This is a genomic window from Streptomyces sp. NPDC002144 (assembly GCF_053593695.1).
Genome location: NZ_JBSFDB010000009.1, coordinates 55,509 through 167,530 on the forward strand (window position 1 = coordinate 55,509; position 112,022 = coordinate 167,530).

The window sequence follows — 112,022 nt, forward strand, 5'->3', positions numbered from 1 at the left end:
CTGCTCTCGCCGGTGACCTCGAGGAACGTCTCGGCGGAAACGGCCTGCGGTGTCCGTATCGGATCGGGCCCGTACATGGCCGTACCGGCTCGGGCCGCCGCCACCGCCGCCGCGATGGACACCTCGCGTCCGTCGGGCGCGCGATACGCGCCCGCCGCCACGATCTGCTCGGTCTCGTGTGCGATGCCGCGCAGGCGCGCGCTCATGGCGCCACCCCCGTCGGCGCCGTGTGCGCGCGCCGTGCGCGCTCCCCCGTCGTGCTCATGCACGCATCCTGGGTGATGCTGGACATGCGGTGCAACGGAGTTTTCCGCACCCGTGAACGCCCAGGAAAACCGCAGAAAACAGCCGGATCGAGGAGATTACCGAGTCGGAACGTGGCGGTACGCACCCTTGTGCGAATCGGCGCGAGGGTTTTGGGTGGGACGGGTGTCGCCGTCCGGGAGCCCCGGCGCCCCGGTCGACGGCACGGTGGAACCTCAGAAGGGATCCGACATGTCCGATTCAGCGACCGACTGCAGCGACTGTACGGAGCCTCGCACCGCCCTCACCGAAGCCGAGGTGGAGGCCCTGGTACGGGGCATATGTTTCAAGACCGGCCCGCCCCGAGGCGTCGGGGTCGAACTGGAATGGCTCGTCCACGAGCTGCGCGACCCGCGGCTCCCCGTGACTCACGAACGACTCCGAGCGGCCTATGCCGCACTGCGGACCGTGCCCCTGAGGTCGGCGCTCACCATAGAGCCCGGCGGCCAGCTGGAGCTGAGCTCGCCGCCCGCCGCCTCCCTGACGGAGTGCATCGGTACCGTATCCGCCGACCTCGACGCCGTCCGTACGGCGCTCGCCGGGCACGGTCTCGGCCTGGTCGGCATCGGACACGACCCCTGGCACTCCCCGCGCCGGTTCCTGCACGAGCCGCGCTACGACGCCATGGAGGCCTGCCTGGACCGCACCGGTCCGGCCGGCCGCCGCATGATGTGCACCTCGGCGTCGGTGCAGGTGTGCCTCGACGCCGGGTACGAGGAGCCCGGCCCCCTCGGCCACGGCCGGCGCTGGTGGCTGGCGCACCAGCTGGGCGCGGTCCTGGTGGCCGCCTTCGCCAATTCGCCGCTGGCCGACCGTGAGCCCACGGGCTGGCGCTCCACCCGGCAGCTGACCTGGATGGAGATCGGCACCGGCCGGGCGGGAGGCCCTCCGCTGGAGGGCGATCCGCGTGCCGCCTGGGCCCGGCACGTCCTGGACTCGCCGGTGATGTGCGTACGGCGCGAGGGCGCGCCCTGGGACGTTCCGGAGGGGCTGACCTTCCGGGAGTGGACCAGGTCGCGCACGCCCGGGCGGCCGACCCGCGCCGATCTGGACTACCACATCACGACCCTGTTCCCGCCGGTCAGACCGCGCGGTTTCCTGGAGCTGCGCATGATCGACGCGCAGCCCGGCGAGGACGGCTGGATCGTCCCGCTCGCCGTGACCACGGCGCTCTTCGACGACCCCTGGGCCGCCGAGACCGCCTACCGCACGGTGAAGCCCCTGGCCGAGCGGGCCATGGCGCTGCCGGCGCCGCACAACCCGCTGTGGCTGGACGCGGCCCGCTCGGCTCTCTCCGACCCCGAGCTGCACGAGGCGGCCGTCACCTGTTTCGCCGCGGCGATCGAGGCACTGCCCCGGATCGGCGCCACCCCCGAGGTCACGGCCGCCGTCACGGCGTACCGGGACCGTTATGTCGTTCAGGGCCGCACCCCGGCCGACGAGCTGCTCGAGCGTGTGTACGACACGGCCGGGCGCACCCACGGGAAGGACCTCCGCACATGACCGACCCCGCCATCGACGCCGAGACGCTCCGTGAGCGGGCCCTGACCACCCTGACCACCGCGCGCGACCGCACCACGCTGCTGACCAGCTGCGTCGAGGAGCCCGACCTCACGGCCCAGCACTCGCCGCTGATGTCCCCGCTGGTGTGGGACCTCGCCCACATCGGCAACCAGGAGGAGCTGTGGCTGCTGCGGGGCGTCGCCGGCCGGGAGGCGATACGCCCCGAGATCGACGGCCTGTACGACGCCTTCGAGCACCCGCGCTCGGAGCGGCCCTCGCTGCCGCTGCTGCCGCCCGCCGAGGCCCGCGCCTACGCCGCCGAGGTGCGCGGGCGGGTGATGGACGTGCTGGAGCGCGCCGACTTCCACGGCACTCGGCTGACGGAGGCGGGCTTCGCCTTCGGGATGATCGCCCAGCACGAACAGCAGCACGACGAGACGATGCTGATCACCCATCAGCTCCGCAAGGGCCCGCAGGCCCTGACGGCTCCCGACCCTGAGCCGGTCGCGCTGTCCACCGGACCTGCCGAAGTCCTCGTCCCCGGCGGCCCGTTCACCATGGGAACCTCCAGCGAGCCGTGGGCGCTGGACAACGAACGCCCCGCGCACCGGCGCGAGGTGGCTTCCTTCCACATCGACACCACACCGGTCACGAACGGCGCCTACCAGGCGTTCATCGACGACGGCGGCTACGACAACGAACGCTGGTGGACGGCGGAGGGCTGGGCGCACATACGCGAACACTCCATCACCGGCCCGCTGTTCTGGCGCCGTGACGGCAAGCAGTGGCTGCGGCGCCGCTTCGGCGTCACCGAGGTCGTGCCGCCCGACGAGCCGGTCGTCCACGTGTGCTGGTACGAGGCCGACGCCTACGCCCGCTGGGCCGGGCGGCGGCTGCCCACCGAGGCCGAGTGGGAGAAGGCCGCCCGGCACGATCCGGCCGGGAACCGCTCGATGCGCTACCCGTGGGGCGACGCCGACCCGGCCCCGGAGCACGCCAACCTCGGCCAGCGGCATCTGCGCCCGGCCCCGGCGGGCAGCTACCCGGCCGGGGAATCGCCGCTCGGCGTACGGCAGTTGATCGGTGACGTGTGGGAGTGGACGGCGAGCGACTTCCTGCCGTACCCGGGCTTCGAGGCGTTCCCGTACAAGGAGTACTCGGAGGTGTTCTTCGGACCGGAGTACAAGGTGCTGCGCGGCGGCTCGTTCGCCGTGGACCCGGTGGCCTGCCGGGGCACGTTCCGCAACTGGGACTACCCGATCCGGCGGCAGATCTTCTCCGGGTTCCGCACCGCCCGGTCCGCGGGAGACGTCTGATGTGCCGTCATCTGGCGTATCTGGGCCCCGAGGAGCCGCTGGGCCGGCTCCTCGTGGAGCCCGCGCACAGCCTGTACCGCCAGTCGTGGGAGCCCCGGCGGCAGCGGTACGGGACGGTCAACGCCGATGGTTTCGGCGTGGGCTGGTACGCCGAGGGCGATCCGGTGCCGGCCCGTTACCGGCGTGCCGGACCCATCTGGGCGGACCTGTCCTTCGCGGACCTCGCGCGGGTGATCCGCACCGGCGCGCTGCTGGCCGCCGTACGTGACGCGACCCTCTCGGGCGCCGACGCCGAGGCCGCGGCGGCCCCCTTCGCCACCGGGCCCTGGCTGTTCAGCCACAACGGTGCCGTCAAGGGCTGGCCGCGGTCGCTCGCACCGCTGGTGGAGAGCCTGCCCGCGGTCGACGTGCTGTCCCTGGAGGCCCGCAACGACTCGGCGCTCGTCTGGGCGCTGGTCCTGGCCCGGCTGCGGGCCGGCGACGAGGAGGGGCAGGCGCTGGCCGACACCGTGCTGGAGGTCGCCGAGGCGGCCCCCGGTTCCCGGCTCAACCTGCTGCTCTCCAACGGCGAGACCATCACCGCCACCGCCTGGGGCGACACCCTCTGGTATCTCAACTCCCCCGGCCGCAGCACCGTCGTGGCCTCCGAGCCCTACGACGACGATCCGCACTGGCAGGAGGTCCCCGACCGCACCCTGCTCGCGGCGAGCCGCACCGACGTGCTGCTCACCCCCCTGAAGGAGCCGAGCGAGACCTTGGCCCCCGCACCCTCGAAGGAGCCCCGTACGTGAGTCCGTTCCTTCTCACCCGCACCCTGCCCGAGGACGCCACCGACGCCGCCCTGCGCGCCGACGTCCTGCAGGGCCTGACCGGCACGCCGAAGACCCTGCCGCCGAAGTGGTTCTACGACGCCCACGGCAGCGAGCTCTTCGAGCAGATCACCGAACTGCCCGAGTACTACCCCACCCGCGCCGAACGCGAGATCCTCGTCGCCCGCGCCGGCGAGATCGCCGCGGCCACCCGGGCCCGTACGCTCGTCGAACTGGGCTCCGGCTCCTCGGAGAAGACCCGGTTCATCATCGACGCGCTCAGCGACCTGGACACGTACGTCCCCGTGGACGTCAGCGAGAGCGCGCTCACGCAGGCCGGGCACGCGCTCATCGCCGAACGCCCCGGGCTCCAGGTGCACGCTCTCATCGCCGACTTCACGGCGAGTCTGGCCCTGCCGGACACGCCGGGTCCCCGGCTGATCGCCTTCCTGGGCGGGACGATCGGCAACCTGCTGCCGGTCGAGCGGGCCGCGTTCTTCGCCGCGATCCGCTCCCTGCTCTCCCCCGGTGACGCGCTGCTGCTCGGCACGGACCTGGTCAAGGACGAGAAGGTGCTGGTACGGGCGTACGACGACGCGGCCGGTGTGACGGCGGCCTTCAACAAGAACGTCCTGACCGTCGTCAACCGGGAACTGCATGCCGACTTCGATCCCGGCGCCTTCGACCACGTGGCCCTGTGGGACCGGGAGAACGAGTGGATCGAGATGCGGCTGCGCTCCCGTACGACCCAGACGGTGAAGATCCCGGCACTGGATCTCGCCGTCGACTTCGCGGAGGACGAGGAGCTGCGCACGGAGGTGTCGGCGAAGTTCCGCAAGGAGGGCGTACGCGCCGAACTGGCCTCCGCCGGGCTGGATCTGGAGCACTGGTGGACGGACGAAGAAGGGCGGTTCGCGTTGTCGCTGAGCCTGGTGCGCTGACCGCCGGTCTCCTCAGTCCAGGCGGTTCAGGACCGCCGTGATGCGCCGGGAGGCCTTGCGGGCCTCGGTCGCCGGGTCCGCGCCGGTGAGCACCCGCGTCATGTACTGCTTGATCGGGTTGTCCTCCTCGACCGCGCCCCACTGCGGTGTGGCGGGGGTCGCCCGGCCCCGTGCGGCGCCGGCCGCCATGGCCGCGACCCCCTCCTCACCGGCGACGTGCCGGGCGAGGGACCTCTTGTTGGGGACGTAGTTCATGGCGCGCGCCAGCTCGGTGTCCCATCTGGCGCCGGTCAGCGCGGCGACGACGGCCACAGCACCGTCCCGTTCGCGGGTGGTGTTCGGTACGACGAGGTCGGAGCCGCCGATGAAGACGGCACCGGGCCGCCCGGCGGCCTTGCCCGGCACCGGGAAGAACCCCAGCTTGCCCTGCAGGCCGGGGTTCTGCTGGACGACGGTGCGGGCCAGGCCGGGCAGCGCGATGATCTGCGCGACCCGACCCTTGGCGAACACGCCGGCCTGGGGCGGGTGTTCCTCGTCGGCGCCGGCCGGACCGTCGCCGAGTGCCTGCAGGCGCCGGTAGAAGTCCATGCCGCGCAGGGCGGCCGGGGTGTCCAGCGAGCCCCGCCAGCCGGCGCCGTCGCTGTCCCCGTCGTCCGCCAGGCCGCCCCCTTCCTCCCAGATGAAGCCGGCCAGGGTGTACCAGTCCTGTCCCGCGAGGTAAATGCCCTGATCACCGCCGGAGTTGAGGCGTTCGGTGACGGTGAGCCACTCGTCGTGCGTGCGGGGCGGGGAGGTGATGCCGGCCTTGGCGAAGAGGTCCTTGCGGTAGATGACGACACGGTTGGCCGCGTACCAGGGGATGCCGTACTGGTGGGACATGAGCTGCCCCGGCTCGGCGAGGCCGGGCAGCCAGTCGCGGCTGCCCCAGTGCAGGGCCGACTCCAGTGTCAGGTCCAGCAGCCGGTCGTCCTCGACGTACTGCGGGACCTGGGTGTTGCCGACCTCGATGACGTCGGGACCGGTGCCCGAGTCGTCGTCGAGCGCGCGCTGGACCTTCTGGCCGATGCCGCTCCACTGCTGGATGCGGATGTCCAGGCGCAGATGGCTGTTGTCGCGCTCGAAGGCCTCGGTGAAGCGGTGCAGGAAGTCCTGCGAGGCGCTGTCCTTCATCAGCCACACGGTGACGGTGCGTCTGCCTTCCCCGCCCGGCACGAGTGCGCACCCGCCGAGCAGGCCGAGGGAGGCGAGGGAGAGCAGGCTTCGACGTCTCACGGGGGGTCCTGTTCTGTCTGACGGACAGGGCGAAGGTCCCGGCGTGGGGGGCGAGCGGTCAGCTCGTACGGGCGTGCCCGGGAGTTTGGTATGGACCAATACCGGGCGTCAAGGGGCGCCCCGGCAAGCAACCGGACGTCTCGCGCTCCGCCGCAGCTTGGGGCACGGTGGAGTGACGCGCGACACACGTGACGCTCCGGTCATCAGGGGCGTACGGAGAGGAGCACCCGCATGTCGAACCACACCTACCGGGTCACCGAGATCGTCGGCACCTCGCCGGACGGCGTCGACCAGGCCATCCGCAACGGCATCAGCCGGGCCTCCCAGACGCTGCGCAATCTGGACTGGTTCGAGGTGGTGCAGGTACGCGGCCAGATCGAGGAGGGAGAGATCGCGCACTGGCAGGTGGGCCTGAAGGTGGGATTCCGACTCGACGAGTCCGACTGACGGACCGCTTCACCAGGCCTTTCCCGAACCTCAGGTACGCCCCTCCCCCTCCTGCGCCTTCTTCAGCGCCGCGGAGGGGGCGGTCCAGCGCGCCCGTACGACCCGGAAACCCGCCCGTTCCGCGTCCTCGCACACCAGCTCGTCGTCGTCCACGAACACCCGGATCTCCCGGGTACGGGCGAGACGGCGGAGGATCTCCAGCTTGGTGCGCCGGGCGGGCCTGCGGTCGTCGTTGCGCCGCATGAACACCCGTCCGTCCGGCAGCCCTTGCGCCGTCAGCCACGCGAGCGTGTCCCGGCGGCAGCGCTCGGGCCGCCCCGTCAGATAGACCACCTCGCACTCCTTCGCGCTCTCCAGCACCAGCGCGATGCCCTCCCCGATCGGTGGGTCCTGCGGCGCGGCGGCGAAGAAGGCGTCCCAGTCCCGCGGCCTGCGCTCCAGGAAGCGCTGACGGTGGGCGGTGTCGGCGAGGGTGTTGTCCAGGTCGAAGACGGCGAGGGGACGATCACTGCTGTCGGTCACGCCCCCACCTTAGGCAGACACCTTCCACCACTCACGCCCGCACGAGACCGGCCTGCTCAGGCGTCCGGAAACCCGTCGAGCAGCAGCTGGGCGGCCACCTTCGCTCCGTCCGTGCGGACCCTGGCGGCCACGGACCTCGCGCGGTCCTGCGTCTCCGGGGTCAGGGCCGTCTTGAGGGCGGCGGAGAGGGACTCGACGGTCGGTGTCGGGCCGTCGTGCGCGGCGCCGATGCCCAGTTCGGCGACGCGCGCGGCCCAGCGCGGCTGGTCCACGATCTGGGGGACGATCACCTGGGGCGCCCCGGCCCTTGCGGCCGTCTGCGTGGTGCCCGCGCCTCCGTGGTGCACGACGGCCGCGACCCGGCGGAACAGGGCCTGATGGTTGGCCTCGCCGAGGACGAAGCAGTCGTCCCGGTCGTCGACCGAGGCCAGGCCGGCCCAGCCGCGGGAGAGCAGGACGCGCCGGCCGTGGGCGCGCACCGCCTCGACGGCGACCTGGGGAAGGTCCGGCGAGGAGTGCATGGCCATGCTGCCGAAGCCGACGTAGACCGGCGGTTCACCGGCATCGAGGAAGGTCTCCAGGTCGTGCGGGAGCGGGCGGTCGTCCGGCAGGAACCACGCCCCGGTCTGGACGAGTTCGAGGTTGGTCAGGTCCTTCCACGGAGCCAGCAGCGGGTCCGCGGCCAGCAGCGCGGGGCTGGTCAGGGCGTAGTCCCGGACGCCGGCCAGCGGCGGCAGGCCGATCGCGGCGCGGTGGCGGTTCTCCGCCTCGCCGTACAGCTGGTCGACCCGTTGGCCGTCCTGCTCCCACAGCACCTCGAGGTCGGTCTCCTCCTCCGGGGAGGGCGTGCCCGGCCGCGCCCCCGGGCGGAAGTGCTTCGACGGCAGCCCGAAGGGGTGGAAGCACGCGAACGCGTACCGGACGCCGAGCTTCTCGGCCACCGACCGTGCCCCCGACGGCATCAGGCCGGTCGCCAGCAGGACGTCGGATCCCTCGGCCGCCGTGGTGAGCGTGTCGAACCGAGCGGCCACCAACTCGGGCGCGAGCTGGAACGCGGCCGCCGCCCCCGGCGGCTTCGGACGGGTCACGATGGAACGCACCGTCGGTCCGAGCGGCACCAGCGGTACGCCCGCACGGTCCAGCAACTGTGCGAACTCCTCGTCCGCGGGCAGGCACACCCGCACTTCCGCACCGAGTTCGCGCAGGCCCACCGCGAGTCCCGCCAGCGGCTCCACGTCCCCGCGCGATCCCCACGCCGTCAGCACCACACGCATGTCAACATCCCCGTTTCCGCAGGTCCTGGTCTCGGCAGGCGATTCTGCGGCACGTGGGGGGCCTTGCCGCAAGGCCCCCGGTGCGCTATACGTTGAGAAGGGTGAGGAGTTGTGAACTCCTCGCCTTTCGTCATTCCTGGGCCCTCAGATCTGCCAGGTGCTGGAGTACTGGATGTGCAGGCTTCCCGGTACACGGCCACGGGTCCGTACGGGCCAGGGACCCGGGTTGATCTCCACGCAGAAATGCCCCGCGTTCGGATGGCGGTGGAGAAAGGACGGGGCTTCGTCGAGGAGACCGCGGAGCGCGGTGCCGTGCTCCCGGAACGCGGTGGAACTGCCCACGACGAAGAGCGTGTGCGCGGCGATGTGGAAGGCGAGGTGGTCGCGGTACGCCCGGTGGTGTCGCCGCTCGTGGTCGATGGCGCTCTCGTCGGGGAAGTCCTCGGCCGGGGTGGCCGTCGTGTGCGGTTTGCCCACGCCGAGCCGTGCCCGGATCCGCTTCCACGAGGCGGTCGGGAACTGCAGGCTGTGGTGGACCAGCACCAGGTCCAGTGAGACCGGCTCCCCCTCACTCATGACGCCGTCAGGGGCCTGGTTGGCCCGGATCGGCAGGTAGACCAGCGAATGGGCGGACCGGGCGGCCAAGGCCCACAGGGCGACGAGTGAGGCCGCGCCCTGCCGATCCGCGTACATCGACAGCCAATGACGGTCGTCGCGCAAGGCCAGTCGGGCCGGGGTCGAGTCGGCCCGGATGACCCGGAACTCGTTGCTCCCCAGCCGAACTCCGTGGAGGTGCACCCGCTGTTTCACAACGAGCATCGGAACATGCCGGCCGCTCCCGACCCAATCGATTTCATCTCCGAGCGTCGGAGCAGGGGCAGGAATCCTGGGGTCCGTCAGGCGTTGAAACTTGTATGAGCTCCCTGACCGCCCGGACCCGTTTCTCCGTTCTCGACCGTTCCCGGACCCGTGAGGGGCACACCGGCGCGGAGGCGCTGCGGGACACCGTGCGGCTGGCGCGGGAACTGGAGGGGCTCGGGTATCACCGGTTCTGGGTGTCGGAGCACCATGGCGTGCCGGGGGTCGCCGGTTCCGCGCCGACCGTGCTGGCCTCCGCCGTCGCGGCGGCGACACGGACGATACGGGTCGGCACCGGTGGTGTGATGCTGCCCAATCATCAACCCCTCGTGGTGGCCGAGCAGTTCGGGGTGCTGGAGTCACTGTTCCCGGGCCGGATCGACATGGGGCTGGGGCGGTCCGTCGGCTTCACCGACGGGGTGCGCAGGGCGCTGGGCCGCGACAAGGGGGACGCCGAGGACTTCGCCGGCCAACTGGAGGAACTGCTCGGCTGGTTCAGCGGATCGTCCCCCACGGGCGTGCACGCGCGCCCCGCCGAGGGGCTGTCCGTGCCGCCCTTCGTGCTGGCCATGGGCGAGGGCGCCGCGATCGCCGCCCGCGCCGGTCTGCCGATGGTCATCGGCGACCTCCGGAACAGGGAGAAGATGCGGCGCGGCATCGATCACTACCGTGAACGGTTCCGCCCCTCCCCCTGGGCCCGGGAGCCGTACGTCGTCGTCTCGGGCACGATCGCGGTGGCCGGCACGCCGGAGGAGGCGCGGCGGCTGCTGGTCCCGGAGGCCTGGTCGATGGCGTACTCACGCACGCACGGCACGTTCCCGCCCCTGCCGCCCGCAGAGCGCGTCGAGGCACTCACGATGACGGAGAGGGAACGCGGTTTCTACGAGTCCGGGCTGACCGGCCATCTCGCCGGGACCGAGGAGCAGGTCGCCCATGAGCTGGAGACGGTGCTGAAGGAGACGGGAGCCCAGGAGGTCCTGGTGACGACGAGCACGTACGACCGGTCGGCGCTGCTGGAGTCGTACCGCCGGCTGGCCGGGATCTTCACCGGGCGGTGAGCGTCGGACCTCAGGGCCCGGGCGGCTCGTCGGTCGCCGTGCCGGGCGCGGCGGGGGCGGGGGCGCCCGGGGCTTCGTTCGGCAGGGTGACGACGCCGCCGATCTCCTCGGGTACGTGGGCCAGCTCGGCGAGGAGCGTGAGTCTGTTGAGCAGGTCGTAGCCCTCGAGCACCAGCATGGGATCGCCCTCGTACGACTCGAGGTTGAGCACCGCGGCCTGCACGTTGCTCACCTCGGTGACCAGCATGGGGATGCCCGGGTGACCGAGGACGCGTGCCGCGCCGGCGCGCTGGTGCATGAGCGGCATCAGCCGGTACCCGCTGCCGTTGTCGATCGTTTCCAGGTCACTGTCGCTGAGCCGCAGAAGCTGCGTGCGCGCATGGCTCGTGACGCGTTCGAGGGTGCTCAGATCCTCGTCGGAGATCGCGAAGGCCCGTAACGCCGCCTTCCGCGTTTCGCCGAAGGCATTTTCGCGTCTCTGACGTCTGCCGAACATCGGCATGGTGCGGAACTCCCCTCGCATGAGACAGCGCTCTCTGCCAGAGCCGTCTCCCCGACGCCAAGATATTGAAACGTGACACCGCAGGCCAGGTGCCACGGGCGAATATGACCGCACTCGGGCAGACCACGAGCGGTCGCGCGCGTCGCTCGCATAGAATTACGGAGTTTGTCCCGCCCTGGTCGACGTCCGTACGGAGTCCCCGCATGCCGAGCCCCCACGACCCGTACGTCCGTGTCCGCGGAGCCCGGGAGCACAATCTCAAGGGCGTGGACGTCGACATTCCCCGGGACGTGGTGGCGGTGTTCACCGGGGTGTCCGGGTCGGGGAAGTCCTCGCTGGCGTTCGGCACGATCTACGCCGAGGCCCAGCGGCGTTACTTCGAGTCGGTCGCCCCTTACGCCCGCCGGCTGATCCACCAGGTGGGCGCGCCCAAGGTCGGCGAGATCACGGGGCTGCCGCCGGCGGTCTCGCTCGAACAGCGCCGCTCGGCGCCGACCTCCCGCTCCTCCGTCGGCACGGTCACCAACCTCTCCAACTCGCTGCGCATGCTCTTCTCCCGCGCCGGCGACTACCCCCCGGGCGCCGAGCGCCTCGACTCCGACTCCTTCTCTCCCAACACGGCCGTCGGAGCCTGCCCGGAGTGTCATGGGCTGGGCCGGGTGCACCGTACGACCGAGCGGTCGCTGGTGCCCGATCCGTCGCTGTCGATCCGCGAAGGTGCCATCGCCGCGTGGCCCGGCGCCTGGCAGGGCAAGAACCTGCGGGACATCCTCGACGCGCTCGGCCACGACGTGGACCGGCCCTGGCGTGAACTGCCCGCCGAGCAGCGGGAGTGGATCCTGTTCACCGAGGAACAGCCGGTCGTCACCGTGCACCCGGTGCGGGACGCGGACCGTATCCAACGGCCGTACCAGGGCACGTACATGAGCGCCCACCGGTATGTCATGAAGACCTTCTCGGACTCCAGGAGCGCGACCCTGCGCGCCCGCGCGGAGCACTTCCTGACCAGCGCTCCATGTCCGGTCTGCGGCGGCAGCAGGCTGCGGCCCGAGGCGCTGGCGGTCACCTTCGGCGGCCGTACGATCGCCGAACTCGCCGCGCTGCCGCTGACGGACCTCGCCGACCAACTGGTCGCCACCGACGAGACCGCCCGCGTCCTGACCGCCGACCTCAGGTCCCGTATCGCCCCGGTCCTCGAACTCGGCCTCGGCTACCTGAGCCTGGACCGCGCCAGCCCGACCCTCTCGACCGGAGAGCTCCAACGCCTGCGCCTGGCGACGCAGTTGCGCTCCGGACTGTTCGGTGTGGTGTACGTCCTGGACGAGCCGTCCGCCGGTCTGCACCCGGCGGACACCGAGGCACTGCTCACCGTGCTGGAGCGGCTGAAGGCGGCCGGCAACTCGGTGTTCGTGGTCGAGCACCACCTCGACGTCATGCGCGGTGCCGACTGGCTCGTCGACGTGGGCCCGCGCGCCGGTGACCACGGCGGCGAGGTGCTGCACAGCGGACCGGTGGCGGACCTGGCCGGGGTCGAGGAGTCGGCGACGGCCCGTTTCCTGTTCGACCGCTCCCCCGCCGCGGTACGGCACGTGCGTTCCGCTCGTGGGGAGTTGAAGGTCGGGCCGGTCACCCGGCACAACCTGCGCGGCGTGACGGCCGAGTGCCCGCTCGGGGTGTTCACCGCGGTCACCGGTGTGTCCGGGTCCGGCAAGTCCACGCTCATCGGCGAGATCACCGAGGACCTCGCGGGGGTGGGGCGGCTGGTCTCGGTCGACCAGAAGCCGATCGGTCGCACCCCGCGGTCCAACCTCGCCACGTACACCGGCCTGTTCGACGTCGTACGCAAGGTGTTCGCGGCCACCGACGCGGCACGCGAGCGGGGTTACGGGGTCGGTCGCTTCTCCTTCAATGTCGCGGGCGGGCGGTGCGAGACCTGTCAGGGCGAGGGGTTCGTGAGTGTGGAGCTGCTGTTCCTGCCGAGCACCTATGCGCCGTGCCCGGACTGCGGTGGGGCGCGCTACAACCCAGAGACGCTCGAAGTGACGTACCGGGAACGGAACATCGCGCAGGTGCTGGATCTGACGGTGGAGAGCGCGGCGGAGTTCTTCGCCGACACACCGGTCGTGGCGCGGAGTCTGAGCACCCTGCTGGACGTCGGGCTCGGCTATCTGCGACTCGGGCAGCCCGCCACCGAGTTGTCCGGCGGTGAGGCCCAACGCATCAAGCTGGCCGGTGAGTTGCAGCGTGGCCGTCGCGGTCACACCCTCTACCTCCTCGACGAGCCGACGACCGGACTCCATCCGGCCGACGTCGAGGTCCTGATGCGTCAGCTGCACGGTCTTGTCGACGCCGGGCACACGGTGGTCGTCGTCGAGCACGACATGTCGGTGGTGGCGGGCGCGGACTGGGTGATCGACCTCGGCCCCGGCGGCGGCGACGCGGGCGGCCACATCGTGGCGGCGGGGACGCCGGTGGAGGTGGCCCGGGCGGAGGCAAGCGCGACGGCGCCGTATCTGGCGCGAGTACTGGGACCGTCCTAGTTTCGTGTCCGGCGAGGAGACCCGCCGTAACGCTTCGGCTGCGCACCCGCACCGGCGCGGTCCGGCGCGTCGGACGCGCGGAAGCGCCGCGCCGGCCTCACCCCCCGGGCGTCCGCGCCTACGCCGCGATCATGGCCTGGGACGCCGGCGCCGACCGGCCGCTCTCCGAAGGCGCGAGCGCCGTCCACGACGTACTGGGACGACGGGAAGCGACCACGGGCCGAAGCCGCCGCGGGCCGCTGCTTGGGCTGACACGACGGAGCCACAGAAGCCTTCCGACCCCGCCGCCCACGCGGCGCGCGTCCGGTACGGCGGCTCGGCCTGACCTGCCTCGTACCCTGTCCCCGTGTCAGCCTCCCGTCTCCACCGTGTCGCCGTCCTCGTGCTGGAGGGTGCCAAGCCGCTCGACGTCGGGATTCCCGCGCAGGTCTTCACGACGCGGGCGAGCATGCCCTACGAGGTGCGGGTGTGCGGGGCGGCACCGGGGCTCGTCAACGGCGGCGACGGGCTGTCGTACTCCGTCGCCGACGGCCTCGACGCGCTCGCGTGGGCCGACATCGTGTTCATCCCCGGATACCGCTTCCCGGACCGCGAGGACCCGCCGCGGGCCGTCGTCGACGCGCTGGTCGCCGCCCACGAGCGGGGCGCGCGGCTCGCGGCCATCTCCACCGGTGCCTTCGCCCTCGCCGCCACCGGACTGCTCGACGGCAGGCGCGCGACCACGCACTGGCACTACACGCGGGCGCTCGCCGCGAAGCATCCGCGCGTCAAGGTCGACGAGAACGTGCTCTTCGTCGACGAGGGCAGCGTCCTCACCTCGGCCGGGGCCGCCTCCGGCATCGACCTCTGCCTGCACATCCTGCGCGGGGATCTCGGTGTGGCCGCCTCCAACCACGCCGCCCGGCGCCTGGTCGCCGCCCCCTACCGCAGCGGCGGCCAGGCGCAGTACGTACCGCGCAGTGTGCCCGAGCCGCTGGGCGAGCGCTTCGCCGCCACCCGGGAGTGGGCGCTGCGCCGGCTCGACGAGCACCTGAGCCTCGACGTGCTGGCCCGGCACGCGGGGGTCTCGGCGCGCACCCTGTCCCGGCGCTTCGTCGAGGACACCGGTTACACACCGATGCAGTGGGTGATGCGCGCCCGCATCGACATGGCCCGTGAGCTGCTGGAACGCTCGCAGCGCAGCGTCGAGCAGATCGCCGCCGACGTGGGACTCGGCACCGGGGCGAACCTGCGGCTGCACTTCCAGCGGATCCTCGGCACCACGCCCAGCGAGTACCGGCACACGTTCGCACGGGGCGAGTGACCCGTCGCGGCCGGCCTGGCGGGATCCTTTTGAACCATGGCGATCGCGCCGCTGTCCCGGGCGGATGTCGCGAGCGACCCTGGGGGCGAACCCCAGGGACGACTTCAAAGGTGGAACACCCCTCATGACGCGCATCGCCATCAACGGATTCGGCCGCATCGGACGCAACGTGCTGCGCGCCCTGCTCGAACGCGACAGCACTCTCGAGATCGTCGCCGTCAACGACCTCACCGAGCCCTCGGCTCTCGCGCGGCTGCTCGCCTACGACAGCACGGCCGGCCGCCTCGGCCGCCCGGTCACCGTCGACGGGGACACCCTCGTCGTGGACGGCCGGCGCATCCGGGTGCTGGCCGAGCGTGAGCCGGCCCAGTTGCCGTGGGCCGAACTCGGCGTCGACATCGTGCTGGAGGCGACCGGCCGCTTCACCTCCGCCAAGGCCGCCCGCGCCCACCTCGACGCCGGCGCGCGCAAGGTGCTGGTCAGCGCGCCCTCGGACGGCGCGGACGTCACGCTCGCGTACGGCGTCAACACCGACGCCTACGACCGGGAGCTGCACACCATCGTCTCCAACGCCTCCTGCACCACCAACGCGCTGGCTCCGCTCGCCGCGGTGCTCGACGAACTCGCCGGTATCGAGCACGGCTTCATGACGACCGTGCACGCCTACACGCAGGAGCAGAACCTGCAGGACGGGCCGCACCGCGATCCGCGCCGGGCGCGGGCCGCGGGCGTCAACATCGTGCCGACCACGACCGGTGCCGCCAAGGCCATCGGTCTGGTGCTGCCGGGTCTCGACGGCAAGCTGTCGGGCGACTCGATCCGGGTGCCGGTGCCGGTCGGTTCGATCGTCGAGCTCAACACGACCGTCGCCCGTGACGTGACGCGCGAGGACGTGCTGGCGGCCTACCGTACGGCGGCCGAGGGGCCGCTCGCCGGGATCCTGGAGTACTCCGAGGACCCGCTGGTCTCCTCCGACATCACCGGCAACCCCGCCTCCTCGATCTTCGACTCGGCGCTCACCCGCGTCGACGGTCGGCACGTCAAGGTCGTCGCCTGGTACGACAACGAGTGGGGCTTCTCCAACCGTGTGATCGACACGCTGGAGCTGCTCGCGGCTGGCTGACACCCCGTCAACACGCTGCCGTCCCCTGCCCACCCCGCCCCGGGGTGGGCAGGCGTTTTCACTCCTGCCCCGACGCCTTCCGGGCCACGCTCTCCAACTGCTGCCGGTACTCCGCCCACCAAGCCGTGTCCCCCTTCGGCATGCTGGTGTTGTTCTCGTTCATCCCGACGGCTCCGTCGATGAGTTCGCGGATGATGTCGGCGTGGCCGGCGTGCCGGTGGGTGTCGGCGATGACGCGCACGATCGCGTGGTGCAGGGTCACCTCGTCGGCGCCGTTCGGCCACCAGGGCACCGTGCCGACCGCGTCCAACTCCAGTTCCTCCAGCGTCGCGTCCGCGTGCGTCCACGCGCCGCGATAGCGGGCGACGATGTCCTCACGCGACTCGTCGGCCCTGGCCCACATGTCGGCGTTGGCGTCCGCGCCCTCACCGAAGAGGGGTTTCGGCAGATCGGAGGGCCGCCCGAACGTGTCGCCCAGATAACCGAGTTCGGCATGCGTCGCATGCTTCACCAGCCCGAGCAGATTGGTGCCGGTCGGCGTGAAGGGCCGACGGATGTCGTACTCCGACAGCCCATCGAGCTTCCACAGCAGCGCGTCGCGGGCGTTCTGGAGATAGAAGTGAAGATCGGCCTTGGGATCAGGTTCGATGGTCATGCGGTCAGTCTGTTCACGGAACGATCAATGTCCACCGAATTTGCCGCGCCCCACCCGACCCGGCGGTGCCATATCCTCGCCGGTCGAGCGCAGCAGACGTCTCCGCCATGACGAACCTGACCCTGCGTACGCGGAGCTGGTGATCCGCCACGCGGACGGCACACCTGGCACCCATCACCTGGTCGGCGACGTGAGCCGCCACCCGCGCGGCTGACGCGGGCGGCGGCTCGTGAGCCGAGGGTGTGGTTACGGCGTCACCACCTTGCCGCCGAAGGTGACGGCGAGCTTGCCGTCCGAGGCGAACGACCAGCCCAGTGCGCCGGAGTAGGAGGAGCAGCGGGAGCCGTTGGTGCCGGACCAGAACTGGTTGGAGCTGTCGGCGTCGCCGACTGTCTTGTCGTTCGAGCCGCTGACGGAGAAGCGGCACGAGGTGTTGCCGCGGAACACCGAAGTCCCCGCGTCGAAGGAGTAGTTGCGCTGGGCGTTGTCGATGCTCGCGTTGCCGGTGACGGCCATCGTGCCCGGGTTGCTGTTGTAGGTGAACCCGTGATGGCCGTTGTGGTAGGCGATGTTGTGCCGGACGACGTGGTTGACGGCGATGTCGTCGCCGCCGAGCTTGTAGCCGTTGCGGTCGCCGTTGCCGCTCTGACTGCCGTCGCTGAGGGTGCCGTTGTTGTAGGACAGGGAGTACTCGATGGTCACCGGTCCGATGGCGCCCGTGTCGGTCTTGGTGTAGAGGTCCCAGCCGTCGTCGATGTTGTTGTGGGAGACGTCGTAGCGGAAGACGTTCCCGGTGCCCGTGGTCAGCTTCGCCGCGAAACCGTCGGCGTCCTCACCATCGGAGTCGGCGTTGTCGTGCGACTCCGAGCTGACGACGAGGTTGTTCGACGGCCACTGCGAACGGGGCGTGGTGGAGGCGATCCGGCCCAGCTGCAGTCCCGTGTCGCGGTTGTACGCCGTCACCGTGCGCTCGACGACGTTGTTGCTGCCGCCGACGTAGATCCCGTTGTCGCCGGCGTGCTCGACGGTCAGCCCGTACAGGTGCCAGTAGTTGGCGTTCAGCTGGATGCCCCGGTTGGACGAACTCTCGCTCTGCGCCGAGAAGTTGAGCACGGGGGTCTCACCCGGGTAGGCGGACAGGGTGGTGCGGCCGCCGGAGGTGCCGTCCTGGCCGGCCGGGATGGTGACCGTGGAGGAGTAGTTGTACGTCCCCCCGCGCAGGTAGATCGTGCCGCCGGCGGTGATCCGGCTGATCGCCGAGGTGAGCGTGGTCGGCGCCGACTGCGTGCCGGCCGCGCTGTCGGTGCCGCTCGGCGAGACGTACAGCGTGGTGCCGGCCGCCGCGGCCTCGTAACGGGTGGGGGCTGCTTGCGCGATGGTGCCGGACAGCGTGACAAGGGTGCCTGCGATCAGGCTGACGCACGCGATGAGGGGTCTCGGATTCATCGTTGATCTCCAGGACGGTTGAGGCGTCTGACGGAGGTACGAAGAGACAGACAGACAGACGGACTGACAGATGGAAAGCGCTTTCTCCCGGAACGTAAAACCGCTGACCTGAACCCGTCAATAGCCCGGTACTTGTTTCGCATTCACATAGGTGGACGAGGGGTGGACGATGGGCACGTCATCGGGCGTGCGCCGAGTTCCCACACCTTTAACCCGTCCTCCACCCCCACAGAACGATCTCCTGTCAGGGTCGCGACAGACTGGGGTAACCAGCGGTAACTTCAATCACTGGCTCACCGCAACCGCTTTCACTCCCCCAGGAGACACACCCCCATGCGCAGACTCCTCGCCTGCCTGGCGGCGGCAGCCGCCGCCCTCGGCGGGCTCACCATGGCGGCGCCCTCCGCGGCGGCCGCCGACTCGGGCAGCTTCAGCGTGCTCAGCTACAACGTCGCCGGCCTGCCGCAGAGCCTCTCCAGCGCGCCCACGCCCCGCGACACCAGCACCACGGCGATCGGCCAGCGGATCGCGCCGTACGACATCGTGCATGTCGAGGAGGACTTCAACTACCACGCGTACCTCTACGCCGGCGACACCGCGCACGCCTATCGCACGCCGACCAGTGGCGGCGCCGGCATCGGCAGCGGGCTCAACACCCTGTCGAAGATCCCGTACGACACGGACGACTTCGAGCGGGTGCACTGGAACTCCTGCCAGATCGACTCGGGTGACTGCCTGACCCCCAAGGGCTTCACCTTCATGCGCGAGCGCCTGGCCGAGGGCGTCTACGTCGACTTCTACAACCTGCACACCAACGCGGGCACCAATGACGGCGACGAGGCCTCCCGCGCCGACAACCTCAACCAGCTCACCGCCTTCATCAAGACGCACTCGGCGGGCAACGCCGTGGTGGTCATGGGCGACACCAACACCCGCTACACCCGCACGGCCGACACCATCGCCGAGTTCGCCTCGTCCAACGGACTCACCGACGCCTGGGTCCAGCTGATCCGCGGCGGCACCCCGCCGGCCAAGGGCAGTGACGCGCTGGTCTGCGACCAGTCCGGGGCCACCGTGCCCAACACCTGCGAGGTCGTCGACAAGGTCCTCTACCGCGGCAGCAAGCTCGTCTCGCTCAACGCGGCCTCGTACAACAACGAGCACGCCAAGTTCCTCACCGACGACGGGCTCATGCTCTCCGACCACGACCCGATCACGGTCGGCTTCACGTGGTCGCGCAACTCCGCCTTCCAGCTCAGCGACCAGTACGGCGGCCCGCACGGCGACTACTACAACGACATCGACAGCGTGCCGGCCGGTGCTCGCGCCACCACCATCGGTCTGCGCTCCGGCTCCCGCGTCGACCAGATGAACCTCACCCTGGCGGGCGGCACGACGCTCGCCCACGGCGGCACCGGCGGGACCGCGTCCTCCCTGACCCTGGGCAGCGGCGAGTACGTCACGACCGCCTACCTGTGCCAGGGCTCGTACAACGACCACACCCGCGTCTTCTACGCCAAGTTCACCACCAGCCTGGGCCGTACCCTGGCCGGTGGCACCACCACCTCCGACTGCGTGACCCGCACCGCGCCGTCCGGCTGGCAGATCGCCGGATTCCACGGACGCTCAGGCGACGAGGTCGACAAGATCGGCTTCATCTACACCCAGCGCTGACACGGCCGGCGTCCGGAGCGGTACGTGCACCCGCCGCCCCGGACGCCGCCTCGCCGGCGTCATCGCGTGGTGAGCATCCCGGCGACGAGGTCCCGGGGCAGGCCGTGGGTGTCGTGGAGGTAGCCGTAGTCCTCGTCGGTCAGCGGCCGTTGGAACTCCGGCCGGGACAACACGCGCCGCCCGCGTTCGAGAAGCCGGCTGAACCTCCGTTCCTCGTCGAGGAGTTGCTCACGCACGGCCTCGACACCACATGACTGGCCAAAGTGCTCCAGCGTGTGGCCGACCGGCTCCGGAGGCAGGTCGGCGAGGGTGCGGGTGGGGTCGTCGCGCCGCAGGGTGGTGAGCACACGGCGGATCAGCCGCCGCAGGACGTAGCCACGGCCCGTGTTGGAGGGCCGTACGCCGTCACCGAGGACGACGACGGCCGAGCGCAGGTGGTCGCAGACGAGGCGGAGCGACGGCTCGTCGTCCAGGTGCCACAGCGAGGGGACGGTCCGCATCCACGGCTCGAACAGGTCGGTCCCGTAGACGGAGTCGTGCCCCTGCAGGACGGTCACCAGGCGTTCCAGGCCCATGCCGGTGTCGACGGCGGGCTGCCGCAGCGGCTCAAGGGTGCCGTCCTCGCGGCGGAGGTGGCGCATGTGGACGTGGTTCCAGATCTCCACCCAGCGCGGGTCGGTGGTCGGGGTGCCCTCGGGCGGAGTGCCGGGGCCACCGGTCCACACGAAGATCTCGGAGTCGGGGCCGCACGGGCCGACCGGGCCGTTGGACCACCAGTTGTCCTCGCCGGTCGGCTCGACGGGGACGCCCGACTGCCGCCAGGTGCGCAGGGAATGGGTGTCCGGGCCGACCTGGTCGTCGCCGCCGAACACGGTGGCGTACAGCCGCTCGTGCGGGATGCCGAAGCCGTCCCGCAGCAGCTCGTACCCCCATCGCAGGCTCTGCGAGTGGCCGTAGTCGCCGAGGGACCACGAGCCGAGCATCTCGAACACCGTCAGATGCGTCGAGTCACCGACCTCGTCGAGGTCGGTCGTGCGCAGACAGCGCTGGACATTGACCAGGCGTCGCCCCTGCGGATGCGGACGGCCGAGCAGATGGGGGGTGAGCGGGTGCATGCCGGACGTGGTGAACAGCACCGGGTCCGAGGGCGGCGGCAACAGTGTGCTGCCGGTGACCAATTGGTGTCCGCGCTCCTGGTAGAAGTCGGTGAAGGTCCGAATGACCTGGTCCGTATTCATGGTCATGTTGCCGTTCATGGCGGTCTTCCTTCGGATCACGAGGACCGGAAAGAACCGCGCGGGAACACGGGAGTCACCTACGAGAACGCCCCGGCGGTCCGTTTCCGGCCGCCGGGGTGTGTGGTGGGGTCAGGCGTCGGCAGCCGGCGAGCTGGTCGCTCGCGCGGCTGCGGTGCTGGTTCGCCCGATGACGTTCATGACCTCGACGCTAGCAGCTGCGTCACGCCCGGACCCCGGAATTTCCGATCGCCTGCGGTGGGCATGGAGCGCATCGTTGCAGGCGGGTGCCGCGGGTGGTCAGGCCACCAGTGCCGCGTGGGTCCAGTCGGGCTGGGCTGTGGCTCCGGGCTGGGCCGCGCGGGCGAGGGAGCGGCGGTCGGGGTGGGTGCCGGGCGGGATGAGGGGCCGGACGTCGACCTCGGCCACCAGGCCGCGGGTGAGGACCACCCGCCACACCGAGGCCAGCAGGGAGTCGTCCCCGATGAAGGCCGGGGCCGTGCTCGCCGAGCCCTCGGTCATCCGGTAGCGCAGGTGGACGGGCTGGACGGGGACGTCCGCGTCGAGGGCGGCCTGGAAGACGGCCCGGCGGAAGCTGCCCTGGGCGCGTCCGCACCAGGTGCTGCCCTCGGGGAAGACCCCGACGGCCTGCCCGTCGCGCAGCGCGTCCGCGATGCGGGCGACCGTGCCGGGCAGGGCACGCAGCCGGTTGCGGTCGATGAACAGCGCGCCGCGGGCCGCTACCGGACCGGCCACCGGCCAGTCCCGGATGTCGGACTTGGCGAGCATCCGGGCCGGACGGACGGCGGCGAGCAGCGGGATGTCCATCCAGGAGATGTGGTTGGCGACGAGCAGCAGACCACCGGTGGGGACGGTGGTGCCGGTGATCCGGACCCGGACCCCTGCGGCCCGTACGATCCACCGGCACCACCGCCTGACCCACTCGGCGGGGATCCTCCCGCCGAGCGGTGACAGCACGATCCCGATGAGCATCAGGACCGTGACCGCCGCGAGCCGCAGCACGGCACGGGGTACGGCCGTGGCGGACGCCGTCGCCTCTATGCAGGCCCGAGGGGTGCAGGGCGCGCTGGGCTGCCAGACGCTCATCAGGCCGGCACGAGGGACAGGAAGTGCCGCAGATAGCGCGGGTTGACCCGGCGCATCGACAGCAGCACGTACAGGTCGGCGACCCCGAAGTCGGGGTCGTGGGCGGGCTCGGCGCACACCCAGGCGCCGAGGCGCAGATACCCGCGCAGGAGGGCCGGGAGTTCGGCCGGGGCGGCGGGGGCGGCGGCGCTCGGGACCCAGGGCAGCAGGGGCCGTACGCGGTATTCCTCCGGCGCCAGGTGCTTGGCCCGCACCCGGTCCCAGGTCGCGGAGGCGAGCGCGCCGCCGTCGGCGAGCGGGATGGAGCAGCAGCCGGCCAGCCACTCGTGGCCGCGGTCGACCATGTAACGGGCGATGCCGGCCCAGATCAGGCCGATCACGGCGCCGTCGCGGTGGTCGGGGTGGACGCAGGAGCGGCCGACCTCGACCAGACCCGGGCGGATCGCGTCGAGCGGGGTCAGGTCGAACTCGCTCTCGGAGTAGAGTCGTCCGGCGACCGCGGCCCGTTCGGGCGGCAGCAGCCGGTAGGTGCCGACGACGTGCCCGGTGGTCTCCTCGCGGACCAGCAGGTGGTCGCAGTAGGCGTCGAAGGCGTCGATGTCGTGGCCGGGCTGCGGGGAGGACAGCAGGGCGCCCATCTCACCGGCGAACACCTCGTGCCGCAGCCGCTGCGCGGCGCGTACATCGGCCTCGTCGCGGGCCAGGGAGACGGTGTAGCGGGTGGGGGCCGCGGGCTTGGGGGGACGGTCGAGGGTCGTTACGCCGGTCATGGCTCTCTCCTGGTCACGGGCCGGGTCGGCGGAGCGGGGAGCAGACCCGTGGCGTGCGATCTGCCGCCCCTGTTCTTCCGATGCCGGCTGACCTTCGCGTGACGGGCGCAGAGAGCGTTGATGTGCGGTTGTTGAACGGCTCGGACGGTACCGGTCAGTTCGCCGGTACGCAGTGCTCCAGCCATCTGCCGGTCTCCGCCCGGTCGAGCACGCGCTCCAGGACGAGGTCTCCGGCCATGCCGGGGAAGAACCGGCCGGCGGGCCAGCCGCGGGGGTACGGCGGCGGGTCGAGGACGAGGAGTCGTACGCCGTCGACGACGGGCATGTCGGAGGGAGTTCCCTCGTTCCACACCCATTCCCCGTCCGGGGTGGCGAGGTTGAAGGAGCCGGTCGTCGGCACCTGGCCCGGCGCGTCACGGCACACGGCGACCTCCTGCGCCGAGGGTGCGTGACCGGGCACGTGGCCGCCGCCGACGAGGGCGTCGGCGAGGAGGGTGTGCAGCTGGAAGTTGTCGCCGATTCCGGACATGCGCAGGGCGTAGCCGGTGCCGGTCGGGCGGTGCAGCACGATCAGGGGCTCGTCGTCGAGGACGAGCAGGGCGTAGTGGAGGCACTTGAAGTCGTGTCCGGCGGCCTCCTGTACGGGGTGCAGCGCCCGCAGGAGCTCCGTGCGCCGGGCGGCGCCCGGTCCGGTGCGGACGGCCGGGTGGTTGAGCATGGCCACGGACGCCATCTCCCACTGCGGCAGGGTGGACCAGCCCACGGCCGCGTCCTGGCCGACCCGTTGGAGGGCCTCCTGGTCCACCGAGTCCGGCTCCGGCATCTCCCCGCCGCCGGTCGCTTCCCAGCGTGCGCAGAACTCCCCTGCCGCGCCCAGCGCTTCAGCGAGCCCGTCGAAGATGCGGGGCGCGCAGTCGGTCGCGTCCGCACCACGCTCGACACAGGCCCCGATCAGTACGGCGACCAGGCCGGAGGGCCCGGGAGGCACCTGCGGCAGCAGTGCCGCCAGGCGCGGCCCGGCCTCGTGGAACTCCTCGTCGGTGGCGTCCGCGTAGCACTCCTGTATCTCCCGCATGGCGCGCTGCGAACGCTCCCCGTCCTGCTCCCGCACAGCGGCCTCGAACCCGGCGACGGCCTCGAGAAACCGCTTCCTCCCCTTGCGTCCGAAGATCATGCGCGAACCCTACACACCCCGGACAGGCGAGACGGGGCCGGGGAGCACCTCCCGACCCCGCCCGTCCGCACCCTGGGGCGAACGTCTTTCTGCCTGGTGGCCGCTACCTCTTCGCCACCTTCCGCGTGGCGCGCAGCCACTCCTTGTTCATGCTGGTGATGGACACCAGCGGGATGCCCTTGGGACAGGCCGTGGCGCACTCCCCGGCCAGGGTGCAGCCGCCGAAGCCCTCTTCGTCCATCTGCGCCACCATGTCCAGCACCCGGGTCTCCCGCTCGGGCGCGCCCTGCGGCAGGACGCCCAGGTGGTTGACCTTGGCGGAGGTGAACAGCATCGCCGCGCCGTTGGGGCAGGCGGCCACGCAGGCGCCGCAGCCGATGCACTCGGCGTGCTCGAAGGCGAAGTCGGCGTCCGGCTTGGGCACCGGTGTGGCGTGCGCCTCGGGCGCGGAGCCGGTCGGCGCGGTGATGTAGCCGCCGGCCTGGATGATCCGGTCGAAGGCCGAGCGGTCGACGACCAGGTCCTTGACCACCGGGAAGGCGGCGGCCCGCCACGGCTCGATGTCGATCGTGTCGCCGTCCTTGAAGGACCGCATGTGCAGCTGGCAGGTCGTGGTGCGCTCGGGTCCGTGCGCGTCGCCGTTGATGACGAGCGAGCACGCGCCGCAGATGCCCTCACGGCAGTCGTGGTCGAAGGCGACCGGGTCCTCGCCTGCCAGGATGAGCTGTTCGTTGAGGACGTCGAGCATCTCCAGGAACGACATGTCGGAGGAGATGCCGTCCACCTCGTACGTGGACATGGCGCCGTCGGTGTCCGCGTTCCGCTGCCGCCAGACGCGCAGGGTGAGCTTCATGCGTAGCTCCGCTGGGTGGGATGGACGTACTCGAAGACCAGGTCTTCCTTGTGCAGGGTCGGAGCCTCGCCGGTGCCGGTGAACTCCCAGGCGGCCGCGTAGGCGAACTCGTCGTCCCTGCGGGCCGCCTCGCCGTCCGGGGTCTGCGACTCCTCGCGGAAGTGGCCGCCGCAGGACTCGGCGCGGTGCAGCGCGTCGAGGCACATCAGCTCGGCGAGCTCCAGGTAGTCGACGATGCGGTTCGCCTTCTCCAGCGACTGGTTGAACTCCTCGCCGGTTCCGGGCACCTTGATGCGCCGCCAGAACTCCTCGCGGATCTGCGGGATGCGCTCCAGGGCCTTGCGCAGACCGGCGTCCGTGCGGGCCATGCCGCAGAACTCCCACATCAGCTCGCCCACTTCGCGGTGGAAGGAGTCGGGGGTACGGTCGCCGTCGACCGACAGCAGCAGGTTGAGCCGGTCCTCGGTCTCCGCCAGCACCTCCTGGACGACCGGGTGTTGGTCGGTCACCGGCTCCTGGTGCGGGTTGCGGGCGAGGTAGTCGTTGATGGTGGCCGGGAGGACGAAGTAGCCGTCGGCCAGGCCCTGCATCAGCGCCGAGGCGCCCAGCCGGTTCGCCCCGTGGTCCGAGAAGTTGGCCTCGCCGATCGCGAACAGGCCGGGGATCGTGGTCTGCAGGTCGTAGTCGACCCACAGCCCGCCCATCGTGTAGTGCACCGCCGGGTAGATGCGCATCGGCACCTCGTACGGATCCTCGTCGGTGATCCGCTGGTACATGTCGAAGAGGTTGCCGTACTTGGCCTCGACGGCCTTTCGCCCCATCCGCCTGATCGCGTCGGCGAAGTCCAGGTACACGCCCTGCCCGCCGGGGCCCACCCCGCGTCCCTCGTCGCACACGTTCTTCGCGGCGCGGGAGGCGATGTCGCGCGGGACCAGGTTGCCGAAGGAGGGGTAGATGCGCTCCAGGTAGTAGTCGCGCTCGTCCTCGGGGATCCGGTTCGGCGGCCGGTCGTCACCTTTGGCCCTGGGCACCCAGATCCGTCCGTCGTTGCGCAGCGACTCGCTCATCAGCGTCAGCTTGGACTGGTGGTCGCCGGTGCGCGGGATGCAGGTGGGGTGGATCTGGGTGAAGCAGGGGTTGGCGAAGTAGGCGCCGCGGCGGTGCGCCCGCCAGATGGCCGTCGCGTTGGAGTTCATGGCGTTCGTCGACAGGTAGAACACGTTGCCGTAACCGCCGCTGGCCAGGACGACGGCGTCCGCGAAGTACGTGGAGATCTTCCCGGTGATCAGGTCCCGGGCGACGATGCCGCGCGCCCGCCCGTCGACGACGATCAGGTCCAGCATCTCGGTGCGCGGGTGCATCTCGACGTTGCCCGCCGCGATCTGCCGGCTGAGGGCCTGGTAGGCGCCGAGCAGCAGCTGCTGGCCCGTCTGGCCGCGGGCGTAGAAGGTGCGCGAAACCTGGACGCCGCCGAAGGAACGGGTGTCGAGCAGGCCGCCGTACTCGCGGGCGAAGGGCACGCCCTGTGCCACGCACTGGTCGATGATCTCGACCGAGATCTGCGCGAGGCGGTGGACGTTGGACTCGCGGGCCCGGAAGTCGCCGCCCTTGACGGTGTCGTAGAACAGGCGGTGGACGGAGTCGCCGTCGTTGCGGTAGTTCTTCGCCGCGTTGATGCCTCCTTGCGCGGCGATGGAGTGGGCGCGGCGCGGGGAGTCCTGGTAGCAGAACTGGACGACGTGGTAGCCCTGTTCGGCGAGGGTCGCGCCGGCGGAGCCGCCCGCGAGGCCGGTGCCCACGACGATCACCGTGTGCTTGCGCCGGTTGGCCGGGTTGACCAGCTTGGCCTCGAAACGGCGCTTGTCCCAGCGCTCGGCGACCGGCCCGGCGGGCGCCTTGGTGTCGGCGACGGGTTCGCCGGTGACGTAGTCGGTGTAGGTCATGTCAGCTCACCACTCCGGTCATGACGCCCACGGGTACGGCGATGAAACCGGCCGTGAGCAGCAGCGCGAGGACGTTGGCGACGGCCTTGAGGGCACGGTCGCGGCTGCGGCTGCCGGCGCCGAGGGTCTGGGCGGCGCTCCAGAAGCCGTGCCGCACGTGCAGCCCGAGCGCCAGCATCGCGACGATGTAGATGACGTTGCCGTACCAGGTGGAGAAGGTGTCCACGACGTTCTGGTACGGGTGGCCCGGCTGGAAGCCGCCGGAGTGCACGGTGCCGGTGGTCAGGTCCAGGACGTGCCAGACGATGAACAGGCCGAGGATGATCCCGCCCCAGCGCATGGTACTGGTCGCGTAGGTGGCCTTCGGCTTTTTGTGCACGTACTTGCTGGGCCGCGCCCTGATGTCGCGGCGGCTGAGCTGGTAGGCGGAGACGGCGTGCGCGACGACGGCGACCACGAGGACGACGCGGATCAGCCAGAGCGTCCACTCGTAGTGCATGAACGGTTCGCCGATGGTGCGCAGCCAGTGCGCGTAGTGGTTGAACTCGCCCGCGCCGAAGAAGATCTTCAGGTTGCCGATCATGTGGACGACCAGGTACAGCAGCATGATCAGGCCGCTGACCGCCATCACGGTCTTCTTGCCGACGGAGGAGTCCCACACGGTGCGTGCCATGGACGGCCGTCGGTCCGTCCGCGTTGCCAGAGCCATGTCTCCAGACGCTAGGGCCGAACGGCCCCATCGGTCCAAGACATGGTCCGGCTCGTTTCGATAGGCGCAGACTATGCTGGGTGGGTGCAGTTCCAGCAGCTCCAGTACTTCGTGGCGGTCGCGGAGACCCGGCACTTCACCCGGGCCGCCGAGGCGGTCCATGTCGCCCAGCCGTCCCTGTCCCAGCAGATCAGGGCGCTGGAGCGGGAGCTCGGCGCGGACCTGTTCCAGCGGGCGCGGGGCAACATCACGCTCACCGACGCGGGCGAGGCGCTGCTGCCGCTCGCCCGGCGCATCCTGGCCGACGCGGACACCGCCCGGCACGAGGTGCAGGAGCTGGCCCAACTGCGGGGCGGCCGTGTGCGGTTGGGGGCGACGCCGAGCCTGTGCACCGGTCTGCTGCCGGATGTGCTGCGCGCCTTCCACGACCGCTATCCCGGCATCCGGCTGCTGATCGAGGAGGGCGGCTCGCACGATCTGGTACGGCTCCTGGCGCGGGGCGCGCTGGATCTCGCGCTGGTGGTGCTGCCACTGCCGACGCCCTCCCCCGCCCTGACCACGGTCGAGCTGCTGCGCGAGGACCTGGTCGTGGTCTCCTCCCCGGAGGCGCCCGCACCCGGTGGCCCGGGGCGTCGTACCGTCCGCGTCCCGGACCTGGAGGGCGAGCGCCTGGTGATGTTCCGGCACGGCTACGACCTGCGCGAACTCACCGTGGCCGCGTGCCGTGCGGAGGGGTTCGAGCCGGTGTTCGCGGTGGAGGGCGGGGAGATGGACGCGGTGCTCGGGTTCGTCCGGGCGGGGCTGGGGGTGGCCGTCGTACCCCGCATGGTCGCGACACGGTCGGGGCGGGGGCTACGGGTCACCCCGCTCGCCCGGCCCGGTCTGCACCGCACGATCGCGCTGGCGCACCGCAGCGATGTGGCTCCGCCTCGGGCCGCGCGGGAGTTGCAGCGGATGCTGCTGGAGCGGTGACGCAACGCTTCCGCGCACCAGATCGAGCCGGGACCGCCGCCGGTGATGTTGCGCGAGCGACCCCCCGGCGGGGAAGAGGACGGTCGGCGATGCGGCGAGTGGAGAAGCGGCCGGTGAGGTGGCCTTGGAGTGGCTGGGCGACCACGTCGTCCGGCGTGACACCGATGGCGGTCGGGACCACCCGGGCCACGAACGGGGCGTCGACGAAGGCGGCAGGCCGCCTCCGAGCCGGCCGGAGCACTGGGCCGCGCTGCCGGGAGGTGTTCGCGGGGTTGCGCACCGGCGCCTTGGTCTTGGGGCGCCGGCGAACGCCGGCCCGGCCCTCGGCTCCGCCCCGGCCGCCCGTGCGACGCCGCTGCCCCGGCTCCGTCGCCTGCGCGGGCCGTGACGTCCGGCAGGGCACTCTCCCGGGCACCGGAGCCGCTCCGCAGGCCGCGCGCCCCGCCCCGCGCAGCGGCCTGGCGTCGGGCGGGATCGCCGAGTTCCCGTGCACGCCCCGCGTTTGAACCCGCACCTGTCGTGCGTGCACGCCGCACGGTGCCGCCCGGGCCGCCGTAGCGGGCACGGAGCAGAGGCCCGGGTCTGGGCGGCCCCGGCGGGTCAGCCCGTCGCGTCGACCAGGGCCAGTTCGTGGAGGCGGTCCGGTGGGCCGGGGCGGGCGTAGTACCAGCCCTGGGCCGTGTCGCAGCCCAGTATCCGCAACTGCTCGGCCTGCGCGCCTGTTTCCACGCCCTCGACCGTGACCGCGAGGTCCAGGCTGTGGGCGAGGGAAACGATCCCCTCGACGATCTTGAGGTCGACGGGGTCCGCGGGGAACTGCTGCATGCTCTGGGTGAAGGAGCGGTCCAGCTTGAGGATGCTGACCGGCAGCCGGCGCAGGTTCGCCAGGTTCGAGTAGCCGGTGCCGAAGTCGTCGAGGGCGATGTCGACGCCCATCTCGGCGAGCCGGCGCAGGGGTTTGAGCAGGTCGTCGTCCGCGCCGATCAACGCCGACTCGGTGACCTCCAGGCACAGGGCGTCCGGTGCGACGCCCGCGCGTTCCAGGATGTCGACGGTGTCCTGGACCAGGCCGGGGTGGGTGAGCTGGCAGGGCGAGAGGTTGACGTTGATCCGCAGGGGGCCCGCGTCGTCGTACCGTTCTCGCCATTCGCGCGCCTGCCGGACGGACTGTTCCAGCACCCAGCGCCCCAGCGGCACGATGAGGCCGGTGTGTTCGGCGAGTGGGATGAAGCGGTCCGGGCCGAGGACGCCGTGCTGCGGATGCAGCCAGCGCACCAGCGCCTCCGCGCCGCGCACACTGCCGTCGCCGAGGTGGACCAGCGGCTGGTACTCGATGAAGAACTCGCCCCGCTCCAGCGCGGCGGGCAGCGCGGTGGTCAGGCCGTGCCGGGTGATGACGCGGGCGTCGGCCTCCTCGTCGGCCAGCTCGAAGCGGTTGCCGCCCGCCGACTTGGCCCGGTACATGGTGATGTCGGCACTGCGCAGCACCTCCGCCGGGCTGCGGGTGCCGGCCGGTCCCTCGACGATGCCGATGCTGCCGCGGACCGTCAGCTCACGGCCGTCGATGCTGATCGGCGCGAGCAGGGCGTTCATGATGCGGGCGGCGAGCTCGTCGACCTCGCGCTCGGTGTCGGGGCCGGTGGTCAGCGCCACGAACTCGTCACCGCCGAGCCGGGCGACCATCTCGCCGGGCGCGGTGGTGCAGGACTGGAGCCGGTCGGCGACCTCGACGAGCAGCCGGTCGCCGGCCGCGTGGCCGAGGCTGTCGTTGACGGTCTTGAAGCCGTCGAGGTCGAGGTAGCACAGGCCGAAGCGCTGGCCCTGGCCGGCGCCGAGCGCCTTCTCCAGGCGTTCGAAGAAGAAGGTGCGGTTGGGCAGGCCGGTGAGGGCGTCGTGCGTGGCCTCGTAGCGCAGCCGGAGGTTGAGCAGCCGGCGCTCGGTGGTGTCCTCCATCAGCGCGAGCTGGTACTGCGGGTTGCCGTCCGCGTCCCGCAGCAGGGAGACCGTGAGGTTGGTCCACAGGACCGTTCCGTCGGGGCGGTAGAACGCCTTCTCGAGGTGGTAGTGCTCGCGCTCGCCGCGGACGAGTTCCTCGTAGAGGGTCCAGGTCTGCGGGGCGTCCTCGGGGTGGGTCCACTCCTTGACGTTGCGGGCGCGCAGGTTCTGCTCGGAGTGGCCGAACATCCGCAGCAACGCGCCGTTGACCTGGAGGATGTTGCCGTCCAGGTCGGCCATGCCGATCCCTATGGCCGCGCCTTCGAACACCGCGCGGAAGCGGGCCTCGGTGGCGTGCAGCGCCTGCGCGACCACGCCCTGCGCCTGCAGCGCGGCGGCGGAGATGGCCTCCTGCTCGGCCAGCGTCCGCTCACGCAGCGCCTGCGCGAACCCGGCGGCCATGGCGTGCTGCAACCGCGAGCAGCGCGCCCGCAGTTCCTCCTGGTCGCCGTCGGCCCCGCAGTACAGCACGAGGTAGGCGTCGACGCAGTCGAGGGTGCGGCTGAGCGCCTCGGGGTCGGTGCAGTGCGCGGTGACCAGCGCCGCCCCGACCGCCCTGCCCTCGTCCGCGTCGAGCGGGCGGGCGTGCAGGGCCTGGCTCAACCGCCGGGCCAGCGGCAGGAGTCGCTCCTCGAACTCCGGCCGGGTCAGCGACGTGGAGGTCACCGGGAACACCGCCCGGCTCCAGATCGTCGCGAACCGGCGCAGTCTGTCCTCCGGCCCGTCCGGCTCCGCGCTCACGCCGTGCGCCCAACGCCGGCGAACCCGGAGAAGGCATACGGATCCTCGTCCTCCGGTGCCTCCTGCGGCCGCCACAGCGGCGGCGGCACCAATCCCGGTTCCACCATGTCGTACCCCTCGAAGAACCGCGCGATCTCGTCGCGCGAGCGCATGATCAGCGGGTTGCGAATGTCCTTGTACACGTCCACCGCGCCCTCCGCCCGCTCCGGCGGCAGCGGGATTCCCTCGTACGAGGCATGGGTGAGCACCAGCAGGCTGCCGGGCGCGAGCGCCTCGCGCAGCTCGGCCACCGCCGTGTACGGGTCGTCCGCGTCTTCCACGAAGTGCAGTATGGCAACGAGAAGCAGCGCCACCGGCCGGTTCAGGTCGATCAGCCGCTCCACCTCGGCGCCGGCGAGGATCTCCTGGGGCTTGCGGAGGTCGGCGGCGACCACGCCGGCGTCCTCGTTGCCCGCGAGGACCGCCTGGCTGTGGGCGACGGCGACCGGGTCGTGGTCGACGTAGACGACCTTCGCGCCGGGGCGGGCCGCCTGGGCCACCTCGTGGACGTTGCCGAAGGTCGGGATGCCCGAACCGATGTCCAGGAACTGGTCGATGCCCTCGTCGACGGCGAAGCGCACCGCGCGCCGCATGAACGCCCGGTTCGCCTGCATGATCTTGGGCAGTCCCGGCATGAACTCCATGGCCTTGCGGGCCGCTTCCCGGTCGACCTCGAAGTTGTGCGAACCGCCCAGGTAGAAGTCGTAGATCCGCGAGACGCTCGGCACCGAGATGTCGATGCTCCGGGGGGCCCAGGCGGGACGCTCCATCTATCTCTCCAAGGGCGTAGGCGATCCGGTGTTCGAGCTGAGGCTACTGATCGCCTGCCAACGGGGCGAGCCGAAACGGAAATTGACCATCCGTTCCCGGTCACTGCCTGCGGCACGTGCCGCATTCGCCCGGCCAAAACGCGGCAAAACGGCCGCGTCGGCCGCACATGGGCAGCACGTGAAAAGCGGTCCGCCCCCTCCGTGCGGAGCGGAGGGGGCGGACCTGCGATCGAACGCGCCTCGGTGCGATCAACCCTGGGGAGGTGACGCCTACTTCTTCGGCGCGCCGATCGGCTTTCCGGAGGGGGCCATGACGTACCAGGTGCCGCCGACGCCCTGACCGTTGGTGTCCCCCGGCTTGGTGTCGCCGGAGAAGGTGTACGCCGGCCAGCAGTCGACGGTCATCTGCTTGACGCCGTCGGGCCGGGTGAAGCCCATCAGGCCCTTCTTCTCGATGCCCTTGGTGTCGTTGGGCTCGACCGGCGCGACGGCCGGCCACTTCTCCAGGCAGGAACCGGTGCAGTTGGAGATGACCTTCGGCCAGGCCTGGTCCTTGATGAACCGGTAGACCGTCATGCCGTTCTTGTCGACGACGATGTCGCCGAGCTTGGGGTCCTTGCGCACGGACAGCCCGGGCAGGCTCGCCAGGGTGGCCTTCTTGCCGGTGGGGGCCAGCGCGAACCACTTGCCGCCGACGCCCTGGCCCGCGATGTCGCCGGCCTTGGTGTCCTTGGCGTAGCGGTACGCCGGCCAGCCCGCGATGGTCAGCTGCTTGGTGCCGTCGGCCCGGGTGACCTCGCCGAGCAGGGACTTGTCGATACCGGCGCCCGCCGAGGCGTCGTCCGCGGAGACGGGCGGCCAGGCCTTGGCGCAGTCGCCCTCGCAGTTGGACTTGGGCGGCTCGGCCGTGTCCTCGTCGAAGCGGTAGAGGGTCAGACCGGCGCTGTCGGTCAGCACCTTGCCCAGCTCGGCGTTCTGGGTGACGGCGAGCTGACCGGCGGGCGAGTTCTGGCTCGCCGCGCCCTGCTGGCCGTCGGCGCCGTAACCGTTGCTCGGGCTCGCGCTGACCCCGGCACCGGCACCGGTGCTGGTGCCGACACTGCCGTAGCCGCCGCCGGCCGGAGCGGTGGCGCCCACGTTCTGGCTGCCCACCGAAGAGGTTCCGCTCCCCTGGCCGCACGCGGTCGTCAGAGCCAGGATGGCTGCGGCACCCACCACCATGGAGGCGCTCCGCCAGGAGGTCTTCATCGTCAACAACTCCCCATAATCGCAAGGCTGTTGCAGCGCCCTGCTGCGCCGCCGCACGAGCATGGGTACGCATGGGACCAGCGGTTGTGTTCAACCGCCTCACAAATTTCTTTTCGGAACCTGTGCCACCGCCACCCCGACTCGCACGCGCGTGCGTATCCAAGGAACCTCGAAGTGGCGCCGGTCAAACCCGAGTACGCCCGTGATCCCCCGATCGGGCCAATCCCCCCGCCCTCCGGCGTGGGAGCGCCCGACAGGGCTCATGATCTCGGTCGTGCATGGACCCGAACCGACGCAAACCGCCTTCGCCGCACGGGCATTGGCGCTGGTGGCGCTGACCTGGCTGCTGGTGGGGGCGCCGGCCGCACCGGCCGCCGCCGACGCCTGCGCGTACGCCTCGACCGGCCCGGACGGCATCCAGGCGGTGGCGGTCGCCGGAAGCCCGTCCTGGCCGACACCTCCGGTCTGTCCGGAACCCCCTCCGCCGCCGCCGACGCCGACGCCGTCGTGCCCGAGCCCGACTCCGACGCCCACCCCCACCCCGCCCCCGAAGCCCCGGCCCACCCCCAGACCGACCCCGCCCCCGGCACCCAAGCCCACCCCGAAACCCGTGCCGCCACCGCCGCCGCCCCGGCACGTGGCACCGCGCCCGACCCCACCCCCGCCTCCGCCGGCACCGACTCCACCTCCGCCGCCGAAGCCGACGCCTCCGCCCAAGCCCACCCCGCGCCCGTCCGTGACCCCGGTGAGCTATCCGCACTACCGCCCGCCGGCTCCGCACCGGCCCACGCATGACGGCCCGTCGCCGCTCACCTTCGTCCTGCTCATCACCGCACCGGCCGCGATCGCCGTCGCCGCGCTGCGCCCCCGCTGAATCTGGAGGCACCTCTTGCCGGACTGGCTTGTTCTCACCCTCGCGATGCTGGCCGCCTGCGTCGTGGTGGTCGTCATCACCCTCGTACGGCACAAGGCGGCACCCGACGACGAGGACCCCAGCGAGACCCCGGACGTCATCGAGTACATGACGATGTGGATCGGCGTGGTGTACGCCATCGTCCTGGGCCTCGCCATCGCCGGGGTCTGGGAGGGCCGCAGCGCCGCCCAGGACCATGTGCAGGCGGAGGCGATGGCGTTGCACGAGGTCTCGGAGCGGGTACGGGTCTATCCGCCCGACGTCCGCGACCACATTCGCGCCGATGTCAACGCCTATGCCGGACACGTCGTCGAGGTCGACTGGAAGGCGATGGCGGACCACGGCAAGGTCACCGCGCGCGGTGATGAGCTCTTCCGGCGCATCCGGGAGGACGTCACCGACTACCAGCCGAAGAACGACTTCGAGGGGCAGGCCTACCAGCCGCTGCTGGACCAGGTGACCGCGGCCGATCAGGCACGTACCGCCCGCGCGGACTCGCTGGGGGCCACCATGCCGGGCGTGGTCTGGTTCGGGCTGCTGTCCGGGGCCGTCATCACCATCGGGATGATCTTCGCCCTGCAGATCAGGCGGACCGGACGCGAACTGATCCTGGCCGGGCTGTTCTCCGCCCTGATCGCCTTCCTGCTCTTCCTGATCTGGGACTTCGACGCGCCCTACAGCCGCGGCATCACCGCCTCGGCGGAGCCCTTCCTGAATCTCTTCCCGCACCTCAAGGGCTGACAGAGCCTCACCTGACGGGCCACCCGGAGGACACCCGCCACGCCGCGCGTGTCCCCCGGGTAGCCCACACGTGTGCCCCATTCGCCCGACTGCGATCGCGCAGGCGCACACCTGTTCCTAGCGTTTCGGTCATCGAGGTGCATTTGTGGCGCACTCTCATGGCGCAAGCGGAAAAGGTCCGCAGCTGCTCCTCGGGGACCGGAGGATCCGCCATGCGCGCGATACGCGTCGCTTCGGCCGCACTGCTGGCCGTCAGCGCCCTCGCCCTCTCCACACCGGCCGCCCTCGCCGGCACCATCGCACCGATCACACCGTTCGGCTTCAGCGTCCTGCCCTCGACCGTCGTCCCGGACGGCGAGGTCGCGCTGCAACTCCACCGCGACGGCGGCTGCAGAGGGCCGGCGACGGTGAGCTCGGCGGTGTTCGACACGGTCACCATTCCCCGGGGCAGCTCCGTGGCCGTGGCGACCGTCGACTGGGACGCCAAGCCCGGGGCCGTCTACCAGGTGACCTTCACCTGTGACGGGGCGAGCGGCTCGACGGGCCTGACCATCGCGGGAGGCCGACCGGTCGGCCCCACGCCGGTGCCGGTGAGTCCCGTCAGTCCCCACCGTGGTGTGCACGCCGGTGACGGTGGCAGCATCGCCGGGTTCGACCTGAAGGAGATCGGCATGGGGGCCGCGCTCATCCTGGGCTCCATCGCGGCGGCGTACCACTTCTCGCACCGCCGCGGCGCCTGACTCAACGCCTTGGTCCCGGATCCTCGAGGGAATCCGGGACCAAGGCGTTTCACGTGCGATCGGTCCTGCGAAGGGGTCCTCCCAAAGGGTGCAGGTTCAGATCCGCCGCTCCGCCCTGCGGCGCATCCAGAACACCCCGCCGCCGACGACGGCCGCGGCCACCAGCCCGCCGCCGATCGCCACGTCGGTCGGTGTGGCGCCGCTGGAGCTGCTGCCGCCGAGACCGCCCTGGACGCCGCCGATGACGGAGAAGGCCGCGGGGTTGATCACGGTGCCGTTGGCGCAGACGACGCTGATGCTGTGCGATCCCTGGCGTGCGTCACGGTTGACGGTCGCGGTGCCCGTCGCCAGAGTGCCGCCCCGCGAGGTCAGCTGGATCGGCCGGAAGGCGTCCGAACTCGCGGTGGCAGGGGTGCTGCAGTTGTTGACGGTGATGGTCAGCTGTCCGCCCCGGGCGATGACGCTAGGCAGGGCCACGATGTTGCTCGGGCTGGGCATGCCGTCCCGCGCGACGGACGCGGGGGCGGCGATCCCGAGGACGGCGACCGCGGCGGCGGACGCCGCCAGGGCACGAGTGGTACGCATGTGATCCTCCGCGGAAGACGCCCCGGGACCCGTCCCCGGTCGATCGGCGAGAAAGCGTCTCCCAGAAAGACCCTCAGATGTCGTGCACGCGCGCGCATTTCGGCGCTGGTCCGTCCTGGTGAGAGGACACGCCGACCGATTACCGCACAATCGGATATCGGCGCAGGTCACATGCCGTCAGAAAATTCCTGGGGACGGCAACTCGGATGGCGCACCCAAGACACGCGGGGCACCCGTTCGCGCCTCAGCCGTCGCCGGTTTCACGCGCGCCACTTAGCGTTCTCGTATGCGCGAATGACGGGGCGACGGCCGCGTCGAGAGGGGAAAGTCGAATGGCTGCGTTCGAGCTGGCCGAGGAAGAGGAGGAGCTGCGCCCGAAGAAGCGTGCTCCTTGGGGCGTGATAGCGCTTGTTCTGCTGACCGGCCTCGCCCTCATCCGGAACGGATCGGGGGAGTTCGACGTGGGTCCGCCGCAGCCCGCCTCGGCCGCCGCGGCGGACAGCCGTGTCCCCGGCACCTTCCGCAGCGTCCAGGCGTTGCCCTACGCCCAGCCCGACCGGGTCAGGATCCCGGCGATCCGGGTCGACGCGCCGGTCATGCCGGTGGGTCTGGACCCCGACGGCTGGGTGGCGGCGCCGCCGCCGGAGGACCCGAACCTGGCGGGCTGGTTCACCGGCGCGGTCTCGCCCGGTGAGAAGGGGACCGCGGTCGTCGTCGGCCATGTCGACAACAAACAGGGCCCCGCCGTGTTCTACGGCCTGGGGGCGCTGAAAAAGGGAAGTCGCGTCGAGGTCGCGCGGAAGGACGGAAAGACGGCCGTTTTCGAGATCTACGGCATCGAGGTCTTCGCGAAGGCCAACTTCCCCGGAGACCGTGTATACGGTTCCAAGGGGGCCCCGGAACTCCGGGTCATCACCTGCGGCGGCGGTTTCTCCAAACAGCACGGTTACGACGGGAATGTCGTCGTCTTCGCCCGTCTGGTGGAGGTCCGCTGAGGATTCCCGACCGGACGGGCGAATGCGGCTCACGCGTCGGGGCATCTGGGCACGGTGAGGTGGTACCCGGAATCGAGAAGCTCGGGCAAGTACTCCTTGAGCGCCCGGACGCTCTGGGAACGGTCGCCCCCGGCGTCGTGCGAGAGCACGACGACGCCGGGGGCGGCGCCGTCCTCGACCCGGTGGACGATGCTGCGGGTGCCGGGCGTGGTCCAGTCGAGGGTGTCGACCGTCCAGGCGAGGGGTTCCATGCCCAGGTCGGCGCCCAGTTGGAAGGCGGCCCGGTTCCAGGCGCCGTAGGGGGCGCGGAACCACCGGGGCTTCTCGCCGTAGGCGTCCTCGATGACGTCACTGGTGCGCTTCATCTCGCTGCGGATCTGGGCGCGGGTGAGCGTGGTCAGCAGGGGGTGGGACCAGGTGTGGTTGCCGACGACGTGCCCCTCGTCGGCCATCCGGGCCAGCAGGTCGCGGTTCCAGTCGGCCTGCTCACCGCAGACGAAGAACGTCGCGTGGACCTCGTACTCGGCGAGGGTGTCGAGGATGTGCGGGGTGTAGCGGGGGTCGGGTCCGTCGTCGAAGGTCAGCAGCATGGTGCGACCGCGGCCGGACATGCGCAGGAACGGCTCGTGCCGGACCGGGAGCGGGGCGTGCGCGGCCTGTGGGGGCCCGTAGCCGGTCAGGGGCTGCAGACGGTAGGCGGAGGGCTTGAGCACGGCGCGTGCCTGCGGGCCGGCGGCGGGAGCGGCGGCCCTGAGGGCCGGCCCCTCTCCCCCGCCCAGCGCGACCGCGGCGGCGGTGCCGGCCGCGCCCAGAGCGGTGACCCCGGCGAGCAACGCCCGGCGCCGCGTGAGGAACTGATCCTTCTTCATGTGTCATCACTCGCCCGGCACCGCACCGACGCCCCCCAGCAACACCGGTCCGGCCCCGGGAAACCACCCGCTCGGCCCAAGCCGTGCGAGGGGTCAGCGGCGGCGGACCAAGGGGAAGGGCAGGGTTTCCCGGATCGTCAGCCCCGTCAGGAACATGATCAGGCGGTCCACGCCTATGCCCAGCCCCCCGGTGGGCGGCATCGCGTATTCGAGGGCGTCGAGGAAGTCCTCGTCCAGTTCCATCGCCTCGGGGTCGCCTCCGGCGGCCAGCAGGGACTGGGCGGTCAGGCGGCGGCGCTGCTCCACCGGGTCGGTCAACTCGGAGTAGGCCGTGCCCAGTTCGGTGCCGAAGGCGACCAGGTCCCAGCGTTCGGCGAGGCGTGGGTCGGTGCGGTGCTGGCGGGTGAGCGGGGAGACGTCCGTCGGGAAGTCCTTGTAGAAGGTGGGGAGTTGGGTCTTCTCCTCCACCAGGCGTTCGTACATTTCGAGGACCACGTCGCCCCTGCCGTCGTCGGCGGTGTACGGCACACCCGCCCGGTCGCACAGCCCCCGCAGCCGCTCCAGTTCCGTGTCCGCGTCGATCTCCTCCCCCAGTGCCTCCGAGATCGCCCCGTAGACGGTCTTGACCGGCCACGCGCCCGAGATGTCGTACTCCTTGCCGTCCTTGCGGGCGATCGGTGAGCCGAAGGCGGCGGTGGCCGCGCCCTGGATGAGCTCGCGGGCGAGGTCGAGCATCACGTCGTAGTCGGCGAACGCCTGATAGGCCTCGAGCATCGTGAACTCGGGGTTGTGCTTGTAGGAGACGCCCTCGTTGCGGAAGGTGCGGCCCATCTCGAAGACCTTCTCCAGACCGCCGACGCACAGCCGCTTCAGGTACAGCTCGGGGGCGATGCGCAGATAGAGGTCGAGGTCGTAGGCGTTGATGTGGGTGGTGAACGGACGGGCGTTGGCACCGCCGTGGATCTGCTGGAGCATCGGGGTCTCGATTTCGAGGTAGCCGCGGCCCAACAGCCCCTGCCTCAGGGCCTGTACGGCGGTGGAGCGGGCCCGGATCACCTCGCGGGCCTCGGTGCTGGAGACCAGGTCGAGATAGCGCATCCGGACCTTGGCCTCCGGGTCGGCCAGCCCCCGGCGTTTGTCGGGCAGCGGGCGCAGGCACTTGCCGATCAGCTGCCAGTCGGTGACGAAGACGGTCGGTTCGCCCTTGTCGCTGGTGCCCGCGTGCCCGGTGGCGCTGATGTGGTCGCCGATGTCGGTGTCGGCGGTGAAGCGGTCGAGAGCGGGGCCGGACCGCTCGCGGGTGAGGGCGAGTTGGTGATCGCCGGACCAGTCGCGGAGCACGGCGAAGACGATGCCGCCGAAGTCCCGGACGAGCATGATCCGGCCGGCGACGGTGACGTCGTCGCCGGGCCGGACCTCGGCGAGGGTGTGGGTGCGCGGCGGGATGCCGACCGGGTAGGCGTCGGTGCCGTCGGCGGACAGCCTCTCGAGCTTGTGGTGGCGGACGCGGACCTGTTCGGGCAGGCCGGCCAGGAGGTCGTCGGGCCCGGCCTCGTCCCCTCCGGCGAGGCCGAGCGCCGACAGCGACGGCAGGCCCTCCGTGGTGGCGGGCCTGGACGCGCCCTTCGAGTGCCCTTTTCCCCAGAGTTTGCGCAGGGACGGTACGGAAACGAAACCTTCGGCGATCCCGGAGGCCAGGCCGATGCGGGCGAGGGCGCCCGTGTCGCCGTAACAGATGAAGCGGGGATACCACTCGGGCTGGTACTTGGCGTTGGAGCGGTAGAGCGCCTCCAGTTGCCACCACTTGGAGAAGAACAGCAGCAGGCGCCGCCACAGCCGCAGGACCGGGCCGGCGCCGATGCGGGCGCCCTCCTCGAAGGCCGAGCGGAAGACGGCGAAGTTGAGGGAGATCCTGCGCACCCCCAACTTGGGGGCGGCGGCGCACAGCTCGGCGACCATGAACTCCATGACGCCGTTCGGGGCGCTGCGGTCACGGCGCATCAGGTCGAGGGAGATGCCGTCCCGGCCCCAGGGCACGAAGGAGAGCAGCGCGAGCAGACGGCCGTCCGCGCCGATGGCCTCCACCAGGAGGCAGTCTCCGTCGGCGGGGTCGCCGAGCCGGTCGAGGGCCATGGAGAAGCCGCGTTCGGTCTCGGTGTCGCGCCAGGCGTCGGCCTTGTCGACGACCTCCTCCATCTCCTCGTCGGTGAGGGTGGCGTGGCGGCGGACCCGGGTGGTGGCGCCGGTACGGCGGACGCGGTGCACGGCCTGCCGGGTGACCCGCATGTCGCGGCCGTCCAGATCGAAGTCGGCCACGTTGAGGATGGCCTCGTCGCCGAGTTGGAGGGCGCCGAGTCCGGCGCGGGCGTAGGCCTTGGCGCCGTCCTCGGAGGCGCCCATGGCGGCGGGCACCCAGGCGTGCAGGCGGGCCACGTCCAGCCAGGCGGCGATGGCGTGCGGCCAGGCCTCCCGGTCGCCGACGGGATCTCCGCTGGCCAGGCAGACGCCGGCCTCGACACGGTAGGTGACGGCGGCCTTCCCGCTGGGCGAGAAGACGACGGCCTTGTCGCGGCGGGTGGCGAAGTAGCCGAGGGAGTCCTGCTCGCCGTAGGCCTTGAGGAGGGCGCGGATGCGGGGCTCCTCGTCGCCGTGCAGGGCGGACTCCATGCGCTGGGAGCGGAAGAGGGTGGCGGCGGCGTTGAGCAGGGCGAGGGCGCCGAAGAGGCCGAGCAGGAAGAACAGGGCGCGGGGCGGGCGGCCGTCGAAGGACTGGGCCGAGACGAGGCCGCCGCACACCCGGTTGGCGGCCCAGGCCAGGCGCTGGCCCTCGGGCAGGGTGCCGGGGAACAGCTCGACCAGGCCCCAGCCGGCGAGGATGCCGAGGGCCAGGCCGACGAGCAGGACGCCGACGGCGCGGCGGACGGCGGCGCGGCGGGAGGCGGCGTAGAACTCCCCCCGCGCGACGATCAGCAGGCCGAGCAGCAGGCCGCACACGACGAGGGACGGGACGGAGGCGGCGTACAGGCCGACGGACACGCCCAGGACGTCGGTCAGGACCACCAGGCCGAGATAGACGACGACCAGCCACCAGGCGATCTTCTTGCGGGCCGCGGTAGCGCCGGCCAGGAGGAAGAGGAAGACGGCGTACGCCAGGTTGGCGCTGATGGGGACGATCAGCAGGTCGAGGAAGCGGACGACCGGGCGGAGCAGGGCGCGCAGCGGCGGGATCACGGCCAGCAGGGCGCAGAGCAGGCCGAGGGCGCCGAAGAAGGTCGCGAAACCCTCGGGTACCCGGCCCAGCCGTCCGGTGCCGGGCGGGCGCATCCGGCCCGCGCCGCTCTGGGGCGGGGATGCCTGCGCTGTGGCACTCATGGTTCCGACTCTAGGAAGAGCCCGGCCGGGGCGCCCGTCGAAGGGGCCCGCGGGATGGTGGGACCTGCGGTTTCCGATAGCCTCGCGCCCGTGACGGAACAGCACTCTCACGAGTTCGAGCGGGGCACGGACGGGCCGAAGGTCATCGTGGTCGGAGTGGACGGCTCCGACTCCTCCCTGCGCGCCGCGGCCTACGCCGCCGGCCTGGCCCGGCGCCAGCACGCGCTTCTCGCCGTCGTCTACGTCCAGCCGGTGATGGCGGCGGGCGCGGCGATGGGGGCGCCGGTGGCCGAGACGACGGACGAGATCGCCGAGGACCTCAAGACGCAGATCCGGGAGGGGACCGAGCGGCTGAAGGGGATATTCGACGTGCGCTGGGAGTTCCACACCTTCCGCGGCGACCCCTACAGCGGTCTGGTCAAGGCCGCCGACGAACTGAAGGCGGACGCGGTGGTGGTGGGCGCCTCGGAACAGGCGGGCCACCGGATCGTCGGCTCGGTGGCGGTCCGCCTGGTGAAGGCGGGGCGCTGGCCGGTGACGGTGGTGCCGTAGGGCTCAGCGCTCAGCGCCTACGGCAGAGCAACTGCACGGCCCGCGACCGGTGGCCGTTCATCGTGCCGACGTCGATACGGTGCTCGTCCACCAGGTCCATGTCCGCCTCCCCGTCGGGGACGCAGGTCAGCACCGCGAACAACAGGACGACGTCGAAACTCGCCGCCCAAGCGGAGTGCACCGGGGGGCCGGGGGCGGTCAGGCCGGGTGCAGGGCCTCCTCGTGGAGGCGGGTGAGGGTCTTCAGGGCCGAGTCGGCGTCCATGCGGGTCGTGGTGATGCGGTCGGGGTAGCAGCGGCGGAACATGAAGGTGAAGTGGGTGCCGTAGTGGATGTGGTCGGTGGGGGCCGCCGGCTCCGGGGGGGCGGGCGACCGCGTTGAAGGCCGGCTCGTGGAAGTAGGCGAGGGTGTAGCGCTCGCGGTCGGCGAGGCGCACCTTGTGCGGGGTGGACAGCAGGGCGCCGTCGGTCATGAACTGCATGATGTCGCCGGGGAAGACGGTGAACACGGCCGGGACCGGGGTGACGTAGGTCCACGGTTCGTCGTGTTCGTAGCGGCCGGCCATGGACTCGCCGGGCAGCCAGTTGCGGCCGCGTTCCTCGCCGGGGACGGGCGGGCGCACGTAAAGGCCGCCGACGTCGTCCTGGGCGGCGATGACGAGCAGGCCGTAGTCGGTGTGGGAGCCGATCCCGCGCGCGGAGGCGGCGGTGGCGGGCGGGAAGCGCAGCACCCGCATGTGGTGCCAGCCGTCGGCGGTGAGGCGGGTGAAGTGGTCCGGGTCGGCGAGGCCCAGGCCCAGCGCGGTGAGGCGGAGCAGACGGTGGCCGAGCTCGCCGACGAGGGCCATGTACCGTTTCATGGCGTCGGCGTAGGCGGCTGACGGCCAGGGCGTGGGGCCATGGCAGGGCCAGCGTTCGATGACGCGGGGGTCGTCGGCGGGGATGTCGGGGCAGACGGTGAAGATCTCCGAGCCGTCCTTCTCCCCCGCGGTCTCCTCCTCGCCGGAGGCGACATAGCCGCTGTAGGTGAGGTCGGAGACATACGTGGTCTTCTCCCGCAGGGGCCGGGCGCAGAAGGCGCGGGAGGCTGCCAACGCCCGCTCCGTGGCCGCCTGTTGGGCGGTGGTCGCCCGGATCTGGAAGATGCCGTCGGTCTGCCAGGCCCTGACGAGGGCCCGGCCGAGTTCCCGGTCGGCATCGGTGCCGGTGACGGGGTGGGGTGACGAGAAGGTCCGCAGGGGTGCCGGGGCCGATTTGTCGCTGCTCATGCGAGGAACTCCCAGAGCGATGCGAGTGGTTGCGCGCCAAACTACTGCCGACCCCGCCTTGCTGAACAGCGGTTCAGTTCACATGGCCGGGCCACCTAGCTGCGCGGCGTCTTCCGTGGCGGGCCGGTCCGGGTCGTCATGATCCGCCGTCATACGTTGCCCAAGGCGAAGATGCAAGACTCATGGCCAGGCCCCGGCGAGGCGAAGGAATTCTCCGCCGCAAACCCATCGAGTGCATCGAGGAGACGGAGGGGGCGAGGGAACCCGGCTCGACCGGTCCGTGGGGCTGTGCCAGCTCCCCGCGATCGGCGTAGGCGGCATCATCGGCGGGGGCGCCGCGGGTCTGGGGGACGTCCCCCAGATAACGCAGCACTGTGTCCGGAACCGTGGCCAACGGTACGGCCGGTCCCGCGGTCCTAGTCGTCCACTTCGCTACTCCTACATGCACTCGGTGCCGGCGGGGCGTCAGCGGGACTCAGAGGCCGCGGAGGAAGTCGAGGAGGAGACCGTTGAACTCCTTGGGCCGCTCCAGGTTCGGGAAGTGCGAGACGCCCTCGACCAGCACGGAGCGCCCGCTCCGGGCCGTACGGGCGAACCGTTCCGCATCGGCGATCAGGTCGGGCGAGTCGAGCGCACCGTTGACGGTGAGCACCGGGACGTCGATCTTCGGCACCCGGGGCCAGGTGTCGGCCATGGGCACGTGCCGGTTCGCCTCGCCGGGGGTGTGCTTGGCGATGGTGTGCAGGGCCATCTCGCGCAGGCGGTCCAGAATGCGCGGGTCGATCTCGGCGGTCGTGCGGAACGGGCCGGCGACGGACCCGAGGAACACCTTCAGCCAGCCCTCGACGTCACCCGCGTTCAGGGCTTCGGCGGAGGCGGCGACGACCTTCTGCGTCGGTTCGTAGGTGTACTGGAAGTCGCTGACGGAGGCGCCGCTGAGGACAACCCCCCGCACCAGCTCCGGGTACTCGATCGCGGTGTCGCCCGCGATGGCGCCGCCCATCGACACCCCGACCAGGGCGGCGGGGCCGGCATCGAGGTGCTGGAGCAGTCCGGCGAGGTCGTCGGCCCAGCGGAAGGGCTCGCTCGCGTTGGCGGACCAGCCGTGACCGCGGGTGTCCGGCGCGATCACCCGGTACCCCGCCTCGGCGAGGGCCGGGATCTGGTCGTCGAAGAGGCGGTGGTCGACGTAGCCGGAGTGCAGGAGGACCACGAGGTCTCCGGATCCGGTGTCGAGGTAGGCGAGATCGCCGTCGGCGGACGCGAAGTAGCTCAGTTCGGAAGCAACCGTCATGACAACCAAGGTGTCATGTCTCCCCAGCTTTGACAACCTGATTGTCATGATGGCTTCGGTGCATGATGTCCGGGTGAACGACGACGTCCCCCTCTCCCCCGACGAACTCGGCGACCGCGTCTCCGAGGTGTTCGACCTGATCGGCGCGCTCTACCGCCGCGGCCTGCGCAAGGTCGAGCAGGGCGAACAGGTCGAGGGCGTCTCGGTCGGCGTACGCTCCGTGCTCGTCCTGCTGCGCCGCTACGGGTCCATGACGGTGCCCCAGATGGGCCGGATCATGGCGCTGACCCGGCAGTTCGTGCAGCGCATGGTCAACGACGCGGTGGCCGGGGGATGGGCCGAGGTCACCCCCAACCCAGCCCACCAGCGGTCCTCGCTGATCCGGATCACCAAGGCGGGCGAGAGGATGATCGACACCATTCTCGAACGCGAGCACGCCCTGAACCGGCAGGTCGGCGGCGACCTCACCGAGGCGGAACTCCGGGCCTGTGTGCGGGTGCTGAAGGAGATGCTGAAGACCTTCGACCACGTGGACGTCGAGTAAGCCGACGGACCGTGTGTGCCACGTCACACGACAACGGGCGTCAACGGCGGAACAACCCGGCCCGGCCGGCCGTTCATGTCTACGTGGCTGCGGAGGGGACAGTGTCCCCGGGCCTCACCTACAGCCCATGGGGACGATCGTCCGGCTGAAGCCCCAGGGAGCACCCCGCCGAGAGGCGACCGCCCTCCGCAATCCACCCCCCACGGCCCCGGCTGGCCTCCCCCGTCCAGCCGGGGCTTTCCCTTGCGACGTCCGTTGACCCGCGTACCCGTCACTTCCCCATCACCAGCCCGTCCTTCGCCGCGCCCCGGCTCAGCACGACGTCGCGGATGCGGTCGCGCACCGCCGTTACGTCGGCGCCCTGTTCCAGGGCCCGGCTGAGGTCGACCACCCGGCCGGCGTCGATGTCGAACATCTGCGGGACGAACTCGGCCCGGGTCACCTGCCAGCGGCCGCCCGGCCGGGCCGGCGGGGCGAAGGTGAAGCGGCCGATGGTGGACTGGTTGCCGCGCGGGTCCTGTTGGCCGTCGCTGTCGTACATCTCGCCCGCGATCTGGTCGCCCAGGCCGTAGACGACCCAGGTGCCGTTGACCTTCTCGTACGCCTGCGGGACATGGGCGTGGGTGCCGAGGACGAGGTCGATGTCGGGCCGGTCGCCCGTGCAGGCGGCGGTGAGCCGCCTGGCCAGGGCGAGTTGCTGGGCGTCGGGCGTGTCCTGCCACTCGGTGCCCCAGTGCAGGGAGACGACGACCACGTCGGCGCCGGCCCGCCGGGCGGCCCGGGCGTCGGCGACGACCTGGTTCTCGTCGAGGAGGCCCACGGCCCACGGCTCGTCCGGCGGCAGGGGGAAGCCGTGGGTGTCGTAGGTGTAGGCGAGGTGCGCCACCTTCGCCGGGCCCGCGCGCAACAGCGTGACCGTGTGCGCCTCGGCCTCGGTGCGGGCCGAGCCCGCGTGCCGTACCCCCGCCGCCTCGAGGACGTCGAGGGTGTGGTGGACGCCCTGGGCACCGTCGTCGAGGGTGTGGTCGGAGGCGGTGGAGCAGCCGTCGTAGCCGGTGGCGGCGAGAGCCTGGGCCAGCTCGGGCGGGGCCTTGAGGGTGGGCCGGCCGGTGTAGTCGCCGTTCGCGCCGAAGACGGTGTCCAGGTGACACAGCGCCACATCGGCGCGGGCGACCGCGGGCCCGTCCCCGCCGAGCATCGGGCGGAAGTCGTACGCGCGGCCACCGCCGTCGAAGCGGGCGCGGTCGATGATCGAGCCGTGCGGCAGGATGTCGCCGGAGGCGACGAGCGTGAAGCCGCGGGCGGCCGGCGGGGCAGGGTGTCCGGCGTGGACCGCCGCTCGGTGGTGCTGGGCCTGGCAGGCGGCGCCCCCGGCGAGGACGGCCATGAGGGCCAGGGCAACCTGTCGTCTGCGTGCAATCATCAGTTCACCCCAGAGTGGTCATATTTACCGACAAACGGTACGAAGGTGACCAACCCCTCAGCCGGTTCCGGCACGCCGATTAGCCCGTCCGGTGCTCGCCGGGGACCGTTCGTCGAACCGTTCGCCGACGCGATCGACCGTCCGCCGCAGATCCCCGTGCGGACCCTGTCCGACATCGGCACCCTGCGATGCCATACGGCCATGACGGCCGGAACCACCCTCACGAACGGGACGACCGCCGAGCACGAGCTCGCCGCAGTGCAGCGGGAGCACGGCCGGCCCCTCTTCGCCTTCCTCCTCCGGCTGTGTGACGGCGACCGGCAGCGCGCCGAGGACCTGGTGCAGGAGACCCTGGTCCGCGCCTGGCAGCACCCCGAGGCCCTGCGAGCCGAGGACTTCGAGTCCGTGCGGCCCTGGCTGCTGACCGTCGGACGGCGGCTCGCCATCGACGCGCGGCGGGCGCGGCAGGCGCGTCCGGCCGAGGTCGGGGACGCGGTCCTGGAGAACGCGCGGGTCATCGGCGACCACGCCGAGCGGGCCGCCGCGACCCTCGACGTACGCGAGGCTGTGAAGACACTCACTCCGGAGCACCGTGAAGTCCTGGTGCTCGTGTACTTCCAGGGTGCGAGTGTGGCGGAGGCCGCCGAAGCCCTCGGGATTCCGCCCGGTACCGTGAAGTCCCGCGCGTACTACGCGCTGCGCGCCCTGCGCCGGGTGCTTCCCGGATACGCGGCCGACCTGCGGTGAAACCAACGGCTCAGTCAAACCTCCGTAAAGCGCCTTGCTGAGGACCCCGGTTGAGTAATCGGCTGTCCTCATCCGTGTTCCGGACTGGGGGGCTCGGGGTCCGGATCCGGGCCCGGAGCCGGGCGACGCGCACGCACCGGAGGAAGGCAGGAAGGGATGCTGCACAGAGGTCAAGAGAGCACGGACGGCGCCGGAGACGGTGAAATGGTCGTCCCGATGGCCTGGTTGTACGCCGAGTACATCGCCGACGAGCTGCTCAGGACGGGCGATCTGATGCCGCCGACGTCCATGGAGTTCCGGGCCGGGCGTGACGCGCTGGCGCTGACCATCTTCCTCTCGGACACGGACGGCGAACTCTCCGGCATCCGGGTGGTCTCCCAGCTGGAGACCTGGCTGTCGCTGACCGCGTACGACCAGCCGTGGCAGGACTGGGTGGGCGAACGCATGGCCGACCTGTACGCCGAAGCGGTGGAGTCCGGCGCCCCGGCGCCCGACCTGGATCTGGCCGAGGCCGCCTGGCGCTGGCTGGAGGAGACCGAGTTGCTCGCGCCGGACCTGAACGCGGTGCCCGGCGGTGCCGGTGTGGTCGGTGAGGACGAGGGACCGAAGGTGTGGACGAAGGCCTGGCAGCTCGGTCTGCCCCTCGGCCATCTCGCCATCCATCTTTTTTAGATTCGTTCCGATCCGGACCAATCCGGGGGCCAGGCCGCTACGAATCCCTTGGTTGCGATTCTCTGTGTGGCTTGAGTGAATCTGCGGTCTGGTGCGTACCTGGGAGCAAGGAGTCACCCCACCCGCACCCAACGGCACGAGGATTCGGCATGAGGTCCCAGGAAACGCACCGCGACGTCGCCGCGTACGCGCTCGGCGTGCTGGACGAGGCGGACGCCTTCCGCTTCGAGGACCACCTCATGGAGTGCGCGCGCTGCGCTGCACACGTGACCGAATTCGGGCCCGTCGCCCGGCAGATGATGCTGTATCGCCGGGCGACACCGCGGTTCGTGAGCCCGATGACCCGGCCCGGCCCGCAGTTGCTCGACCGGCTGATGGGCGCGGTGGTGGCCCGCCACAAGGCGACGCGGCGGCGGTTCCTGTACGGCCTGGCCGCCTCGGTGGCCGTCGCCGCGGCCGGCCCCGGCATCGCGATGATGGCCAAGGGCGGCGACGACGGAGTGACGCGGGTCACCGCGACCGACGCGAAGTCGGGGGTGTGGGCCCGGGTGACGACGGCCGACGACTACTCGGGCAGCGACGTCAAGCTCGAGATCAAGGACGGCGCGGGCCCGCGCTCCTGCCGGCTGATCGCCGTCGGCCGGGACGGCTCCGAGCAGATCCTCACCAGCTGGACCGTCCCCAGCCACGACGCCCGCCCGATCACCATGCGGGGCACGTCCTCGATGCACATGGGCGAGATCGCTCGCTACGACGTGCGCACGGCCCAGGGCGAACACCTGGTGACCCTGCAGCCGCACTGACGGCCGGCCGGCGCGCACCAGCACCCGTCCGGGGGTCGCCCGGCCCGCAGGTCCGCTGCTCCCCTGGCAGTCCCGTTCCCACGCCCGGCCGATGCCGAGGTCGAGGGTTCGCCGAGCCGCACGGCGACGGCGCCCGCTCCGTGCGCGGCAGTCGCACCGCCAACTCCTCCCCCGGCCGCCACGGTTGGTTGTCCCAGTCGGCCGGTACCCGGAGCAGACCGAGCGGGGTGAGGCTACGAAGCGGACGCGCGGTAGACGAAGGCCGGGGGGAGGTTCGGCCAGATGGTCCGGGTGCGCTCGACGGTCGGGAAGCGGTCGCGCAAGGCGGTGGCGAGGGCGCGGCCGGGTGGGGTCCAGGCCGCGTGGGTGTACGCGAACGTGGTGAAACGGCCGCCCGGCGCGAGGGATTTCGCCACGGCGTCCAGGGTGTGCTCCCGCGTCCGCGCCGGCATGACGGTCCACGGCAGCCCCGACACCACCGCGTCCACGGGGCCGTCCGCGAACTCCGCCAGGTCGGCCGCCGCGCCGTGCACGACGCCGAGCCGCCCGTCGCGGTGCGTGGCCGCGAGACGGTCCGCGAGGTCCGCGTTGAGCTCGATGGCGACCAGCCGGGCCGCAGGCGGTATCCGGCGCAGCACGGCCTCGGTGAACACGCCCGTACCGGGACCGAGTTCGACGACGAGCCGGGCCTTCTCCAGACCGATGTCACGCGTCATGGCCGCCGCCAGCCGCCGTGAGCTGGCGGCTACCGCACCGGTCATGAGAGGGCGCCTGAGGAACTGAGTGGTGATCGACACGGCGGCCATGCTCGGCAGCCGCGGTGTGGCCCCGCGTCGTACAGCGGGACCGCCCGCCTAGTCCTGCGGTACGACCCGGATGCAGCCTGCGGGACGACGCGCGCGGAGCCCGGCCCGGCCTACCGTGGGCCGGTGTTTCGACTGATCGACGGCCTGTCGCGCCGGCTGCGGCGCCACCCCCGGCTGGCGGACGTGCTGGTGATGGCGCTGGTGGGGCTGCCTCCGCTGATCCGGGAGCAGGACGGCTGGCGGCCGGTGTGGGTGCAGATCGTGGTGAGCGCGGCGCTGGTGGTGCCGCTGTGGTGGCGCCGTCGGGCGCCCGTCGCGGTGGCCGTGGCCGTCACCGCCGCTTTCTGGACGCAGTACCTGGCCGCGGTCTGGGGGCGGGAGCCGGGGCCCGGGGTGCTCGCCGTGGCCGCCGTTCTGTACGTGCTGGCGGTGCGGGGACTGCGCCGCGCAGCGGTGGCGACGGCGGTGTGCGTCGCCGGCTGCGTGCTGCTGTGGATCCCGCAGTGGCTCGCCCTCACCGACTCGTCCGAGGTCGGTCCCAACCCGTGGGCGACGCCGGTGACGGTGCTGCTGTGGCCGGCGGGGGCGTGGACGTGGGGTGCGTACGTACGGCAGCGACGGGCGTTCCTCGCCGAGTCCGCGCGCCGCGTGGTGGCCGAGGAACGGGCCCGGATGGCCCGCGAGATCCACGACGTGCTGGCGCACAGCGTCAGCGTGATGGTGCTCAACGCCGAGGGCGGCAGACTCGCCCGGCACACCGACCCCGAGGCGGTGGACCGCACGCTGCGCACCATCAGCACGACCGGCCGGGACGCCCTCACCGAACTGCGCCGGCTGCTGGGCATGCTGCGGGAGCCGGAGGAAGAGGACAGGACGGCACAGGATACGCACAGGTCCTCATACCATCAGATATCTCCCGCCCCACGTGCGGATCTCGGTGATCTGCGGACCTTGGTCGACCGCTTTCCCGGTGCCGCCGATCTCGACCTGTGCGGGGATCCGCGGGAGTTGCCGCCCGGGCTCACCGCGCAGGCGTACCGGATCGTGCAGGAGTCACTGACCAACGTCGCCAAGCACGCCTCGCCGGACGCCACGGCCCGCGTCCGGGTCGACGTCGGCACCCCGGGTCCCGGCCGCCGCGTCCGCATCCGTGTCGACAACTCCGCGGGCAGCACCCCCACCCGGGTGCCCGCCCTGCCGTCGGCCGGCCGTGGACTGGCCGGCATGCGGGAACGGGCCGCGCTGTACGGCGGCACGGTCGACGCCGGCCGGACGGACGACGGCGGCTACTGCGTGGAGGCGACCCTGTGGCCGGTGTCCCCGTGAGCGGCGCCCGTCCCCCGTACCGCGTCCTGCTCTGCGACGACCAGGAGCTGATCCGCAGAGGGCTGCGGATGGTGATCGACAGCCAGCCCGACCTGAGCGTCGTCGGCGAGGCCGCGGACGGGGACACGGCGGTGGCCCGCAGCGCCGAGCTGGAGCCGGACCTGGTCCTGATGGACGTACGGATGCCGGGCGTCGACGGCCTGGCGGCGACCCGGCGCATCCTGGCGCAACCCGCCGCTCCGAAGATCCTCGTCGTGACGACCTTCGACGTCGACGAGTACGCCTACGGTGCCCTGCGGGCGGGTGCGAGCGGCTTCCTGGTCAAGGACGCGGTCGGCGAGGAGATCCTGGTGACCGTCCGGGCGGTGCTGCGGGGCGAGGTGATGATGGCGCCCTCAGTGGTGCGGCGGCTCGTGGAACGCTTCGTGCTGCCCGCGGCCCCGCCCGAGCAGAAGGGCCGGCTGGAGCGGCTGACCGAGCGCGAGCGGGACGTCCTCGCGCTGGTGGCGCGGGGGCTGAGCAACGGGGAGATCGCCGCGCGGCTCCACCTGGGCGAGACCACGGTCAAGACCCATCTGGGCCGTGTGCTGGGCAAGTTGGGGCTGCGCGACCGGGTGCAGGCCGTCGTGTTCGCCTATGAGAGCGGGCTGGTGCGGGTCGGGGCATGACGTCCGCCGCTTGGGCCGTGACGTTCCGCTACTTCAGCAGCCGTGACATCCTGCGGTCCGCGAGCGGTTTCCCCCCGGTCTGGCAGGTGGGGCAGTACTGGAGGGAGGAGTCGCTGAAGGAGACCTCGCGGATGGTGTCGCCGCACACCGGGCAGGGTTCTCCGGTGCGGCCGTGCACCCGCAGGCCGCTCTTCTTCTCGGCCTTCAGCCGGCCGGCCGCGACGCCGCGCGAGCGTTCCACCGCCTCCGTCAGAGTCGTGCGCAGAGCCTCGTACAGGCGGGTGGTCTCCTCGGGTGTGAGGCTCGCGGCGAGTTTGTAGGGCGACATCTTCGCCGCGTGCAGGATCTCGTCGCTGTAGGCGTTGCCCACCCCGGCGATCAGGCTCTGGTCGCGCAGGGCGCCCTTGAGCCGGCGTCTCTCGTCCTTGAGCAGCCCGGCGAAGGTCTGCTCGTCGAAGTCGTCGGCGAGCGGGTCGGGGCCGAGACGGGCGAGGCCCGGGATCTGCTGGGGGTCCTGGACGACGTACACCGCGAGGCGTTTCTGGGTGCCGGCCTCCGTGAGGTCGAAGCCCTCGCCGGTCTCCAGGGCGACGCGCAGGGCGAGGGGGCCCTTGCCGGGGCGGGGCGGGCCGTCGGGGAGCCTGTCCTTCCACTGCAGCCAGCCCGCGCGGGCCAGATGGGTGACGAGATGCGGGCCCGAGTCGGTGACGAGGTCGAGGAACTTGCCGTACCGGCGCACGGCGGTGACCTCGTGGCCCTCGACGGCGGTCGGCGGCGGGTCGTACGTCTTCAGGACACTGATCGCGACGGGCAGCACACGCACGATCTCGTGCCCGACCAGGTGCTCGGTCAGGAAGTCCTTGAGCGCTTCCACCTCGGGGAGTTCCGGCATACGTCCAGAGTGCCACCCGGCACCGACAACGCCACGCGGGTTCAGTCCCGTCCCGGCACGACGAACTCGCACCACACGCACTTGCCGCCGCCGCGTGCCTCCACCCCCCACGCGTCCGTGAGCAGGTCGACCAGCATCAGCCCGCGCCCTGATACCCCCGACTCGCCCGCCTCCCGGCGCCGTGGCAGGGCGCTGGAGGAGTCCTCCACCTCGACGCGCAGCCGCCGGTCGCCGCCGGTGAGGACCCTGAGGGTGACGATCGCCGCGCCCTCGGTGTGCATGAGCGCGTTGGTGACCAGTTCGTCGGCGACCAGTTCTACCTCGTCCGCGCGGTCCTCGGCGCCCCAGGCGCGGACCGCGGCCCTGATCATGTGCCGGGCCTGGGTGAGGGCCTCGGGGTCACCGGGTGCCACGTGCTGCTGGAGCCGGCCGCCGGACTGCTGGGTGTCCAGTCGGCGGCGGCGCAGCAGGAGCAGGGCCACGTCGTCGTCGCCCCCGCGGGCCTCGGCGATGTCGATGAGGCGGTCGGCGAGATCGCGGACGTCGTCGGGGCCGGTGGCGATCAGGGCGGTCAGGGTCCGCATGCCGTCGTCGAGGTCGGCGCCGGGCTGTTCGACCAGGCCGTCGGTGCATAGCACGAGGGTGTTGCCGGGATCGAGTTCGAGGGTGCCGACGGGGTAGTCGAGGCTGCGGAACTCGGCGGACAGGCCGAGCGGGAGCCCTCCCTCGACGGGGATGCGGCGGCAGACGCCGTCGGCCTCCCGGATCAGCGGGTCGATGTGCCCGGCCCGCACCACCTGCACCACCCCGGTGGACAGGTCGGCCTCGGCGTACAGGCAGGTCGCGAAGCGGTCGGTGTCGAGTTCGTGCAGGAAGACGGAGGCGCGGGCCATGACGGTCGCCGGGGTGTGGCCCTCGGCGGCGTAGGCGCGCAGCACGATGCGCAGCTGGCCCATGACGGCCGCCGCGTGGGTGTCGTGGCCCTGGACGTCGCCGATGACCGCCCCGACCCGGCCGCCGGGCAGCGGGATCAGGTCGTACCAGTCGCCGCCGATGTCCCGGGCGAGGGAGCCCGCGGCGGCGCCGGCGCGGTAGCGCACGGCGACGTCGGCGCCGCGCACGCTGGGGATGGTGCGCGGCAGCATGGCCTGCTGGAGACCGGAGGCGAGGTCCTTCTCCTGCTCGTAGAACATGGCCCGCTGCAGGCTCTGCGCGATGCTGCTGCCGAGGGCGACCAGCACGTTGCGTTCGTCGGGCGAGAAGCCGCGCCGGTCGCTGTAGAGCAGGCCCATGGCGCCGATGGGGCGGGCCTGGACGATCAGCGGCAGATAGGCCGCCGAGGTGATGTTCAGGTCGGTGATGTGCGGCCACAGGACGGGGAAGCCCTTGGCGAACTCCTCGGGCGACTCGATGAAGCGGGGACTGAGGGTGCGGACGACCTCGCTCATCGGATAGGGCTCGTCGATACCGGTGACGAGGGTGCCGGGTACGAAGCTGCCCTCGGGACCCTCGGCGATCAGCCGGATCCGGCCGGCCTCGACCAGGCCCATGACCAGGCTGGTCGCGCCGAGGTGGGTCAGTCCGTGGGTGTCCTTGAGGACGTCGATGACGTCCTGGACGGTGCGGGCGTGGGCGAGGGCGGCCGTGGTGAGCTGGACGACGTTGGTCTGCCGGCGCCGGGCCTCGTCCAGGGCGGCCTGCTCCTGCCGGGACGCGCTCTCGATCAGCTCCTGGGTGGCGTCCCGGACGATGCCGATGATCCGGCGCGGGCGGCCGGTCTCGTCGCGCCGGATGTAGCCCTGGGTGTGGGTCCAGCGCAGGCTGCCGTCGCGGCGGCGGACGCGGAAGTAGGCGCCGTAGTTCTCGCTGCCGTCTTTCATGGCCTGGGTGACGGCGGTGTCGAGGCGATAGGCCTCGGACGGCGGGACCCGGACGGCGAGGGTCTCGGGACGGCCGTCGTATTCGTCGGGGCGCAGGTCGAAGACCTCGTGGGCCTGGGCGTCCATGTGGAACAGGCCACTGTCCAGGTCCCAGTCGAAACTGCCCATCTGGTTGAGCGCCAGGATCGGGTCCGGATGGGCGGGCCAGTCGTCCGGGAGTGACAGGGCGCTCGCTCCCCGATCAACCATGGAGCCACCTTGCCAGGATTTGGCTGATTCTTCGACCGGGAGGCAGCGGAAAGTTGCGTCGAGTGCCCGTCCCGTGGTCGCGGAGGACCGCTCAGCCGTCGAAGACGTCCGTGGGACTGTCGAACACGGTGGTCGTCAGGCCGGGCGTCGGCGACGGGGTGACCGTCGCCGTCGGGACGTCGGCCGGCGTGGCAGCGGTGGCGCCGGGTTCGCTGGCCTCAGGGCTGGCCGGCGGTGTCGGCATCGTCGCCGGGGTCTCCCCGGCCGGTGGCGGTATGACGTGGTCGTGGTCCACGTCATGGCTGATGGGGCGTTCGATCCAGCCACCGTGGACGACGTCGATGATCGTGACGGCGGTGATCACCTGGGGTGCCGGGGTCACCACGATCACCTGGCCGGGCCGGAAGCCGGACCAGGAGCGGCCCTTGGTGCCGAAGCGGCCCCGTTCGGCGACGGCCGGAGTAAGAGGGTTTCCGCCGGCGCACCGCACGCGCGGTACACCCCGGTCGTCGACGAGGACGGCGGTGCCGGCCTGGAGCACGGACTGGAAGTCCGTCGTCCGGCCGTGGCGGAAGCCGTGGTCGGTGACCCGGGTGTCGGCGCGCAGCAGGACCGGCGCGAGGCCGTGCAGGAAGTCGGGGACGGTCGCTTCGGTGACGGCTTCGGCCCGGACGAAGGCGCGGGTTCTGGCCGGGTCGGAGGTCAGGTAGGCGATCTGCCGGTTCACATCGCAGCTGCCGACCCGCGCGGCCCCGGCGTACAGCCCGGGGGTGCTGCCCGAGAGGGCCCGCGCGCTCGGGGCGCCCACCGCCCGCACCGCACGGACGACGGCGGACGGGGTGGGCGTCGTGGTGGCCGTGGACGGGGTGAACGGATCCGGTCCCCGGTCCGCTGCCGGCAGCAGAACGACCTCACCGCTCGACCTGGTCTCCGTCCCGCCGCTGCCGGCGCAGCCGACGGCGATGACCGCCGCCGAGAGTGCGCAGGCGGTGGCGAGCGTTCCGGTGACTGTCCGCACCTCGTCCTCCAGCCTCAGAGCAGGCAATTCGTCACTATTGTCTGCTTCACTCGCTTGGGTTACGCAAGCGGAGGAGGGTTACACGGAGAGTGACGTACGGTTCGGCGCGACAATGAGATGAGGAGCGCACGGCAAGTGGACTGGTTCACCGCACCCGAGTACTGGATGAGCCGGCTGGTCTTCCAGCGGGCCCTGGCCGGCGTGTACCTGGTGGCGTTCCTGACGGCGGCCCTGCAGTTCCGCGCGCTGATGGGCGAGCGCGGCATGCTGCCGGTCCCCCGGTTCGTGCAGCGGGTGCGTTTCCGGCAGGCCCCGAGCGTCTTCCAACTCCACTACTCGGACCGCTTCTTCGCGGTCTGCGCCTGGACGGGCTGCACGGTCTCGGCGGCACTGCTCGCCGGGCTGGACTCGTACGTCCCGCTCTGGGCCGGGATGCTTCTGTGGCTGATCCCCTGGGCCCTGTATCTGTCGATCGTCAACGTCGGTCAGACCTGGTACGCGTTCGGCTGGGAGTCCCTGCTGCTGGAGGTGGGGTTCCTGGCGGTCTTCCTCGGCAACGACGAGGTGGCCCCGCCGGTCGTCGTCCTGTTCCTCCTGCGCTGGATCCTCTTCCGTGTCGAGTTCGGCGCGGGGCTGATCAAGATGCGCGGTGACGCGTGCTGGCGGAAGCTGACGTGCCTGGACCACCACCACGAGACCCAGCCGATGCCGGGCCCGCTGAGCTGGTTCTTCCACCATCTGCCGAGGCCCGCGCACCGGGTGGAGGTGGCCGCGAACCATGTCACCCAACTCGTGGTGCCCATCCTGCTGTTCACACCCCAGCCGATCGCCACGGCCGCCGCGTCCCTGATGATCGTCACCCAGCTGTGGCTGGTCCTGTCGGGCAATTTCTCCTGGCTGAACTGGATCACCATCGTCCTGGCCACCTCCGCGTTGCGGCTCCCCGAGGACGCGCCGTCCACGGTCCCGGCCGCCCCGCTCTGGTACGAGGTCCTGGTACTGGCCGTCGCCGTCCTCCTCGCGGGGCTGAGCTACCAGCCCGTCCGCAACATGATCTCCCGCCGCCAGATCATGAACCGGTCCTTCGACCCGCTCCATCTGGTCAACACCTACGGGGCGTTCGGGAGCGTCAGCCGGATCCGGTACGAGGTGGTGATCGAGGGCACCGACGACGACGTACCGAGGGAGGACTCGGACTGGCGGGAGTACGAGTTCAAGGGCAAGCCGGGCGATCCACGGCACTGGCCCCGCCAGTTCGCGCCCTACCATCTCCGCCTGGACTGGCTGATGTGGTTCGCCGCGCTGTCGCCCGGGTACGCCGGCGCCTGGTTCGGCGCCCTGGTGGAACGGCTCCTGGAGAACGACCGCGACACCCTGCGCCTCCTGCGCCGCTCCCCGTTCCCGCCCGACGCCCCGCCCCGCTACATCCGCGCCCGCCTCTTCCGCTACCGGTACACGAGTTGGCGGGAGCTGCGGGAGACGGGGGCGTGCTGGGAGCGGACCTACGTACGGGAGTACCTGCCGCCCACGCGGCTGTCGGGGGTGGCGCAGCGGTCGTAGCGGTGCTCTAGAGGCCGTAGACGCGGGCGGCCGTGGTCTCGAAGAGCTGGGTGTGTTCGGTGGGGGACGTCAGCCGGCGGGCTGCGTCGATGACCTGCCCGTAGGTCGCTCGCTCCGTGCACACCGGCCAGTCCGAGCCGAACATCAGGCGGTCCGGGCCGAAGGCCTCCAGGGCCGTCTCGGCGTACGGGCGCAGGTCGTCGGTGGTCCAGCCGGCGGGGTTCGCCTCCGTGACGAGGCCGGAGAGTTTGGCGACGGTGTTGGGCCGGGCGGCGAGGGCGTGCAGGTCGGTGGACCAGGGAGTCAGGGCACCCGAGGCGATCGGGGGCTTGCCCAAGTGGTCGAGGACGAAGGTGAGTTCGGGGAGGTCCGCGGCCGCCTTGGCGCAGGACGGGAGCTGGTGGGGCAGGACGACCAGGTCGTAGACCAGGCCCGCCGCGGCCACGGCCGCGAGGCCCCGGCGTACGTCCGGGCGCAGCAGCCATTCGGGGTCCGGCTCGCCCTGGACCTGGTGGCGGATGCCCTTGAGGTACGCGCCGCCGGGGAGCTCGCGCAGCCGGGCCAGTTCGTCGGCGATGTCGGGACGGGTGAGGTCGGTCCAGCCGACCACACCGGCGATGAGGTCGTGCGCGGCGGCCAGCTCCAGGAACTCAGGGGTCTCCTGCGGCACGGTGACCGTCTGGACCAGGACCGTGCGGTCGATCCCGGCGGCCCGCGCCTCGGGTTCGAGGTCGGCGACCGTGAACGTCCGCCGCAGCGGGCTGCCTTCGGGGATCCAGTCCTGGTCGCGGACCGCCAGGTCCCAGACGTGGTGGTGGGCGTCCACCGTCATGGCAGCTCCCAGACGACGGGCAGCCCCGCCTCCGCGCCCTCGGCGGAGTAGTCGTGCACCACGTCCAGCAGCTCCGCCATCCGGGCCTGCCAGGTGATGTTGACCGGGAGCTTCTCCAGCTCGGCGAGGAGGCGGCTGTAGTCCTCGCACTCCAGGACGTGGAAGAGGTCGGTGCCGCTGCGCCAGATCGTCCAGGAGGTGGCGCCGGCCGCGCGGATGGCGTCCGTGAGCTCCCTCGGGACCTCGCGGTGGGCGGCCTCGTACTCGGCGACGCGGTCCGCGCGGACCTTGGTGTGCAGGGCGACTCTCATGACGGGTCCTCGGCGGGTACGGGGGCATGGGCGGGCAGCAGTCCGCTCTCGCGCAGCTCCTGCCAGAAGGCGGCGGGCACCGGCGTCGCGAACTGGTCGGCGCAGTCGTGCACCTCGGCCGCCGAACGGGCTCCCACCAGCACGCTCGTGACGGCCGGGTGCGCCGCGCAGAAGGCGAGGGCGGCGGCCCGCAGGCTGATGCCGTGCCGCTCGGCGACCGCCTGCATGCGCAGGGCCCGGTCCAGCAACTCGGGTGGCACCGCCGCGTAGTCGTAGGTCGCCCCCGGCTTCGGATCCGCCAGCAGGCCCGAGTTGAAGGCTCCCCCGATCACCACCGAGACGCCTCGGGCGACGGCCGCGGGGAGGAGTTCCGTGAGCGCGCTCTGGTCGAGCAGGGTGTAGCGGCCGGCGCACAGCACCACGTCGACGTCCGTCTCGCGGACGAAACGGGTGAGCATCTCGGCCTGGTTCATCCCCGCGCCGATCGCGCCGACCACGCCTTCCGAGCGGAGCTTCTCCAGCGCGGGACAGGCCTCCCGGAAGGCCTGTTCGGCGTGGTCGTCCGGGTCGTGCAGGTAGACGATGTCGACGCGGTCGACGCCGAGCCGTTCCAGGCTGGCGTCCAAGGTACGGCGGATGCCGTCCGCGGTGAAGTCCCACACCCGTCGGTGGGTGGCGGGGACGGCGAAGCCGTGCGCGAGGTCGTCCCCGCCGTCGGACGAGGGCTCCAGGCGGCGGCCGACCTTGGTGGAGAGCGTGTACTGCTCACGCGGGTGCTCGCGCAGGACCGCGCCGAGGCGGCGTTCGGACACGCCGAGCCCGTAGTGGGGTGCGGTGTCGTAGTAGCGGATGCCGCGCTGCCAGGCGGCGGAGACGCCCTCGTACGCCTGTTCGTCGGTGACCTCGGTGTAGAGGCCTGCGATGCCGGCCGTTCCGAGACCGAGTCCATGGGGCATGCTCACTGGCCCACCGGCCTCAGGCGCAGTCCCTGCATGCCGCCGTCGACGGCCAGGGAGGTGCCGGTGGTGGCGCCGGAGAGGGGGCTGGCCAAGTAGGCGATGGCGCCTGCGACCTCGGCGGCGGAGACCAGGCGGCCGGTGGGCTGGCGGGCCTCCAGGGCGGCGCGTTCGGCGGCCGGGTCGGAGGCCTTGTCCAGCAGGCGGCCGACCCAGGGGGTGTCGGCCGTACCAGGGTTGACGCAGTTGACGCGGATGCCCTCGCGGACGTGGTCGGCGGCCATGGCGAGGGTCAGCGAGTACACGGCGCCCTTGGTCGCGCTGTAGAGCGCGCGTTGCGGGAGGCCGGCGGTGGCGGCGATGGAGCAGGTGTTGACGATCGCAGCGTGCCGCGATGCGCGCAGATGCGGCAGCGCGGCGCGGGTCACGCGCACCATGCCGACCACGTTGACGTCCAGGACCCGGTGCCACTCGGCGTCGTCGTTGTCCTCGACGGTGCCCTGGGCGCCGATGCCCGCGTTGTTGACCACCACGTCGAGACCGCCGAGCTCGGCGACCGCGGCGGCCACCGCCTCGCGTACGGAGGTGTCGTCGGTGACGTCCGCCCGGAAGCCGAGCAGCGGCTTCTCCACCGGGGCCGGGTCGAGGTCGAGGACGGCGACCTGGGCGCCGCGGGAGGCGAGAAGTTCGGCCGTGGCCCGTCCGATGCCGGAGGCTCCACCGGTGACCAGGGCCTTCAGCCCCTCGAAGTCGGTCATGCCGCCTGTCCCTTCTTCTCGTCGAGGTCGGCGACCCAGAAGTCGCCGTCGGGGAAGGTGTACCGCGCGATCGACTCGGGACGCATGGCGGCCGAGAATCCGGGCGCGGCGGGTGCCTGGTAGTGGCCCTCGCGGATCACCACCGGGTCGAGGAAGTGGTCGTGCAGATGGTCGACGTACTCGATGACCCGGTTCTCGGTGGTGCCGGTGACCGCCACGTAGTCGAACATCGACAGGTGCTGGACGAGTTCGCACAGGCCGACGCCGCCGGCGTGCGGGCAGACCGGGACGCCGAACTTGGCGGCGAGCAGCAGGATGGCGAGGTTCTCGTTGACGCCGCCGACGCGGGCCGCGTCGATCTGGACGACGTCGAGGGCGCCGGCCTGCAGCAGCTGCTTGAAGACGATCCGGTTCTGCACGTGCTCGCCGGTGGCCACCTTGACCGGGGCGACGGCCTCGCGGATCGCGGCGTGGCCGAGGACGTCGTCGGGGCTGGTGGGCTCCTCGATCCAGTACGGGTCGAACTCGGCCAGCGCCTTGGTCCAGCGGATCGCCTCCGCCACGTCCCAGCGCTGGTTGGCGTCGATGGCCATGCGGATGTCCGGTCCGACGACCGAGCGGGCGACCCGGCAGCGGCGGATGTCGTCCTCGAGGTCGGCGCCGACCTTCAGCTTGATCTGGGTGAAGCCGTCGGCGACGGCCTGGGCGGCGAGCCGGGTGAGCTTCTCGTCGCTGTAGCCGAGCCAGCCGGCGGAGGTGGTGTAGCCGGGGTAGCCGCGCTCCAGCAGCCGGGCGGTGCGTTCCTCGGCGCCCGGCCTGCCCCGGCGCAGGATCTCCAGCGCCTCCACGGGGGTGAGGGCGTCGGTGAGGTACCGGAAGTCGATCTGTCCGACCAGCCACTCGGGGTCGGCCTCGGCGAGCAGCCGCCACAGGGGTTTTTCGGCGCGCTTGGCGGCGAGGTCCCACACGGCGTTGGTGACCGCGCCGATCGCCATGTGCATCACGCCCTTCTCGGGCCCCAGCCAGCGCAGTTGGCTGTCCCCGATCAGGTCGCGGTAGACCTGGCCCGGGTCGGCGCACAGTTCGTCGACGGACCGTCCGACCACGTGGTGGCGCAGCGCGTGGATCGCGGCGACCTGGACATCGTTGCCCCGCCCGATGGTGAAGGTGAAGCCGTGCCCCTGCGGACCGTCCTCGTCGTCGGTGCGCAGCACGACGTAGGCGGCCGAGTAGTCGGGGTCCGGGTTCATCGCGTCGGAGCCGTCGAGCTCGCGCGAGGTCGGGAACCGGATGTCGTAGGTGTCGACCGCGGTGATGCGGACGGGCGTCGGGGACACGGAGTGCCTTTCGGTCGGTGGCGGGGTCAGGGCGGGTCAGTCCTGGGCGCGGCCCGTCGTCACACGGGCGATCATGAGGGCGACCAGGATGATTCCGCCGTAGATGGCCTGGATCCAGAAGGACGGCACCTGGGCGAGGGTGAGCAGGTTCTGCACCACGCCCAGCAGGAGTACGCCGGTCAGCGCGCCGAACATGGTGCCCTTGCCGCCGTCGAGGCTGATGCCGCCGATGACCGCCGCCGCGAACACGGTGAAGATCATGTTCTGGCCCTGGTTGGCGCTGATCGCGCCCACGTAACCCGTCTGCATGATCCCGCCGACCGAGGCGAGGACACCCGCGACCACGTACACGCCGAGCATCACCCGGTCGACGCGGATACCGGCCGCGCGGGCCGCGTCCGCGTTGCCGCCGATGGCGTACAGGGCGCGTCCGACGCGGTGGTACTTCAGCACGAGCCCGGCGACGGCGAAGGCGACGGCCGCGAGCCACACCGACAGCGGCACGTTCAGGAAGGTGCTGGTGGCCAGGGTGTAGAAGCTGTCGGGCATGCCGAACAGGGTCTTGCCCTTGGTGGCGCCGACCAGCAGTCCACGCAGCACGATCAGCATCGCGAGCGTCACGATGAACGCGTTCAGCTTGAACTTGACGACCAGGACGCCGTTGAAGGCGCCGACGGCCGCGCCGACCACGAGGATCGCCAGCAGGGCGAGCCCGGCGGGGAGTTCGGTGCCCCAGCCGGAGGCCGCGGACGGCAGCACGAGCAGGGCGCCGACGGCGGGCGCGATGCCGACCACCGATTCCAGGGAGAGGTCGAACTTGCCGGTGATCAGGACGAGGGACTCGGCGAGCACGACCATCGCGAGGGCGGCCGAGGCGCCCAGGATGGAGATCAGGTTCCGCTCGGTGAGGAACGCGTCGTTGACGACCGCGCCCAGCACCATCAGCAGCAACAGGGCGGGGACGAGGGCCAGTTCGCGGGCCCGGCGCAGCAGTACCGTCTTGGCCGACCGCGCGACGGGGGCGCTCAGCGGCGCGAGCGGCTCGGCCGCCTTGGTGTCAGCCATGGTCAACTCCTTCGATGGAGGCGATCAGCTCGTGGTCGCGCCAGCCCGCCGGGTGCTCGGCGACGACACGGCCGTGGAAGAGGACGAGGACACGGTCGCAGCGCCTGAGGTCGTCGAGTTCGTCGGAGACGACCAGGACGGCGGTGCCGTCCTCGCGGGCGCTGTCCACGCGGGCGAGCAGTGACTCCTTCGACTTCACGTCGACACCCGCGGTCGGGTTGAGGAGGACCAGCAGCCTGGGGTCGGAGGCGAGGGCGCGGGCCATGACGACCTTCTGCGCGTTGCCGCCGGACAGGGCGGAGACCGGCTGCTCGGGGCCCTCGGCGTGGATGTCGAGGCGGTCGATCAGCTCGGCGGCGAAGCCGCGTTTGCGGTCGGTGCCGATGAAGCCGAAGCGGCCGAGCCGGTCCAGGACGGTCATGGTGGAGTTGTCGCCGATGCTCATGCCGGCGACCAGGCCCTGTTCGTGCCGGTCGCGCGGCACGCAGCCGACGCCGGCCTCCAGAGCGGCCTGCACCGAACCGAACTTCAGGCGTTCGCCGTCGAGTTCGGCCGTACCGCCGGTCGGGGTGCGCAGCCCCGCGAAGGCCTCCGCCAGCTCGATCTTGCCGCTGGCGCTGGAGCCGGCGAGGCCGACGACCTCGCCGCGCCGGACGGTCAGGTCGACGTTCTCGTACGCCTCCGAGGTGAGCCCGCGTGCGTCAAGGAGGACGGGGGCCGCGTCGTCGACGGCCCTTTCCCGCAGGCCCTGTTCGGCGATCACCTCGATGGACTCGCCCGCCATCGCCTCGACCAGGGCCGCCCTGGGCAGTTCGGCGACGGGGGCCGTGGTGATCCAGCGGGCGTCGCGCAGCACGGTGACGGTCTGGCAGACCTCGTACACCTCCTGCAGATGGTGGGAGATGAACAGGAAGGTGACGCCCGAGTCCTGCAGGCCGCGCATGCGGGCGAAGAGCCGCTCGATCTCACGGTTGTCGAGCTGGGCGGTCGGCTCGTCGAGGATGATGAAGCGGGCGCCGAAGCTCAGCGCCCGGGCGATCTCCACCATTTGACGGTCCTCGACCTTGAGGTCGGCGGTGCGGGCGTCGGGGTCGACGCGGACGTCCCAGGTGTCGAGCAGCCGGGCGGCCTCGCCGCGGAGCCTGCGCCAGCTGATGAAGCCGCGCTGGAGGGGCTGGCGGTTGATGAAGAGGTTCTCGGCGACCGTCAACTCGGGGACGACGGTGGGGTGCTGGTAGACGCAGGCGACCTTGCGGCGCCAGGCGTCGCGGTCGGTGAGCGCGGGCGCGGGCTCGCCGTCGAAGCGGACCGTGCCCTCGTCGGGCGCCTCCAGTCCGGTGAGGACACGGACCAGGGTGGACTTGCCGGCGCCGTTGCGGCCGACGAGGGCGTGGGACTCGCCGGGCAGCACGGTGAGCCGGCCGTCGGCGAGGGCGGTGGTGGGGCCGTACCGCTTGACGATGTCGCGTGCCTCGACAAGCGGTACGACCGGGCTGTCAGATGCGCTCATTTGACCGTGTTGCCCCAGAGCTTGGGGTCGTCGACGTTGTCCTTGGTGACCAGGGGCGCGGGCAGCTGGTCCTCGAGGATGCCGCTCGGCAGCTTGACGATGGTCGAGTCGTGGTCCGTCGGGCCCGGCTTGAAGCTCTTCCCCTCCATCGCCGCCTTGATGTAGTACATGCCGTACTTGGCGTAGGCGTCGGCGGGCTGGGAGACGGTCGCGTCGATCTCGCCCTTGCGGATGGCGTCGAACTCCTGCGGGATGCCGTCGTTGGAGACGATGACGATGTGGCCCTTCTGGCCCGCCGCCTTCAGCAGGTTCTTCGACTTCAGGGTCTGCAGGGTGGGCGCGAGGTAGACGCCGCCGGCCTGCATGTAGATGCCCTTGATGTCGGGGTTGGCGTTGAGCAGGGTGCCCAGCTGGGAGGCGGCCGTGTCGGACTCCCACTTGGCGGGGATCTCCAGGACCTTGAGCTTGGGGTACTTCGTCTTCACGCAGGTGCGGAAGGCCTGGGAGCGGTCGCGGCCGTTGACCGAGGCCAGGTCGCCCATGATCTGCACGACCTTGCCGCTGGTGACCTGCCGGCCGAGGTAGTCGCAGGCCTTGGTGCCGTAGGCGACGTTGTCGGCGCGCACCACCATGGCGACCTTGCCCTTGTCGGGCGCCACGTCGACGGCGACGACCGGCACGCCCTTGCGCTCCGCCTGGTCGAGGCCGGCCTCGATGGCGGCGCTGTCCAGCGGGGCCACGACGAGGCCCTTGACGCCCTGGTTGAGCTGGTTGTTGATGTCGGTGATCTGCTGCGAGGGGTCGCTGTTGGAGTTGACCGTCTTCAGCGCGTCGACGCCTTCGGACTTGGCCATCTTCGGCACGTAGTCGTTGTACGACTGCCAGAACGGGGAGGTCAGCAGGGGCAGGATCACCCCGACCTTGCCGGTCCCGCCGCCTCCGGCGCTGCCGGAGCCGGTGTCCTTGGTGCTGCCGCAGGCGGCGAGTAGGAGAGAGGCGCCGACGACCGCAGCCATCGCGCCGACGATCCGTGACCTGTACTGCTTGCGCGCTGTCGTGCCGGGCATGTGGGCGGCTCCTCATTGAGCGGGTTCGAGCAGATGCCACGCATATTTATCAGACCACTTCCCGGAAACAACACCCTCCGACGCGATTTTTTCCCCTCCTCTGACGGTATTGGTCCGACCACCCCCGGGGATAGACTGCGGCGCACCGGCGACAGGAGGAACGGCGTGGACGAGACCGCCCCGCAGAAGGGCACGGTGACGCAGCGCGCCATCGAGCGGATCAAGGCGATGATCGCCGAGGGCCGCCTGGAGCCCGGCCAGCGCCTGCCGACCGAGCGCGACCTCGCCGCCCAACTGGGCATGTCCCGCAGCTCGATGCGCGAGGCGATCCGCGCGCTGACGGTCCTTGGTGTCCTGGAGGCCCGGCACGGTTCGGGCATCTACGTGACGCAGCTGGAGGCCGGGGACCTGCTGGAGACGTTCGGTGTCGTGGCCGATCTCTCGCGCGGGCCGCGGCTGGTGGAGCTGCTGGAGGTGCGGCGCATCCTGGAGTCGACGGCCACCGCGCTGGCGGCGGCCCGGATCACGCCGGACCAGCTGGCCGAGGTCGAGAAGCATCTCACCGCGATGAACGCCACCGACGACCCCGAGGAGATCCTCGCCCACGACCTCGCCTTCCACCGCGAGATCGCCATGGCCGCCGGCAACGACACCATGGCCGCGATCCTGGAGGGCCTGTCGTCGCGGACCTTCCGCGCCCGCGTCTGGCGCGGCTACCAGGAAGAGGGCGCCTTCGCCCGCACCCGCCGCGAACACGCCGCGATCCACCGAGCCCTGGTCGCCCACGACCCAGAGGCGGCCCGCGCGGCAGCGGCCGCCCACGTGGGCGAGGTGGAACAGTGGCTACGAAGCCAACTCGGGGAGTAACGGAACTGGGGCCGGGCGGGGTGGGGGAACGGCGGCCGGCCGGGGATGGGGGAACGGATCGGTGGCTGGGGGGAACGGGTCGGCTGCTCAGGGGAACGGATCGGCGGCTGGGGGCAGCCCCGGCCGACCGGGAGCGCGGCCGGCAGCCCCGGGAGTAGCGGGACCCGCGTCTGACGGCGGCCCCTGGGAGTGGCGAAGCCGAAGGAAGCTCCGAAAAACGGATCCGCGGTTGACGGCAACCCCGCCGAACCGGAGCCGCGGGCGGCACCCCGGGAGGAGCGGCACCCGCGGCTGACGGCAGCCCCCGGGAGCAGCGAGGCAGAAGGAAGCCTCCACCCCGAGATCAACGCCCCAGCCCGCCCCCCGGGTTCATCCCGGCTGGCCCTTGCCCGTGAAGAAGTCGACCAGGCTGTGTGGGGCGTTTTCGCCGAGGAGGAGGTCCTGGAGTTGCGCGGACGCGGTGGCCTCGGCGGCGCTGCGCGGGAACATGGCCTCCTCGTACGCGGTGAGGGCGGACTCGGGGTCGTCCGGGTGCGCGGCGAGCGCGTTGCCGAGTTCGGCGGCGTCGTACATGGCGAGGTTGGCGCCCTCGCCGGACGGGGGCATGAGGTGGGCGGCGTCGCCGAGCAGGGTCACGCCGGGCACCCGGTCCCAACGGTGGTCGTTGGGCAGGGTGTTGATGGGCCGCAGGACCAGCGGCGTCTCACCGTCCGTGATCAGCGCGGTGAGTTCCGGCGCCCAGTCCTCGAACTCCGCCGCGACCAGCGCCCGGGCCGCCTCCGCGTCGGCGAAGTCGACGGCGTCCAGCCACTCCTGCGGCCTGGTGAGCTGTACATAGGTGTGCAACACGCCGTCGGGCTCGCGGTGGGCGCTGATGCCCTTGCCCGGGTCGAGCGCGAAGAGGGAACCGTCGCCCACGGCACGGGCGGTGGCGGGGTGGCGGGTGTCGCTGTCAAAGAGGTACGTCTCGATGACGGACAGGCCCACGTACTCCGGCTTCGCGTCGGACAGCAGCGGACGGACCCGGGACCATGCCCCGTCCGCGCCGACCAACAGACCGGTCGTCACCGTCGTACCGTCCGCGAACGTCACCTCGTGCCGACCGTCGTCGAGAGACCGCGCTCCCGTCACCTTGTGTCCCCACCGGATCGCGTCGGCGGGCAGCGAGTCGATCAGGATCCGCCGAAGGGCACCGCGGGGCACCTCAGGGCGCCGACCCGCTCCGTCGTCGGGCTCGTCCAGCAGGACCTTTCCGTCCTTGCCCATCACCCGTGACGCCTCGGCACCCGGGTGGACGATCCCGAGGAACTCGTCGAAGAGCCCGGCCGCCTTGAGGGCGAGCTGTCCGTTGTGGTCGTGGATGTCGAGCATCCCGCCCTGGGTGCGGGACACGGGCGAGGCCTCCGCCTCGTAGACCGTCGCCGGGATCCCATGGACGTGCAGGACACGCGCGAGCGTCAGCCCGCCGAGCCCCGCGCCGATGATCGTGACGTGCGTGGTCATGGTGCTTCCTCCCCATCGCGGACCACCGGCCGGGCGCCTGGCGGATCCCTCTGGAACGCCGTTCCAGCACCACCACACTGGAACATCGTTCCAGGCACTGTCAAGCTGGAACGGTGTTCCAGGAGGGTAGGATGACCTCATGGCAACCAAGGCGCGTCGTCCGGAGCGACGCCAGGAACCGCTCTCCCGTGAGCGCATCGTCGGCGCCGCCGTCGAGCTCCTCGACTCCGTGGGCGAGGGCGGGCTCACCTTCCGCGCCCTGGCCGAACGCCTCGCGACCGGGCCGGGGGCGATCTACTGGCACGTGGCGGGCAAGACCGAACTCCTCGCCGCCGCCACCGACGCCGTCGTCGCCACGGCCCTCGCCGGCGACCACACCGACGCCACACCGAACGAGGCGATCCGGGCCCTCGCGCTCGGCCTGTTCGACGCCATCGACGACCATCCCTGGGTCGGCACACAGCTGGCCCGCACCCCTGCGCAGCCGCCGATGCTCCAGGTCTTCGAACGCATCGGACGTCAGGTGCGGGCCCTTGGCGTGCCCGAGGCCGCCCAGTTCACGGCGGCGTCCGCGCTGCTGAACTACATCCTCGGAGTCGCGGGCCAGAACGCGGCCAACGCCCGGACGCACCAACCGGGCGGGAACCGCGCCGAGTTCCTCGACACGGTGGCGACCGCATGGGAGGACCTCGACCCGGACCAGTACGCGTTCACCCGCGGTGTCGCCGGTCAGCTCCGCGAGCACGACGACCGGGCCGAGTTCGCCGCCGGCATCGACCTCATCCTCACCGGGATCACCGCCCACGAGTGGCCGTGAGCGGTGAGGGCCACTCCTCCGGCTCAGGCCCGCCGCAACCGCAGCGTCATCAGCTCGAAGGGACGCAGGCGTACGGCGACGCGCTCGCCGTCGACCCGTGGCGCGGGCGTCCGAGGCAGCGGGCGTTCCAGCAGGTCGGTGACCGTGACGTCGGCGACCGCGAAGCCCGCGGTCAGGGTGGCCCGCGCCCGGCCGCCGTGGGCCTCGTGGAAGCGGACGACCACATCGCCGCTGCCGTCGTCGGCGAGCTTCACCGCCGTGACCACGACCGCCTCCTGATCGACCGTCACCAGCGGCGCGACCTCACCCGCGCCGTCGACCCGACGCTCGGGAAGGTTGATCCGCCAGCCCTCGCGCACGGCGTCCCCCATCCCGGCACCCGGCACCAGCGCGTGCCGGAAGCGGTGCGCCCCCTGGTCGGTCTCGGGGTCGGGGAAGCGCGGGGCGCGCAGCAGGGAGACCCGCACCGTGGTGGTCGTACCGCGGTCGCCGTCCGTGCGCACGGTGCGGGTCACGTCATGGCCGTACGTGGAGTCGTTGACGAGCGCGACCCCCCAGCCCGGTTCCTCCAGATGGACGAAGCGGTGGTTGCAGGCCTCGAACTTGGCCGCCTCCCAGGAGGTGTTGGTGTGGGTCGGTCGGTGGAAGTGCCCGAACTGCGTCTCGGACGCGTACCGTTCGGCGTGCACGTCGAGCGGGAAGGCGAGCTTGAGGAACTTCTCCGTCTCGTGCCAGTCGACCTCCGTCTCCAGCAGCAACCGCCGCTCCCCCGGCGGCAGCGACAGCACCTGTGTGACGCGTGAGGCGCCGAAAGTACGGACGATCCGCACGGACCCGGCGTCCTCACCGGCGACCACCTCGTCGGCGTCCGTGAGGTCGGTGACGCTGTTGCGGTAGAACTCGTCGACGTCCCAGGCGTCCCACATGTTCGGGAAGTCGGGGTGCAGCTGGAGGAGGTTGGCGGCCCGGCCCGGGGCGATGGTCTCGCGGTCGGCCTCGATGTCGTGGGCCGACACGACCAGTCCCCGGGCGTCGATCTCGACGCGCAGCAGGCCGTTGTCGAGGATGTGGCCGCCGTCGGGGCGAACCGTGCGGATCGTCTCACCCTCGGTGGTGGGTGTCCCCGCGCCGCCCGCCGGAATGCCGTGGCGGATGTGCGGGGCGGAGTTGAAGAGGACAGGGGTCGATCCCTCGCCCGCCAGGGCGTGTTGGGCCGCTGTGATGATGGTGTTCAGCTCGGCGGCCAGGCGTTCGTACGTCGCCCGTGCCTCGCGGTGGACCCAGGCGATCGACGATCCCGGCAGGATGTCGTGGAACTGGTGCAGCAGCACCGTCTTCCAGATGCGGTCCAGCTCCTCGTAGGGGTAGGGGAATCCGGTCCGTACGGCCGCCGTCGCCGCCCACAGTTCCGCCTCGCGCAGGAGGTGCTCGCTGCGGCGGTTGCCCTGCTTGGTCTTCGCCTGGCTGGTGAGGGTGGCGCGGTGGAGTTCGAGGTACAGCTCGCCGACCCAGACCGGCGGTTCGGGATACTCGGCCTCGGCCTTCTCGAAGAACTCGCGCGGGGTCTCCCAGGCGACGGTCGCCGAACCCTCCAGGTCCCTGAGGCGGGATGCCTTCGCGACCATCTCCCGGGTCGTACCGCCTCCGCCGTCACCCCAGCCGGTGGGTGCGAGGGAGTGCCGGGCGACTCCCTTGTCCTTGAAGTTGCGGGCCGCGTGGGCGATCTCGCTGCCCTTCATCGAGCAGTTGTAGGTGTCGACCGGCGGAAAGTGCGTGAAGATCCGGGTGCCGTCGATGCCCTCCCAACGGAACGTGTGGTGGGGGAACTTGTTCGTCTGCGACCAGGAGATCTTCTGCGTCAGCAGCCACTTGGAGCCCGCCGCCTTGATGATCTGCGGCAGTCCGGCGGCGAAGCCGAAGGTGTCGGGCAGCCAGGCCTCCTCGTTCTCGATGCCGAACTCGTCCAGGAAGAACCGCTTGCCGTGCACGAACTGACGGGCCATCGCCTCCGAGCCCGGCATGTTGGTGTCCGACTCCACCCACATCCCGCCCGCCGGCACGAACCGCCCGTCGGCCACCGCCTTCTTCACCCGCGCCCACACCTCGGGCCGGTGCTCCTTCACCCAGGCCCACTGCTGGGCCTGCGACATGGCGAAGACGAACTCGGGTTCGTCGTCCAGCAGCGCCGTCATGTTGGAGGCCGTACGGGCCACCTTGCGCACCGTCTCCCGCAGCGGCCACAGCCACGCCGAGTCGATGTGCGCGTGGCCGACGGCGCTGACGCGGTGGGCGGAGGGAGCGGCCTGCTCGGACAGGACCCCCCTCAGGCGTGAACGGGTCTCGTCCGCCGTGCCGTTGACGTCCTGCAGGTCGACCGCGTCCAAGGCCCGCTCCACCGCCCGCAGGATCTCCCAGCGCCGGGCCGAGTCCACGGGCAGCTCGGCCATCAGCTCGCCGAGCACCTCCAGGTCGATCACCAGCTGCCACACCGTCTCGTCGAAGACGGCCAGGTCCATGCGGGTGAGGGTGTACTGCGGCTCGCTGCCGGCGGTGTCCTTGTCACCCAACCTGGTGGGCAGGAAGGGGTGGTAGTCGAGGATGACGGGGTTGGAGGCGGCCTCGACGTGCAGGCGCACCTCCTCGCCGCCCTCGACGGGCGCGCCGATGCGCACCCACTGGTTGCGGGGGTTGAGGCCCTTCACCGGGGTGCCGTCCGGCCGGTAGACCAGGCCCTCGCACTGGAAGCCCGGCATGTTCTCGTCGAAGCCGAGGTCGAGGAGGGCCTCGACGGTCCGGCCCGCCCACGCCTCGGGGACGGTTCCGGTGACACGGAACCAGCTCGTCCCCCAGGGACCACCCCATCGAGCGCCGACCGTGATCGGCTCGGGCTCGGCCGCGATCCCTTCCTCGACCGGCACCGGCTCACCGGGCGCGTGCCACACCGCCACCTCCAGCGGTACGGACTCCGGATACACCGCGGGCCGGACGCGCTCCTCGAGGACGCGCTTGAGACGGGCTTCGACCAGGCTGCGGTCGTCATGCATGCGGGGTGCTCCAAGGCTGGGGACGGACGGTTACCAGGGGTGGGTCACGGTGACGGGCGCCGACGAGGTGTACAGCTCCCCCACGGCACGCAGCTCGAACCGCGCGGCCGGCTCGCCCTGTTCGGGCTGGAGGCCAGAGACGAAGTACGCCCTCTGGCAGGTGCCGCCGAGGAAGCGCCGGGTGCCGTCGGCGAGGAGGCGGTGCAGGGTGTACTGGCGTACGTCACCGGGTGCGGCGGTCCAGGCGAACCGCAGGTCGCCGCCGGAGGCCGCGGTGACGCGCAGGCCGGAGGGGGCGGCCGGGGTGATGACCCCGTCCCGCACGGCGAGGGCGCCGAGCCGCCACGTGACCGGGCCGTCGGTGGCGGTGAGCCGTACCCCGACGGCGTGGATCGTGCCGGTCAGGCCCGTGAGCGGCACGGTCACCGTCTCCCAGCCGTTGACCGACTTCACACGCACGCCCCGCCGCCGTCCGCGATGCTGCTGCCGTCCCTTGTTGACCGCGCTCACAGGCAGGTACGAGTACGGCGGCGTCGCTCCCGGCGCGCTCGGCTCGCCCAGGGCGACGGCCAGCTCGACGTTCACAGCACCCGCGTCCGTCCGATGGGTCAGCTCGACAACCGTGTCGGCACCGGCCGGCAGCCGTGCCGCGTACACGTCCAGCACCACCGGCTCGTCGAGTTCACCGTCCACCAGCACACTGCTGCCCCCTCGCCAGGCGTCCGCGAAGTCGAAGGAGACGGCCGGCCGCTGCCCCTCCGTCCGCACCACCCACCGCCGGGACGGCAGCCGGTCCTGGAGCCCGAGGTGGTTCCACGGGGCGTCCGAGGTGACCGCCCCCTCCTCGTACCACCGCAGCCCGTGCCCCGTGTTGAAGGTGCTGGCGAACGGCATTCCGCTCACCGTCGACCGGTCCGCGACCGACACCGCGGGAGCCCGCCAGGGGTCACCGGCGTCGGGCTCGGACGGATCCAGGGACCGCCCGGTCCAGAACCGGTCGTCCGCCGCGTGGAACTCACCCGGCGTCCGCGAGGCGGGCAGGTGGTTGCGGGTCCACTCGGGGCGGTACAACCCGATCGACGTCACATGGGCCTTGGTGGTCGGCACGATCGCGTCCCAGTTGACGGAGGTGTTCGACCCGTTGGACTCGACGTCGACGCCCGCCCACAACTCGTATCGGCTGCGGCCGAGTTGACCGGCCTTCGTCCCGGAGGAGGCGAGGGTGCCCGCCGTCCAGCGGAAGTCGACGAACATGTCGTCGGCGGCCTGGAAGAAGGCCTGGTTCTGGCCGTTCAGCGCCCCCTGCCAGCTCACCGTCCCGCTCACGGTCATCGCGTCGTACCAGGTCACGCGCTGTCCACGGGCCGCCGCCAGCGCCTTCAGCTCCTTGACGAAGCCGAGCATGTCCGCGCCCAGCGCACTGTCGCCGCCCCCGGTCTCGGCGTTGACGAACCACCCGTCGAAGCCGTACGCCGCCGCCACGGCCACGAGTTGGGCCGCGAGGGGGTAGTGGCCGGAGGAGTCCTTCTGCACCAGGTCCCGGGTCCACCGCAGTTGGCCGCCGTACGCGGTGGGCGGCAGGAAGATGTTGCCGAGGACCGGCACGCCGTGGCGGTGGGCGGCGTCGACGACCGGCGCGTTCGGGGCGAGGATCAGCCCCTCGCCGGACGAGCCGCCCCAGAAGACGAGTTCATCGAGGTAGGCCCAGTGGGTGAGGGCGTAGTAGTCGGCGGTGGCCGAACCCTGGGAGGGGTTGCTCGAGGTCGGTCCGAAGGACACCAGCGACTGGACGCGGGCCTGCCCGGAGCGGGCCGTCGTGTTCGCCGGGGTCGGGGTGAAGCGGGGCGCGAGCGGCACGGAGGCGGCGTTGAAGGCGAGGTCGGCGTCACCGGCGGCCGTCCAGGACTTCAGGCTCCGCCAGGTGATGCCGGTGCCGGGCGTGCCCGAGGGCAGCGAGTCCGGGTACCAGTAGGAGGCGTACGGAGGGGTCGCGGTGGCGTCGGACCGGCGGGTCGCCGCGACCGCGGGCAGGGGCGGCAGCAGGGCCGCCGCGGCGCCGGCGAGCAGGACGGTGCGTCTGGTGGGGTTCACGAGCTGGTGTCTCCTTGTGGGGTGGGGAGTACCTGTTCGGGAGTGACGACTTCGGTGATGCCGCGTACGGCGAGGTGGTCCGTGTCGTCCGCGCGGGTGTCCAGGACGGTCGTGGGCCGGGCGCCGTCGGCGGTCAGCCGGAAGAAGGCGTCGAAGACCGGGCCGCCGGGCGCGCAGCGGGACCGTACGGCCGGATCGGCGGGGACGACGAGGGCGGTGGTGCGCGGCGCGGGCGCCCTGTGGTCGCGCGCCGCCGCGCCGGCCAGTACGCGTGCCGTGTCCTTCGGCTGCCGGTCGTTCGTCAACAGTCCGAGCCCGTATTCGAGTTCGGGGAAGTCGGCGAGGGCGCGGGAGACGTCGTGGGAGCACCACCAGGTGATGCCCCACAGGTCGGGGCAGTCCAGGGCGCTCGCGACGGTGGCCTCGGTGAAGGCGGCGGCGTGCTCGGGCGGGATGAGGGGTGCGGGGGCGCCGACCTCCTGGAGCCACACGGGGCGGTTCGGGTCGTCGGCCCAGGCCCTGCTCAGTTCGATGAGGTACGCGGCATGGTGTTCGGTCGGCACGGAGGTACGGCCGTGGCGCTGGGCGGTGCCGTTGAAGACCCAGGAGTGCACGGCCGTGAGGGCGCCGTGCCGGGCGGCCTGGGCCGGGGTGAACGGCATGTCGTCCTGGTACCAGGTGGCGTCGTACTCGGCGTGCAGATGCAGCTTGCCGGGGGCGCCCTTCTCGCAGGCGGTCAGCATGCGCTCCAGCCACGCGTCGATCTGCGCCGCGGAGGCCCGGTCGGGGTCGGGGTGCGGGCCGGCCGAGAACTGGTTGACCTCGTTGCCGAGCGTCATGCCGAGGAAGTTGGGGCGGTCGGCGAGGGCCGAGGCCAGGGTGCGGAGATAGGCGGCCTGGCCGTCGAGGACGTCCGGGTCGGTGAAGAGGTTGCGCCGGTGCCAGGTGCGGATCCAGGCGGGCAGGAAGTCGAAACTGCTCAAGTGCCCCTGCAGTCCGTCCACGGTGACGTCGAGGCCGCGTTCGGCGGCGGCGTCCACCAGGGCCACGAGCTGTTCGACGGCCCGTGGGCGGATCAGGGTGCGGTTGGGCTGGAAGTACGGCCACAGCGGGAAGACCCGGACGTGGTCCAGGCCGAGCGCGGCGATCGAGTCGAGGTCGGCGCGTACGGAGTCGAGGTCGAAGTCGAGCCAGTGGTGGAACCACCCTTCGCTGGGGGTGTAGTTGACGCCGAAGCGCACGGCAGGAGGCATGCGGTGTCCTTGGAACTCGTAGACGGCGATCAGCCCTTGACGGCCCCCTCGCCCACCCCGCGGAAGAAGTACCGCTGCAGACAGGCGAAGAGGGCGATCAGCGGGGCGACGGCGATGACCGTGCCCGCGGCGACGAGGCGTTCGTCGTTGGCGAAGGTGCCGTGCAGGTAGTTGAGGCCGATGGTCAGCGTGAACCTGGACGGGTCGCTGAGCACGATCAGCGGCCACAGGAAGTCGTCCCAGGCGCCCATGAAGGCGAAGATCGCCACGACGGCGACGGTGCCGCGCACCGAGGGAAGCGCGATGCGCAGGAACCGCTGCCAGACGTCGGCGCCGTCGACATAGGCGGCCTCCTCGATCTCGTACGGCAGGTTGAGGAAGGCGTTGCGCATCAGCAGCACGTTCATGGCGGCGATGCAGCCGGGCAGGACGACGCCGACGAGGGTGTTGTTGAGCCCGAGTTCCCGCATGGTGGTGAACTGGGCGATGATGATGCCCTCCACCGGCACGAGCATCGCCAGGATGAAGACGAGGGTGGCGACGCGTCGGCCGCGGTAGCGCAGCCGGGCCAGGGCGTAGCCGGCGAGGGCCGAACCGACGCAGTTGGTCACGACGTTGGCGGCGGCTACCTTGAGGGAGTTCAGCGCGTAGTCCCACACCGGGATGGTGTCGGCGACCCGCTCGTAGTTGTGCAGGGTCGGGTGACCCGGCAGGAACTTCGGCGGCGAGCTGAAGATGTCCTCCGTGGGACCCTTGAGCGAGGTGGACAGCTGCCACAGGAACGGGCCGACGGTCAGCGCGAGGACGGCGAGCAACAGCACGTAGCGCACGACGAGTTCCCCCACCCGGATACGGCGGCCGTGTTCGTCGGTGACGCGGGGCTCGCGAGGGGCCTCGGGCCGGGAGACGGGCCGTGCCTTCTCCAGGACGCTCATGACGCCTCCCTCCGGTCGGCGCGCAGCACCAGCAGCATCAGCGCGACGGTGACGACGAAGACGACCAGCGAGATGGCGGAGGCGTAGCCGACGCGGCCGGTGAGGCCGGTGCCGGTGCGCTGGACCAGCATCACCAGGGTGGTGTCCTCGCCGGCCGGGCCTCCGCTGGGGCCCGCCATCAGGTACACCTCGGAGAAGACCTTGAAGGCGGCGACCGAGGACAGCGCGCCGACCAGGACCATCGTCGAGCGGACGGCGGGCACGGTGACCGTGAGGAAGCGGCGGACCGCCCCTGCGCCGTCGACGGCGGCGGCCTCGTGGAGTTCGCGGGGGACGTTCGCCAGCGCGGCCAGATAGATGATCATGTAGTAGCCGAGGCCCTTCCAGACGGTCACGGCCATGGCGCTGAACAGCAGCAGCCACTGGTCGCTGAGGAAGCCGACGCGGCCGACCCCGACGGTCTCCAACAGGGAGTTGATCAGGCCGCGTTCGTCCAGGAGCCACACCCAGATCAGGCCGACCACGACGATCGAGGCGACGACCGGCGTGTAGAACGCGGACCGAAAGAAGGTGATGCCGGGGATGTTCTTCTGCACCAGCAGCGCGAGCAGCAACGGCAGGACGACGAGGGCGGGGACGACGCAGACGACGTACAGCGTGCTGTTGCGCAGGCCGATCCAGAACATGTCGTCGTGCAGCAGCTCGCGGAAGTTGGCGAGCCCGACGAACTTCCCCGGGACGAGGGTGCGGCGGTCGGTGAAGGCGCTCACGACCGTGGAGACGAACGGGTACAGGATGAACACGCCGGTGATCAGCAGCCCGGGCGCGGCGAACAGCCAAGGGCTGCTGGGAAGTTGGTTCCGTACCCGGGTGACGGTCGAGGTGGCCATCGCGCGTCAGCCCTGCTGCTGGAGGAGTGTGTTGCAGGCCTTGACAGCGTTGTCGAGGGCCGCCTTGGGGCTCTCCTTGCCCTGCAGCGCCTTGGCCACCTCGTTGCGCAGCGCCGTCTTCATCTGGTCGCTGAACAGCACGGGCGTGTAATTGACCGCGTTCTTCAGGGACTTGGCGGCGGCGATCCGCACCCGGGTCTCGTCGGTGCCGTCCTCCTTGGTGAAGTAGGGGTCCTCCAGGGATCCGGCGGTGCTGGGGAAGATGGCGACCTTCTTGGCGAAGGACATCTGGTGCTCGGCGTCGGTGACGTAGTGCGCGAAGGCGACGGCGGCCGCGGTGCGCTTGGTCCTGGAGTTGACCATCACGCCCATGACGTACATGTTCACGTGGCCGGTGCTGGTGATCTGGTCGGTGATGCCGATGTTCTTGTACAGGTTCGGCGCCTGCTTCTTGAAGTTGTCGAGGTCGAGGGCGCTGCCCGGGTTCATGGCGACGGCCTCGGTGAGGAACTTCTTGCCCGACGACTCCGGGGTGGCGGTCAGCGCCTGCGGGTCCAGCGCCTTGGCGTCGTACAACTCCTTGTACTTGCTGAGCAGTTGGACGCCCTTGGCGTCGTTGAAGGTGAAGGCGGTGCCCTGCTTGTTCATCAGCTCCACGCCGTAGCGGCCGAAGTCCTCGATGGTGGGGACGTTGGCGAGGGTGGCGACCTTGCCGTCGCTCCTGTGCGCCATGGTCAGGGCGTCGGCGAAGAGGTCGTCGTAGGTCTTCGGCGGGCTGTCGGGGTCGAGTCCGGCCTTCTTGAACAGCGACTTGTTGTAGAAGAGCGGGCCCGTGTTGAGGTACCAGGGGAACGCGTAGGTGCCGGTCATGCCCGGTATCTGATGGCTGGCCCAGGCGCCCGGCAGGTACTCCTTCTTGTACTTGGCCGCCGCCTTGTCGAGGTCGAGCGCGAGGCCGGCCTTGGCGAGCGGGGCGACCAGGTCCGGGGAGACGTTGACGACGTCGGGCAGGGTGCCGCCCGCCGCGTCGGCGCTGATCTTGTCCGCGTACCCCTCGGCGGGCTGGTCGATCCACCTCACGTGGGTACCGGGGTACTGCTTCTCGAAGTCGGCGATCACGCCGTCGAAGTACGACTTGAAGTTGGCGCGCAGATTCCAGGTCTGGAAGGTGATGTCGCCCTCGACCTTGCCGGAGGCGTCGCCCGATCCGCCGTCGCCGCCTCCCGAACCGCACGCGCTGAGCGGCAGGACAAGGGCGACGAAGGCGGCTGCGGCAAGGGTTCTGCGGGAAACGGACACGGCGCAACGGCCTCCTAGTGCAACGGGGTTGGTGCAGTGGGGTTGGCCAACGACGCAGACCCTGCACGCCGTTTCACCGGCCCGTCAATGGAACCGGAGGAGCTAATCGCATTAGTTGCTAATACGCATTAGGTTCTTGCAGCTGAACCGCATTAGTGCCTACTCTCCTGCAATCCGCCCGCTGAATGTTGAATGGGGAATCACCGTGTCAGGCAAGCGGTCGCCCGCGCGTCGGCCGACGATGAAGGACATCGCGCGTCACGCCGGGGTCTCCCAGAGCGCCGTCTCCTTCGCGCTCAACGGCCGGCCGGGCGTCTCCGAGGGAACCCGTGACCGGGTGCGCCAGGTCGCCGAGGAACTCGGCTGGCGGCCCAGCACCGCGGCCCGTCAGCTGTCCGGGGAGGGCGCGGCGACGGTCGGCTTCGTGCTGGCCCGCCCCGCGGACACCCTCGGTGTCGACTCCTTCTTCCTCCAACTCGTCTCGGGCATACAGGAGGTGCTGGCGGAACGGCATCTGGGCCTGCTGTTCCAGGTGGTCGAGGACGTCGACGACGAGTGCGCGGTCTACCGGCGCTGGTGGGCCGAGCACCGCGTGGACGGCGTCCTCGTCGTCGACCCGCGCACCGCCGACCCGCGCCCCGACCTGCTGGACGAACTCGGCCTGCCCGCCGTGGTGATCGGCGGCGCCCCCGACGAACGTCACCCCGGCCTGTCGACGGTCTGGGCGGACGACGCGGGCGCGATGGCCTCGGTCGTGGACGAGTTGTACGCGCTCGGCCACCGCCGGATCGCGCACATCGCGGGCCTGCCCGGTCTGGCGCACACCGAGCGCCGTATCCGCACCCTGCGCGCCGAGGCGGAGCGCCGGGATCTGCCCGAGGTGGAGTCGGTGACCACCGACTACTCCGACGCGGAGGGCGCCGCCGTCACCCGCCGGGTCCTGGGACGCCCCGCTCCCCCGACCGCCCTGATCTACGACAACGACGTGATGGCCGTGGCCGGCGTGGCCACCGCCGCCGAACTGGGCTTCTCCGTACCGGCCGACGTGTCGGTGCTGTCCTGGGAGGACTCGGCCCTGTGCCGGATGGTCAAGCCGTGGCTGTCGGCGCTCTCCCGTGACAGCGTGGAGTTCGGCCGTACGGCGGCGCGGGAGCTGACCGCCCTGGTGGACGGCGGCCCGGCACGGACGGTACGGGTGCCGGTGCCCCAGGTCATCGTGCGGGACAGCACGGCGGTGGCACGGGCACCCTCATAGATCACCGCCCGCGACCGGCTCGCCCGGCTCGGGTGCTCACATATTGGATTGCCGCCGTCGGCCGGGTCGGATAGGAAGCCTGCATGCTGAAGGGCGAGAAGGTCGGGCTCAGGGCCCGCTACGAGGACGACATGCCGGTGCTGCGGACCGAGCTCTACGACGACGTGGTCAACTCCTCGCGGGCGGAAGGCGGGCCATGGCGGCCGGTATCGCCCGGCTCGAAGGATCCGCGGCTCGTGGTGGACGACATGAAGGAGAACCATGTCCCCTTCTCCGTCGTGGAGTTGGACGGCGGCACGCTGATCGGCACCGCGACGCTGTGGGGCATCGACAACCACAACCGCTTCGCGCACATCGGGCTCGGCCTCCTGCCGTCCTCGCGCGGCAAGGGCTACGGCACCGACGTGGTCGCGGTCCTGTGCCACTACGGCTTCGTCGTCCGCGGCCTGCAACGCCTCCAGATCGAGACGCTGGCCGACAACCACGCGATGCTGCGCGCCGCCGAACACAACGGCTTCGTCCGTGAGGGCGTACTGCGGTCCTCGGCCTGGGTGATGGGCGAGTTCCTGGACGAGGTCCTGCTCGGCCTCCTGGCCCAGGAGTGGAAGCAGAACGCGAAGAGCGCCAGCCCGCGGGCAGCCGCGCCGGCACCGTGAAAACAGGGCCCGGGAGGCGTCCCGGACGGGGTGGTGAGCGGCCTCGGCGGGGTCGCCGGCCCCTTTTCGGCCCACCGCGTGCGCCCTGCGCCACCCCTCGCCGCGCAGGTCCTCTCCCGCTCGTCCACGACCTCGGCGCAACTGCTCTGACCTGGCCTTTTCTAGGATTTCTCCTAGGCTGGGGACATCCGCCGGACGCCATGGGAGGGGTCTTCGTGAGTGGAGAAGGCATGCGGTACGACGCTGCTGATATCGAGGTGCTGGAGGGGCTCTCAGCCGTTCGCAAGCGGCCCGGGATGTATGTCGGCTCCACCGGTGAACGCGGTCTGCACGAGCTGGTGTTCGCGGTCGTGAGCGAGGCGGTGAACGAGGTCCTGGCCCAGGGGGCCGGCCGCGTCGACGTCACGCTCATGTCCGACGGCGGTGTGCGGGTGACCGACGACGCACCGGCGGCTCCCTTCGAGGCACCGGCCACAGGGGACATCGGCGGCCCGGGGCTCGAAGCCCGGTTGACCACCCTGTACGCCGGGTCGGAGCCCGGCGACCGGCACTCCGTGTACGTGGGCCACTTCAGTCTCGGGCTCGTCGTCGCCACCGCCCTGTCGAGCCGGCTGACCGCCGAGGTGCGGCGCGAGGGGGTGCGCCGGGCCCAGGAGTACGCGGGCGGTGTCGCCCTCGCCCCGCCCGCCGCCGTGGGATCCGCGACCGACACGGGGAAGACCATCACGTTCTGGCCCGACACGGAGATCTTCGAGACGACTCGGTGCTCGTTCGCCGTACTCGCGGAGCGCTTCCGGCAGGTGGCCTTCCTCTACCGGGGGCTGGAGATCTCGCTCACGGACGAACGCCCCGCAGGCCAGGCGCGGTTGGAGCGGTTCCGCTACCCGGACGGCGTACGCGACTTCGTGGCCGCGCTCGACGCGGCGGCCGACGGGTCCCTCCATCCGGATGTCATCGGTTTCGAGCGGGAGGACCCGCGGATGGCGGGGACGATGGAGATCGCCCTCCACTGGAGCGGGAGGGACGCGGAGGGCGTCCGCGGCTTCGCCAACGGCCGGCTCACCCGGGAGGGCGGCACGCATGTGGAGGGGTTCCGCGACGGGGTGACGGCCGCCGTCAGCGCGTACGCGCGCAGGCGGGGACTGCCGACGGCCAGGGACACCGGTTCGATCGCCGACCGGATCGGCCGGGGCCTGGCGGCGGTCGTGTCGGTGAAGCTGGACCGCCCCGAGTACCTCGGCCCCATCCGCGGACTGCTCGGCAACACCGAGGTGCGCGCCTGTGTCGCCGGGGCAGTGCACCACCATCTCGGCGCCTGGTTCGAGGAGCACCCGGAGCGCGCGGAGGCGGTCGTCGGGAGATCGTGCGGACACCGGTGTGACGGGGCCGTAGCCGGTCAACCGCCGGACAATGCCGCCCACTTCGTGTGACGCTTTGCCCATGACTTCCGAAGAACCGGAGGCCGACCGGCTGCATCCCGACCAGCCGCACTCGGCCCGTGTGTGGAACTTCCTGCTGGGCGGCAAGGACAACTACGCCGCCGACCGGCAGGCCGGCGAGATGATCCTGCAGATGTTCCCGGACATCGCGCTGCTCGCCCGTCTCCAACGGCGCTTCCTGGTCCGCGCGGTGCGCCATCTGGCCGCCGACGCGGGCATCCGCCAGTTCCTGGACATCGGCACCGGACTGCCCACGGTCGACAACACCCACGAGGTCGCCCAGCGGTTCGCGCCCGACAGCCGCATCGTCTACGTCGACAACGACCCGCTGGTGCTGGTGCACGCCCAGGCCCTGCTCACCAGCACCCCGGAGGGCGCCTGCGCCTACCTCGAGGCCGATGTCCGCGACCCCGACCGCATCCTCGAAGGGGCCGCGCGAACGCTGGACTTCGACCGGCCCGTCGCCCTGACCATGCTCGGCATCCTGGGCCAGATCCCGGACTCAGACGAGCCCGAGGCGCTCGTGGCGCGTTACCTGGACGCCCTTCCTCCGGGCAGCCACCTCGCCCTGGCCGACGGCACCGACACCAACGAGACGCTCAACCAGGCGATCTCGGTCTACAACGCCAACTCCGCCAGCTCCTACCACCTGCGCAGCCCGGAAAGGATCGCGGCCTTCTTCGACGGACTCGACCTCGTCGAGCCCGGCATCGTCCCGACCTCCCAGTGGCACCCCGAGCCGGTCGACGTGGGCCGCTCCCCCTCCGAGGTGGACGCGATCTGCGGCATCGGCCGCAAGGCCTGACGACCACAAGCCCTCAAAGCCGCGGGACCGGAAAAACGCAATTACCGCTGCAATTGCAGACGATCTTGGTACTGTCGTAGCGACGCAACCGCAGTGTCTGCCGGGCGAGTTGATCTCGAAGAGGCCTCAGATGCAGCACGTGAGCAACGGCACGTCGGCCGACCGGCTGACCGGGGTGGTCTGGCGAAAGAGCCGGTACAGCAACCCCGAGGGCAACTGCGTCGAGCTCGCCGTGCTGCCGGACGGCAGCGTCGCGGTACGCAACTCCCGTCACCCCGAAGGTCCGGCACTCGTGTATCCCCGCGCCGAGATCTCCGCCTTCGTCCGCGGTGTGAAGGACGGCGACTTCGACGGCCTACTCCCCGGTCGTTGACGTCGGGCACACCCGCGGACGGCCGGAGGGCCCGGTCGACGACCGACGCCCTCCGGCCTTCTCACGCCCCGCGGCGGTACGGCGACGCGGTGCTACGCTCCTTGGCGAGTCACGACGTAACGCACGGCGGCGGCCGAGGGGATGACCATGGCGGCAGCTCGACCAGAACCCGTTCCCCCCGATTCCCAGGTACTCAGCCTAAGGCGCGGCGGCCCGACCGTGCAGCGCATCATGCTGGGCACCCGTCTGCGCCGGCTGCGCGAGTCCCTCGGCATCTCCCGGGAGCGGGCCGCTTCGGAGATCCGCGCCTCGGACGCCAAGCTGAGCCGCATGGAACTGGGCCGCGTCGGCTTCAAGGTCCGTGACGTCGCCGACCTGCTCACCCTGTACGGCGTCCACGAGACCGCCGTACGCGAGGAGTTGCTGAACTCGGTGCGGCAGGCGAACCAGCCAGGCTGGTGGCGGGCGTACGGCGACGCCTTCCCGAGCTGGTTCGAGCAGCACCTGGGCCTGGAGGAGGCGGCCTGTCTCATCCGCACCTACGAAGTCCAGTTCGTGCCGGGCCTGTTGCAGACCCCCGCCTATGCCGAAGCAGTCGTCCGGCTCGGCCACTCCGTCACCTCCGAGGACGCGGTCGAGCGCCGTGTCACCCTGCGGATGACCCGGCAGGCGCTGCTGTCCGGCCCGGACGCGCCCAGACTGTGGGTCGTGGTGGACGAGGCGGCGCTGCGCCGCCCGCTCGGCGGGAGAGAGGTGATGCGCGACCAGCTCCGGCACCTGATCGAGGCGGCCGGCCTGCCCAACGTGACCGTCCAGGTGCTCCCCTTCCACGTGGGCGGTCACGCGGCGGCGGGCGGCCCGGTCACCGTGCTGCGCTTCCCGGTCCCGGACCTGCCCGACATCGTCTACCTGGAACAACTCTCCAGCGCCCTCTACCTGGACAAGCCCGAGGACGTCGACCACTACCTCGCCGTCATGGACCGGCTCACCCTGGTGGCGCTGTCGGCGGCGGACTCGGTGGGCTTCCTCGAGAAGGTCCTGGCCGAGACCTGAGGAACGCGAGCCCAGTGGGGTACTCGACCGCCGCTGGGAAGGGAGTCGGCGGATGAGCGCTGTCGCCCACTGGCTCGCGCATCTGTCCGGGCCCGTGGTGTACATCGTGGTCGTGGGCCTCGTCTTCGCCGAGGACGCGTTCTTCTTCGGGTTCGTCCTGCCCGGGGAGACCGCGGTGATCGTCGGCGGGGTGCTGGCCCGGCAGGGCGTGGTCGACCTGGTCTGGCTGGCCGTCGCCGTGGTCCTGGCCGCGATCGCCGGGGACGGCGTCGGCTACGAGCTCGGCCGCCGCCTCGGCCCCCCGGTCCTGCACAGCCGCCCGCTGCGCCGGCACGCCCACGGCGCGGACAGGACGCGCGACCTGATCCGCCGGCGCGGCCCGGCGGCCGTCTTCGTCGGCCGCTTCGTCGCCCTCCTCCGCTCCCTGGTCCCGGCGATGGCGGGCGCCTCCGGCATGCCCTACCGCCGCTTCTTCCTCTACAACGCGCTCGGCGCACTGGTCTGGGGTGTCGGGAACGCCGTCCTCGGCTACGCGGCGGGCGCCGCCTACCAGCGGGCCGAGGGCCTGATCGGCAAGACCATGGCACTGGTGGTGGCCGTGCTGGTGGTCGTGGCCCTGGTCGTCTGGCGGGTCCGCCGCCACCGCCGCGGCCGCGAGACCTGAGGCGGGCGGCCACCAGGCCGCCGACGCCCTGGTGACCGCCCTGATCGGGTACCCCGTCAGACCTCGGACCGGTACAGCCCGAACTCCGCGATCCGTACGGCACCCCGCGCACCCGTGACCCGTACCCGCCACCGCCGCGCCGTGACGGGCGCCGGCAGCAGCAGGATGCGGCTCGCGCCGATCGTTCCGGCCGTGGCCGCCCGGACCCAGGCGCCGTCGCGCCAGGCCTCGACGACGAAGCCCTCGACCTGCTGGCCGTGCCGGATGTCCTCGCCGAGACGGACGCGGTCCACCTCGTGCTCGGCGCCGAGATCGACCGTGACTCCGGCCGCGGTACGGGTGGTTCGGACGCCCCGGGCCAGGTCGCGAGGAAGCTCGCGCTCGACGCGGGCGCGGAACTCCCGCAGCCGGACGACATCGGTGTCGTGCAGCCGACCGTCCGTGTCCGGCGGGACGTTGAGCAGCAGAACCGAGTTGCGGCCTACCGAGCCGAACCAGATCTTCGTCAAGTCGTCCACGGACTTGGGGAGTTGGTCGTGGTGGTAGAACCAGCCGTCCCGGATGGACACATCGCACTCGGCGGGCCACCACTGCAGGTAGTCCGTTGTCGGCCGGGCGGTCACGAGCGCGTCGCGGCTGCCCTCGTCGGCGGTGTCGTACGACAGCGCCCAGTCGGTGCGCCCGTACTGGTTCTCCTTGACCGGGATGACGCTCCACTCGTTCTCGCGGGCCAGCCCGTCCTCGTTGCCGACCCAGCGCAGGTCGGGCCCGGTCACCGCGATCGCGGCGTCCGGGGCGAGGGCGCGGACCAGGGCGTACCAGCTGTCCCAGTCGTAGTTCTCCACCTTGTCGGACGGTATGTGGCCCTGGGCGCCGTCGAACCACACCTCGTCGACGGGACCGTACTCGGTGAGCACCTCGTAGAGCGTGTTGAGCATGTGGGCGCCGTAGTCGGTCGCCGGAAGGGTGTGGAAGCGGTCCGGGGCGCGGTCGTCGCCCTCTGCCAGGGTGGGGATGGTGCGGGTGGTGCGGGCGCTGCCGTTGGCGTAGACGCCGTGCAGGTACTGGTTCTCGTCGGCGGGTGAGATGTAGACGCCGACCTTGAGGCCGTACCGGCGCATGGAGTCGGCGAAGGAGCACAGCACGTCGCCGTGGCCGCCCTGCCAACTGCTCGACGCCACCGAGTGGCCGGTGTAGCGGGAGGGGTAGAGGACGAAGCCGTCGTGGTGCTTGACGGTGAGGATCGCCAGCCTGAACCCGCCGTCGCGCAGGGCGCGGGCCCACTGGTCGGTGTCCAGGCCGGTGGGCTGGAAGACGTTCGGGTCCTCCTCGCCGGTGCCCCACTCCAGCCCGGTGAAGGTGTTCACGCCGAAGTGCAGGAAGGCGGTCTGTTCCAGGGCCTGCCAGGCGATCTGCCGTGCGGTGGGCCGTACTTGGGAGGCCTTGCGGACGAGCTCCTCGGGGGTGTCGTCGGGGCTGACGGGGATGCGGGAGCGGTCACCGGGCGCGCCCGCCGCGAACGCGGGGAGGCCGGGTGCGGCGAGCGCGGATACCGATGCGACGGCGGTGGTGACGAAGAGGCGTCGGGAGAGAGCCATGGGGGGATCGGACTCCTCGGTTCAGTGGGCGGTGAGGTGCCAGACGGTGGGCGGGCGCTGGTCCGGCGGGTACTGGACGAGCCGGCCGTCGTCGCTCACGGTCAGCGCCATCTGCGTGATCGCGTTGACGAGCTCGTAGCCTCCGGCGGTGCGGTTCAGCTGCCAGCGCTGCAGGGTGCTGGAGGCGTCACAGCTCTTCCAGGTCGCCTCGACGCCGGGCTGCAGCGGCGCGTTGAGCGTGAGCCTGCCGCCGCTGATCTCCAGGCAGCCATCGGGGGACCGCAGGCCGGCGTATCCGTCGGCGGTGCGGGCGAGTCGGGCCGTGAAGGTCTGTCCCGAGGTACGGAAGCTGTACGTGCCCTCCGCCACCGGAAGCCGCGTCAGATCACGCCGGCCGGGCGCGTGCCCGACCGCCGTCCCCCGTGCGGTGAACTCGGCGTAGGTGGCGTCCGGGTGCGGATCGCCCCAGGTGGCCTCGGCGATGTGCCGTAGCGCGGGCCAGAGTTCGACGGCGACCTCGTTCTCCGTCTCGCCGCTGCCGTTGTCCGGCCACAGGCTGATCTTCGCCCCGGTGATGCCCTCGCCGGTCGCCACCTTCTCCCCCTCGAAGCTGCGCGGGTCCCACCCCTGGTCGTACAGGGACGCGGTGTCGCTGTGGAACCCGCCGCGGACCAGGTACAGCGAGTAGGCGGCGTTCTCGACCTGGTAGCCCTGGGCGATGAGCGCGCTGGGCTTCACGGCGACGTCCAGCCAGTGCTCGACGGTCGTCCCGGCCGCCACCGGCACGGTGTTGGCCCCGGTCAGCCCGTCGTTCCAGATGCGCAGCCGCTTGCCCTTGCCCGCCGCGTACGCCTGGACGCGGTTGATGAAGTCCACGTACGCGTCCTGCGGGGTGGCGTTCGGCCCGTACTTCTCCCGCGCGTACTTCAGCATCTGCGGGTACTTGGCGTAGTCGGAGCCGAGCATGTACTCGTCGGCGCCCATGTGCCAGGACTTCGCGGTGAAGACCTGCGCGTACTCGTCCATCAGACCGGTGTAGTAGTCGAAGGCGGCCTGCTGGGTGACGTCGAGGCGGGCGGGCTGCTTGTCGCCGTCGGAGTCGGTGAGTTGCAGGTCCGGGCGGTTCTCGATCCACGGGTCCATGTGGCCCGGGGAGTTGATCTCCGGGACGATCTCCACGTGGTACCTGTCGCCGAGGGCGACGAGCCGGCGCATCTCGTCCTTGGTGTAGTAGCCCCAGGTGTTCGCCTCGGGGTGAGCGTCGCTCCTCACCTTCAGCTCCAGGAGCAGCTGGTTGAGCTTGTGGTACGCCATCTCGCGCACCAGGTTCTCCAGCCAGGGCAGCGTGATGTGGATGTAGCAGGCGCACACGCCGACGCCCCGCTCCGTGTAGCGCGGTACGTCAATCGTCCGTCCCGCCGGTATCCGGTCGCCCTGCGCGAGGAGTTGGAGGAGGGTGCGGGTGCCGTAGAAGGCACCGGTCTCGGTGGCCGCGGTCACCGACAGCCGCTTGCCGGCGGTGAGTTCGTAGCCCTCGGTGCCGAGCGCCCCGCGGGACGGCTGGACGTCGACCACGATGTCCCCGGTGCGTGCGCCACCCGGGACGACGGGGACGCTGCCGTGCCCCGCCGCGCGCAGATCGTCCGCGAATGTGTCGGCGACCCGCCGCTCGGCCGGGCTGTCGGCGACCAGCCGGACGCCCTTGCCGTACACGTAACCTCCCTGCCCCGCCGTCCAGTTGGTCAGCGCCGGCACGGTGACCGGAACCGTCGGCCGTGCCTCCCGGGCGACCGCCTGGACCGGCGTGACGAGCAGCGTCAGGGCCGCCGAGACACCGAGCAGCCGCAGCAGTCTCTTCCTGATCTCACCCATGCCACTCCACCTTGAACACCCACACGTGCTGTCCCGCCTTGCGGGCTGGCTCCGGTACGTCGATCACCAGCGCCCCCTTGCCGACGGTCCAGGTGAGCGGACGGTCGTGGCCGAGCAGGGTCACCTTGTCGCCGGGCCGGATCGGCACGGGCGCCTCGACGGTGAGCTTCGCTCCCGGCCGGGTCAGGGAGTGGATGTAGAAGGCCTCGTTCGGGCGGACGGTGAACCGCAGGTCCTCGCCGAGCTGCGCCATCCGCGACCAGTACGTCGTGTCGTAGACCGCCTCGCCGTTGACCTTCAGCCAGGCGCCCGTCTCACGCAGCCGGGTCTGCAGGATCGGCGCGATGGTGCCGTCGGCGCGCGGGCCGATGTCGAGCAGGAAGTTGCCGTTCTTGGAGACGATGTCGACGAGGCTGTGCACGACCTCCTCGGCCGTCATGTAGGCGTCGTCCGGGGTGGCCCGGTTGTAGCCGTAGCTGAAGGGGTCGAGGCCGCGGCTGGACTCCCACTTGGCGACGACCGTGTTGTCGTACGTCGTGTACTCGGGCGTCGTGAAGTCGTGGAAGGCGATGCCGGAGCGGTTGTTGACCGTCACGTCGATCGGACGGGCCCGGTTCTTGGCGTGGTTGAAGTACTCTGCGAGGACGTGGAGGCTGTCGTTGACGCCGCCGATGTCGCACCAGATGATCTCCGGGTCGTAGCCGTGGATCAGTTCGAGCATCTGGGGGGCCTGGTAGTCCCGCACGTAGTCCTTGCCCGCGGTGTATCCGGTGTACGGGACCGGCTCCAGGGTGTACGGGTTGCGCGGGGCGTGGCCCATCCACGGGTTGTCGGGGTTGAACCATTCCGGCATGGAGAAGTAGAGGCCGCGGTGGAGTTCGGGGGCGTACCGCCGCGAGGCCTCGAACAGCTCCTTGACCAGGTCCCGATTCGGGCCCATCCTCACCGCGTTGCGGTCGGACACCTTGGTGTCCCACAGCGCGAAGCCCTCGTGGTGCTTGGAGGTCAGCACGTGGTACTGCGCGCCGGCGTCCCGGAACAGCTCGACCCAGGCACGCGGGTCGAACTTCCGCGCCGTGAACCGCGGGATGAAGTCGTCGTAGGCGAAGTCCTCGCCGTAGGTGTCCCGGTGGTAGGCGTAGGTGGGGTTGGCCGGGTCCTGCATCTGGTCCCAGTACCACTCGGCGTACTGCTTGCCGACGGGCGCCCAGGCGGGCACCGAGTAGACGCCCCAGTGGATGAAGATGCCGAACTTGGCACCCTGGAACCAGTAGGGCGCCTGGTGGCCGTCCAACGAGGCCTCGGTGGGCCGGTAGTCGGCGACACCGAGCGTCAACCCGCTCTGCCGGCTGGTCACCTGACGGCCCCTGCCGTACACGCTCACCGAACCGTCCCGCTGCGTTCCCGGCGCGGTGCCCGCCCGGTTGCGGATGCCGACGCGGACGCGGGCCTGCTCGCCGGGGTCGAGGCGGCGGACCCTGGCGGGCTCGACGGTGCGGGCGCCGGGGACGTCGACGCGGACGGACACCTCGTCGCCGGTGAGGATCGCGACGGTGCCCGCGTTGACGACGGTCGCCTCGACGCTCTGGGCGCCGGTGGACTCCAGCAGGGAGTTGGTGGAGTGGGCGTCGCGCAGGGTCAACGCCCTGCCCTGGGCAGCGGGTTGGAGGGTGAGGGCGAAGACGTGCAGAGAGGCCTTGCCGGCCTCGGCGGGGTTGGTGACCGGCAGGGTGATGGCGACGGCCTCGCGCTGCGGGTCGGTCCACACCTCCGAGGTGCCGATGCCGACGCTGTGCTGGTCCTTCGTGCCGTCCGGCGTGTAGCGGTACGGCGCCGACAGCGAGCCGCCCGCCGCGTACCAGTCGGCGCCGCCCAGTCCCGCGGTGGAGGTCGTGCCGTCGGCGTAGTGGACGGTGGCCTTCCCGGAGGCGTCGCCGTAGCTGCCGGACGTGAGGAAGACGGCGGAGAGATAGCGGCCGCGGGGCAGGTCGACGCGCTGGCCGAGCGCGACCACGTTGTTCTTGGCGCCCGCGGTCGAGGCGGGGAAGTCGAAGGGGATGCCGTCGACCTCGACGCGGCCCGCGGGGAGTTCCTCGCCGGGGAAGGTGTAGCCGGAGCCGTCGAAGTCGCCGCCGCGGGCGGTGGCGGTGTCGATGCCGTCGTTGTCGTGGAGGGAGTCGAGCGGCACGGGGACCGGGTCGGGGACGGGGACCCAGCCCGCCGCGCCCTTCCCGCCGGCCGGCTCGGCCGCGAGGGCCTTGCTCGCCGCGGTGAGGGGAAGGGCGCCGACGGCGGTGACGGCCACCGCGGCGCCCAGGACCTGACGTCTTGGATACGGACTCATGAGCGGCTCCAATTCATCGGATGTCTGATCATTGGGCGGGCTCAGGAGCCTGTCAATGACACGTCCGCACACGGCAGTTGCGCCATTGATCCGATGACCTGCGGGGCAGTGACCGGCGGTCGGCGAAAAGTCCAACAACAGCGGTCCGAATGTCCAAGCGCCGGTGCTCTCGACGCCGGGCGCGCGGCGGGGCAGAGTGCACTCCATACTCACGAGTAGCCCACGCACCGCACTCCCGAGGAGCCCCCGTGACCAGCTGGGTCGGCCGCACCGCCACCGAGATCGCCGCCGCCGTATGCGAGAAGCGGGCCACGCCGCGCGAGGTGGTGGCCGAGCACCTCGAACGGATCGAGCGGCTCGACGGACGCGTCGGCGCGTTCCGGGTCGTACGGGCCGAGGCGGCGCTCGCCGAGGCCGACGAGGTGGGAGCGCGCGGCGATCTGGCCGGACTGCCGCTGGCCGGTGTGCCGGTGGCGGTCAAGGACAACCTCGCCGTGCTCGGCGAGTCCAACCGCGTGGGCTCCGCCGCCACCCCGGACACCCCGGCCACCGAGGACCATGTGACGGTGGCCCGGCTGCGCGCGGCGGGCGCGGTGGTGGTGGGGCTGACGAACGTGCCCGAGCTGTGCGTCTTCGGCACCACCGAGGGCGTGCACGGCACCGCCCGCAACCCCTGGGACCTGACCCGCACGGCGGGCGGCTCCTCCGGCGGCAGCGGCGCGGCGGTGGCCGCCGGCTTCACGCCGATCGCCCTCGGCAACGACGGCATGGGCTCCCTGCGCATCCCGGCCGCCAACTGCGGTCTGGTCACCATCAAGCCGGGCTACGGCGTGGTGCCCGCGGGCATCGGTGACGGCGACTGGTTCGGCATGTCGGAGAACGGCCCGCTCGCCACGACGGTCGAGGACGCGCGCCTCATGCTGTCGGTCCTGGCGGACCCGGACGCGCTGCGGCCGTCCGAGCCGGGCATGCGCAGGGTCGCCGTGTCGCTGCGCAGCCCCCTGGTCGGCGTCACCGTGAGCCGGCCGTACGCCACCGCCGCCCGGGACGCCGCCGGGATCCTGATCAAAGCCGGTCACCAGGTGCGCCGCGCCGACCCGCCCTACCCCGCCTCCCTGAGCACGACCTCCCTCGCGCACTGGACGGCGGGCACGGCGGTGGACGCCCAGGGCCTCGACCCGCGTCTGCTGACCCGGCGCACCCGGGTGCACGCGGCCGTCGGCCGCCGCTTCCTGAGCTCCGTCCGGGGCGGTGACAGCCGGGATCGCCTGCGCCGCCGTATGGAGCCGTTCTTCGAGGAGTACGACGTCCTGCTGACCCCCGCGCTCGCCCGCCGCTCCCCCAAGGCGGTGGCCTGGCACGAGCGGGGCTGGCTCGCCAACATCCTCGTCAACACCACCTACTCGCCCCTGACGCCCCCGTGGAACCTCACCGGCTGGCCGGCGATGTCCATCCCCTTCGGCACCCTCCCCTCCGGCGCCCCCACCGCCGTCCAGCTCGTCGGCCGCCCCGGCTCGGAGGCGACCCTGCTGGAACTGGCGGAACAGCTGGAGAAGCTGCACCCGTGGCAGCGGACGGCACCGCTGGACTGAGGGTGGTGTTACGGTCCCTCGCATGGCCGAACTGATCGCTCCCACCGCCCGCTTGCACTCCTCGTGGCTCGCGGCGCGTGACGAGTGGCCCGGCGCTCACCAGGACGGGGCCGGCTTCCGCCTGGTGGGTGACGCCGACCTCGACAGCTCGGACGGGTTCGCCTCATGGGTCGAGCGGCTGCGGCTGCAGTCGGACCGCTCGCTGCCGGTCGGGGAAGGGCGCGTCCACGCCAGCCACTGGTGGATCGTCGACGGCGGGACCTACCTCGGGGCCATCGACCTCCGCCACTATCTCAACGCCTTCCTGCTGGAGGGCGGCGGACACATCGGCTACAGCGTCCGGCCCTCCGCCAGAAGGCGCGGACTGGCCACGTGGGCACTGGGAACCGTTCTCCTCAAGGCGCCGGCGCTCGGTCTTGACCGGGTCCTGCTCACCTGCGACGACGGCAACATCGGTTCGGCGCGCACCATCGAGAGCAACGGTGGCGTCCTGGAGGACGTGCGCAGCACCGAGGCCGGGCTCAAGCGCCGCTACTGGATCGCTCTCGGCTCCCGTTGAGACGCACCCGCGGCCACAGCCGGCAGGGCTCAGGGCCGCTCCTGCCGCCGTACCGCCTCGGGCGTCACCGGGGTGAAGAAGTTGATCAGGTTGCCGTCGGGGTCGCGGAAGAGGAGGGAGCGGTTGCCCCAGGGCATCGTCGTGGGCTTCTGGACGAACTCGACGCCCAGTGACTCCAGTCGGCGGTGTTCCGCGTCGACGTCGGCGACCCGGAACTCGGTGATCACCGAGTGGTTGGCGGCCGGGCGGGCGGAGCCGGCGCCGAAGAGGGCCACGGTGCGCTCGCTCGCCACGGCCAAGGTGCAGCACGGCGTGACGAGTTCGGCGAAGTCCGGGGTCGACCAGGTCGCCGAGACGGCGGTGACCTGCTCGTAGAAGGCGACGAGGCGGGCGACGTCGTGGGTGATCACGCGGATCGAGACGAAGTTCATGAGGGCTCCTGTCAGGAGGGTGCCGGATGAAGGGACGTCCCGAACGCTAGGCCCGATACCGGACAGGTTCCGCCCGGTATACGAGGCAGAATTGCCGAGTGACCACATCGACCGCCCGGGTGCTCGCCCTGCTGGAGATCCTTCAGGGATGCGGCACCCGCACCGTCCCCGACCTGGCCGCCCGCCTCGGCGTCGACGAACGCACCGTCCGCCGCTACGCCGGCCACCTGCTGGAACTCGGCATGCCGGTCGAGTCGGTGCGCGGCCGCTACGGCGGCTACCGGCTCGCCCCCGGCCACCGCATGCCGCCGCTGATGCTCACCGACGAGGAGGCGCTGGCCGTGCTCCTCGGTCTGCTGGCCGCTCGGCGCACCGGGCTGGTCCCCGCGTCCGCCGCGGCCGGTGAGAGCGCGGCGGCGAAGCTGCGGCGCGTCCTGCCGAAGCCTCTCGGCCGACGCCTGTCGGCGCTGCTCGACACGGCCGACTTCACCGCGCCGGCCCGCTCCGGCACCGGCCCCGGGACGGACGTCCTGCTCGGACTCGCCGAGGCCGCGCTGCACCGGCATCCGGTGGAGATCACCTACACCGACCGGCACGGCCGCGAGAGCGGCCGGACCGTGCTGCCGTACGGCCTCGTGGCCCACTCCGGACACTGGTACCTGACCGCCGCCGACCCGGGCGCCGGTGACGGGGAGACCCGTACCTTCCGGCTGGACCGCATCGCCGCCATGACCGTCCGGCCCGGATCCTTCGACGTCCCGCAGGCGTTCGATCCGGTGGCCGCCGTGCAGGACGGCCTCGCGCGGACGCCGTGGACCCACGACGTGTCCCTGCGCGTCCACGCCGACGTCGGGCACATCCGCGCCCACCTCCCCGCCCACCTCGCCACGGTGTCCCCGCTCCCGGACACCGACGTCGACCACGCAGGCTGGGTCCACGTCCGGATCCGGGCGGAGCGCCTGGAGTGGATTCCTCCGGTCCTGGCCGCCCTGGACCGCCCGTTCGTCATCGAGCGCCCCGCGGAACTGCGCGTGCTCGTGCGGGCGCTGGCCGACCGCCTCCACCAGCACGCGAGCGCCGACTAAGGTGCGATCCGCGGCGAAAACCCACTGGAAAGCGGGGTGCCCGCCCTGCTTCCATGGCCGCATGATGTCCACCGACCGTCTGCTGGCCTTCACGGCGCTGTCCTTCCTGCTGATCGTGATCCCCGGTCCGAGCGTGCTGTTCGTGATCGGGCGGGCGCTCGCGCAGGGGCGCCGGGCGGCGCTGACCACCGTCGCGGGCAACACGCTGGGCGCCTATCTGCTGGTGGTGGCCGTGGCGGTCGGGATCGGGTCCGTGGTGGAGCGCTCGGTGCTCGTCTTCACGGTGCTCAAGCTGGCCGGTGCCGCTTATCTGGTGTACCTCGGCGTCAAGGCGTGGCGTGCCCGCGGTTCGCTGCGGGCCGCGTTCACGGGCGCGGAGGCAGTGACCCACAGCGGACTGCGCACCTTCTGGGAGGGGTTCGTGGTCGGCGTGACCAACCCCAAGACCATCGTGTTCTTCGCCGCCGTACTGCCCCAGTTCGTCGAGCGCGACCGCGGGCACGTCACCCCGCAGATGCTGCTGCTCGGCCTGGTCTTCAACGCCATAGCGCTCGCGTCCGACAGTGTCTGGGGGCTGGTGGCCGCCACCGCACGCGACTGGTTCGCCCGCTCCCCACGCCGCCTCTCCCTGGTCGGCGGGGTGGGCGGCCTGACGATGATCGGCCTGGGCGTGACCGTGGCGGTGACGGGCCGCAAGGACTAGGGGCCCTAGCCTCGCGGACGGGTTCTACAGTGCCCGGTACATGATGTGCAGGCCCACCCGGCCGTGGCTCGGGTGGTCGAAGGCCTCCGGTACAGTGCCCAGGATCGTGAAGCCGAGGGACACCCACAGCTTGACCGCCGGGTTGGTCTCCACGACCGCGTTGAAGACCATGCCGCGATACCCCTCCGCCCGGGCCTCGGTCAGGACGTGCTCGGCGAGGGCGCGGCCGATGCCGCGGCCCGCGTGGGCGGGGTCGACCATGAAGCCGGCGTTGGCGATCCGGGCGGCGGGGCCGCCGTAGTTGGGGGTGACGAAGGCCGAGGCGACGATCGCGCCGGTCTCGTCCTCGACGACGAACACACGTTTGGCCGGCCCCATCCACGAGGACCGGGCCACCTCCTCGGAGGTGTCCCGGTCCCAGGTGTAGGTCTCGCCGGCGGCGACGACACGGTGCCAGAAAGGCCAGATGCGCGGCCAGTCCGCGGCCGCGGCTTCCCTGATCTGCATGGGCGTGAGTCTGTCACGCCCATGCGGTCGGCGATCGCGAGGTTCCTGCTCGCGCGACGTCAGTCGACGCTGGGCAGGATGTGCGGCTCGGCGAGGTCGTCCTCGTAGCCCGCCAGGCGGATGGGGGCGGACCGGGCCCACACGTCCAGGCTGCCGAGCTCGCCGGGCCGGCGGCCTGCGCGCTCCGTGCGTTCCTTGGGGCGCTGTTCGCGATTCGTCTTCTCCGGTGTCACCGCGCACTCCTTATGTGTCGGGTCACCCTCGGGGCGTGCCGGCCACTTCACGGTCCGGCTCCTGACGCCCGCTCGGGTGTGAGTCGAAAGCAGTTCGGACGCGGTGGCGCCGGTAACTCGTGTGAGAACAGGCCGTTGTCTGCCGGCCCGCCCCGGGACGGACGTGGGTGTGGGTGGGACCCGGTGGTGCTGTCCGTCGGCTCCAGACTAACCAAATGAGCGGCCCCCCGCTCTATGGGGCCTGAAAACTTGGCGTTACCGTTGCAAGTCGCCCTGTTTGCTCCGTTCTTTCCTGTCACTCGTTCGGCCCAAGGGCGTGCCGAACGCCAACGCCCGTTCCACTCTTGGTTCCAGGACCTTCCGGGAGGGGGCCGTCATGGCGTCCGTCACCTTCGACAAGGTCACCCGGCGCCTTCCGTCGGGCGGCCGTCCCGCCGTCGACTCGCTCGACCTCGAGATCGAGGACGGTGAGTTCATGGTGCTGCTCGGACCCTCCGGGTGCGGAAAGTCGACCTGTCTGCGTCTGCTCGCCGGGCTCGAGGACGTCGACTCGGGATCCATCCACATCGGCGTCCGGGACGTCACCCATCTTCCGCCCCGAGAGCGCGACGTCGCGATGGTGTTCCAGAACTACGCGCTGTACCCGCATTTGTCGGCTGCCGACAACATCGGCTTCGCCCTGCGCATCGCCCGCATGCCAAAACGGCACGCCCGGCAGCGGGTGGGGTTCGCCGCCTCCGTACTCGACATCGAGGACTACCTCGGGCGCCGGCCGAGGACCCTGTCGGGCGGCGAGCGGCAGCGGGTGGCGACGGGGCGGGCGCTGGTACGGGACCCGCGGGCGTATCTGATGGACGAGCCGCTGTCCAACCTCGACGCCCGGCTGCGGGTGGAGACCCGCGCACAGATCGTCCGGATGCAGCACCACCTCGGCATCACCACGCTCTACGTCACCCACGACCAGATCGAGGCGATGGCCATGGGCGACCGGCTGGCGGTGCTCAGGGACGGGGTGCTGCAGCAGGTGGGCAGGCCGCGGGACGTCTTCGCGCGCCCGGCCAACATCTTCGTGGGCGGTTTCGTCGGCTCGCCCGCGATGAACCTGTTCCGGCTGCCGCTGTCCGGGCACGGGGTGCGGCTCGACGGCCTGGAGGTGCCGCTGCCGCGGGCGACCGTGCGGGCGGCCGCGGCCGAGGGGGCGGACGCGATCGTGCTCGGTGTCCGGCCCGAGGGGTTCCGGGTGCTCTCGGCCGAGGACGACTCGAGCCCCGCCCTGGACCTGGTGGTCGAGTCCGTCGAGGACACCGGCGCCGCCGTGTTTCTCCACACCTCCGCCGGGAACCGCGGGCACGTCGTCGTCCGCCTCCCCGGCCGCCCCACGCACGGCAGGGGCGCGCGGCTGCGGGTGAGTGTCCGCGGCGACGCCGTGCACGCCTTCTCCGCGGTGACGGGAGAACGGCTTCCCCTCTGATTCCGCTTCCCCTCTGATTCCGCTTCCCCTCTGATTCCGCTTCCCCTCTGATTCCGCTTCCCCTCTGATTCCGCTTCCCTCCTGATTCCGCTTCCCTCCTGATTCCCCTTCCCCCTGATGCCCATCTGACATATTGATACCCCCAGGGGGTACAGTCCCGTGAACTGGCGTCACACCGAAGGGCTGGGACCTCATGGACGCGATCCTCCACGCGCTGTCCATCACCGGATCGATGACCTGGGAGATCACCTGGGCCCTGGTGCTGGGCTTCGCGCTGTCCGCCGTCGTCCAGGCGGTGGTGCGCCGCTCCACGATCGTCCGGCTGCTCGGCGACGACCGGCCCCGCACCCTGACCCTAGCCGCGGGCCTGGGCGCCGCCTCCTCGTCCTGTTCCTACGCGGCCGTCGCGCTCGCCCGCTCCCTGTTCCGCAAGGGCGCGAACTTCACCGCGGCGATGGCCTTCGAGATCGCCTCGACCAACCTGGTGGTCGAACTGGGCGTGATCCTGGCCCTGTTGATGGGCTGGCAGTTCACCCTGGCGGAGTTCACCGGCGGCCCGGTGATGATCGTCCTGCTCGCCGTGCTGTTCCGGTTGTTCCTGCGCGAGCGCCTGCTGCGCCAGGCCCGCGAGCAGGCCGAGCGCGGGATCGCCGGATCCATGGAGGGCCATGCCGGGATGGACATGTCGGTGGGCGGCGAGGGGTCGTTCGTACGGCGGCTGGTGTCCCGGAACGGGTTCACCTCCGTCTCCCACGTGTTCGTCATGGAGTGGGCGGCGATCCTGCGGGACCTGGTGGTGGGGCTGCTCATCGCGGGGGCGATCGCGGCCTGGGTGCCCGATTCCTTCTGGCAGTCCTTCTTCCTGGAGGGCCATCCGCTCGCCGCGAAGATCGTCGGTCCGCTGCTCGGCCCGTTGGTGGCGATCGCCTCGTTCGTCTGCTCCATCGGGAACGTGCCGCTGGCGGTGGTCCTGTGGAAGGGCGGCATCAGCTTCGGCGGGGTGGTCGCGTTCATCTTCGCCGACCTGCTGATCCTGCCGATCCTGAACATCTACCGGAAGTACTACGGGCCGCGCATGACGGCCTTCCTGCTGGCGACCTTCTACGCGGCCATGGTCCTCGCCGGTTACGTGGTGGAGCTCGTCTTCGGCGGCCTCGGGCTCGTGCCGGACCAGAGCAGTGCGAAGATCCCCGACGAGGGTGTCTCCTGGAACTACACGACCTGGCTCAACATCGTCTTCCTGCTGCTCGCGGCGGTGCTGGTGTGGCGCTTCGCGCGCACGGGCGGGACGGCGATGCTGCGGATGATGGGCGGGGCACCCGGCGACGCCGACGCGGGCCACGATCACGGGCACGGCGACCACTCCGCACCCGCACACCACGACGATCACGCGCACCACGACCATCACACACGCCAGGACCATCACACACGCCAGGACCATCAGAGGCACCAAGACCATCAGACGCACCAGGACGGCCATCACGGTCCGCACTGAAGTGGCCACGCAGTTCAAGTGCCGTTGGCCGAATCGAAACACGGCCATGATCTGCTGACGGACGGCAACGGCTTGTCCGGCGGGAGGACTGACGCATGGAGCTGCGCAGTGTCGAAGAGCTGATGGATCTGCTGCACGCCTGCCGGCACCAGCACGCGCTGCGCACCGCCGCGCTGCTGCGCCGCAGCCGACCCGCCGACAAGGAACTCCAGGTGGCGGGCCTGGTGCAGGACATCGGGCAGCTGATCTGCCCCGGCGACGAACGCCTCGGCGCCGAGCGCGCCGCCGAGGCCGTACGGCCCCTGCTCGGCGAGCGTGTCTACCGTCTCGTACGCCGGCACGGCCCGGCCCACGACGACGACCTCCTGCGGCTGCGGCTGGCGGACGAGGAGAGCCGGACCGCGGGCCTGGACGCCGGGGTCCTGGAGGACTGGCGCACGGTCCTGGAACTGGTCGCCGAGCGGAACTCCCGTCTCGGGGCTGTCGACTGACGGTCCGTCATGAGACGGTACGGCGATGACGTCGTCGTACGCGCAGGACGGGCTGAAGGGCAGGGCCGCCGTCGTCACCGGCGGGACGCGCGGCATCGGGCGGGCGGTGGCCGAGCGGCTGGCCGCCGCCGGGGCGCGGGTGTGCGTGACCGCGCGGGACGCGGAGGACGTGCGGCGCACGGCCGCCGAACTGGACGGCATCGGTGTGAGCGGCAGCGTCGCCGATCCGGGGCATCCGCGGGAGGTCGTCGAGGCGATCATGAGCACGTTCGGCCGGATCGACGTCGTGGTGAACAACGCGGCGACGAACCAGCCCTACGGGCCGCTCATGGAGGCCGACCCCGACGCGTGGGCCGCGGCCTTCGCGGTGAACGTCGAGGCTCCGCTGCGGCTGGTGCAGGGGGCCTGGCGGGCGTGGATGCGGGAGCACGGCGGCGCGGTGGTGAACGTCTGCACGGAGGGCGCCGGGCATGTCGGCCCGAACGTCGGGGCCTACGGCACCAGCAAGGCGGCGCTGCTGCACCTCACCCGGCAGCTCGCGGGCGAACTGGCGCCGAAGGTGCGGGTCAACGCGGTCTCCCCCGGTCTGGTGCGCACCGAGATGGCCCGGTTCGTGTGGGAGCCGGGCGAGGAGCGGCTGGCCGCCGGGCTGCCGCTCGGGCGGATCGGCGAGCCGGACGACATCGCGCGGGCGGTGGTGTGGCTGGCCTCGGACGCGGCCGAGTGGATCACCGGCGCGGATCTGCTGGTGGACGGGGGCACACGCGTCAGGACGGCGTACTCCGGGCCGGAGTACGCCGTCCACGACCGGCTTCGCTCATACGCACCACCTCGCTCATGACGGTGGCTGTGGCTCCCTCACGGGAACAACGCGATACCCAGGATGATCACCAGGACGATGCAGGCGACGAGTGCGACCGTGGCCCACGTGCCGCGATGCTTCACCGGGCTCGTCTCGCCGCTGCCTGCGCCGCGCGGCCGGTCCTCGGGCAGTTCGGCGTTGTCGGGGCGGTCGTTGCCGTAGAACTGTTCGTCGGTCGGATACCGGTTGCGCGGGTCGTCGTGCGCTCGCGGATCAACACCGTGTGGACTGCTCATGGTCACTCCCTGACGCGGTTATCACCAGGGGGCGGGTTCCCGGCCGGCGCCGGGCCACACGCACGGTCGCGGATCACCACTTCCCGGGCGCGTAGTCCTTCAGGAAGACGCCGTACAGGTCCTCGCCCTGTTCGCCGCGCACAATCGGATCGTAGACCCGCGCGGCCCCGTCGACCAGGTCGAGCGGCGCGTGGAAGCCCTCCTCGGCCAGGCGCAGCTTGTCGTAGTGGGGCCGCTCGTCGGTGATCCAGCCGGTGTCGACCGAGGTCATCAGGATGCCGTCGGTCTGGAACATCTCCTGGCCGCTGGTCCGGGTCACCATGTTCATGGCGGCCTTGGCGGCGTTGGTGTTCGGATGGCCCGCGCCCTTGTAGCCGCGGCCGAAGACGCCCTCCATGGCGGACACGTTCACGATGTAGGCCCGCTTGCCCGGCGCCCGGCGCGCGGCCTCGGCCATCGCCGGGCGCAGCTTGCTGATCAGGATGAACGGCGCGGTGTAGTTGCACAGCTGGGTCTCGAGCAGTTCCACCGGGGAGATCTGCTCGATGGTCTGCACCCAGGTGTTGGTCTCGACGACGTCCGGGACCAGGCCGCCGGCGTCGATGGCGGTGCCGTCGAGGTGCCGGGCGACGCTGGCGTTGCCGGCGACCAGGGCCAGGTCGGCGACCTTCTGGGCGTCGAGTCCGCTGGTGCCGAGGGGCAGTGCGGCGAGGCCGTCGACCGCTCCGGAGTTGAAGGCGCCGATGACGTGGTGAGCGGGCAGCTCCCCTGCGGGCAGCGGGGCGCTCTCGCCGTCGACCAGGGCCGCGTAGGCGGTGGGCAGACGGCGCACGGTCTGGGTCGCGTTGTTGATCAGGATGTCCAGCGGGCCGTCCTCGGCGACCTGGTCGGCCAGGGCGACGGCCTGGGCCGGGTCGCGCAGGTCGATGCCGACGACCTCCAGACGGTGCAGCCACTCCGCCGAGTCGTCCATGGCCTTGAAGCGGCGGATGGCGTCCTTGGGGAAACGCGTGGTGATCGTGGTGTGCGCGCCGTCGCGCAGCAGGCGCAGCGCGATGTACATGCCGATCTTGGCGCGGCCGCCGGTGAGCAGGGCCCGCTTGCCGGTGAGGTCGGCGCGGGCGTCGCGCTTGCCGCGGTTGAGGCGGGCGCAGTCCGGACAGAGCTGGTGGTAGAAGTAGTCGACCTCGACGAACCGGGTCTTGCAGGTGTAGCAGGAGCGCGGGCGCTGGAGTATCCCCGCGATCCTGCCCTCCTCGGTGGCCGAGGAGGGCAGGATGCCCTCGGTCTCGTCGTCGATGCGCTGGGCGGAGCCGGTCGCCGTGGCCTCGGTGACCGCCTTGTCGTGCGCGGTCTTGGCGGCCCGGCGCTCCTGGCGGCGGCGCTGCTTCACGGTGCGGTAGACGCCGGCGGTGGCCCGGCGCACGGCGATCGCGTCGGGGTGGTCGACCTCCAGCTTGTCGAGTTCCTCCAGCACGCTGAGGCAGACGGCGAGCCGCTCCGGGTCGATGCCGGGCCCGTACACGACCTCGTCCATGGCCGCCGGGCCGTCCTCTGTCACCGTCATCGCGCTGCCGTTTCCCTGATCACCGAGCGGCGCTCCGATCGCACCCGCTGTCGAAGGGTGGATTTTACGGAGCGCCGCCCCGGTCCTCCAAACTCGTCCTGATCAGGAGCCGCATGCCGTGACGAGGGTCTCGATCTCCGCGGTGAGGGCCGCGGCCAGACGGTCCAGGTCCGGTACGGCCTTGGCGTCGGCGACGAGGCCGTAGTGGACGTGGCCGCGGTAGGTGGAGACGGCGACCGCGAGGGCCTGGCCGCGGGCCAGCGGGGCGAGCGGATAGACCTCGGTGACCGGGTTGCCGCCGAGCTTCAGTCCGATGCTGGGCAGCGGGACGCTGGTGACCAGGATGTCGAACCAGAGCCGGGCGGCCTGGCCGGCCAGCGGGCCGCCGAGCCTGAGACCCAGCGGCGGCACATGGTCGGCGAGCAGCGCGACGGCGCCCGCGCCCCGGTTGGGCCCGGCGTCCTTGTTGCGGTCCATGGCCGAGCGCACGGTGCCGAGCCGGCCGAGCGGGTCGGGGTCGTCGACCGGGAGCCGTATCACGTACCCGGAGAGCCGGTTGCCCTGCGGGGTGGCGGTGCGCGGACGGCGCTTGGAGACCGGGATCAGGGCGCGCGGCCGGACGCCCTCGCTGCCGTCGCCCCGCTCGTCCAGCCAGCGGCGCAGGGCGCCCGCGACGACCGCGATGAGCACGTCGTTGACGGTGCCGCCCTCGGACTTGCGGACGCGGTGCACGTCGTCGAGGTCGATCACGACACCGGCGGTGCGGCGCCTGCCGGTGGGCTCGGCGGCCAGCGCCGCCGAGGAGCGCACGCCCAGTCCGGACACGGCGAGGGACGCGCCGATGTCGAGGGCGCGCCCCGCATCGGACACGGCGCCCCTGACCAGCTCCGGCAGTCTGCGCACATCGGGCAGGACACCGCGCCGGGGCTCCTGGGGGCGCGGCCGGCGCTCGGGCAGGTCCATCGGGTCCATTACGGCGGCGGCGAGCGTCAGCGCCCGCAGCCCGTCGGCCAGGGCGTGGTGGAACTTGAACAGCACGGCGAAGGAGACCCCGTCCTGCCCGGGCAGCACATGTGCCTCCCACGGCGGCCGGCCGCGCTGGAGCGGACGCTCCATCAGGCGGCCCGCCAGCGCGTGGAAGTCGGCGGTGGGGGCGTGCAGCCGGACGTGGTGCAGGGGGTCGAAGCCGGGGTCGGGCTCCCGGGTGGCCCCGCCGAAGGCCAGCGGCCGGAAGGAGAAGGGCTGCCATACGTCCCTGATCCGCATCCGCAGCCCGGGCACCGCCGCGGCCCGCGCGGCGAGCAGGTCGGCGGCATGGGCGCCCGCGGTCGGGGAGTGGGCCGAGAAGACCCCGAGGGCGCCGAGATGCATGGGGTGCTCGGCGGACTCGATGTTCCAGAACGCCAGGTCGAGAGGAGCGAGCAGGTCAGAAGTCAATGGCTTGCCTCGCATCGACGAAGGGTGAGGCAGCAGTCAACCCCCGACAAGCGATTACGGTCAAGTACGATCAAGCTACGCTCAGTTAACATCGGATTAAGTCCCGCCCCTCTGGAAGGGGCGGGACTCAGGGGACACCTGTGGTTACTTCAGCGCGGGTGGCGCCGCCAGGGCCGAGGTACCCCACTCAGACGGGTGCGGGCCGACCGTGAACGACAGCGAGCGCAGGGAGCGCAGCCCGCCGGTCGTCAGGTAGGTCCGGTCGTACGCCTTTCCGTCCGTGCGGGCCGACTGGATGTAGCGGTCGGTGCCGGACGTGCCGGGCGCGGAGATGCTCAGGGCGCCGTGCGGGTAGTAGCGCCGGTCCAGGGTCAGGTCGACCCGGTCGAAGACCGGCGTGGACAGGCCCCAGGTGTCGTAGCCGGGCTGCACCGGGAAGATCCCGATCGACGACAGCACGTTCCAGGCGGACATGGTGCCGAGGTCGTCGTTTCCGGTCATGCCGGTCGGGGTGTCGGTGAAGAGGGTCAGCGCCGCGTGCACGACGTCGGTGGTCTTCCAGGGCTGACCGGTCGACAGATAGGTGTACGGGGCGATGAGGTCGGGCTCGTTCTGCGGGTTGTACTTGTCGGCGTTGTAGTAGTCGTAGGGCCCGTTGACCCAGACCTCGCGGGCCGTCCTCGCCGGGTCGGCGAGCAGCTGGTCGTAGGCGAAGAAGGAGTCCAGCCGGGCGTTGGCCGCCTGCTCGCCACCGATCAGGGAGACCATCCCGGGCAGGTCCTGCGGCACCAGCCACTGGTACTGCCAGGACGTGCCCTCGTGGAAGCCCTCGCTCTGCGCCGGGTCGGCCGGGCCGGTGAAGGCGCCGGAGGCGTCACGGGCACGGAAGAAGCCGGTCGAGGGGTCGAAGATGTTCCGGTAGCTCTGGGCGCGGGCGGCATACCGGGCCGCGTCCCCCGGATGGCCGAGGTCGCGGGCCATCCGGGCGAGCATCGCGTCCGACAGGGCGTACTCCAGGGTCGCCGAGGCCCCGTGGTCGTAGTCCGAGTCACCGGGCTTCACATGCGGGCGGCCCTTGATGTACGGGGCGAAACCCTCGGCGATGTACTCCTTGTCGGCCTCCCGGCCGAGCGCCGGGGAGTCCGCGGGCGGCACCCCGTCGGCGTTGCGCTTCAGCGCCCGGTAGGCCCGCTCCTCGTACCCCTTGAGCAGTCCCTGCTGGTAGGCGTTGGTCAGGAACGGGGTGACCGGGTCGCCGGTCATGATGTTCGTCTCGACCGTGCCGTAGCCCCACTTGGGCAGCCAGCCGCTCTCCTCGGAAATCTTGATGACCGAGATCGCCATGTCCCGGGCCTCGCGCGGCGCGAGCAGGGACAGCAGCTGGGACTGGGTGCGGTAGGTGTCCCACAGGGACCAGTTCTGGTAGTAGGTGAAGCCGTCGGTGCGGTGGATCCGCTGGTCCCAGCCGGTGTAGCGGCCGTCGGCGTCGCTGCCGATGTTGGGCGCGAGGAAGGACCGGTACAGGGACGAGTAGAAGGTCCGCCGCAGGCTGTCGTCGCCGCCCTTGACGCGTACGTCGTCGAGCCGGTCCTCCCAGGCCCGCTCGGCCCCGCGGCGCACGGCGTCGAAGGAACGCCCGCCCTCGGCGCGGAGGTTGACGGCCGCGCCGTGCGCGTCGACGTAGGACAGGGCGGTGGTCGCCTCGACGGTGCGGTCCTTCGTCGTGTCGAAGCGGACGTAGGCGCCGTCCCGGCCGGTCCTCGAGCCCGAGGTCACGGTCGGGCCGTCCCAGGTGCCGTACGCGGTGAAGGGCCGGTCGAAGCGGGTGATCGTGTAGACGGTGTAGGGCTTGGTGTCCTGGCAGAAGCCGCGGCCCGTGATGGCGGTGCGCACGGTGCGGTTGTCGAGGATCTCGACCGTGGAGGAGACGCCGGTGTGCAGCGACTGGGCCGCGTTGAGCAGCACGTTGGCCTTGTCGGTGGCCGGGAAGGTGTAGCGCTGCACGCCGGTGCGCCGCGTCGCGGTCAGCTCGGCCCTGATGCCGGTCTTCAGGCCGACCTCGTAGTAGCCGGGGCTCGCCGTCTCGTCGTCGTGGCTGAACTCGGCGGCGTAGCGGGCGTAGTCGGTCTGGGTGACGTCACCGGTGGTGGGCAGGACCGGCAGGTCGCCGCCGAGGCCGCAGCCGACGCCCGACAGATGCACCAGGGAGAAGCCGCGGATGTGGTTCTGGGAGTAGTCGTAGCCGGTGTTGTGGCCGGTGTCGGGTGAGAACTGCACCATGCCGAAGGGCACGGCGGCACCGGGATAGGTGTTGCCCTCGTTCTCGGTGCCGATGAACGGGTTGACCAGGCCGGTCAGTTGAGCGTCGCTCGGCTCGGCGGCCCGGGCGGTGACGGGAGCGGCGAACAGCGCGGACGCCGCCACCACCCCCGCCGTGCACAGGCGCAGGCGCCGGGTCCATCTCATGTCGGGAGTCCTCCGGAAGGGGTGGGGGGTCAGGTGGTCGAGGGGCACCCTGCGGGAACCGCCCTGGAAGCGTCCTGGATCAGGGCCCGCTGGGCGGCGCGCACGCGCCGGGCGTCCGGCTTGAGCACCTCGCGGTCGTAGGTGAGCAGACCGTTGAGCTCGCCCTCGACGTCCGAGATCTGCGTGTAGACCGCGCCGTTGCCGCCCTCGCAGGCGAGAGCGCGCACCTCGGCGAGCTTGGCGAGGTAGTCGTCGGTGTAGGTCGCCGGGTCGACGTCGACGTACGACTGCTGCACGGACCAGGCGTGACCGGGCACCGCCAGCCCCAGGCCGCCGTACTCGCCGCTGACCAGGGCGCGTCGACCGTCCGGGTGGGGTGGCAGGGCGGGGCTGGGATAGCCGTGCTCGTCCATGATGTCGCCGGTGCCGCCATCGGCCCCGAGGTTCAGCCCCGACATGGAGTTGACCAGCCGGGACGGGTCCCAGGCCTTGGCCTGGTCGGCGATGCGGGCCATGTCGTACTGGCCCCAGCCCTCGTTGAAGGTGACCCACATGACCACCGAGGGGCTGCTGACGTGCTCGTCGACGATCTGCTTCATCTCGCGCTCGAACTCGGCGCGGGCGGCGGGAGACGGGTTCACCCCGGCCGTCATCGCGGGCATGTCCTGCCACACCATCAGGCCCAGCCGGTCGGCCCAGTAGAACCAGCGGTCCGGCTCCACCTTGATGTGCTTGCGCACGGCGTTGAAACCGAGCTGCTTGTGCACCTTCAGGTCATGGGCCAGGGCGTCGTCGGTCGGGGCGGTGTAGAGGCCGTCGGGCCAGAAACCCTGGTCGAGGGTGGCCATCATGAAGATGGGCTTGCCGTTGAGGAGGGTGCGCGGGACGCCGTTCACCTTCTCGACGGAGATCGAGCGCATCCCGAAGTAGCTGCCGACGTGGTCGGCGCCGACGGTGACCTTCAGGCCGTAGAGGAAGGGATCGTCGGGCGACCACAGGTGCGGTCTGTCGAGGGTGAGCGTGAGCGGGCCGCCGGTCCGGCCGCGCGCCGTGGCGACCTCGCGCTTCCCGTCGTACGCCGTCACCGTGATCGGTACGCCGGCGCGCACGCCCTGCGCCTCCACCGTCAGCCGGCCCTTCGCGACGTCCGGGACGAGCTTCAGCGCGTCCACGTGGTCGGGCGCCACCGGCTCCATCCACACCGTCTGCCAGATGCCCGAGGTCGGCGTGTACCAGATGCCGCTCGGGTCCAGACGCTGCTTGCCGAGCGGTGGGTTCTCGCCGTCGGCCGCGTCGGTGGGGTCGTACACGCCGACGATCAGCTCCTGCGCGCGGCCCGGCTTCAGCGCGTCGGTGATGTCGGCGCTGAACTTGTCGTAGCCGCCCTGGTGTTCGGTGACCTTGGTGCCGTTGACGTAGACCTCGGCCCGCCAGTCGACGGCCCCGAAGTTGAGCCGCAGCCGTTTGCCCGAGCCGATCTTCCAGCCGGCGGGGACCGTGAAGGTGCGGCGGTACCACATGCGGTCCTCGTGCCGTTCCAGGCCGGAGAGCTGGGACTCGACCGGGTACGGGACGAGGATGTGCTCGGCGAGGTTCTGGCCGACCGGCGGCCGCTCCCCCGCCGTCGCCGCGGCGAACTGCCAACGCCCGTTCAGGTTGCGCCAGTCGGCGCGGGTCAGCTGCGGGCGCGGGTACTCGGGGTGGGCGTTGTCCGGGCCGACCTGGTCGGCCCATCTCGTGCGCAGTTCGTGGGTGGAGCGGTTGGGGCCGCTGGACCAGAACGCCTTGACAACGTTGCCGTCCGCGCGGGTGAGGCCGCCGCTGCCGTCGTAGCGGACGTCGGCGGTGCCGCGGGCGGTACCCGTCTTGGTGCCGACGACGGGCTGGGTGAGCGGGATCAGCAGCGACCTGCTGTCGGACGGGTCCAGGGTCGCGTTGCCCAAGGGCCACTTGGCTCCGCCGATCACCGCTTGGAGGTGGTCGGTGAGGCCGGCCGGGGGTGCGGCGAGGGGGTGGGCGAAGTCGAGCCTCAGGGTGCGGCCGGTGGCGAGGACGGTGGTGGCGACGGCGCCGTCGTAGTCGAAGCCGTCGGGCAGCCGGAACGCGGACTGCGGGACGGGCACCTTGGTGCCGCCGGGCTCGGTCCAGCGCAGGTGGAGGTTTGAGCCGCCGTAGTGCTCGAAGTACTCGACCTTGATGTCGTAGGCGTGTCCGGCGGTCAAGTCGACCGGCCCGCCGGTCTGTTCGGTGTCCCAGTCGTCCACCCAGTGGTCGATGACGAGCTGTCCGCCGATCCAGAGGCGGAAGCCGTTGTCGCCGATGACCGAGAAGGTGTGCGGGCCGGTCCTCTCCGGGACGATCTTCCCGGTCCAGCGGACGCTCACGTCGTCGGACCGTCCGGTGGTGAACGCCAGGCGCGGCTCGAGGTTGTCGAAGTCGAGGTTCGGGTCGAAGCCGGTCGCCTTGAGCTCGTGGAAGTCGAAGGCGCCGGGCGCGGACTGGGTGTAGTACTCGCCCTTCAGGCCGTGGACCTCCACCGGGTCGCCGGCGGCGGTCGCGGCCGGGACGGCGGCGAGCCCGGCGATGCCGAGTGCGAGGGCCAGCAGTAACGCGAGTCGGTCTCTGAGGCGTGTCAGGTGCACGGAAAACCTCCATAACAACGTTGTCATGGACAGCAGTTGGCATGACAACACGGATTCCGCATCGCGTCCAGGGACATGACAAGACAGCGGCCCCGGTGGCCGGGCCGCGAGAGGGGCGGAGAATGGGACAAGGGGTCGATCTCTGCGGGAAGAAGGCGAGAGAGATGCCGAAGGTTTCCAGGCAGTCGGCCACGCAGGGCGGGGACTTCGGCCCCGTCGTGGACCGCGCCGAGGAGGTCGAGTCCTACGCCGTGGACTTCCTGACGTTCCGCGAGGACATCGACCACCGGCCCCTGCTCAAGGGGCTGCCCGACGACCGGTGCCAGTGCCCGCACTGGGGCTATGTCTTCAAGGGGGAACTCGTCTTCCACTACGCGGACCGGGACGAGACGTACGAGGCCGGCGACGCCTTCTACGCGCCGCCGGGCCACGCGCCCACGCACACCGCGCCGGGCACCGAGTACCTCCAGTTCAGCCCGGCCGACGAGCTGCGGCGGACCAGCGAGGTGATCATGAAGAACTTCGAGTCGATGCGACCGCCCGGCTGACCCTCCCGCCCGCTACGACACCACCTGCCCCTTTCCTAGGGCGATCACCCCGCCCTTGGAGACGGTGTACAGCTCCGCGTCCCGTTCCGGGTTGACGCCGATCGTCGCGCCCGGCGGCACCTCCACGTTCTTGTCCAGGACCGCCCCGCGCACGATGGCACCGCGCCCGATGTGGACGTTGTCGTGCAGCACCGAGCCCTGCACCACCGCGCCCGGGTCGACCAGGACTCCCGGCGACAGCACGGAGCGGGTGACCTGGCCGCGGATCAGGCAGCCGGCGCTGATGATGGACTCGCTCGCGATGCCGCCCGCGTTGAAGCGGGCCGGGGAGAGCTGGTAGGAGTGGGTGTAGATGGGCCACTGCCGGTTGAAGAGGTTGAAGGCGGGCCGCTCGGCGATCAGGTCCATGTGGGCGTCGTAGTACGCGTCGAGGGTGCCCACGTCCCGCCAGTAACCGCGGTCGCGGGTGGTCTCGCCGGGCACGTGGTTGGCGCTGAAGTCGTACAGCTGGGCCTCGCCCCGCTCGGTGAGCTGGGGCAGGATCGAGCCGCCCATGTCGTGCACGGAGTGCTGGTCCTCGGCGTCCCGCTGCAGTGCCTCGATCAGCGCCTTGGTGGTGAAGATGTAGTTGCCCATGGAGGCGAACACGCACTCAGGGTCGTCCGCGAGGCCCGGCGGGTCGGCGGGCTTCTCCAGGAAGCGCTCCACCGTCAGCCCGTCCGAGCCCGGGGTGATCACGCCGAACTGCGAGGACTCCGAGCGCGGCACCCGGATGCCGGCCACCGTGACGCCCGCCCCGCTCTCGATGTGCTGGGCGAGCATCTGCCGCGGGTCCATCCGGTAGACGTGGTCGGCGCCGAACACCACCACGTACTCGGGCCGCTCGTCGTAGATCAGGTTCAGCGACTGCAGGATCGCGTCCGCGCTGCCCAGGTACCAGCGGGGGCCGAGGCGCTGCTGGGCCGGGACCGGGGTGACGTAGTTGCCGAGCAGACTGGACATCCGCCAGGTGGTGGTGATGTGGCGGTCCAGCGAGTGCGACTTGTACTGCGTCAGCACACAGATGCGCAGGATGTCGCCGTTGACGAGGTTGGACAGGACGAAGTCGACGAGACGGTACGTCCCGCCGAAGGTGACCGCTGGTTTCGCGCGGTCGGCTGTCAGGGGCATCAGGCGTTTGCCTTCTCCGCCCGCAAGGACGATCCCGAGCACCGAAGGTCCGCCACGACGCATGGCCGCTCCCCTCACCGTGGTTGATCCATGCCTGCCCCTGGGCGAGGCGGAGTAAGCCTGTTCGAAGAACTCCCGACCGTTCTATTCCTGTTTGAGGATCTCTTCGTAAAGCCCGACCGTACGGCGGGCGACGGCGTCCCAGCCGAACTCCTCCACCGCGCGCACCCGCCCGGCCTCACCCATCCGCCCGGCCCCCTCAGGATCGCCGATCACCGCGTCCAGTGCTCGCGCGAGGGCCGCCTCGAAGTCGTCGTCCACCGGGACGAGTACCCCGGTACGGCCGTCGTCCACGACCTCGGGGATGCCGCCCACCCGGGAGGCCACCACCGGCGTGCCGCAGGCCATCGCCTCCAGGTTCACGATGCCGAGGGGCTCGTACACCGACGGGCAGACGAACACCGCCGCATGGGTGAGCAGCTGGATCACCTCCGGCCGCGGCAGCATCTGCGGGATCCAGTGCACGCCCGCGCGGACCCGGCTCAGCTCCTGGTAGAGATCGCGGAACTCCTGGTCGATCTCCGGTGTGTCCGGCGCTCCCGCGCACAGCACGACCTGCGCGGCCGGATCGATGTCCCGCACGGCCCGCAGCAGGTGCGGTACGCCCTTCTGGCGGGTGATCCGGCCGACGAACAGGATGAACGGGCGGCTGCGGTCGAGCCCGATCCGGTCGAGCACGTCGGTGCCGTGGTCGGGGCGGTAGAGCGTGGTGTCGATGCCGTTGTGCACGATGTGGACCTTGGCCGGATCCAGCGTCGGGTAGCACGTGAGGATGTCCTCACGCATGGCCCCGGACACGGCGATCACGGCGTCCGCGCTCTCGATCGCGGTGCGCTCGGCCCAGCTGGAGAGCGCGTAGCCGCCGCCGAGCTGCTCGGCCTTCCAGGGGCGCAGCGGCTCCAGCGAGTGGGCGGTCATCACGTGCGGGACGCCGTACAGCATCTTGGCGAGGTGGCCGCCGAGGTTGGCGTACCAGGTGTGGGAGTGCACCAGCTCGCGGCCCTCGAGGCCGGCGGCCATGGCGAGGTCCACGGAGAAGGTGCGCAGCGCGTCGTTGGCGGTGTCCAGGGCGGCCCAGGAGCGGTGCCGTACGACGCCCACCCCGCGGCCCTCGCCCCAGCAGTGCACCTCGAGGTCGACCAGGGAGCTCAACTCCCGGGCGAGGAACTCGACATGGACACCCGCGCCGCCGTACACGTCCGGCGGGTACTCCCGGGTCAGCAGTCCGACTCGCACCCGCAACTCCCTGTTTCGGCGACCGGTTCCTTCATGGTCACCCAGATGAGCCGCGCGCGGAAGAGCGCGGGGCTCGTATGAAGCAACAGTCACCGCACACTCCCCCGCCGGGCACCCGGTAGTAGAGGCAGCAGCTGCGGCGCCGGAGGGTGTCGGTGAGGGTTCCGGCCAGGAGGGGGTGGGCGAGGAGGGCGGCGGTGAGGGAACGGGTGCGGACGGCGGCCTCCTCAGTGCCTTGCACGCGGGCCCAGTGCTCCAGTTGGCGGGCGGTTCCGGCCAGCGCGGAGGCCGCGTTGCCCCACAGCAGGCCGGGGGCGACGCGCTGGTGGACGCGCAAGGCCGTGGCGAGCGGTTCGAGGTGGCCGTGCAGCACGACGTCCGCGATCGTCGCGGGGTCGGCGGCCAGGGGGCGGACCTCGGAGAGCCAGAGGTCGTCGGGGGCGCTCGCGCCGGGGTCCCAGCGCAGCAGCCCGGGGGCGAGGTCGGGGATGCGGCCGTAGCGGGCCGCGCACCCGAGGGTGACCGACCAGAGCCGGGCGGCGAGCCCCTGCTGGGCCACCGAGGCGGCGATCCGGCGTTCCGGGGCGCGCAGCGCGGCGGCGACCTTCTCCACCCGGAAAATCAGCGTATTTCCGTAAATCTCCGAGGGGCGGTTTTCGTACGTCTGCGCGAGACTGGGAAGCGGCGCCGCCGGTCCCGCGCCCACGCGCAGGACGAAGAAGCCGCCCAGCGCTTCGAGCGCGGCGAGATCGGGGTCGAGGTCGGGCTCCGGGTCCACGAACAGCAGTAGTACCAAGGTCCCTAGGGGTTCCTCCCCGGGGGTGTCCACCCCGGGTCACCCACCCTGGGGAGGACAGTGCCCGATTCGTACTCCATCGGCAGTAGGACCCATTGGGTGCTCAGGGACGACGACGGGAACAGATCGACAAGGCATCGTGTTCGCTATGAAGGCCGACCGTTCGCCGCGCAGGGGCAACCGCCCCCGCCTCACGCAGAGGAGCAGCTGCTCATGAGCGCCCTCGCGTTGTCCGTGATCCTCTCCCTCGTCTCCGCCGTCGCCTACGCCGGCGGGGCGATCGTGCAGGAGCGCGTGGCGGTGACCTCCCCCGGCGAGCAGTACGCACCGCTGCGCCGGCCCGGCTGGTGGGCCGCGGTGGCGCTGAACGGCCTCGGCGGTCTGCTGCACGTGGCGGCGCTGGCCTACGGCCCGCTCAGCCTGGTGCAGCCGCTCGGGGCCCTGACCATCGTGCTGGCGCTGCCGATGGCGGCGCTGTTCGTGGGCCGCAAGGCCGGTTCCACCGCCTGGCGGGGCGCGATCATGGCGACCGTGGGCCTCGCCGGTCTGCTGTCCCTGGTCGGCGCGTCCGACGAGCAGTCGCTGGACACGGCGCAGCGCGTGGCGGTGGCCGCGGTCACCGGCGGCGCGGTCGTGGCCCTCATGATCGCGGGCCGGGCCGCCCACCGGCACCCGGCGGTGCGCAGCATGCTGCTCGCCACCGCGTCCGGCATAGCCTTCGGCATGTCCTCGGTCTTCACCAAGGTCGTCGCGGTCGACTGGGCCGGCGGTGTGACGCTCTCGGACGTGCCCTCCCTCGCCGTGATCGGCGTCTTCGCCACGG

At 71.3% G+C, this 112,022-nt stretch carries 99 protein-coding genes and 1 pseudogene (2 of these 100 cut by a window edge); 43 read left to right on the forward strand and 57 right to left on the reverse strand.

Annotated elements, in window-relative coordinates:
• Nucleotides 1–206, reverse strand: partial view of a TIGR02452 family protein gene (locus ACWCQ1_RS15685; RefSeq protein ID WP_451026695.1) — the 5' portion only. It extends 619 nt beyond the left edge of the window; only the first 206 of its 825 coding nucleotides appear in the window; it begins with the start codon at nt 204–206; its stop codon lies off the left edge, out of view.
• Between the two features lie 289 nt (nt 207–495).
• Here ACWCQ1_RS15685 and egtA point away from each other — a divergent pair, with 289 nt between their 5' ends.
• From egtA to egtD, 4 genes are read left to right on the forward strand one after another with little or no spacing between them, the layout of a single operon-like run.
• Complete coding sequence (gene egtA / locus ACWCQ1_RS15690) at nt 496–1,806, forward strand: ergothioneine biosynthesis glutamate--cysteine ligase EgtA (protein ID WP_451026696.1); 1,311 nt, start codon at nt 496–498, stop codon at nt 1,804–1,806.
• Nucleotides 1,803–3,122, forward strand: coding sequence for an ergothioneine biosynthesis protein EgtB (egtB, locus tag ACWCQ1_RS15695; protein WP_451026697.1), 1,320 nt, complete (start codon nt 1,803–1,805; stop codon nt 3,120–3,122). Before egtA ends, egtB begins: the two co-directional genes overlap by 4 nt.
• Nucleotides 3,122–3,913: an ergothioneine biosynthesis protein EgtC gene (gene egtC / locus ACWCQ1_RS15700; protein ID WP_358602566.1), complete on the forward strand. Its 792-nt coding sequence runs from the start codon at nt 3,122–3,124 to the stop codon at nt 3,911–3,913. Before egtB ends, egtC begins: the two co-directional genes overlap by 1 nt.
• The gene (gene egtD / locus ACWCQ1_RS15705) at nt 3,910–4,872 is read left to right on the forward strand and encodes an L-histidine N(alpha)-methyltransferase (RefSeq protein ID WP_358602569.1); all 963 of its coding nucleotides are present in this window, start codon (nt 3,910–3,912) and stop codon (nt 4,870–4,872) included. The genes egtC and egtD overlap by 4 nt, the downstream gene beginning before the upstream one ends.
• A 12-nt stretch (nt 4,873–4,884) precedes the next feature.
• Here egtD and ACWCQ1_RS15710 read toward each other — a convergent pair whose 3' ends face one another.
• Nucleotides 4,885–6,144 (reverse strand): extracellular solute-binding protein, encoded by a 1,260-nt coding sequence (locus ACWCQ1_RS15710; protein ID WP_358602572.1) that lies wholly within the window; start codon nt 6,142–6,144, stop codon nt 4,885–4,887.
• 231 nt (nt 6,145–6,375) lie between these two features.
• Here ACWCQ1_RS15710 and ACWCQ1_RS15715 point away from each other — a divergent pair, with 231 nt between their 5' ends.
• Nucleotides 6,376–6,591 (forward strand): dodecin, encoded by a 216-nt coding sequence (locus ACWCQ1_RS15715; protein WP_240858827.1) that lies wholly within the window; start codon nt 6,376–6,378, stop codon nt 6,589–6,591.
• Nucleotides 6,592–6,621: 30 nt separating this feature from the next.
• On the opposite strand, the gene ACWCQ1_RS15720 is transcribed toward ACWCQ1_RS15715, so the two are convergent.
• The 3 genes from ACWCQ1_RS15720 to ACWCQ1_RS15730 form a co-directional block, all read right to left on the reverse strand.
• Nucleotides 6,622–7,113, reverse strand: a complete 492-nt coding sequence (locus ACWCQ1_RS15720) for a phosphatase domain-containing protein (protein ID WP_358602575.1) — start codon at nt 7,111–7,113, stop codon at nt 6,622–6,624.
• A gap of 56 nt (nt 7,114–7,169) precedes the next feature.
• A complete protein-coding gene (locus ACWCQ1_RS15725) occupies nt 7,170–8,387 on the reverse strand; it encodes a glycosyltransferase (protein ID WP_358602578.1) in 1,218 nt (405 codons plus the stop codon).
• Between the two features lie 144 nt (nt 8,388–8,531).
• Nucleotides 8,532–9,206 (reverse strand): hypothetical protein, encoded by a 675-nt coding sequence (locus ACWCQ1_RS15730; RefSeq protein WP_358602581.1) that lies wholly within the window; start codon nt 9,204–9,206, stop codon nt 8,532–8,534.
• Nucleotides 9,207–9,301: 95 nt separating this feature from the next.
• On the opposite strand from ACWCQ1_RS15730, the gene ACWCQ1_RS15735 reads away from it, so the two are divergent.
• Entirely contained in the window at nt 9,302–10,303 is a 1,002-nt protein-coding gene (locus tag ACWCQ1_RS15735; RefSeq protein ID WP_358602583.1) for an LLM class flavin-dependent oxidoreductase, read from the forward strand.
• 10 nt (nt 10,304–10,313) lie between these two features.
• Here ACWCQ1_RS15735 and ACWCQ1_RS15740 read toward each other — a convergent pair whose 3' ends face one another.
• Entirely contained in the window at nt 10,314–10,826 is a 513-nt protein-coding gene (locus tag ACWCQ1_RS15740) for a hypothetical protein (protein ID WP_358602586.1), read from the reverse strand.
• Between the two features lie 182 nt (nt 10,827–11,008).
• Between ACWCQ1_RS15740 and ACWCQ1_RS15745 the strand changes: the two genes are divergently transcribed.
• The 3 genes from ACWCQ1_RS15745 (at nt 11,009) to gap (ending at nt 15,771) form a co-directional block, all read left to right on the forward strand.
• A complete protein-coding gene (locus ACWCQ1_RS15745; protein ID WP_451026698.1) occupies nt 11,009–13,345 on the forward strand; it encodes an ATP-binding cassette domain-containing protein in 2,337 nt (778 codons plus the stop codon).
• A 346-nt stretch (nt 13,346–13,691) separates the two neighbouring features.
• Complete coding sequence (locus ACWCQ1_RS15750; protein ID WP_133046600.1) at nt 13,692–14,648, forward strand: GlxA family transcriptional regulator; 957 nt, start codon at nt 13,692–13,694, stop codon at nt 14,646–14,648.
• 124 nt (nt 14,649–14,772) lie between these two features.
• Nucleotides 14,773–15,771 carry a type I glyceraldehyde-3-phosphate dehydrogenase gene (gene gap, locus ACWCQ1_RS15755; protein ID WP_358602593.1) on the forward strand — a complete coding sequence of 333 codons (999 nt, stop codon included), beginning with the start codon at nt 14,773–14,775 and terminating at the stop codon, nt 15,769–15,771.
• A gap of 58 nt (nt 15,772–15,829) precedes the next feature.
• Here gap and ACWCQ1_RS15760 read toward each other — a convergent pair whose 3' ends face one another.
• Together ACWCQ1_RS15760 and ACWCQ1_RS15765 are read right to left on the reverse strand one after the other, a co-directional pair.
• On the reverse strand, nt 15,830–16,426 hold the full coding sequence (locus ACWCQ1_RS15760; protein WP_358602596.1) for a DinB family protein: 597 nt from the start codon (nt 16,424–16,426) through the stop codon (nt 15,830–15,832).
• A gap of 246 nt (nt 16,427–16,672) precedes the next feature.
• Nucleotides 16,673–17,872, reverse strand: coding sequence for a right-handed parallel beta-helix repeat-containing protein (locus ACWCQ1_RS15765; protein ID WP_451026699.1), 1,200 nt, complete (start codon nt 17,870–17,872; stop codon nt 16,673–16,675).
• A gap of 333 nt (nt 17,873–18,205) precedes the next feature.
• On the opposite strand from ACWCQ1_RS15765, the gene ACWCQ1_RS15770 reads away from it, so the two are divergent.
• On the forward strand, nt 18,206–19,546 hold the full coding sequence (locus ACWCQ1_RS15770) for a jacalin-like lectin (protein ID WP_133046597.1): 1,341 nt from the start codon (nt 18,206–18,208) through the stop codon (nt 19,544–19,546).
• 59 nt (nt 19,547–19,605) lie between these two features.
• Here ACWCQ1_RS15770 and ACWCQ1_RS15775 read toward each other — a convergent pair whose 3' ends face one another.
• From ACWCQ1_RS15775 to ACWCQ1_RS15805, 7 genes are all read right to left on the reverse strand, one after another.
• The gene (locus tag ACWCQ1_RS15775; RefSeq protein WP_451026787.1) at nt 19,606–20,784 is read right to left on the reverse strand and encodes an alanine--tRNA ligase-related protein; all 1,179 of its coding nucleotides are present in this window, start codon (nt 20,782–20,784) and stop codon (nt 19,606–19,608) included.
• A 297-nt stretch (nt 20,785–21,081) separates the two neighbouring features.
• Nucleotides 21,082–21,888 (reverse strand): lysophospholipid acyltransferase family protein, encoded by an 807-nt coding sequence (locus tag ACWCQ1_RS15780; RefSeq protein WP_451026700.1) that lies wholly within the window; start codon nt 21,886–21,888, stop codon nt 21,082–21,084.
• On the reverse strand, nt 21,888–22,658 hold the full coding sequence (locus ACWCQ1_RS15785; RefSeq protein ID WP_358602608.1) for a GNAT family N-acetyltransferase: 771 nt from the start codon (nt 22,656–22,658) through the stop codon (nt 21,888–21,890). The genes ACWCQ1_RS15780 and ACWCQ1_RS15785 overlap by 1 nt, the downstream gene beginning before the upstream one ends.
• Nucleotides 22,659–22,812: 154 nt before the next feature.
• The gene (locus ACWCQ1_RS15790) at nt 22,813–23,832 is read right to left on the reverse strand and encodes a hypothetical protein (RefSeq protein WP_451026701.1); all 1,020 of its coding nucleotides are present in this window, start codon (nt 23,830–23,832) and stop codon (nt 22,813–22,815) included.
• Nucleotides 23,833–23,935: 103 nt separating this feature from the next.
• Complete coding sequence (locus ACWCQ1_RS15795) at nt 23,936–24,685, reverse strand: succinate dehydrogenase/fumarate reductase iron-sulfur subunit (protein ID WP_358602614.1); 750 nt, start codon at nt 24,683–24,685, stop codon at nt 23,936–23,938.
• Nucleotides 24,682–26,628 (reverse strand): fumarate reductase/succinate dehydrogenase flavoprotein subunit, encoded by a 1,947-nt coding sequence (locus ACWCQ1_RS15800; protein ID WP_451026702.1) that lies wholly within the window; start codon nt 26,626–26,628, stop codon nt 24,682–24,684. Before ACWCQ1_RS15800 ends, ACWCQ1_RS15795 begins: the two co-directional genes overlap by 4 nt.
• 1 nt (nt 26,629) lies before the next feature.
• A complete protein-coding gene (locus tag ACWCQ1_RS15805) occupies nt 26,630–27,301 on the reverse strand; it encodes a succinate dehydrogenase (protein ID WP_358602675.1) in 672 nt (223 codons plus the stop codon).
• A 120-nt stretch (nt 27,302–27,421) separates the two neighbouring features.
• Between ACWCQ1_RS15805 and ACWCQ1_RS15810 the strand changes: the two genes are divergently transcribed.
• Nucleotides 27,422–28,309, forward strand: a complete 888-nt coding sequence (locus ACWCQ1_RS15810) for a LysR family transcriptional regulator (RefSeq protein WP_133046590.1) — start codon at nt 27,422–27,424, stop codon at nt 28,307–28,309.
• Nucleotides 28,310–28,909: 600 nt separating this feature from the next.
• On the opposite strand, the gene ACWCQ1_RS15815 is transcribed toward ACWCQ1_RS15810, so the two are convergent.
• From ACWCQ1_RS15815 to ACWCQ1_RS15825, 3 genes are all read right to left on the reverse strand, one after another.
• Nucleotides 28,910–31,045, reverse strand: coding sequence for a putative bifunctional diguanylate cyclase/phosphodiesterase (locus ACWCQ1_RS15815; protein ID WP_358602620.1), 2,136 nt, complete (start codon nt 31,043–31,045; stop codon nt 28,910–28,912).
• A complete protein-coding gene (locus ACWCQ1_RS15820) occupies nt 31,042–31,854 on the reverse strand; it encodes an SAM-dependent methyltransferase (RefSeq protein WP_133046588.1) in 813 nt (270 codons plus the stop codon). The genes ACWCQ1_RS15815 and ACWCQ1_RS15820 overlap by 4 nt, the downstream gene beginning before the upstream one ends.
• A gap of 270 nt (nt 31,855–32,124) precedes the next feature.
• Nucleotides 32,125–33,102 (reverse strand): SCO0930 family lipoprotein, encoded by a 978-nt coding sequence (locus ACWCQ1_RS15825; protein WP_358602623.1) that lies wholly within the window; start codon nt 33,100–33,102, stop codon nt 32,125–32,127.
• Nucleotides 33,103–33,376: 274 nt separating this feature from the next.
• Here ACWCQ1_RS15825 and ACWCQ1_RS15830 point away from each other — a divergent pair, with 274 nt between their 5' ends.
• The 3 genes from ACWCQ1_RS15830 to ACWCQ1_RS15840 all read left to right on the forward strand — a co-directional run bounded on the left by ACWCQ1_RS15830 (nt 33,377) and on the right by ACWCQ1_RS15840 (nt 35,496).
• Nucleotides 33,377–33,976 carry a hypothetical protein gene (locus ACWCQ1_RS15830; protein ID WP_451026703.1) on the forward strand — a complete coding sequence of 200 codons (600 nt, stop codon included), beginning with the start codon at nt 33,377–33,379 and terminating at the stop codon, nt 33,974–33,976.
• A 15-nt stretch (nt 33,977–33,991) separates the two neighbouring features.
• Nucleotides 33,992–34,756, forward strand: a complete 765-nt coding sequence (locus tag ACWCQ1_RS15835; RefSeq protein ID WP_358602629.1) for a bestrophin-like domain — start codon at nt 33,992–33,994, stop codon at nt 34,754–34,756.
• A 212-nt stretch (nt 34,757–34,968) separates the two neighbouring features.
• Nucleotides 34,969–35,496 (forward strand): hypothetical protein, encoded by a 528-nt coding sequence (locus tag ACWCQ1_RS15840; protein WP_358602631.1) that lies wholly within the window; start codon nt 34,969–34,971, stop codon nt 35,494–35,496.
• A gap of 96 nt (nt 35,497–35,592) precedes the next feature.
• On the opposite strand, the gene ACWCQ1_RS15845 is transcribed toward ACWCQ1_RS15840, so the two are convergent.
• Nucleotides 35,593–36,081 (reverse strand): hypothetical protein, encoded by a 489-nt coding sequence (locus ACWCQ1_RS15845; protein ID WP_133046584.1) that lies wholly within the window; start codon nt 36,079–36,081, stop codon nt 35,593–35,595.
• Between the two features lie 332 nt (nt 36,082–36,413).
• Here ACWCQ1_RS15845 and ACWCQ1_RS15850 point away from each other — a divergent pair, with 332 nt between their 5' ends.
• Nucleotides 36,414–37,076, forward strand: a complete 663-nt coding sequence (locus ACWCQ1_RS15850; RefSeq protein ID WP_358602633.1) for a class F sortase — start codon at nt 36,414–36,416, stop codon at nt 37,074–37,076.
• A 29-nt stretch (nt 37,077–37,105) separates the two neighbouring features.
• Here ACWCQ1_RS15850 and ACWCQ1_RS15855 read toward each other — a convergent pair whose 3' ends face one another.
• Both ACWCQ1_RS15855 and lysX read right to left on the reverse strand, forming a co-directional pair.
• Entirely contained in the window at nt 37,106–37,945 is an 840-nt protein-coding gene (locus tag ACWCQ1_RS15855) for a polysaccharide deacetylase family protein (protein ID WP_451026704.1), read from the reverse strand.
• Nucleotides 37,946–38,038: 93 nt separating this feature from the next.
• Complete coding sequence (gene lysX / locus ACWCQ1_RS15860; RefSeq protein WP_451026705.1) at nt 38,039–41,317, reverse strand: bifunctional lysylphosphatidylglycerol synthetase/lysine--tRNA ligase LysX; 3,279 nt, start codon at nt 41,315–41,317, stop codon at nt 38,039–38,041.
• 90 nt (nt 41,318–41,407) lie between these two features.
• On the opposite strand from lysX, the gene ACWCQ1_RS15865 reads away from it, so the two are divergent.
• Entirely contained in the window at nt 41,408–41,869 is a 462-nt protein-coding gene (locus ACWCQ1_RS15865) for a universal stress protein (RefSeq protein ID WP_133046580.1), read from the forward strand.
• A gap of 10 nt (nt 41,870–41,879) precedes the next feature.
• Here the strand turns inward: ACWCQ1_RS15865 and ACWCQ1_RS15870 are convergent, their stop codons facing one another.
• Nucleotides 41,880–43,136, reverse strand: a complete 1,257-nt coding sequence (locus tag ACWCQ1_RS15870; RefSeq protein WP_451026706.1) for an isopenicillin N synthase family dioxygenase — start codon at nt 43,134–43,136, stop codon at nt 41,880–41,882.
• Nucleotides 43,137–43,318: 182 nt separating this feature from the next.
• On the opposite strand from ACWCQ1_RS15870, the pseudogene ACWCQ1_RS15875 reads away from it, so the two are divergent.
• A pseudogene (locus ACWCQ1_RS15875) lies at nt 43,319–43,558 on the forward strand (hypothetical protein); the annotation flags it as partial.
• Between the two features lie 53 nt (nt 43,559–43,611).
• Here the strand turns inward: ACWCQ1_RS15875 and ACWCQ1_RS15880 are convergent.
• Nucleotides 43,612–44,430, reverse strand: coding sequence for an alpha/beta fold hydrolase (locus ACWCQ1_RS15880; protein WP_358602645.1), 819 nt, complete (start codon nt 44,428–44,430; stop codon nt 43,612–43,614).
• 73 nt (nt 44,431–44,503) lie between these two features.
• Here ACWCQ1_RS15880 and ACWCQ1_RS15885 point away from each other — a divergent pair, with 73 nt between their 5' ends.
• Nucleotides 44,504–44,974 (forward strand): MarR family winged helix-turn-helix transcriptional regulator, encoded by a 471-nt coding sequence (locus tag ACWCQ1_RS15885; RefSeq protein ID WP_451026707.1) that lies wholly within the window; start codon nt 44,504–44,506, stop codon nt 44,972–44,974.
• 271 nt (nt 44,975–45,245) lie between these two features.
• On the opposite strand, the gene ACWCQ1_RS15890 is transcribed toward ACWCQ1_RS15885, so the two are convergent.
• A complete protein-coding gene (locus ACWCQ1_RS15890; RefSeq protein WP_358602651.1) occupies nt 45,246–46,397 on the reverse strand; it encodes a CapA family protein in 1,152 nt (383 codons plus the stop codon).
• A 201-nt stretch (nt 46,398–46,598) separates the two neighbouring features.
• Here ACWCQ1_RS15890 and ACWCQ1_RS15895 point away from each other — a divergent pair, with 201 nt between their 5' ends.
• The 3 genes from ACWCQ1_RS15895 to ACWCQ1_RS15905 all read left to right on the forward strand — a co-directional run bounded on the left by ACWCQ1_RS15895 (nt 46,599) and on the right by ACWCQ1_RS15905 (nt 48,619).
• Nucleotides 46,599–47,144, forward strand: a complete 546-nt coding sequence (locus ACWCQ1_RS15895; RefSeq protein WP_133046631.1) for a sigma-70 family RNA polymerase sigma factor — start codon at nt 46,599–46,601, stop codon at nt 47,142–47,144.
• A 156-nt stretch (nt 47,145–47,300) separates the two neighbouring features.
• Nucleotides 47,301–47,816, forward strand: coding sequence for a hypothetical protein (locus tag ACWCQ1_RS15900; protein WP_358602654.1), 516 nt, complete (start codon nt 47,301–47,303; stop codon nt 47,814–47,816).
• Between the two features lie 149 nt (nt 47,817–47,965).
• The gene (locus tag ACWCQ1_RS15905) at nt 47,966–48,619 is read left to right on the forward strand and encodes an anti-sigma factor family protein (protein ID WP_451026708.1); all 654 of its coding nucleotides are present in this window, start codon (nt 47,966–47,968) and stop codon (nt 48,617–48,619) included.
• Between the two features lie 233 nt (nt 48,620–48,852).
• On the opposite strand, the gene ACWCQ1_RS15910 is transcribed toward ACWCQ1_RS15905, so the two are convergent.
• The gene (locus tag ACWCQ1_RS15910; protein WP_358602657.1) at nt 48,853–49,380 is read right to left on the reverse strand and encodes a class I SAM-dependent methyltransferase; all 528 of its coding nucleotides are present in this window, start codon (nt 49,378–49,380) and stop codon (nt 48,853–48,855) included.
• A 168-nt stretch (nt 49,381–49,548) separates the two neighbouring features.
• Here ACWCQ1_RS15910 and ACWCQ1_RS15915 point away from each other — a divergent pair, with 168 nt between their 5' ends.
• Entirely contained in the window at nt 49,549–50,751 is a 1,203-nt protein-coding gene (locus ACWCQ1_RS15915) for a sensor histidine kinase (protein ID WP_451026709.1), read from the forward strand.
• On the forward strand, nt 50,733–51,419 hold the full coding sequence (locus ACWCQ1_RS15920; RefSeq protein WP_358602663.1) for a response regulator: 687 nt from the start codon (nt 50,733–50,735) through the stop codon (nt 51,417–51,419). The genes ACWCQ1_RS15915 and ACWCQ1_RS15920 overlap by 19 nt, the downstream gene beginning before the upstream one ends.
• Nucleotides 51,420–51,447: 28 nt before the next feature.
• Here the strand turns inward: ACWCQ1_RS15920 and ACWCQ1_RS15925 are convergent, their stop codons facing one another.
• The 3 genes from ACWCQ1_RS15925 to ACWCQ1_RS15935 form a co-directional block, all read right to left on the reverse strand.
• Nucleotides 51,448–52,311: an Fpg/Nei family DNA glycosylase gene (locus ACWCQ1_RS15925; protein ID WP_133046571.1), complete on the reverse strand. Its 864-nt coding sequence runs from the start codon at nt 52,309–52,311 to the stop codon at nt 51,448–51,450.
• Nucleotides 52,312–52,352: 41 nt separating this feature from the next.
• A complete protein-coding gene (locus ACWCQ1_RS15930; protein ID WP_358602666.1) occupies nt 52,353–54,440 on the reverse strand; it encodes a SpoIIE family protein phosphatase in 2,088 nt (695 codons plus the stop codon).
• 91 nt (nt 54,441–54,531) lie between these two features.
• Complete coding sequence (locus tag ACWCQ1_RS15935) at nt 54,532–55,485, reverse strand: DUF6777 domain-containing protein (RefSeq protein ID WP_358600988.1); 954 nt, start codon at nt 55,483–55,485, stop codon at nt 54,532–54,534.
• 108 nt (nt 55,486–55,593) lie between these two features.
• Between ACWCQ1_RS15935 and ACWCQ1_RS15940 the strand changes: the two genes are divergently transcribed.
• The gene (locus ACWCQ1_RS15940) at nt 55,594–57,018 is read left to right on the forward strand and encodes a lipase maturation factor family protein (RefSeq protein WP_451026710.1); all 1,425 of its coding nucleotides are present in this window, start codon (nt 55,594–55,596) and stop codon (nt 57,016–57,018) included.
• 7 nt (nt 57,019–57,025) lie between these two features.
• Here ACWCQ1_RS15940 and ACWCQ1_RS15945 read toward each other — a convergent pair whose 3' ends face one another.
• Genes ACWCQ1_RS15945 through ACWCQ1_RS15980 form a run of 8 tightly spaced genes read right to left on the reverse strand, consistent with a single transcriptional unit; the run spans nt 57,026 to nt 64,854 of the window.
• A complete protein-coding gene (locus tag ACWCQ1_RS15945) occupies nt 57,026–57,850 on the reverse strand; it encodes an amidohydrolase family protein (RefSeq protein WP_358600982.1) in 825 nt (274 codons plus the stop codon).
• Nucleotides 57,847–58,161, reverse strand: a complete 315-nt coding sequence (locus ACWCQ1_RS15950) for an L-rhamnose mutarotase (protein ID WP_133046566.1) — start codon at nt 58,159–58,161, stop codon at nt 57,847–57,849. The genes ACWCQ1_RS15945 and ACWCQ1_RS15950 overlap by 4 nt, the downstream gene beginning before the upstream one ends.
• Nucleotides 58,158–59,117: an aldo/keto reductase gene (locus ACWCQ1_RS15955; RefSeq protein WP_451026711.1), complete on the reverse strand. Its 960-nt coding sequence runs from the start codon at nt 59,115–59,117 to the stop codon at nt 58,158–58,160. Before ACWCQ1_RS15955 ends, ACWCQ1_RS15950 begins: the two co-directional genes overlap by 4 nt.
• A gap of 2 nt (nt 59,118–59,119) precedes the next feature.
• Entirely contained in the window at nt 59,120–59,875 is a 756-nt protein-coding gene (locus tag ACWCQ1_RS15960) for an SDR family NAD(P)-dependent oxidoreductase (RefSeq protein WP_133046564.1), read from the reverse strand.
• Nucleotides 59,872–61,212: an L-fuconate dehydratase gene (locus ACWCQ1_RS15965; RefSeq protein WP_133046563.1), complete on the reverse strand. Its 1,341-nt coding sequence runs from the start codon at nt 61,210–61,212 to the stop codon at nt 59,872–59,874. Before ACWCQ1_RS15965 ends, ACWCQ1_RS15960 begins: the two co-directional genes overlap by 4 nt.
• A gap of 36 nt (nt 61,213–61,248) precedes the next feature.
• Entirely contained in the window at nt 61,249–62,277 is a 1,029-nt protein-coding gene (locus tag ACWCQ1_RS15970; protein WP_133046562.1) for an ABC transporter permease, read from the reverse strand.
• Nucleotides 62,270–63,787 (reverse strand): sugar ABC transporter ATP-binding protein, encoded by a 1,518-nt coding sequence (locus ACWCQ1_RS15975; RefSeq protein WP_358600972.1) that lies wholly within the window; start codon nt 63,785–63,787, stop codon nt 62,270–62,272. The genes ACWCQ1_RS15970 and ACWCQ1_RS15975 overlap by 8 nt, the downstream gene beginning before the upstream one ends.
• Entirely contained in the window at nt 63,784–64,854 is a 1,071-nt protein-coding gene (locus ACWCQ1_RS15980) for a sugar ABC transporter substrate-binding protein (protein WP_133046560.1), read from the reverse strand. The genes ACWCQ1_RS15975 and ACWCQ1_RS15980 overlap by 4 nt, the downstream gene beginning before the upstream one ends.
• A 165-nt stretch (nt 64,855–65,019) precedes the next feature.
• Between ACWCQ1_RS15980 and ACWCQ1_RS15985 the strand changes: the two genes are divergently transcribed.
• Nucleotides 65,020–65,721, forward strand: a complete 702-nt coding sequence (locus ACWCQ1_RS15985; protein WP_133046559.1) for a FadR/GntR family transcriptional regulator — start codon at nt 65,020–65,022, stop codon at nt 65,719–65,721.
• Nucleotides 65,722–66,090: 369 nt separating this feature from the next.
• On the opposite strand, the gene ACWCQ1_RS15990 is transcribed toward ACWCQ1_RS15985, so the two are convergent.
• Complete coding sequence (locus tag ACWCQ1_RS15990; protein WP_451026712.1) at nt 66,091–67,224, reverse strand: FAD-dependent oxidoreductase; 1,134 nt, start codon at nt 67,222–67,224, stop codon at nt 66,091–66,093.
• Between the two features lie 139 nt (nt 67,225–67,363).
• Here ACWCQ1_RS15990 and ACWCQ1_RS15995 point away from each other — a divergent pair, with 139 nt between their 5' ends.
• Nucleotides 67,364–68,041 (forward strand): TetR/AcrR family transcriptional regulator, encoded by a 678-nt coding sequence (locus ACWCQ1_RS15995; RefSeq protein WP_451026713.1) that lies wholly within the window; start codon nt 67,364–67,366, stop codon nt 68,039–68,041.
• A 23-nt stretch (nt 68,042–68,064) separates the two neighbouring features.
• On the opposite strand, the gene ACWCQ1_RS16000 is transcribed toward ACWCQ1_RS15995, so the two are convergent.
• The 6 genes from ACWCQ1_RS16000 to ACWCQ1_RS16025 are packed head-to-tail and all read right to left on the reverse strand — an operon-like array spanning nt 68,065 to nt 77,553.
• The gene (locus tag ACWCQ1_RS16000; protein WP_451026714.1) at nt 68,065–71,085 is read right to left on the reverse strand and encodes an alpha-mannosidase; all 3,021 of its coding nucleotides are present in this window, start codon (nt 71,083–71,085) and stop codon (nt 68,065–68,067) included.
• A gap of 30 nt (nt 71,086–71,115) precedes the next feature.
• Nucleotides 71,116–73,176 (reverse strand): endo-beta-N-acetylglucosaminidase, encoded by a 2,061-nt coding sequence (locus ACWCQ1_RS16005; protein WP_451026715.1) that lies wholly within the window; start codon nt 73,174–73,176, stop codon nt 71,116–71,118.
• A complete protein-coding gene (locus ACWCQ1_RS16010; protein ID WP_451026716.1) occupies nt 73,173–74,429 on the reverse strand; it encodes a glycoside hydrolase 5 family protein in 1,257 nt (418 codons plus the stop codon). The genes ACWCQ1_RS16005 and ACWCQ1_RS16010 overlap by 4 nt, the downstream gene beginning before the upstream one ends.
• A 29-nt stretch (nt 74,430–74,458) precedes the next feature.
• On the reverse strand, nt 74,459–75,364 hold the full coding sequence (locus ACWCQ1_RS16015) for a carbohydrate ABC transporter permease (protein WP_358600951.1): 906 nt from the start codon (nt 75,362–75,364) through the stop codon (nt 74,459–74,461).
• Nucleotides 75,361–76,254 (reverse strand): carbohydrate ABC transporter permease, encoded by an 894-nt coding sequence (locus tag ACWCQ1_RS16020; protein ID WP_358600948.1) that lies wholly within the window; start codon nt 76,252–76,254, stop codon nt 75,361–75,363. Before ACWCQ1_RS16020 ends, ACWCQ1_RS16015 begins: the two co-directional genes overlap by 4 nt.
• A 6-nt stretch (nt 76,255–76,260) precedes the next feature.
• Complete coding sequence (locus ACWCQ1_RS16025) at nt 76,261–77,553, reverse strand: ABC transporter substrate-binding protein (RefSeq protein ID WP_358600945.1); 1,293 nt, start codon at nt 77,551–77,553, stop codon at nt 76,261–76,263.
• 241 nt (nt 77,554–77,794) lie between these two features.
• Between ACWCQ1_RS16025 and ACWCQ1_RS16030 the strand changes: the two genes are divergently transcribed.
• The 7 genes from ACWCQ1_RS16030 (at nt 77,795) to ACWCQ1_RS16060 (ending at nt 83,798) form a co-directional block, all read left to right on the forward strand.
• Nucleotides 77,795–78,808, forward strand: a complete 1,014-nt coding sequence (locus ACWCQ1_RS16030) for a LacI family DNA-binding transcriptional regulator (RefSeq protein ID WP_358601010.1) — start codon at nt 77,795–77,797, stop codon at nt 78,806–78,808.
• Between the two features lie 83 nt (nt 78,809–78,891).
• Entirely contained in the window at nt 78,892–79,464 is a 573-nt protein-coding gene (locus ACWCQ1_RS16035; protein ID WP_358600942.1) for a GNAT family N-acetyltransferase, read from the forward strand.
• A 230-nt stretch (nt 79,465–79,694) separates the two neighbouring features.
• Nucleotides 79,695–80,894: a DNA gyrase subunit B gene (locus ACWCQ1_RS16040; RefSeq protein ID WP_451026717.1), complete on the forward strand. Its 1,200-nt coding sequence runs from the start codon at nt 79,695–79,697 to the stop codon at nt 80,892–80,894.
• A gap of 10 nt (nt 80,895–80,904) precedes the next feature.
• Nucleotides 80,905–81,708 (forward strand): SAM-dependent methyltransferase, encoded by an 804-nt coding sequence (locus ACWCQ1_RS16045; protein WP_133046548.1) that lies wholly within the window; start codon nt 80,905–80,907, stop codon nt 81,706–81,708.
• A 130-nt stretch (nt 81,709–81,838) separates the two neighbouring features.
• Entirely contained in the window at nt 81,839–82,081 is a 243-nt protein-coding gene (locus tag ACWCQ1_RS16050) for a DUF397 domain-containing protein (RefSeq protein WP_451026718.1), read from the forward strand.
• Between the two features lie 147 nt (nt 82,082–82,228).
• Nucleotides 82,229–83,134 carry a helix-turn-helix domain-containing protein gene (locus ACWCQ1_RS16055; RefSeq protein WP_451026719.1) on the forward strand — a complete coding sequence of 302 codons (906 nt, stop codon included), beginning with the start codon at nt 82,229–82,231 and terminating at the stop codon, nt 83,132–83,134.
• Between the two features lie 52 nt (nt 83,135–83,186).
• Nucleotides 83,187–83,798, forward strand: a complete 612-nt coding sequence (locus ACWCQ1_RS16060) for a DedA family protein (protein ID WP_358600930.1) — start codon at nt 83,187–83,189, stop codon at nt 83,796–83,798.
• 56 nt (nt 83,799–83,854) lie between these two features.
• On the opposite strand, the gene ACWCQ1_RS16065 is transcribed toward ACWCQ1_RS16060, so the two are convergent.
• From ACWCQ1_RS16065 to ACWCQ1_RS16075, 3 genes are read right to left on the reverse strand one after another with little or no spacing between them, the layout of a single operon-like run.
• A complete protein-coding gene (locus tag ACWCQ1_RS16065) occupies nt 83,855–85,396 on the reverse strand; it encodes an alpha-L-fucosidase (protein WP_451026720.1) in 1,542 nt (513 codons plus the stop codon).
• A 21-nt stretch (nt 85,397–85,417) separates the two neighbouring features.
• The gene (locus tag ACWCQ1_RS16070) at nt 85,418–87,268 is read right to left on the reverse strand and encodes a family 20 glycosylhydrolase (protein WP_358600924.1); all 1,851 of its coding nucleotides are present in this window, start codon (nt 87,266–87,268) and stop codon (nt 85,418–85,420) included.
• Nucleotides 87,261–89,612, reverse strand: a complete 2,352-nt coding sequence (locus ACWCQ1_RS16075) for an alpha-L-fucosidase (RefSeq protein ID WP_451026721.1) — start codon at nt 89,610–89,612, stop codon at nt 87,261–87,263. Before ACWCQ1_RS16075 ends, ACWCQ1_RS16070 begins: the two co-directional genes overlap by 8 nt.
• A gap of 248 nt (nt 89,613–89,860) precedes the next feature.
• On the opposite strand from ACWCQ1_RS16075, the gene ACWCQ1_RS16080 reads away from it, so the two are divergent.
• Nucleotides 89,861–91,204, forward strand: a complete 1,344-nt coding sequence (locus tag ACWCQ1_RS16080) for an amidase (RefSeq protein WP_451026722.1) — start codon at nt 89,861–89,863, stop codon at nt 91,202–91,204.
• Nucleotides 91,205–91,226: 22 nt separating this feature from the next.
• Complete coding sequence (locus tag ACWCQ1_RS16085; protein ID WP_133046540.1) at nt 91,227–91,763, forward strand: GNAT family N-acetyltransferase; 537 nt, start codon at nt 91,227–91,229, stop codon at nt 91,761–91,763.
• 29 nt (nt 91,764–91,792) lie between these two features.
• Here the strand turns inward: ACWCQ1_RS16085 and ACWCQ1_RS16090 are convergent, their stop codons facing one another.
• Nucleotides 91,793–92,194, reverse strand: coding sequence for a VOC family protein (locus ACWCQ1_RS16090; RefSeq protein ID WP_133046539.1), 402 nt, complete (start codon nt 92,192–92,194; stop codon nt 91,793–91,795).
• A 98-nt stretch (nt 92,195–92,292) separates the two neighbouring features.
• Here ACWCQ1_RS16090 and ACWCQ1_RS16095 point away from each other — a divergent pair, with 98 nt between their 5' ends.
• Nucleotides 92,293–93,279 carry a helix-turn-helix transcriptional regulator gene (locus ACWCQ1_RS16095; RefSeq protein WP_451026723.1) on the forward strand — a complete coding sequence of 329 codons (987 nt, stop codon included), beginning with the start codon at nt 92,293–92,295 and terminating at the stop codon, nt 93,277–93,279.
• Nucleotides 93,280–93,340: 61 nt separating this feature from the next.
• Nucleotides 93,341–93,982, forward strand: coding sequence for a LysE family translocator (locus tag ACWCQ1_RS16100; RefSeq protein WP_451026724.1), 642 nt, complete (start codon nt 93,341–93,343; stop codon nt 93,980–93,982).
• Nucleotides 93,983–94,006: 24 nt separating this feature from the next.
• Here the strand turns inward: ACWCQ1_RS16100 and ACWCQ1_RS16105 are convergent, their stop codons facing one another.
• Complete coding sequence (locus ACWCQ1_RS16105; protein ID WP_451026725.1) at nt 94,007–94,489, reverse strand: N-acetyltransferase family protein; 483 nt, start codon at nt 94,487–94,489, stop codon at nt 94,007–94,009.
• Between the two features lie 59 nt (nt 94,490–94,548).
• Nucleotides 94,549–94,722, reverse strand: a complete 174-nt coding sequence (locus ACWCQ1_RS16110; RefSeq protein ID WP_106980896.1) for a hypothetical protein — start codon at nt 94,720–94,722, stop codon at nt 94,549–94,551.
• Nucleotides 94,723–95,098: 376 nt separating this feature from the next.
• Between ACWCQ1_RS16110 and ACWCQ1_RS16115 the strand changes: the two genes are divergently transcribed.
• The 4 genes from ACWCQ1_RS16115 to ACWCQ1_RS16130 all read left to right on the forward strand — a co-directional run bounded on the left by ACWCQ1_RS16115 (nt 95,099) and on the right by ACWCQ1_RS16130 (nt 99,020).
• Nucleotides 95,099–96,193: an ABC transporter ATP-binding protein gene (locus ACWCQ1_RS16115; RefSeq protein WP_358600908.1), complete on the forward strand. Its 1,095-nt coding sequence runs from the start codon at nt 95,099–95,101 to the stop codon at nt 96,191–96,193.
• 193 nt (nt 96,194–96,386) lie between these two features.
• Entirely contained in the window at nt 96,387–97,688 is a 1,302-nt protein-coding gene (locus ACWCQ1_RS16120; RefSeq protein ID WP_451026726.1) for a permease, read from the forward strand.
• 95 nt (nt 97,689–97,783) lie between these two features.
• A complete protein-coding gene (locus ACWCQ1_RS16125; RefSeq protein ID WP_358600902.1) occupies nt 97,784–98,179 on the forward strand; it encodes a hypothetical protein in 396 nt (131 codons plus the stop codon).
• 25 nt (nt 98,180–98,204) lie between these two features.
• Nucleotides 98,205–99,020, forward strand: a complete 816-nt coding sequence (locus tag ACWCQ1_RS16130; RefSeq protein WP_133046532.1) for an SDR family oxidoreductase — start codon at nt 98,205–98,207, stop codon at nt 99,018–99,020.
• A gap of 17 nt (nt 99,021–99,037) precedes the next feature.
• Here the strand turns inward: ACWCQ1_RS16130 and ACWCQ1_RS16135 are convergent, their stop codons facing one another.
• The 5 genes from ACWCQ1_RS16135 to ACWCQ1_RS16155 form a co-directional block, all read right to left on the reverse strand.
• Complete coding sequence (locus tag ACWCQ1_RS16135; RefSeq protein WP_133046531.1) at nt 99,038–99,277, reverse strand: hypothetical protein; 240 nt, start codon at nt 99,275–99,277, stop codon at nt 99,038–99,040.
• A gap of 73 nt (nt 99,278–99,350) precedes the next feature.
• Nucleotides 99,351–100,844 carry an SDR family NAD(P)-dependent oxidoreductase gene (locus ACWCQ1_RS16140; RefSeq protein WP_358600896.1) on the reverse strand — a complete coding sequence of 498 codons (1,494 nt, stop codon included), beginning with the start codon at nt 100,842–100,844 and terminating at the stop codon, nt 99,351–99,353.
• A 102-nt stretch (nt 100,845–100,946) separates the two neighbouring features.
• Nucleotides 100,947–102,281 carry a wax ester/triacylglycerol synthase family O-acyltransferase gene (locus tag ACWCQ1_RS16145; protein ID WP_451026788.1) on the reverse strand — a complete coding sequence of 445 codons (1,335 nt, stop codon included), beginning with the start codon at nt 102,279–102,281 and terminating at the stop codon, nt 100,947–100,949.
• 144 nt (nt 102,282–102,425) lie between these two features.
• Nucleotides 102,426–104,747 (reverse strand): GH92 family glycosyl hydrolase, encoded by a 2,322-nt coding sequence (locus ACWCQ1_RS16150; protein WP_451026727.1) that lies wholly within the window; start codon nt 104,745–104,747, stop codon nt 102,426–102,428.
• Between the two features lie 29 nt (nt 104,748–104,776).
• Nucleotides 104,777–107,389, reverse strand: a complete 2,613-nt coding sequence (locus tag ACWCQ1_RS16155) for a PA14 domain-containing protein (RefSeq protein WP_451026728.1) — start codon at nt 107,387–107,389, stop codon at nt 104,777–104,779.
• Between the two features lie 164 nt (nt 107,390–107,553).
• Between ACWCQ1_RS16155 and ACWCQ1_RS16160 the strand changes: the two genes are divergently transcribed.
• Nucleotides 107,554–107,937, forward strand: coding sequence for a cupin domain-containing protein (locus ACWCQ1_RS16160; protein WP_208784230.1), 384 nt, complete (start codon nt 107,554–107,556; stop codon nt 107,935–107,937).
• Nucleotides 107,938–107,949: 12 nt separating this feature from the next.
• Here ACWCQ1_RS16160 and glgC read toward each other — a convergent pair whose 3' ends face one another.
• The 3 genes from glgC to ACWCQ1_RS16175 form a co-directional block, all read right to left on the reverse strand.
• Nucleotides 107,950–109,170 carry a glucose-1-phosphate adenylyltransferase gene (gene glgC / locus ACWCQ1_RS16165; protein ID WP_358600887.1) on the reverse strand — a complete coding sequence of 407 codons (1,221 nt, stop codon included), beginning with the start codon at nt 109,168–109,170 and terminating at the stop codon, nt 107,950–107,952.
• An 81-nt stretch (nt 109,171–109,251) separates the two neighbouring features.
• Nucleotides 109,252–110,403 carry a glycogen synthase gene (glgA, locus tag ACWCQ1_RS16170; protein ID WP_358600884.1) on the reverse strand — a complete coding sequence of 384 codons (1,152 nt, stop codon included), beginning with the start codon at nt 110,401–110,403 and terminating at the stop codon, nt 109,252–109,254.
• Nucleotides 110,404–110,440: 37 nt separating this feature from the next.
• Nucleotides 110,441–111,199 (reverse strand): (2Fe-2S)-binding protein, encoded by a 759-nt coding sequence (locus ACWCQ1_RS16175; RefSeq protein WP_451026729.1) that lies wholly within the window; start codon nt 111,197–111,199, stop codon nt 110,441–110,443.
• Nucleotides 111,200–111,412: 213 nt separating this feature from the next.
• On the opposite strand from ACWCQ1_RS16175, the gene ACWCQ1_RS16180 reads away from it, so the two are divergent.
• Nucleotides 111,413–112,022 carry the 5' portion of a DMT family transporter gene (locus ACWCQ1_RS16180; RefSeq protein ID WP_358600878.1) on the forward strand. Its footprint extends 488 nt past the window's final position, so 610 of the gene's 1,098 nt are visible here — the first part of the coding sequence; it begins with the start codon at nt 111,413–111,415; the stop codon falls past the right edge of the window.

Coding starts and splice junctions, on each gene's coding strand:
- egtA (WP_451026696.1), top strand. CDS start 496: ATGTCCGATTCAGCGACCGACTGCAGCGACTGTACGGAGCCTCGCACC.
- egtB (WP_451026697.1), top strand. CDS start 1,803: ATGACCGACCCCGCCATCGACGCCGAGACGCTCCGTGAGCGGGCCCTG.
- egtC (WP_358602566.1), top strand. CDS start 3,122: ATGTGCCGTCATCTGGCGTATCTGGGCCCCGAGGAGCCGCTGGGCCGG.
- ACWCQ1_RS15715 (WP_240858827.1), top strand. CDS start 6,376: ATGTCGAACCACACCTACCGGGTCACCGAGATCGTCGGCACCTCGCCG.
- ACWCQ1_RS15725 (WP_358602578.1), bottom strand. CDS start 8,387: ATGCGTGTGGTGCTGACGGCGTGGGGATCGCGCGGGGACGTGGAGCCG.
- ACWCQ1_RS15730 (WP_358602581.1), bottom strand. CDS start 9,206: ATGCTCGTTGTGAAACAGCGGGTGCACCTCCACGGAGTTCGGCTGGGG.
- ACWCQ1_RS15735 (WP_358602583.1), top strand. CDS start 9,302: ATGAGCTCCCTGACCGCCCGGACCCGTTTCTCCGTTCTCGACCGTTCC.
- ACWCQ1_RS15740 (WP_358602586.1), bottom strand. CDS start 10,826: ATGCGAGGGGAGTTCCGCACCATGCCGATGTTCGGCAGACGTCAGAGA.
- ACWCQ1_RS15745 (WP_451026698.1), top strand. CDS start 11,009: ATGCCGAGCCCCCACGACCCGTACGTCCGTGTCCGCGGAGCCCGGGAG.
- gap (WP_358602593.1), top strand. CDS start 14,773: ATGACGCGCATCGCCATCAACGGATTCGGCCGCATCGGACGCAACGTG.
- ACWCQ1_RS15760 (WP_358602596.1), bottom strand. CDS start 16,426: ATGACCATCGAACCTGATCCCAAGGCCGATCTTCACTTCTATCTCCAG.
- ACWCQ1_RS15765 (WP_451026699.1), bottom strand. CDS start 17,872: ATGAATCCGAGACCCCTCATCGCGTGCGTCAGCCTGATCGCAGGCACC.
- ACWCQ1_RS15770 (WP_133046597.1), top strand. CDS start 18,206: ATGCGCAGACTCCTCGCCTGCCTGGCGGCGGCAGCCGCCGCCCTCGGC.
- ACWCQ1_RS15775 (WP_451026787.1), bottom strand. CDS start 20,784: ATGAATACGGACCAGGTCATTCGGACCTTCACCGACTTCTACCAGGAG.
- ACWCQ1_RS15780 (WP_451026700.1), bottom strand. CDS start 21,888: ATGAGCGTCTGGCAGCCCAGCGCGCCCTGCACCCCTCGGGCCTGCATA.
- ACWCQ1_RS15785 (WP_358602608.1), bottom strand. CDS start 22,658: ATGACCGGCGTAACGACCCTCGACCGTCCCCCCAAGCCCGCGGCCCCC.
- ACWCQ1_RS15790 (WP_451026701.1), bottom strand. CDS start 23,832: ATGATCTTCGGACGCAAGGGGAGGAAGCGGTTTCTCGAGGCCGTCGCC.
- ACWCQ1_RS15795 (WP_358602614.1), bottom strand. CDS start 24,685: ATGAAGCTCACCCTGCGCGTCTGGCGGCAGCGGAACGCGGACACCGAC.
- ACWCQ1_RS15800 (WP_451026702.1), bottom strand. CDS start 26,628: ATGACCTACACCGACTACGTCACCGGCGAACCCGTCGCCGACACCAAG.
- ACWCQ1_RS15805 (WP_358602675.1), bottom strand. CDS start 27,301: ATGGCACGCACCGTGTGGGACTCCTCCGTCGGCAAGAAGACCGTGATG.
- ACWCQ1_RS15820 (WP_133046588.1), bottom strand. CDS start 31,854: ATGGAGCGTCCCGCCTGGGCCCCCCGGAGCATCGACATCTCGGTGCCG.
- ACWCQ1_RS15825 (WP_358602623.1), bottom strand. CDS start 33,102: ATGAAGACCTCCTGGCGGAGCGCCTCCATGGTGGTGGGTGCCGCAGCC.
- ACWCQ1_RS15840 (WP_358602631.1), top strand. CDS start 34,969: ATGCGCGCGATACGCGTCGCTTCGGCCGCACTGCTGGCCGTCAGCGCC.
- ACWCQ1_RS15845 (WP_133046584.1), bottom strand. CDS start 36,081: ATGCGTACCACTCGTGCCCTGGCGGCGTCCGCCGCCGCGGTCGCCGTC.
- ACWCQ1_RS15850 (WP_358602633.1), top strand. CDS start 36,414: ATGGCTGCGTTCGAGCTGGCCGAGGAAGAGGAGGAGCTGCGCCCGAAG.
- ACWCQ1_RS15855 (WP_451026704.1), bottom strand. CDS start 37,945: ATGAAGAAGGATCAGTTCCTCACGCGGCGCCGGGCGTTGCTCGCCGGG.
- lysX (WP_451026705.1), bottom strand. CDS start 41,317: ATGAGTGCCACAGCGCAGGCATCCCCGCCCCAGAGCGGCGCGGGCCGG.
- ACWCQ1_RS15870 (WP_451026706.1), bottom strand. CDS start 43,136: ATGAGCAGCGACAAATCGGCCCCGGCACCCCTGCGGACCTTCTCGTCA.
- ACWCQ1_RS15880 (WP_358602645.1), bottom strand. CDS start 44,430: ATGACGGTTGCTTCCGAACTGAGCTACTTCGCGTCCGCCGACGGCGAT.
- ACWCQ1_RS15890 (WP_358602651.1), bottom strand. CDS start 46,397: ATGATTGCACGCAGACGACAGGTTGCCCTGGCCCTCATGGCCGTCCTC.
- ACWCQ1_RS15895 (WP_133046631.1), top strand. CDS start 46,599: ATGACGGCCGGAACCACCCTCACGAACGGGACGACCGCCGAGCACGAG.
- ACWCQ1_RS15900 (WP_358602654.1), top strand. CDS start 47,301: ATGCTGCACAGAGGTCAAGAGAGCACGGACGGCGCCGGAGACGGTGAA.
- ACWCQ1_RS15905 (WP_451026708.1), top strand. CDS start 47,966: ATGAGGTCCCAGGAAACGCACCGCGACGTCGCCGCGTACGCGCTCGGC.
- ACWCQ1_RS15910 (WP_358602657.1), bottom strand. CDS start 49,380: ATGACCGGTGCGGTAGCCGCCAGCTCACGGCGGCTGGCGGCGGCCATG.
- ACWCQ1_RS15925 (WP_133046571.1), bottom strand. CDS start 52,311: ATGCCGGAACTCCCCGAGGTGGAAGCGCTCAAGGACTTCCTGACCGAG.
- ACWCQ1_RS15930 (WP_358602666.1), bottom strand. CDS start 54,440: ATGGTTGATCGGGGAGCGAGCGCCCTGTCACTCCCGGACGACTGGCCC.
- ACWCQ1_RS15945 (WP_358600982.1), bottom strand. CDS start 57,850: ATGACGGTGGACGCCCACCACCACGTCTGGGACCTGGCGGTCCGCGAC.
- ACWCQ1_RS15950 (WP_133046566.1), bottom strand. CDS start 58,161: ATGAGAGTCGCCCTGCACACCAAGGTCCGCGCGGACCGCGTCGCCGAG.
- ACWCQ1_RS15955 (WP_451026711.1), bottom strand. CDS start 59,117: ATGCCCCATGGACTCGGTCTCGGAACGGCCGGCATCGCAGGCCTCTAC.
- ACWCQ1_RS15960 (WP_133046564.1), bottom strand. CDS start 59,875: ATGACCGACTTCGAGGGGCTGAAGGCCCTGGTCACCGGTGGAGCCTCC.
- ACWCQ1_RS15970 (WP_133046562.1), bottom strand. CDS start 62,277: ATGGCTGACACCAAGGCGGCCGAGCCGCTCGCGCCGCTGAGCGCCCCC.
- ACWCQ1_RS15975 (WP_358600972.1), bottom strand. CDS start 63,787: ATGAGCGCATCTGACAGCCCGGTCGTACCGCTTGTCGAGGCACGCGAC.
- ACWCQ1_RS15980 (WP_133046560.1), bottom strand. CDS start 64,854: ATGCCCGGCACGACAGCGCGCAAGCAGTACAGGTCACGGATCGTCGGC.
- ACWCQ1_RS15990 (WP_451026712.1), bottom strand. CDS start 67,224: ATGACCACGCACGTCACGATCATCGGCGCGGGGCTCGGCGGGCTGACG.
- ACWCQ1_RS15995 (WP_451026713.1), top strand. CDS start 67,364: ATGGCAACCAAGGCGCGTCGTCCGGAGCGACGCCAGGAACCGCTCTCC.
- ACWCQ1_RS16000 (WP_451026714.1), bottom strand. CDS start 71,085: ATGCATGACGACCGCAGCCTGGTCGAAGCCCGTCTCAAGCGCGTCCTC.
- ACWCQ1_RS16010 (WP_451026716.1), bottom strand. CDS start 74,429: ATGCCTCCTGCCGTGCGCTTCGGCGTCAACTACACCCCCAGCGAAGGG.
- ACWCQ1_RS16015 (WP_358600951.1), bottom strand. CDS start 75,364: ATGAGCGTCCTGGAGAAGGCACGGCCCGTCTCCCGGCCCGAGGCCCCT.
- ACWCQ1_RS16020 (WP_358600948.1), bottom strand. CDS start 76,254: ATGGCCACCTCGACCGTCACCCGGGTACGGAACCAACTTCCCAGCAGC.
- ACWCQ1_RS16030 (WP_358601010.1), top strand. CDS start 77,795: ATGAAGGACATCGCGCGTCACGCCGGGGTCTCCCAGAGCGCCGTCTCC.
- ACWCQ1_RS16035 (WP_358600942.1), top strand. CDS start 78,892: ATGCTGAAGGGCGAGAAGGTCGGGCTCAGGGCCCGCTACGAGGACGAC.
- ACWCQ1_RS16040 (WP_451026717.1), top strand. CDS start 79,695: ATGCGGTACGACGCTGCTGATATCGAGGTGCTGGAGGGGCTCTCAGCC.
- ACWCQ1_RS16045 (WP_133046548.1), top strand. CDS start 80,905: ATGACTTCCGAAGAACCGGAGGCCGACCGGCTGCATCCCGACCAGCCG.
- ACWCQ1_RS16050 (WP_451026718.1), top strand. CDS start 81,839: ATGCAGCACGTGAGCAACGGCACGTCGGCCGACCGGCTGACCGGGGTG.
- ACWCQ1_RS16055 (WP_451026719.1), top strand. CDS start 82,229: ATGGCGGCAGCTCGACCAGAACCCGTTCCCCCCGATTCCCAGGTACTC.
- ACWCQ1_RS16060 (WP_358600930.1), top strand. CDS start 83,187: ATGAGCGCTGTCGCCCACTGGCTCGCGCATCTGTCCGGGCCCGTGGTG.
- ACWCQ1_RS16065 (WP_451026720.1), bottom strand. CDS start 85,396: ATGGCTCTCTCCCGACGCCTCTTCGTCACCACCGCCGTCGCATCGGTA.
- ACWCQ1_RS16070 (WP_358600924.1), bottom strand. CDS start 87,268: ATGGGTGAGATCAGGAAGAGACTGCTGCGGCTGCTCGGTGTCTCGGCG.
- ACWCQ1_RS16075 (WP_451026721.1), bottom strand. CDS start 89,612: ATGAGTCCGTATCCAAGACGTCAGGTCCTGGGCGCCGCGGTGGCCGTC.
- ACWCQ1_RS16085 (WP_133046540.1), top strand. CDS start 91,227: ATGGCCGAACTGATCGCTCCCACCGCCCGCTTGCACTCCTCGTGGCTC.
- ACWCQ1_RS16090 (WP_133046539.1), bottom strand. CDS start 92,194: ATGAACTTCGTCTCGATCCGCGTGATCACCCACGACGTCGCCCGCCTC.
- ACWCQ1_RS16100 (WP_451026724.1), top strand. CDS start 93,341: ATGATGTCCACCGACCGTCTGCTGGCCTTCACGGCGCTGTCCTTCCTG.
- ACWCQ1_RS16105 (WP_451026725.1), bottom strand. CDS start 94,489: ATGCAGATCAGGGAAGCCGCGGCCGCGGACTGGCCGCGCATCTGGCCT.
- ACWCQ1_RS16115 (WP_358600908.1), top strand. CDS start 95,099: ATGGCGTCCGTCACCTTCGACAAGGTCACCCGGCGCCTTCCGTCGGGC.
- ACWCQ1_RS16120 (WP_451026726.1), top strand. CDS start 96,387: ATGGACGCGATCCTCCACGCGCTGTCCATCACCGGATCGATGACCTGG.
- ACWCQ1_RS16125 (WP_358600902.1), top strand. CDS start 97,784: ATGGAGCTGCGCAGTGTCGAAGAGCTGATGGATCTGCTGCACGCCTGC.
- ACWCQ1_RS16130 (WP_133046532.1), top strand. CDS start 98,205: ATGACGTCGTCGTACGCGCAGGACGGGCTGAAGGGCAGGGCCGCCGTC.
- ACWCQ1_RS16135 (WP_133046531.1), bottom strand. CDS start 99,277: ATGAGCAGTCCACACGGTGTTGATCCGCGAGCGCACGACGACCCGCGC.
- ACWCQ1_RS16140 (WP_358600896.1), bottom strand. CDS start 100,844: ATGACGGTGACAGAGGACGGCCCGGCGGCCATGGACGAGGTCGTGTAC.
- ACWCQ1_RS16150 (WP_451026727.1), bottom strand. CDS start 104,747: ATGAGATGGACCCGGCGCCTGCGCCTGTGCACGGCGGGGGTGGTGGCG.
- ACWCQ1_RS16160 (WP_208784230.1), top strand. CDS start 107,554: ATGCCGAAGGTTTCCAGGCAGTCGGCCACGCAGGGCGGGGACTTCGGC.
- glgC (WP_358600887.1), bottom strand. CDS start 109,170: ATGCGTCGTGGCGGACCTTCGGTGCTCGGGATCGTCCTTGCGGGCGGA.